At 73.5% G+C, this 90,086-nt stretch carries 71 protein-coding genes and 2 pseudogenes (1 of these 73 cut by a window edge); 28 read left to right on the top strand and 45 right to left on the bottom strand.

The annotated features are described in order from the left end of the window. Window positions 1-217 precede the first annotated feature (217 nt). From V2J85_RS26365 to V2J85_RS26345, 5 genes are all read right to left on the bottom strand, one after another. On the bottom strand, window positions 218-1,399 hold the full coding sequence (locus V2J85_RS26365) for an XdhC family protein (protein WP_261955019.1): 1,182 nt from the start codon (window positions 1,397-1,399) through the stop codon (window positions 218-220). Window positions 1,400-1,440: 41 nt separating this feature from the next. Then, entirely contained in the window at window positions 1,441-2,928 is a 1,488-nt protein-coding gene (locus tag V2J85_RS26360) for an NCS2 family permease (protein WP_261955020.1), read from the bottom strand. 245 nt (window positions 2,929-3,173) lie between these two features. Next, complete coding sequence (locus V2J85_RS26355; RefSeq protein WP_330822933.1) at window positions 3,174-5,561, bottom strand: xanthine dehydrogenase family protein molybdopterin-binding subunit; 2,388 nt, start codon at window positions 5,559-5,561, stop codon at window positions 3,174-3,176. A gap of 5 nt (window positions 5,562-5,566) precedes the next feature. Then, window positions 5,567-6,169, bottom strand: a complete 603-nt coding sequence (locus V2J85_RS26350; RefSeq protein ID WP_261955022.1) for a (2Fe-2S)-binding protein — start codon at window positions 6,167-6,169, stop codon at window positions 5,567-5,569. Continuing rightward, complete coding sequence (locus V2J85_RS26345; protein WP_261955023.1) at window positions 6,160-7,047, bottom strand: FAD binding domain-containing protein; 888 nt, start codon at window positions 7,045-7,047, stop codon at window positions 6,160-6,162. Before V2J85_RS26345 ends, V2J85_RS26350 begins: the two co-directional genes overlap by 10 nt. Before the next feature lie 265 nt (window positions 7,048-7,312). Between V2J85_RS26345 and V2J85_RS26340 the strand changes: the two genes are divergently transcribed. The 3 genes from V2J85_RS26340 to V2J85_RS26330 all read left to right on the top strand — a co-directional run bounded on the left by V2J85_RS26340 (window position 7,313) and on the right by V2J85_RS26330 (window position 11,886). Further along, window positions 7,313-8,974 carry a PucR family transcriptional regulator gene (locus V2J85_RS26340; protein WP_261955024.1) on the top strand — a complete coding sequence of 554 codons (1,662 nt, stop codon included), beginning with the start codon at window positions 7,313-7,315 and terminating at the stop codon, window positions 8,972-8,974. Between the two features lie 320 nt (window positions 8,975-9,294). Then, window positions 9,295-10,149: a hypothetical protein gene (locus V2J85_RS26335; protein ID WP_261955025.1), complete on the top strand. Its 855-nt coding sequence runs from the start codon at window positions 9,295-9,297 to the stop codon at window positions 10,147-10,149. 873 nt (window positions 10,150-11,022) lie between these two features. Further along, window positions 11,023-11,886 (top strand): hypothetical protein, encoded by an 864-nt coding sequence (locus V2J85_RS26330; protein WP_261957373.1) that lies wholly within the window; start codon window positions 11,023-11,025, stop codon window positions 11,884-11,886. Between the two features lie 160 nt (window positions 11,887-12,046). On the opposite strand, the gene V2J85_RS26325 is transcribed toward V2J85_RS26330, so the two are convergent. Then, on the bottom strand, window positions 12,047-12,745 hold the full coding sequence (locus tag V2J85_RS26325) for a GntR family transcriptional regulator (protein WP_261955026.1): 699 nt from the start codon (window positions 12,743-12,745) through the stop codon (window positions 12,047-12,049). 186 nt (window positions 12,746-12,931) lie between these two features. On the opposite strand from V2J85_RS26325, the gene V2J85_RS26320 reads away from it, so the two are divergent. Both V2J85_RS26320 and V2J85_RS26315 read left to right on the top strand, forming a co-directional pair. Next, window positions 12,932-13,771 (top strand): (2Fe-2S)-binding protein, encoded by an 840-nt coding sequence (locus V2J85_RS26320; RefSeq protein WP_261955027.1) that lies wholly within the window; start codon window positions 12,932-12,934, stop codon window positions 13,769-13,771. A gap of 195 nt (window positions 13,772-13,966) precedes the next feature. Next, entirely contained in the window at window positions 13,967-15,067 is a 1,101-nt protein-coding gene (locus V2J85_RS26315; protein WP_261955028.1) for a DUF2637 domain-containing protein, read from the top strand. Between the two features lie 40 nt (window positions 15,068-15,107). On the opposite strand, the gene V2J85_RS26310 is transcribed toward V2J85_RS26315, so the two are convergent. Then, entirely contained in the window at window positions 15,108-15,575 is a 468-nt protein-coding gene (locus V2J85_RS26310; protein ID WP_261955029.1) for an ATP-binding protein, read from the bottom strand. Between the two features lie 193 nt (window positions 15,576-15,768). Between V2J85_RS26310 and V2J85_RS26305 the strand changes: the two genes are divergently transcribed. Beyond that, complete coding sequence (locus V2J85_RS26305; RefSeq protein WP_261955030.1) at window positions 15,769-18,894, top strand: alpha-mannosidase; 3,126 nt, start codon at window positions 15,769-15,771, stop codon at window positions 18,892-18,894. 18 nt (window positions 18,895-18,912) lie between these two features. Here the strand turns inward: V2J85_RS26305 and V2J85_RS26300 are convergent, their stop codons facing one another. Continuing rightward, window positions 18,913-20,655 (bottom strand): pyruvate dehydrogenase, encoded by a 1,743-nt coding sequence (locus V2J85_RS26300; protein WP_330822929.1) that lies wholly within the window; start codon window positions 20,653-20,655, stop codon window positions 18,913-18,915. Window positions 20,656-20,877: 222 nt separating this feature from the next. Between V2J85_RS26300 and V2J85_RS26295 the strand changes: the two genes are divergently transcribed. Then, on the top strand, window positions 20,878-21,360 hold the full coding sequence (locus tag V2J85_RS26295) for a DUF456 domain-containing protein (RefSeq protein WP_261955032.1): 483 nt from the start codon (window positions 20,878-20,880) through the stop codon (window positions 21,358-21,360). A 43-nt stretch (window positions 21,361-21,403) separates the two neighbouring features. Here V2J85_RS26295 and V2J85_RS26290 read toward each other — a convergent pair whose 3' ends face one another. From V2J85_RS26290 to V2J85_RS26280, 3 genes are all read right to left on the bottom strand, one after another. Beyond that, window positions 21,404-22,969 (bottom strand): DNA-3-methyladenine glycosylase 2 family protein, encoded by a 1,566-nt coding sequence (locus tag V2J85_RS26290; protein ID WP_261955033.1) that lies wholly within the window; start codon window positions 22,967-22,969, stop codon window positions 21,404-21,406. Window positions 22,970-23,102: 133 nt separating this feature from the next. Further along, on the bottom strand, window positions 23,103-24,230 hold the full coding sequence (gene rsgA, locus V2J85_RS26285; RefSeq protein WP_330822928.1) for a ribosome small subunit-dependent GTPase A: 1,128 nt from the start codon (window positions 24,228-24,230) through the stop codon (window positions 23,103-23,105). Between the two features lie 308 nt (window positions 24,231-24,538). Next, the gene (locus V2J85_RS26280) at window positions 24,539-25,162 is read right to left on the bottom strand and encodes a TetR/AcrR family transcriptional regulator (RefSeq protein ID WP_330822927.1); all 624 of its coding nucleotides are present in this window, start codon (window positions 25,160-25,162) and stop codon (window positions 24,539-24,541) included. Window positions 25,163-25,318: 156 nt separating this feature from the next. Between V2J85_RS26280 and V2J85_RS26275 the strand changes: the two genes are divergently transcribed. The 4 genes from V2J85_RS26275 (at window position 25,319) to V2J85_RS26260 (ending at window position 31,944) form a co-directional block, all read left to right on the top strand. Continuing rightward, window positions 25,319-26,911, top strand: coding sequence for an APC family permease (locus V2J85_RS26275; RefSeq protein ID WP_330822926.1), 1,593 nt, complete (start codon window positions 25,319-25,321; stop codon window positions 26,909-26,911). Between the two features lie 137 nt (window positions 26,912-27,048). Next, a complete protein-coding gene (locus V2J85_RS26270) occupies window positions 27,049-28,269 on the top strand; it encodes an agmatine deiminase family protein (protein ID WP_330822925.1) in 1,221 nt (406 codons plus the stop codon). Window positions 28,270-28,387: 118 nt separating this feature from the next. After that, window positions 28,388-31,252, top strand: a complete 2,865-nt coding sequence (locus V2J85_RS26265) for a SpoIIE family protein phosphatase (RefSeq protein WP_330822924.1) — start codon at window positions 28,388-28,390, stop codon at window positions 31,250-31,252. A gap of 185 nt (window positions 31,253-31,437) precedes the next feature. Then, window positions 31,438-31,944 (top strand): hypothetical protein, encoded by a 507-nt coding sequence (locus V2J85_RS26260; RefSeq protein WP_330822922.1) that lies wholly within the window; start codon window positions 31,438-31,440, stop codon window positions 31,942-31,944. A gap of 51 nt (window positions 31,945-31,995) precedes the next feature. On the opposite strand, the gene V2J85_RS26255 is transcribed toward V2J85_RS26260, so the two are convergent. Continuing rightward, the gene (locus V2J85_RS26255; RefSeq protein WP_261955040.1) at window positions 31,996-32,466 is read right to left on the bottom strand and encodes a DUF4118 domain-containing protein; all 471 of its coding nucleotides are present in this window, start codon (window positions 32,464-32,466) and stop codon (window positions 31,996-31,998) included. A gap of 243 nt (window positions 32,467-32,709) precedes the next feature. Between V2J85_RS26255 and V2J85_RS26250 the strand changes: the two genes are divergently transcribed. After that, window positions 32,710-34,686: an APC family permease gene (locus tag V2J85_RS26250; RefSeq protein ID WP_261955041.1), complete on the top strand. Its 1,977-nt coding sequence runs from the start codon at window positions 32,710-32,712 to the stop codon at window positions 34,684-34,686. Between the two features lie 76 nt (window positions 34,687-34,762). Here V2J85_RS26250 and V2J85_RS26245 read toward each other — a convergent pair whose 3' ends face one another. Then, complete coding sequence (locus V2J85_RS26245; RefSeq protein WP_330822920.1) at window positions 34,763-35,017, bottom strand: hypothetical protein; 255 nt, start codon at window positions 35,015-35,017, stop codon at window positions 34,763-34,765. A gap of 119 nt (window positions 35,018-35,136) precedes the next feature. On the opposite strand from V2J85_RS26245, the gene V2J85_RS26240 reads away from it, so the two are divergent. Next, complete coding sequence (locus tag V2J85_RS26240; RefSeq protein WP_330822919.1) at window positions 35,137-35,967, top strand: TetR/AcrR family transcriptional regulator; 831 nt, start codon at window positions 35,137-35,139, stop codon at window positions 35,965-35,967. On the opposite strand, the gene V2J85_RS26235 is transcribed toward V2J85_RS26240, so the two are convergent. Next, entirely contained in the window at window positions 35,940-37,133 is a 1,194-nt protein-coding gene (locus V2J85_RS26235) for an acyltransferase family protein (RefSeq protein WP_330822918.1), read from the bottom strand. The genes V2J85_RS26240 and V2J85_RS26235 overlap by 28 nt on opposite strands. Beyond that, the gene (locus V2J85_RS26230; RefSeq protein WP_330822917.1) at window positions 37,130-39,499 is read right to left on the bottom strand and encodes a glycosyltransferase; all 2,370 of its coding nucleotides are present in this window, start codon (window positions 39,497-39,499) and stop codon (window positions 37,130-37,132) included. Before V2J85_RS26230 ends, V2J85_RS26235 begins: the two co-directional genes overlap by 4 nt. Window positions 39,500-40,154: 655 nt before the next feature. Between V2J85_RS26230 and V2J85_RS26225 the strand changes: the two genes are divergently transcribed. Continuing rightward, window positions 40,155-40,880, top strand: a complete 726-nt coding sequence (locus tag V2J85_RS26225; protein WP_330822916.1) for a transcriptional regulator — start codon at window positions 40,155-40,157, stop codon at window positions 40,878-40,880. Between the two features lie 87 nt (window positions 40,881-40,967). Here the strand turns inward: V2J85_RS26225 and V2J85_RS26220 are convergent, their stop codons facing one another. Continuing rightward, a complete protein-coding gene (locus V2J85_RS26220; protein WP_261955047.1) occupies window positions 40,968-42,593 on the bottom strand; it encodes a nucleobase:cation symporter-2 family protein in 1,626 nt (541 codons plus the stop codon). Window positions 42,594-43,035: 442 nt separating this feature from the next. Here V2J85_RS26220 and V2J85_RS26215 point away from each other — a divergent pair, with 442 nt between their 5' ends. The 3 genes from V2J85_RS26215 to V2J85_RS26205 are packed head-to-tail and all read left to right on the top strand — an operon-like array spanning window position 43,036 to window position 47,022. After that, window positions 43,036-45,387, top strand: a complete 2,352-nt coding sequence (locus V2J85_RS26215) for an ABC transporter ATP-binding protein/permease (protein ID WP_261955048.1) — start codon at window positions 43,036-43,038, stop codon at window positions 45,385-45,387. A 16-nt stretch (window positions 45,388-45,403) separates the two neighbouring features. Continuing rightward, on the top strand, window positions 45,404-45,961 hold the full coding sequence (locus V2J85_RS26210; protein ID WP_261955049.1) for a hypothetical protein: 558 nt from the start codon (window positions 45,404-45,406) through the stop codon (window positions 45,959-45,961). After that, on the top strand, window positions 45,958-47,022 hold the full coding sequence (locus V2J85_RS26205; RefSeq protein ID WP_419836837.1) for a serine/threonine-protein kinase: 1,065 nt from the start codon (window positions 45,958-45,960) through the stop codon (window positions 47,020-47,022). The genes V2J85_RS26210 and V2J85_RS26205 overlap by 4 nt, the downstream gene beginning before the upstream one ends. On the opposite strand, the gene V2J85_RS26200 is transcribed toward V2J85_RS26205, so the two are convergent. After that, complete coding sequence (locus V2J85_RS26200) at window positions 47,019-48,350, bottom strand: streptophobe family protein (RefSeq protein WP_261955050.1); 1,332 nt, start codon at window positions 48,348-48,350, stop codon at window positions 47,019-47,021. The genes V2J85_RS26205 and V2J85_RS26200 overlap by 4 nt on opposite strands. A 476-nt stretch (window positions 48,351-48,826) precedes the next feature. Between V2J85_RS26200 and V2J85_RS26195 the strand changes: the two genes are divergently transcribed. Both V2J85_RS26195 and V2J85_RS26190 read left to right on the top strand, forming a co-directional pair. Further along, the gene (locus tag V2J85_RS26195; RefSeq protein WP_330822915.1) at window positions 48,827-49,900 is read left to right on the top strand and encodes a DUF6777 domain-containing protein; all 1,074 of its coding nucleotides are present in this window, start codon (window positions 48,827-48,829) and stop codon (window positions 49,898-49,900) included. 186 nt (window positions 49,901-50,086) lie between these two features. After that, a complete protein-coding gene (locus tag V2J85_RS26190; RefSeq protein ID WP_330822914.1) occupies window positions 50,087-51,262 on the top strand; it encodes a L,D-transpeptidase in 1,176 nt (391 codons plus the stop codon). A gap of 58 nt (window positions 51,263-51,320) precedes the next feature. Here V2J85_RS26190 and V2J85_RS26185 read toward each other — a convergent pair whose 3' ends face one another. From V2J85_RS26185 to V2J85_RS26135, 11 genes are all read right to left on the bottom strand, one after another. Next, window positions 51,321-52,379 carry an aldo/keto reductase gene (locus tag V2J85_RS26185; RefSeq protein WP_330822912.1) on the bottom strand — a complete coding sequence of 353 codons (1,059 nt, stop codon included), beginning with the start codon at window positions 52,377-52,379 and terminating at the stop codon, window positions 51,321-51,323. Window positions 52,380-52,555: 176 nt separating this feature from the next. Further along, window positions 52,556-54,613: a phosphocholine-specific phospholipase C gene (locus tag V2J85_RS26180; protein WP_330822911.1), complete on the bottom strand. Its 2,058-nt coding sequence runs from the start codon at window positions 54,611-54,613 to the stop codon at window positions 52,556-52,558. A gap of 295 nt (window positions 54,614-54,908) precedes the next feature. Continuing rightward, window positions 54,909-56,204: an MFS transporter gene (locus V2J85_RS26175; protein WP_261955055.1), complete on the bottom strand. Its 1,296-nt coding sequence runs from the start codon at window positions 56,202-56,204 to the stop codon at window positions 54,909-54,911. Next, entirely contained in the window at window positions 56,201-57,379 is a 1,179-nt protein-coding gene (locus tag V2J85_RS26170) for a PLP-dependent cysteine synthase family protein (RefSeq protein ID WP_330822910.1), read from the bottom strand. The genes V2J85_RS26175 and V2J85_RS26170 overlap by 4 nt, the downstream gene beginning before the upstream one ends. 79 nt (window positions 57,380-57,458) lie before the next feature. Continuing rightward, the gene (locus V2J85_RS26165) at window positions 57,459-57,953 is read right to left on the bottom strand and encodes a hypothetical protein (protein WP_330822908.1); all 495 of its coding nucleotides are present in this window, start codon (window positions 57,951-57,953) and stop codon (window positions 57,459-57,461) included. A gap of 99 nt (window positions 57,954-58,052) precedes the next feature. Beyond that, a complete protein-coding gene (locus V2J85_RS26160) occupies window positions 58,053-58,487 on the bottom strand; it encodes a hypothetical protein (RefSeq protein WP_330822907.1) in 435 nt (144 codons plus the stop codon). Window positions 58,488-58,638: 151 nt separating this feature from the next. After that, window positions 58,639-59,139: an ATP-binding protein gene (locus V2J85_RS26155; RefSeq protein WP_261955059.1), complete on the bottom strand. Its 501-nt coding sequence runs from the start codon at window positions 59,137-59,139 to the stop codon at window positions 58,639-58,641. A gap of 177 nt (window positions 59,140-59,316) precedes the next feature. Further along, window positions 59,317-61,434 (bottom strand): xanthine dehydrogenase family protein molybdopterin-binding subunit, encoded by a 2,118-nt coding sequence (locus tag V2J85_RS26150; RefSeq protein ID WP_330822906.1) that lies wholly within the window; start codon window positions 61,432-61,434, stop codon window positions 59,317-59,319. 55 nt (window positions 61,435-61,489) lie between these two features. Continuing rightward, window positions 61,490-62,485: an FAD binding domain-containing protein gene (locus tag V2J85_RS26145; protein ID WP_330822905.1), complete on the bottom strand. Its 996-nt coding sequence runs from the start codon at window positions 62,483-62,485 to the stop codon at window positions 61,490-61,492. Further along, the gene (locus V2J85_RS26140) at window positions 62,482-63,000 is read right to left on the bottom strand and encodes a (2Fe-2S)-binding protein (RefSeq protein WP_261957375.1); all 519 of its coding nucleotides are present in this window, start codon (window positions 62,998-63,000) and stop codon (window positions 62,482-62,484) included. The genes V2J85_RS26145 and V2J85_RS26140 overlap by 4 nt, the downstream gene beginning before the upstream one ends. 521 nt (window positions 63,001-63,521) lie before the next feature. Next, window positions 63,522-63,908, bottom strand: coding sequence for a hypothetical protein (locus tag V2J85_RS26135; RefSeq protein ID WP_261955062.1), 387 nt, complete (start codon window positions 63,906-63,908; stop codon window positions 63,522-63,524). A gap of 312 nt (window positions 63,909-64,220) precedes the next feature. On the opposite strand from V2J85_RS26135, the gene V2J85_RS26130 reads away from it, so the two are divergent. Further along, complete coding sequence (locus V2J85_RS26130; RefSeq protein ID WP_330822904.1) at window positions 64,221-65,039, top strand: lipase family protein; 819 nt, start codon at window positions 64,221-64,223, stop codon at window positions 65,037-65,039. Window positions 65,040-65,205: 166 nt separating this feature from the next. On the opposite strand, the gene V2J85_RS26125 is transcribed toward V2J85_RS26130, so the two are convergent. Continuing rightward, window positions 65,206-65,820 (bottom strand): isochorismatase family protein, encoded by a 615-nt coding sequence (locus tag V2J85_RS26125; RefSeq protein WP_261957376.1) that lies wholly within the window; start codon window positions 65,818-65,820, stop codon window positions 65,206-65,208. A 467-nt stretch (window positions 65,821-66,287) separates the two neighbouring features. Here V2J85_RS26125 and V2J85_RS26120 point away from each other — a divergent pair, with 467 nt between their 5' ends. Continuing rightward, the gene (locus tag V2J85_RS26120) at window positions 66,288-67,487 is read left to right on the top strand and encodes a serine hydrolase domain-containing protein (protein WP_261955064.1); all 1,200 of its coding nucleotides are present in this window, start codon (window positions 66,288-66,290) and stop codon (window positions 67,485-67,487) included. A gap of 86 nt (window positions 67,488-67,573) precedes the next feature. On the opposite strand, the gene V2J85_RS26115 is transcribed toward V2J85_RS26120, so the two are convergent. Beyond that, complete coding sequence (locus tag V2J85_RS26115; protein WP_330822903.1) at window positions 67,574-68,137, bottom strand: MarR family winged helix-turn-helix transcriptional regulator; 564 nt, start codon at window positions 68,135-68,137, stop codon at window positions 67,574-67,576. Window positions 68,138-68,349: 212 nt separating this feature from the next. On the opposite strand from V2J85_RS26115, the gene V2J85_RS26110 reads away from it, so the two are divergent. Further along, window positions 68,350-68,601 (top strand): hypothetical protein, encoded by a 252-nt coding sequence (locus V2J85_RS26110; protein ID WP_261957377.1) that lies wholly within the window; start codon window positions 68,350-68,352, stop codon window positions 68,599-68,601. A 64-nt stretch (window positions 68,602-68,665) separates the two neighbouring features. Here the strand turns inward: V2J85_RS26110 and V2J85_RS26105 are convergent, their stop codons facing one another. After that, window positions 68,666-70,084 carry a hypothetical protein gene (locus V2J85_RS26105; protein ID WP_330822902.1) on the bottom strand — a complete coding sequence of 473 codons (1,419 nt, stop codon included), beginning with the start codon at window positions 70,082-70,084 and terminating at the stop codon, window positions 68,666-68,668. A gap of 114 nt (window positions 70,085-70,198) precedes the next feature. On the opposite strand from V2J85_RS26105, the gene V2J85_RS26100 reads away from it, so the two are divergent. Both V2J85_RS26100 and V2J85_RS26095 read left to right on the top strand, forming a co-directional pair. Continuing rightward, window positions 70,199-71,449, top strand: a complete 1,251-nt coding sequence (locus tag V2J85_RS26100; RefSeq protein ID WP_330822901.1) for a molybdopterin-dependent oxidoreductase — start codon at window positions 70,199-70,201, stop codon at window positions 71,447-71,449. Between the two features lie 20 nt (window positions 71,450-71,469). Further along, on the top strand, window positions 71,470-72,027 hold the full coding sequence (locus V2J85_RS26095) for a hypothetical protein (RefSeq protein WP_410011353.1): 558 nt from the start codon (window positions 71,470-71,472) through the stop codon (window positions 72,025-72,027). On the opposite strand, the gene V2J85_RS26090 is transcribed toward V2J85_RS26095, so the two are convergent. The 4 genes and pseudogenes from V2J85_RS26090 to V2J85_RS26075 all read right to left on the bottom strand — a co-directional run. After that, window positions 71,952-72,680 (bottom strand): class I SAM-dependent methyltransferase, encoded by a 729-nt coding sequence (locus V2J85_RS26090; RefSeq protein WP_330822900.1) that lies wholly within the window; start codon window positions 72,678-72,680, stop codon window positions 71,952-71,954. The two genes, V2J85_RS26095 and V2J85_RS26090, sit on opposite strands and share 76 nt — an antisense overlap. Further along, window positions 72,677-73,348: a TIGR04282 family arsenosugar biosynthesis glycosyltransferase gene (locus V2J85_RS26085; RefSeq protein ID WP_330822899.1), complete on the bottom strand. Its 672-nt coding sequence runs from the start codon at window positions 73,346-73,348 to the stop codon at window positions 72,677-72,679. Before V2J85_RS26085 ends, V2J85_RS26090 begins: the two co-directional genes overlap by 4 nt. Next, window positions 73,345-74,025: a glycosyltransferase family 2 protein gene (locus tag V2J85_RS26080; RefSeq protein ID WP_419836838.1), complete on the bottom strand. Its 681-nt coding sequence runs from the start codon at window positions 74,023-74,025 to the stop codon at window positions 73,345-73,347. The genes V2J85_RS26085 and V2J85_RS26080 overlap by 4 nt, the downstream gene beginning before the upstream one ends. 33 nt (window positions 74,026-74,058) lie before the next feature. Then, window positions 74,059-75,126 (bottom strand): annotated as a pseudogene (locus V2J85_RS26075) (NAD-dependent epimerase/dehydratase family protein); the annotation flags it as partial. Window positions 75,127-75,379: 253 nt separating this feature from the next. On the opposite strand from V2J85_RS26075, the gene V2J85_RS26070 reads away from it, so the two are divergent. Beyond that, window positions 75,380-76,483 (top strand): PP2C family protein-serine/threonine phosphatase, encoded by a 1,104-nt coding sequence (locus tag V2J85_RS26070; RefSeq protein ID WP_330822898.1) that lies wholly within the window; start codon window positions 75,380-75,382, stop codon window positions 76,481-76,483. Here V2J85_RS26070 and V2J85_RS26065 read toward each other — a convergent pair. The 8 genes and pseudogenes from V2J85_RS26065 to V2J85_RS26030 form a co-directional block, all read right to left on the bottom strand. Continuing rightward, a complete protein-coding gene (locus tag V2J85_RS26065; protein ID WP_330822897.1) occupies window positions 76,432-77,670 on the bottom strand; it encodes a 4-hydroxybenzoate 3-monooxygenase in 1,239 nt (412 codons plus the stop codon). The two genes, V2J85_RS26070 and V2J85_RS26065, sit on opposite strands and share 52 nt — an antisense overlap. Beyond that, window positions 77,667-78,503 carry a 3-oxoadipate enol-lactonase gene (pcaD, locus tag V2J85_RS26060; RefSeq protein WP_330822896.1) on the bottom strand — a complete coding sequence of 279 codons (837 nt, stop codon included), beginning with the start codon at window positions 78,501-78,503 and terminating at the stop codon, window positions 77,667-77,669. Before pcaD ends, V2J85_RS26065 begins: the two co-directional genes overlap by 4 nt. After that, window positions 78,500-79,894 carry a 3-carboxy-cis,cis-muconate cycloisomerase gene (gene pcaB, locus V2J85_RS26055; RefSeq protein ID WP_330822939.1) on the bottom strand — a complete coding sequence of 465 codons (1,395 nt, stop codon included), beginning with the start codon at window positions 79,892-79,894 and terminating at the stop codon, window positions 78,500-78,502. Before pcaB ends, pcaD begins: the two co-directional genes overlap by 4 nt. A gap of 139 nt (window positions 79,895-80,033) precedes the next feature. Further along, on the bottom strand, window positions 80,034-80,735 hold the full coding sequence (pcaG, locus tag V2J85_RS26050; RefSeq protein WP_261955073.1) for a protocatechuate 3,4-dioxygenase subunit alpha: 702 nt from the start codon (window positions 80,733-80,735) through the stop codon (window positions 80,034-80,036). Further along, the gene (pcaH, locus tag V2J85_RS26045; RefSeq protein WP_330822895.1) at window positions 80,735-81,598 is read right to left on the bottom strand and encodes a protocatechuate 3,4-dioxygenase subunit beta; all 864 of its coding nucleotides are present in this window, start codon (window positions 81,596-81,598) and stop codon (window positions 80,735-80,737) included. The genes pcaG and pcaH overlap by 1 nt, the downstream gene beginning before the upstream one ends. A 160-nt stretch (window positions 81,599-81,758) precedes the next feature. Beyond that, the gene (locus V2J85_RS26040) at window positions 81,759-82,988 is read right to left on the bottom strand and encodes a thiolase family protein (protein ID WP_330822894.1); all 1,230 of its coding nucleotides are present in this window, start codon (window positions 82,986-82,988) and stop codon (window positions 81,759-81,761) included. Further along, entirely contained in the window at window positions 82,985-83,776 is a 792-nt protein-coding gene (locus V2J85_RS26035; RefSeq protein ID WP_330822937.1) for a CoA-transferase subunit beta, read from the bottom strand. The genes V2J85_RS26040 and V2J85_RS26035 overlap by 4 nt, the downstream gene beginning before the upstream one ends. 189 nt (window positions 83,777-83,965) lie before the next feature. Then, a pseudogene (locus V2J85_RS26030) lies at window positions 83,966-84,754 on the bottom strand (CoA transferase subunit A); the annotation flags it as partial. A gap of 186 nt (window positions 84,755-84,940) precedes the next feature. Here V2J85_RS26030 and V2J85_RS26025 point away from each other — a divergent pair. After that, window positions 84,941-86,638 carry an IclR family transcriptional regulator domain-containing protein gene (locus V2J85_RS26025; RefSeq protein WP_330822893.1) on the top strand — a complete coding sequence of 566 codons (1,698 nt, stop codon included), beginning with the start codon at window positions 84,941-84,943 and terminating at the stop codon, window positions 86,636-86,638. Then, window positions 86,635-87,060, top strand: coding sequence for a hypothetical protein (locus V2J85_RS26020; protein WP_330822892.1), 426 nt, complete (start codon window positions 86,635-86,637; stop codon window positions 87,058-87,060). The genes V2J85_RS26025 and V2J85_RS26020 overlap by 4 nt, the downstream gene beginning before the upstream one ends. 70 nt (window positions 87,061-87,130) lie before the next feature. Here the strand turns inward: V2J85_RS26020 and V2J85_RS26015 are convergent, their stop codons facing one another. Together V2J85_RS26015 and V2J85_RS26010 are read right to left on the bottom strand one after the other, a co-directional pair. Continuing rightward, window positions 87,131-88,477 carry an MFS transporter gene (locus V2J85_RS26015; protein ID WP_330822891.1) on the bottom strand — a complete coding sequence of 449 codons (1,347 nt, stop codon included), beginning with the start codon at window positions 88,475-88,477 and terminating at the stop codon, window positions 87,131-87,133. A gap of 190 nt (window positions 88,478-88,667) precedes the next feature. Further along, window positions 88,668-89,759, bottom strand: coding sequence for a YihY/virulence factor BrkB family protein (locus V2J85_RS26010; protein ID WP_330822890.1), 1,092 nt, complete (start codon window positions 89,757-89,759; stop codon window positions 88,668-88,670). Window positions 89,760-89,776: 17 nt separating this feature from the next. Here V2J85_RS26010 and V2J85_RS26005 point away from each other — a divergent pair, with 17 nt between their 5' ends. Beyond that, window positions 89,777-90,086: the start of an acyl-CoA dehydrogenase family protein gene (locus tag V2J85_RS26005; protein WP_261955080.1), read on the top strand. The gene runs 1,334 nt beyond the window's last position; only the first 310 of its 1,644 coding nucleotides appear in the window; it begins with the start codon at window positions 89,777-89,779; its stop codon lies off the right edge, out of view.

Raw genomic sequence — 90,086 nt, 5'->3', positions numbered from 1 at the left:
ATTGCCCGCGGGCGCATGGGCATTACGTGCACCCCCACCGTCCTTCACTTCCCCCCAACGGGAGGGGACGGGCCGGAGGGGCCGGTTGTGTGGACGTAAAGCGTCAGCAGTCCACACAACCGGCCCCGGAGGCCCGTCACCGCACCCACAAACCACCCAGCCCGCCGCAGGCGCCACGGCGAGAAACCACCACGGCGGGACAGCCAACCACGTACGGCTATGCGACAAAGTCGAGACGCGCAGCCCCATCATGGTGGATCGGAGTATGCGCCCCCGTAAGCGGCGTGCCCGTGCCGCCGCGGCGGTTGGCGACGATTTCGGCGGCGATCGAAAGGGCGGTTTCCTCGGGGGTGCGTGCCCCGAGGTCGAGGCCGATCGGCGAGCGCAGGCGGTTGAGTTCGAGTTCGGTCAGGCCGACGTCGCGCAGTCGCTGGAGGCGGTCCAGGTGGGTGCGGCGCGAGCCCATCGCGCCGACGTAGGCGACCGGAAGCTTCAGCGCGCGCTCCAGGAGCGGCACGTCGAACTTGGCGTCGTGGGTGAGGACGCACAGCACCGTGCGGCCGTCGAGTTCCTGGGAGTCGAGGTAGCGGTGCGGCCAGTCGACGACGATCTCGTCGGCGTCGGGGAAGCGGGTGCGGGTCGCGAAGACGGGGCGGGCGTCGCAGACCGTGACGTGGTAGTTGAGGAATTTGCCGACCCTGACCAGCGCGGACGCGAAGTCGATCGCACCGAAGACGATCATGCGCGGGGCGGGGACGGAGGATTCGACGAGGAGGACGACCGGCTGCCCGCATTGGGAGCCATCCGCTCCGATTTCGAGCGTCGTGGTGCGGCCCGCGTCGAGCAACGCGCGGGTCTCCTCGATGGCGGTGCGGTCGAGGGCGGGGTGGCCGCCGAGGGTGCCCTCGTGGGTGCCGTCGGGGCGGACGAGCAGTGCCCGGCCGAGGAGTTCGGCGGGGCCCTCGATGATCCGGGCGACCGCCGCCGCCTCCCCGGCGGCAGCGGCGGCCAGCCCGGCGGCGAGCGTGTCGGCAGTGCTGTCCACCCACTCCCCCGCGGCTCCGCCGTGTGCGGAGCGCGGGGCGCCCGTCCGTATCGGCTGGACGAGGATGTCGATGATGCCGCCGCAGGTCAGACCCACGGCGAAGGCGTCCTCGTCGCTGTACCCGAAGCGCTCCAGGACCGGTTCGCCGGTCCGCAGCGCCTCCTGGCACAGTTCGTAGACCGCGCCCTCCACGCATCCGCCGGAGACCGAACCGATCGCCGTGCCGTCGCCGTCCACGGCGAGGGCGGCTCCTGGCTGGCGGGGCGCGCTGCCGTTGGTGGCCACGACGGTGGCCACCGCGAACTTGCGGCCCTGCTCGACCCACCGGTGCAGCTCGTCGGCGATGTCCAGCATGTCGGTCTCCTTACGGATAACGGATGGGTGGATGGGGCGGATCAGTGGTGCACGCCCAGCCAGCTCTCGATCGGGTTGAGCGAGAAGTAGGCCAGGAACACCAGGGAGAGCACCCACATCAGCCAGCCGGGCTCGCGCCACTTGCCCTGCACGGCCTTGATGGCGACGTGGGCGAGGACGCCGGCCGCGATGCCCGCGGTGATGGAGTACGTGAACGGCATGAGGACCGTCGTCAGGAACACCGGGATGGAGGTCGCCGGGTCGTCCCAGTTGATGTGCTTGGCGTTGGTCAGCATCATCGAGCCGATGACCACCAGTGCGGCGGCGGCGACCTGGGTGGGGATGACCTGGGCCAACGGGGTGAAGAAGAGGCAGAGCGCGAAGCCCAGACCGGTGATGACGCTGGCGAAGCCGGTCCGTGCGCCGTCGCCGACGCCCGCGGTGGACTCGACGAACACGGTCTGGCCGGAGGCGCCGGTGAGACCGCCGACGATTCCGCCCGCACCGTCGATGGCCAGGGCCTTGTTCAGCCCGGGCATCTTGCCGTCCTTGTCGGCGAGGTTGGCCTGCTGGCCGATGCCGATGATGGTGCCCATGGCGTCGAAGAAGCCCGCCAGGACGAGGGTGAAGACGATGACGCCGACGGTGATGCCGCCGACGTTGCCCAGGCCGCTGAAGGAGACGTGGCCCAGCAGTCCGAAGTCGGGGGTGGAGACGACGGATCCGGAGATCACCGGGGCGTTGCGGCCGCCCCAGTCCTTGACGGTCAGCCCGGCGACCTGGTGGACGACCGCGGAGAAGACCGTGCCGCCGACGATGCCGATGAGGATCGCGCCGGGCACCTTGCGGACCTGCAGCAGGAAGATCAGCAGGACCGTGAAGGCGAAGCAGAGCACGGGCCAGCCGGTGAGCATGTCGGCGGTGCCGAGCTGGATCGGCTTGGCGCCGGCGAGACCGCCCGGGCCGGGCATGGAGGTGACGAAGCCCGCCTGGACGAGGCCGATGAGGCAGACGAACAGGCCGATGCCCATCGTGATGGCGTGCTTGAGCGGCAACGGGATCGCGTTCATGATCAGTTCCCGCGCGCCGGTGACGACCAGCAGGACGATCACGGCACCGTAAATGATGCACATCGCCCAGGCGTTGTCCCAGGTCATCTGCGGGGCGACCTGGAAGGACATCACCGCGGACACGCTCAGGCCGGCGGCCAGGGCGAGCGGGACGTTCCCGAGGAACCCCATGACGATGGTGGTGACGGCGGCGGCCAGCGCGGTCGCCGTGGTCACCTGGTCCGCGTTGAGGGTGGCTCCGGTGATGTCCTTCGTGGTGGTCAGGATCACCGGGTTCAGGAGGATGATGTACGCCATCGCCATGAAGGTGGTGACGCCGCCACGCACCTCCCGGCCGACCGTCGACCCTCTCTCGGATATGTGGAAGTACCGGTCGAGCCAGGACCGGCCGGCGGGCTGGCGCGAGCCGTTGCCCGCGTCTTCCGCCGTGGTCCTCGGCTCAGTGGACTGCTGGGTCATGGTGCCTTACTCCCAAGGTTCAAAGGGGCACTCGCACGTGGCGAGATTTGGGATGGATCTTCGGCTGCACGACCCGGGGGACGGCCCGAGACGAACGTGGGGTACTGACTGCGTACGAGGCAGCAGCGACTGCGGTGGTGCGAAGGGGGGAGACTCCGGGCGGTGCGCGGAGGAGGACGGACAGGGACACCCCTTGTCGCGTACCGCCCGGAGGCCGGGGTCCGGGGGAGTCGCCCCCGGACGGCTCACTGGGTGCCGGTGAGGTGCTCCGGGCGCACCGGCGTCTTGTCGAGCTCCAGCCCGGTCGCGTTCCGGATCGCCGCGAGGACGGCCGGGGTCGACGACAGGGTCGGGGCCTCACCGATGCCGCGCAGCCCGTAGGGGGCGTGCTCGTCGGCGAGTTCGAGCACATCGACCGGGATGGTCGGGGTGTCGAGGATGGTGGGGATCAGGTAGTCCGTGAAGGAGGGGTTGCGCACCTTCGCGGTCTTGGGGTCGACGATGATCTCCTCCATGACCGCCACGCCCAGGCCCTGGGTGGTGCCACCCTGGATCTGGCCGACGACGGACAGCGGGTTGAGCGCCTTGCCGACGTCCTGGGCGCAGGCCAGCTCGATGACCTTGACCAGGCCGAGCTCGGTGTCCACCTCGACGACCGCGCGGTGCGCGGCGAAGGAGTACTGGACGTGGCCGTTGCCCTGGCCGGTGTGCAGGTCGAAGGCCTCGGTGGGCCGGTGGCGCCACTCCAGCTCCAGCTCGACGGTCTCGTCCTCCAGGACGTCCACGATGTTGGCGAGGACCTCGCCGCCGTCGGTGATGACCTTGCCGTCCTCCAGGAGGAGTTCGGCGGTGGCCCACGCCGGGTGGTACGAACCGAACTTGCGCCGTCCGATCTCCAGGACCTTCTCGCGCACGGCCTCGCAGGAGTTCTTCACCGCGCCGCCGGTGACGTAGGTCTGGCGGGAGGCCGAGGTCGAGCCGGCCGAGCCGACCTGGGTGTCGGCGGGGTGGATGGTGACCTGCTGGACGCCCAGCTCGGTGCGGGCGATCTGGGCGTGGACGGTGACGCCGCCCTGGCCGACCTCCGCCATCGCGGTGTGCACGGTCGCGACCGGCTCGCCGTTGATGACCTCCATGCGCACCTTGGCGGTGGAGTAGTCGTCGAAGCCCTCGGAGAAGCCGACGTTCTTGATGCCGACCGCGTAGCCGACGCCGCGTACGACGCCCTCGCCGTGCGTGGTGTTGGACAGTCCGCCGGGCAGCTGGCGCACGTCGGCGCCCTCGCTGGACTCCCACTGGCGCTCCGGCGGCATGGGCATCGCCTTGATGCGGCGCAGCAGTTCGGCGACCGGGGCCGGGGAGTCGACCGGCTGCCCGGTCGGCATGATGGTCCCCTGCTCCATGGCGTTGAGCTGCCGGAACTCGACCCGGTCCATGCCCAGCTTGTCGGCCAGCTTGTCCATCTGCGCCTCGTACGCGAAGCACGCCTGGACCGCGCCGAAGCCGCGCATGGCGCCGCAGGGCGGGTTGTTGGTGTAGAGCGCGATCGCCTCGATGTCGACGTCGTCGATGACGTAGGGGCCGACGGAGAGGGAGGAGGCGTTGCCGACGACCGCCGGGGAGGCCGACGCGTAGGCTCCGCCGTCCAGGACGATCTTGCACTTCATGTGCGTGAGCTTGCCGTCCTTGGTGGCGCCGTGCTCGTAGTAGAGCTTGGCCGGGTGCCGGTGGACGTGCCCGAAGAAGGACTCGAACCGGTTGTAGACGATCTTGACCGGCTTGCCGGTGCGCAGCGCCAGGAGGCAGGCGTGGATCTGCATCGAGATGTCCTCGCGGCCGCCGAAGGCACCGCCGACGCCGGAGAGCGTCATCCGGACCTTCTCCTCGGGCAGGCCGAGGACCGGGGCGATCTGCTTGAGGTCCGAGTGCAGCCACTGGGTGGCGACGTAGAGGTCGACGCCGCCGTCCTCGGCGGGTACGGCCAGGCCGGACTCCGGGCCGAGGAACGCCTGGTCCTGCATGCCGAAGGTGTACTCGCCCTTGACGATGACGTCGGCGCGCTCGGCGGCCGCGTCCGCGTCGCCCCGGACGATGGGCTGGCGGTGCACGATGTTGGGGTGCGGGACGTGCCCGATGTGGTGGTCGTCGCGGTTCTCGTGGACCAGGACCGCGTCGGGGGCGATCGCCGAGGCCTCGTCGGTGATCAGCGGCAGCTCGGCGTAATCGATCTTGATCTTGGCGGCCGCGCGCCGGGCGGTCTCCGGGTGGTCGGCGGCGACCAGCGCCACCGGCTCGCCGTGGTGGCGGACCTTCTTGTGCGCGAGGACCGGGGTGTCCTGGATCTCCAGGCCGTAGTTCTTCACCTCGGTGGGCAGGTCGTCGTACGTGAGCACGGCGTAGACGCCCGGCATGGCCACGGCTTCGGAGATGTCGATCGACTTGATCTCGGCGTGCGCGACGGTGGAGCGCAGCGTCTGGCCCCACAGCATGTCCTCGTGCCACATGTCCGAGGAGTAGGCGAACTCGCCGGTGACCTTGAGGGTGCCGTCCGGCCGCAGCGTGGACTCGCCGATGCCGGCCTTGGTCTTGCCGCCCTGGGTCAGGTTGGTGGGGGTGCGGGTGACACCAGCCATCGTGATCAGGCCCCCTGTCCGGTGGTCGCGGAGGAAGCGGACTCGCCACGGGCTGCGGCCAGCCGGACCGCGTCGAGAATCTTCTCGTAACCCGTGCAGCGGCACAGGTTGCCCGACAGCGCCTCACGGATGTCGGCGTCCGACGGGGAGTCGTTGCGCTCCAGCAGTTCGTCGGCGGCGACCAGCAGGCCCGGGGTGCAGAAACCGCACTGGACCGCGCCGGCGTCGATGAACGCCTGCTGGATCGGGGACAGTTCGGTGGTCTCGCCCGGCTTCGCCTGCCACTGCTTGGCGGCGTCGAGGCTCGTGCCGGAGCTGCCGCAGGCGCCGCTCGCGCAGCCGCCGTGCTCGGCGCGCTGCTGGGCGTAGTCGGCCAGACCCTCGACGGTCACCACCTCGCGGCCCTCGACCTGGCCGGCGGCGACCAGGCAGGAGCACACCGGCACACCGTCCAGGCGGACCGTACAAGAACCGCATTCGCCCTGCTCACAGGCGTTCTTGGAGCCCGGGAGGCCCATCCGCTCGCGGAGGACGTACAGCAGGCTCTCGCCTTCCCAGACGTCGTCGGCCTCCTGCTGGCGGCCGTTGACGGTGAATGTCACGCGCACTGTGCGCTCCTCTCATTGCCGCGGTAGGACTCCCAGGTCCAGCCGAGGGTGCGGCGCGCCATGATGCCGACCGCGTGCCGGCGGTACTTGGCGCTGCCGCGCACGTCGTCGATCGGGTTGCAGGCACCGGAGGCGAGCTGCGCGAACTGCTTGGCCACGGACGGCGGGATGGGGTTGCCGGACTCCCAGAAGCCGCCCTCCTCCAGCGCCGCGGCGAGGAAGTCCTCGGCCTCGCGGGCCCGTACGGGGGTGGGTGCGGCGGAGCCGATGCCGGTGCGGACCGTGCGGGTCTCGGGGTGCAGCGCGATGCCGAAGGCGCACACCGCGATGACCATGGCGTTGCGGGTGCCGACCTTGGAGAACTGCTGCGGGCCGTCGGCCTTCGGCAGATGCACCGAACGGATCAGTTCGTCGGGCGCGAGGGCGTTGCGCTTGACGCCGACGTAGAACTCGTCGATCGGGATCATGCGGCTGCCGCGGACGGACTCGACCTCGACCTCGCAGCCGGAGGCGAGCAGCGCGGGGTGGGCGTCACCGGCCGGGGAGGCGGTGCCGAGGTTGCCGCCGACGCCGCCGCGGTTGCGGATCTGCGGGGAGGCGACGGTGTGGGAGGCGAGCGCGAGACCGGGGAGTTCGGTCCGCAGGTTCTCCATGATCCTGGTGTAGGGAACGGAGGCGCCGAGGCGCACGGTCTTCTCTCCGACCTCCCACTCGCTCAGCTCACCGATGCGGTTCAGGTCGAGCAGGTACTCGGGGCGGCGGTGGTCGAAGTTGATCTCGACCATCACGTCCGTGCCGCCCGCGATGGGCACAGCGGTGGGGTGCTCGGCCTTGGCAGCGAGCGCCTCCTCCCAGCTGGCGGGGCGAAGGAAGTCCATGGGTGGCCTCTTCTACGAAAAGATGGGGTCGTCCGCTGCTCATGGTGAGGAGCCGGGGCCTCCGTCGCCATCGAGCCGTTCATGTCTTGTTAACGCGGTTGGTTTCAGTGAACGCGCCCGGGACCCACCCGGTGCAGTCACCGAAACCATGAAGCGGTTGGCTGGCCAAGCCACCTGTCTTGTAGATTCGAACGAAAGACGAGGCTCTGAAACCTCGCGGCATTCCACCGGCAACACCAGACAGCAAAGAACGGCGGGCGAGGTCATGCGGCTCCGCGCACTCCTGGACACCCATACCCTGGGCCTTCGGCTGCTCGGCGGCGAGGACGAACTGGACCGCACGGTACGCGGCGTGATGACCACGGACCTGCGGGATCCCAGCCGGTACCTCTCCGGCGGCGAGCTGGTGCTGACCGGTCTGGCCTGGCGCCGCGAGCCGGAGGACTCCGAGCGGTTCGTACGGATCCTGGCCTCGGCCGGGGTCGCCGGGCTCGGCGCGGGCGAGGCCGAGCTGGGCGCGATCCCCGACGATCTCGTCCAGGCCTGTGCCCGGCACCGCCTGCCGCTGTTCTCGGTGGACGAGACGGTCTCCTTCGCGTCCATCACCGAGCACGTGGTGCGGCAGGTCTCCAGCGAACGGGCCGGCGACCTGGCCGCCGTGGTGGACCGTCACCGCCGGCTGATGACGTCGGGCCCCACGGGCGGCGGCCCGGAGGTGGTCCTGGACCTGCTCGGCTCAGACCTGGACCTGCGGGCCTGGGTGCTCTCCCCCACCGGCCGGCAGATCGCCGGATCGACGCTGGCCGGCTCCGGGCCCGAGCTGCCCGCCGACCTGGCCGCCCGGCTCGCCGGTGAGCATCTGGCGGCCGCCCGCAGCGGGCGGCGCGGGCCCCACCGGATCGCCCTGGAGGGAGCCACGTACTCGCTGTTCCCGATCCGCCACGAGAGCCGTGACCTGCGGCAGACGCTGCTGAGCGACTGGCTGCTGGCCGTCGAGGCGGACGCCGGCGACTGGCCCGAGGAGCGGCTCGACCTGCTGCACGGCGTCACCCAGCTGATCGCCGTCGAACGCGACCGGCGCGACGCCGCCCGTACGGTCCGCCGGCGGCTCGCACAGGAGGTGCTGGAACTCGTCCAGACCGGTGCGCCGCCGGCCGAGATCGCGGCCCGGCTGCGGGTCGCGGCGCCGGTGCTGCTGCCCGGCCTGGGCACCGCCCCGCACTGGCAGATCGTGGTGGCCAGGGTCGAGTGGGAGGGCGGCGACCTGCCCGGCGGCCCGGTGGCGCAGTCCCTCCTGGAGGAGGTGCTGGTGGACCCGGGCACCTTCGGGCCGGAACCCTCCGACCGGATCGCGGTGGCGCACACCGGCGACGAGGCGGTGGCTCTGGTGCCGCTGCCGGTCCCGGACGAGCCCGAGGAGGGCCCGGCGGCCGGGCTGCACGCGGATGCGCTGCTCTCCGTCGTCCAGGAGCCGCTGGGCCGCGGGCTGGACGGCGACGGGCGGCTGACGGTCGGGGTGAGCGCCTCGGTCCACTCGGCGGAGGGGCTGCGCGGCGCCCTGGAGGAGGCCCGGCACGCCCGCCGGGTGGCCGCGGCCCGCCCGGGCCGGGTCTGCGCCGCCGGCCACGAGGAGCTGGCCTCGCACGTCCTGCTGCTCCCGTTCGTCCCCGACGACGTCCGCCGCGCCTTCACCGCCCGCCTGCTGGACCCGCTCCGCGACTACGACCGCCGGCACCGCGCCGAGCTGATCCCGACCCTGGAGGCGTTCCTGGACTGCGACGGCTCCTGGACCCGCTGCGCCACCCGCCTCCACCTGCACGTCAACACGCTCCGCTACCGGGTCGGCCGGATCGAGCAGCTCACCGGCCGCGACCTGTCCCGCCTGGAGGACAAGCTGGACTTCTTCCTGGCTCTGCGGATGAGCTGAGGGGGCGGTGGTGGGGGGCCGGCGCCCGCCCGCCCCCCGCCAGCCGCACCCCGGCGTTCCGGAATCGGCCATTCGGGGTAACCCGAACGGGCGTCATCGCGCCAACTCCGTACGGCCCCCGACCACCTGCGCCACCGGGCGACCGCCCCGCGACGGGCCCGATCAGGGCCGTCCGGCTCCCCCGGACGGGCCACGGCGCGATTGTGAATTCATTCACCCACCCCCTTGGCCGCACCACGGAATCCGTGCTGAGATTCGCCCAGGCTTCCTGTTTCCAGCTCAATGGCGCGCTCGGGGAGGGCAATGTGGCGGATACCGCCATGTCAGGATCCGCGGATGCCGCGGATTCCGTCAGTTCCGCCGATCCGGTATCGCTCGCGGTACCGGCACCGGCACCCGCACCGGAAGTACCGGCAGCCAGAACGGTCGAGGGGGACGATCCCCTCGACCGTGCCGTTTGGCGGCTGCGCTCCCGTGGCTGCTGGGACGACGCGGCCGCACTCCTGGAACCACACTCCGCCCGGCACGCCCCGGCCGCCCTGCGGCGCGCCGCCCTCCTGGTGGAGCGCTGCATGTTCACGACCACCGGCTGGGCCGAGGCGGAGGACGCGCTGCGCGCCGCCGAGGCGCTGGCCGGCAACGACGACGAGCGGGGCGGCGCGGCCTGCGAACGCGGCCATCTCGCCTACGCCGCAACGGTGTTGGGCGTACGGGACCGGGCCGACGAGGCTCGTTCGGCGCTCGGCCGGGCGGCCGCGCTGCTCGCCCCGACCGCGGCCGGCCGTCCGCTGCTGGACTTCCGGCGCGGGCTGATGGCCGAGCACGTCGCGGACAGCCCGGACGCGGCCCGCGCCGCCTACCGCCGCGCCCACGCCGGCGCCACCGCCCAGGGCGACAGCCTGCTGCTGTCCTTCACCTGGCGCCATCTGGCCGGACTCGCCCTGCGGGACGGGGAGTTGACGGAGGCCCGGCACGGGTTCGCCGAATCGCTGCGGATCCGCGAGGAACTGGGCTTCCTCGTCGGCACGGCCCCGGCGCTCGCGGCACTGGCCGACGCCGCGCCGGAGGACGACGCGGACCGCCTCCGCGCGGAGGCCGCCCGCCTCTTCCGCCTCATGGGCGGCGTCCCCACCTGGCTCGCCGACCACCTTTCGACGGCCACGGCGGCCACGTAACCTCCCGCTCCGTCCCCGTAGACCGACCCGCCCGTCCGCCCGTTCCGTCGGTCCGTCCGTCGGTCCGCCCGACAACCCGCCGGTACGCCAACCCGCATGGTGCACGCCCCGTTGGCCACGTCCGGCACCGCGCTCCATACGGGGCGGCCGGAAAACCGCACCACCTGACCCGCCCACCCCCCGAAGGGGGGTGGGCGGCGGGGAAAAACAAAAAGAGGTGCGGGTGGGCGGCGGGGAAGAGGGCAGCCGCACGGCACGCCCACCCACACCGGCACCCGCATCCGCATCCGCATCCGCATCACCGTCGCGGGACGCCCCCACCCCGTGCTCCTGGGGCCCGCCCTCCCGCGCAGGCCCGTACGACGACCCTCCCGCGCAGACCCGCAGGCCCTCCCTCCCGCGCAGGCCCGTACGACGACCCTCCCGCGCAGACCCGCAGGCCCTCCCTCCCGCGCAGGCCCGTACGACCGCCCTTCCGCGCAGGCCCGTACGACCGCCCGCCGCCCCGCGTCCTCGCCCGCCGACGCGCACCCCCGCTCCCACCCACCCCCACCCGCCCAGGACATGTCAAGGCATCGTCATCAGCCATGCCCATGTTCACCACGATTGGCCGGAACAGGTCTGTCCTGGGAGCGGATCGGCCGGGGCGCGACGGTCGGCGGGTGGCGGGCCGCGGCGGCGCGAGGGGTGAACCGTGAGGTGGGCGACGCGCACCGGCCGGGCGGGCGGTGGGGATGCGACCTGCCCCGCCTGCCCCGAGAATGGCCTCAAGTCGCACTGTGAGCGGGCGGCACGGCCTGGATGCTGGTCCGGGACCAGCTGGGGCCCCTCCCATCGACAGAGCCCACCAGGAGGCCATCTGTGGCAGCAGGAGTGACCAAGACGACCACTGGAACCGACTGGGGCAAGGCGGATTTCGAGGCGATCTACAACTGCCCTGATCCGCGCCGGTACTTCACCACGCTGCAACCCCTGGAGTACCAGATTCCGCACCACGGCCAGGCGGTTTTCCGCGAGCTGGCCGAGAACCTGCGACGGCGCCGCGGTGACCGCCCCCCGCTGAGCGTCGTGGATCTGTGCTGCTCGTACGGGGTCAACGCGGCGCTGCTCAACTACCGGCTGTCCCTGACCGACCTCTACGGGCGCTATGCCGGATACCGTCCGGACGGTCCGACGACCGGCCAACTGATCGACGAGGACCGTACGTTCTTCGCCACTCGGCGGCGCGCCGAAGCCGTCCGGGTGACCGGCATCGACGCGGCGGATCGGGCCGTGGGGTACGCGCGCGCGGTCGGCCTGCTCGACCACGGCTTCGCGGAGAACCTGGAGCTCGACGATCCGAGCCCGGAGTTGCGCGCCGTACTGGCCGGCACCGATCTGATCACCGTCACCGGCGGCGTGGGCTACATCTCCGCCCGGACCTTCGCCCGGCTCTTCGACTGTGTGAACCGGCCACCCTGGGTCGCCGCGTTCGTCCTGCGGACGGTCTCCTACCGGCCGGTGTCCGCGCTGCTGGCCCGGGCCGGGCTGGTGACCGAGCAGCTCACCACCCGTACGTTCCGCCAGCGGCGGTTCGCCGACGGCGACGAGCGGCGCGCGGCGTTCGAGGCGCTGGCCCGGCGCGGGCTGTCCATCGCGGGCAAGGAGTCCGACGGCTTCTACCACGCCGATCTGTACCTGTCCCGGCCGGCCGCCGAGGTCGCGGCACTGCCCCTGACGGAACTGCTGCCGGGCTGAGCGCGGGCCGGGTCCGGGTTGGCCGAGCCGGCCGATCCGGGCGGCCGGGCCCGCCGGTCGGCATCGGTTGACCGGTCGTTCCGGGCGGCCTGACCCGCGGTCCCGTGGACGAGCCGAACGACCGGGCATCCGGCCCACCCGGCCCCTGCGCCCGGCCCGCTCAATGCGGGTGCCGGGCCACCGAGACGTGTTCGCGGGCGATGCGCTCGGCGACGGTGTACTCCTGGGCGATCAGGGCGTCGAGCAGCGCGGTGTGTTCGGAGGCGTCGGCCAGCAGCTCGGCGGTGCGCAGGCGGGCGCCGCCGGCCGCGGACCACTGGGCGCGGCGGAGCAGGTCGCCGGTGACCTCGGTGAGCCGGCGGTTGCCGGTGAGCGACATCACGGCCTGGTGGAAGGCGTGGTCGGCCTCGGCGTAGCCGGCCCGGTCGCCGCGGGCGGCGGCCGCGACGCCCGAGGCGGCGAGCGGGCGCAGCTCCTCCCAGCGCTCCGGGGGCAGCGCCCGGGCCAGCCGGACGATCGCGGGCACCTCCAGCATGGTGCGGACCTCGGCCAGCTCGGCGAGGTCGCGGGAGCTGCGTTCGGCGATCCGGAAGCCGCGGTTGGGCACGACCTCGACGGCGCCCTCACCGGCGAGCTGCTGCATGGCCTCCCGGACCGGGGTCGCGGACACCCCGTAGCGCTCGGCGAGCGCCGGGCCGGAGTAGACCTCGCCGGGGGCCAGCTCACCGTCGACCAGGGCCCGGCGCAGCGCGGCCAGCACCTGGGCGCGGACCGAGTGCCGCCGGGGCGCGGCGGGACCGGGCTGCGCGGGCACCCAGGCCCGTGCGCGCGGCGGCTGCTCCGCTGTGCCCTGCTCCATGGCGGCTCCTTCTGACATTCCCAGCACGATAGGCGGCCTTGGCGATAGTTCAAATCCGGAAGGAGGCGGATCGGCCGGTCCCGGCCCCCGTACGGAGGGTCCAGGACTGGCTCGCGAGGGGCACGGGTAGGGTTTCCGCTAAGGTAAGCCTTACCTGCCAACGCTCGCGATTCGGTGGTCACCCCCATGGCTTCTGCCCTCGCCGCCCCGCCCCTCACACACCCCGTCGCCGAGTCGTACGCGCGCCTCACCGAGGTATTTCCCGGCCTGCGGGTCTCACTGTGGGACGCGGCGCCGCCGACCGGGGACGGCTGGGTGTGCGCGGCCGGGCTCGCGGCCGGCGGGGAGGCCCTGGAATCCTTCCTGGCCTGGGACGACGCCCAGATCCAGCGGGACTACGGGCAGTCCGCCCGGCCCGACGTCGTCGCCAGTTTCGCGCTGCACCGCTATGCCTGGCCGGCCTGCCTGCTGATCACGATCCCGTGGTTCCTGCACCGCCGGGTGCCGTACCTGCCCGTGCAGGACGTCTGCTTCCAGCGCGAGCTGGGCCGGATGGCGGTGCGCATCGGATCGTTCGGGTGCCTCCCGGACGATCCGGCGGCGGCGCTGCCCGGTGCCCGGGTGGTGCCGGACGAGGAGGCGCTGCGCGCGGAGGTGCGGGCGGCGGTGGCCGGGCATCTGGCGCCCGTCCTGGAGGGCTTCCGCGGGCGGATGCGGCGTGGTCCGCGGGCGCTGTGGGGCATGGCCTCCGACGAGATCGTCGAGGGGCTGTGGTACCTGGGGCACCTGCTGGGTGAGGAGCCGCGCGCGGTGGCGGAGCTGGAGCGGCTGCTGCCGGGCGCCACCTCCCCGTACGTGGGTGGCGCCGGTTTCCGTACGCTGACCGGTCCGGACGGGACGGCGCTGCAGACCCGGGACCGCGCGAGCTGCTGCATGTTCTACACGCTGCGTCCCGAGGACACCTGCATCACCTGTCCACGCACCTGCGACGCGGATCGCATCACCCGCCTCACCGCAACCAGCTGACCCGCACACCACCCGTTCGGGTCGCCCCATTCGAACTCAACTCGCCGTGCACATACGGCAGTTCGAGGGTGGCGTCCGCTATCTGCCGGTCCTCCCCCTCCTTGGCGTTCTCTTGCTCCGAAAGCCCTTGGGGGACGAGTGGATTCCGCCAGGATGTCGCGCGAAATCGCGTATCCGAGGCAAGGGATCCCCACCATGAGAACGACCGACATATCGCTGAATTGGCTTGTTCCCGGCGTTCTGTCGCTGGGTGCCGTGATGGCCGCCGCGGCGCTGGTGGTGCGCGGCCGCCGGGCGGCCGCGCAGGCGGGCGCCGACGACTCCTGGGAACGCAGCGAGGAGCGCCGCCGCCGCAAGGAGGCCGTCTTCGCCTCCGCCTCCTATCTGCTGCTCTTCTGCTGCGCCGCGGTCGCCGCGGCGCTGTCCTTCCACGGACTGGTCGGCTTCGGCGTCCAGAACCTCGGCCTCACCGACGGCTGGGAGTACCTGGTGCCGTTCGGGCTCGACGGCGCGGCGATGTTCTGCTCCGTCCTCGCCGTGCGCGAGGCCAGTCACGGCGACGCGGCGCTGGGCTCGCGCATGCTGGTGTGGACCTTCGCGGGCGCCGCGGCGTGGTTCAACTGGGTGCATGCGCCGCGCGGCCTGGACCATGCCGGCGCCCCGCAGTTCTTCGCCGGGATGTCGCTGTCGGCCGCGGTGCTCTTCGACCGCGCGCTGAAGCAGACCCGCCGGGCGGCGCTGCGGGAGCAGGGGCTGGTGCCCCGGCCGCTGCCGCAGATCCGGATCGTGCGCTGGCTGCGCGCGCCCCGCGAGACCTTCGCGGCCTGGTCGCTGATGCTGCTGGAGGGCGTACGGACGCTGGACGAGGCCGTCGAGGAGGTCCGCGAGGACCGACGGGAGCGGGAGCAGAACCGCTTGCGCCGCCGCGAGCAGGGCAAGCTCGACCGGGCCCGGATCAAGGCCATCAACCGCCAGCACCGCGGCTGGGGCATCGGCCGGGGCGGCGGCCGGCAGCTGGCGGTCACGCCCGCCGGTGCCGAGGTGGCCGGTCCGGACTCCGCCATAGCCGGTGATCCGCCGCCCCTGCCCGCCGTAGAGCTGCCGCTGCGCTCCCGCCCGGCCCTCAAGGCCGTATCCGGCGCTGACCCCGAGGCGGTCGCCGCCACGGATACCGTCGATCCCGCGGCCCGGTCCTGGCGGGCCGTGGACCTCACCGCGGAGGACGACACCCAGACGCTGCCCCGTCTGGACTCCCTGGAGGAGAAACTCGCCGAGATCGAACGGCAATTCGGCTGACCGGCGGCAGACCGCGCCGACCGACACCCCCGACTCCTGGTCAGGCCGGTCCGCCGCCCAGCTCGAACCAGACGCATTTGCCGAATCCCTCGCTGCGTATCCCCCACGCGTCGGCCAGGGCGCGCACCAGCATCAGCCCCCGGCCCGAGGTCCCGTCCGCGCTCGCCGCCCGCACCTCGGGACGCCCGGGAGCGTAGTCCCGCACCTCGACCCGCAGGCGGTCGCCGACCTTCGCCGTGACCACCGCATCGCCGTCGGCATGGACCAGGGCGTTGGTGACCAGCTCGCTGGTGAGCAGCGTGGCGACCTCCGCGAGCTCGCCGCCACCGGGTGCCGCCCACCGGCTGAGTAATTGCCGCAGCTCCCGCCGCACCTCGCCGACCGCGCGCAGATCGGCCCGGCGCACCTTCCGCTCCAGCACGCCCGGCGCCCGCGCCGCGCCCCCCTGGCCGTGCTCGGTCGTCGTGTGTCGTCTTTCCCGTTCCTCGCGTCGCACAGGCTGACGCATGCTCTCCCCCGCCCCCACGGAACCCGGCGTCCGGTCTCGAACAGCCTCACGGTCAGCATGCCCATCGGATCAGTCGCCATGCTTCCGTCCGCTTCCGCTTCGGGGCGCGCGGTCGTCCGCGCGCCGGGTGGGCGGACCGGGCCGCGCTGGGTATGCCTGTCGGGTGGGGCCCGGACGAGCGGGAGGAGCCGCCGTGCACGACGACCGACTGCTGGTGGAGGGGCGCCTGGAACGGGCGCTGGGGCAGTTCATCCGGCCCGCGGTGTACGCGGCGCGGGTGCCGCTGCGGCTGGCCGTCCGGCATGCGCCGGGCGAGCCGCGGCCGGTGACCGAGGCACTGGGGGCCGAGTACGTGCCGTTCGCGGCGGGCGAAGCGTGGGGGCCGCCGTGGTCGACGAGCTGGTTCCGGCTGGCGGGTGAGGTGCCCGAGGAGTGGGCCGGGCGGCGGGTGGAGGCCGTCATCGATCCCGGCTTCAGCGGCGACGGGCCCGGCTTCCAGGCGGAGGGCCTGGTGTACGACGCCGAGGGCGTACCGCTGAAGGGGATCCATCCGCGCAACCGCCACGTGCCCGTCGGTGCGCCGGTCCGGGGCGGCGAGGAGGTGCGGCTGCTGCTGGAGGCCGCCGCGAATCCGGCGGTGCTGCGGGACTTCCGCCCGACCGATCTCGGGGACGTCCGCACCGCGCCGGACCGCCCGCTGTACCGCTTCGCCTCGGCCGACCTGGCCGTCCTCGACGAGACGGTCTGGCATCTCGTGCTCGACATCGAGGTGCTGGCCGAGCTGATGCCGGAGCTGCCGGCCGACCGCCCGCGCCGGCACGAGATCCTGCGGGCGCTGGAGGACATGCTGGACACGCTGGATCTGCACGACGTCGCCGGCACGGCGGAGGCCGGCCGGGCCGCGCTGGCCGGGGTCCTCCGCCGCCCCGCCGCGGCCAGCGCCCACCGGCTCTCGGCCACCGGGCACGCCCATATCGACTCCGCCTGGCTGTGGCCGCTGCGGGAGACCGTCCGCAAGGCGTCCCGCACCTTCGCCAATGTGACCCAACTCGCCGGTGAATATCCGGAGTTGGTGTTCGCGTGCTCGCAGGCGCAGCAGTACGCCTGGGTCAAGGAGCACCAGCCGCACATCTGGGCGCGCATCAAGGAGGCGGTGCGCAACGGCACCTGGGCGCCGGTCGGTTCGATGTGGGTGGAGTCGGACGCCAACATGCCCGGCGGCGAGGCGCTGGCCCGGCAGCTGGTGCACGGCAAGCGGTTCTTCCTGGAGGAGCTGGGGGTGGAGACCGAGGAGATCTGGCTGCCGGACTCCTTCGGCTACACCGCGGCCTTCCCGCAGCTGGCCCGGCTGGCCGGCGCGCGGTGGTTCCTGACGCAGAAGCTGTCGTGGAACCAGACCGACCGGATGCCGCACCACACCTTCTGGTGGGAGGGCATCGACGGCACCCGCGTCTTCACCCACTTCCCGCCGGTCGACACCTACAACTCGCGGTTGCACGGCGCCGAACTCGCCCACGCCGAACGGAACTTCGCCGAGAAGGGCCGCGCCACCCGTTCCCTGGTCCCGTTCGGCTGGGGGGACGGCGGGGGCGGCCCGACCCGCGAGATGCTGGAGCGGGCCCGCCGGCTGCGCTCCCTGGAGGGCTCCCCGCGGGTCGAGATCGAGCCGCCGGCCCGGTTCTTCGCGGCGGCGCACGAGGAGTACGGGGCGGCCGCGCCGGTCTGGTCGGGCGAGCTGTACCTGGAGTACCACCGGGGCACGTACACCTCGCAGGCCAAGACCAAACAGGGCAACCGGCGCAGTGAACACCTGCTGCGCGAGGCGGAGTTGTGGGCCGCGACGGCGGCGGTCCGGACGGCCGGCGGCGCGGACGGCGGGTATGCGTATCCGTACGACGCGCTGGACCGGATCTGGAAGACCGTGCTGCTGCACCAGTTCCACGACATCCTGCCGGGCTCGTCGATCGCCTGGGTGCACCGGGAGGCCCGGGACACCTACGCGGCGGTCGAGGCGGAGCTGACCGGCATCGTCGAGGAGGCGCTCGCCGCACTGGGCCGGGCGGTGGACGGCGCGCCGCCGACGGTGTTCAACGCCTCGCCGTACGACCGGGACGAGATCGTCGAGCTGCCGGGAGGCGGGGACGGCGAGGGTGCGGCCGTCGCCGTGCACGTCCCCGCGCTGGGGGCGGCGGCCGTCCGCCCGCCCGGTCCGGACTCCCCCGTTCCGCCGCCCGCGCCCGTACGGGCCGCCACCGGCACCGACGGCACCGTCACCCTCGACAACGGGCTGCTCCGCGTCCGCATCGACACCGACGGTCTGCTGGCCTCGGTGCGCGATCTGCACGCCGGGCGGGAGGTGCTGGCACCCGGCGCCCGGGGCAATCTGCTCCAGCTGCACCCCGACCACCCCACCAAGTACGACGCCTGGGACCTCGACCGGCACTACCGCCACCGGCACACCGATCTGACCGCCGCCGAATCCGTCGACCTGCTCGCCTCCGGGCCGCTGACCGCGACCGTGCGGGTGACCAGGTCGTTCGGTGCGTCCCGGGTCGTCCAGGAGCTGACGCTGCGGGCCGGCGCGCACCGCCTCGACGTGCTCACCGACATCGACTGGCACGAGTCGGAGAAGGTCCTCAAGGCCGCCTTCCCGCTGGACGTGCACGCCGAACGGTCCACCGCCGAGATCCAGTTCGGGCACGTCCACCGCCCCACCCACACCAACACCAGCTGGGACGCGGCGCGTTTCGAGATCTGTGCGCACCGCTGGCTGCGGGTGGCCGAGCCGGAATACGGCGTCGCGCTGCTCAACGACTCCACCTACGGCCACGACGTCACCCGCGTCCCGCACGCCGAGGGCCTGGGCACGACCGTACGGCTGACCCTGCTGCGCGCCCCGCACAGCCCCGACCCGGCCACCGACCAGGGCAGCCACCGGTTCCGCTACGCGCTGCTGCCGGGCGCCACGACCGGCGCCGCGGTCGCCGAGGGCCTCGCCCTGAACCTCCCCCTCCGGGCCGCGGCCGCGCCGCCGGTGCCGCCGCTGATCCGCGTCGACCACCCGGCGCTCACCGTCGAGTCGGTCAAGCTCGCCGAGGACCGCAGCGGCGACGTGGTGGTCCGGCTCTACGAGTCCCGGGGCAGCCGCGTCACCGGCACCCTCTCGCCCGGTTTCCCCGTCGAACGGGCCACCGTGACCGACCTGTTGGAGCGTCCGCTGCACGACGAGGAGGAGGGGCCGACCGCGGAACTGACGCTGGAGCTGCGCCCGTTCCAGATCCTGACGCTCCGGCTCCGGCCGCAGCGCCCGGCCGACTGACCGCGCGCCCTGCGCGGTTCACACCCGGGGGATGTTCCGCAGGTTGGAGCGGGCCATCTGCAGCATCCGGCCGACCCCGCCGTCCAGCACGATCTTGCCGGCCGACAGCGCGAAGCCGGACACCATCTCCGCGCTGATCTTCGGCGGGATGGACAGCGCGTGCGGGTCGGTGACGACATCGACCAGCGCGGGCCCGTCGTGCCGGAAGGCGTCGCGCAGCGCCCCGCGCAGATGCTTGGGCTTCTCCACCCGGACGCCGTACACACCGGCCGCGCGGGCGATCGCCGCGAAGTCCGGGTTGTGGTTGGTGGTGCCGTACGCCGGCAGGCCGGAGACCATCATCTCCAGCTCGACCATGCCCAGCGAGGAGTTGTTGAACAGCACCACCTTCACCGGCAGGTCGTACTGGACCAGGGTGAGGAAGTCGCCCATCAGCATGGCGAATCCGCCGTCGCCCGACATCGAGACGACCTGGCGGCGGCGGTCGAGGAACTGGGCGCCGATCGCCTGGGGCAGCGCGTTGGCCATGGAACCGTGACTGAAGGAGCCGATGACCCGGCGGCGGCCGTTGGGCGTGAGGTAGCGCGCCGCCCAGACGTTGCACATCCCGGTGTCGACCGTGAAGATCGCGTCGTCGGCGGCCTCCTCGTCCAGCACCGAGGCGACGAACTCGGGGTGGATCGGCACGTGCTTCTCCACCTTCCTCGTGTACGCCTTGACCACGCCCTCCAGCGCGTCCGCGTGCTTCTTCAGCATCCGGTCGAGGAACTTCCGGTCCGTCTTCTCGCGGACCTTGGGGATCAGGCAGCGCAGCGTCTCGCGGACGTCGCCCCAGACGGCGAGGTCGAGCTTGGTGCGGCGGCCGAGGTGTTCGGGCCGGACGTCGACCTGGACGATCTTGACGTCGTCGGGCAGGAACGCGTTGTAGGGGAAGTCCGTGCCGAGCAGGAGCAGCAGATCGCACTCATGGGTGGCCTCGTAGGCCGCGCCGTACCCGAGCAGTCCGCTCATGCCGACGTCATAGGGGTTGTTGTACTGGATCCATTCCTTGCCGCGCAGGGCGTGGCCCACCGGGGCCTTCACCCGCTCGGCGAACTCCATCACCTCGGCGTGCGCGCCGGCCGTACCGCTGCCGCAGAACAGCGTCACCTTGCGGGCCTCGTCGACCATCCGGGCCAGCGCGTCGATCTCGGCGTCCCCGGGCCGCGCCAGGGGCCGGGTGGTGACCAGCGCGTGCTGGAAGGCGCGCTCCGGGGCCTGCTCGGCGGCGATGTCCCCGGGCAGCGAGACCACCGCGACGCCGCTCTGGCCGACGGCGTGCTGGATGGCGGTCTGCAGCACCCGCGGCATCTGCTTGGTGCTGGAGATCAGCTCGCTGTAGTGGCTGCACTCGGCGAACAGCCGGTCCGGGTGGGTCTCCTGGAAGAACGTGGTGCCGATCTCGCTGGAGGGGATGTGCGAGGCCAGCGCGAGGACCGGGGCCATCGAACGGTGCGCGTCGAAGAGGCCGTTGATGAGGTGCAGGTTGCCCGGTCCGCACGAGCCGGCGCAGGCCGCGAGCTTGCCGGTGAGCTGCGCCTCCGCCCCGGCGGCGAAGGCGGCGGACTCCTCGTGCCGGACCTGGATCCAGTCGATCGCCGCGTTCCGGCGGACCGCGTCCACCACCGGGTTCAGGCTGTCGCCGACGACACCGTAGAGGCGCCGCACCCCCGCCCGCACCAGGATGTCCACGAACTGCTCGGCCACGGTCTGCTTCGCCATGTCGCTGTCGCTCCCAGGGTCAGAGGGTCGGGGCCGGGGGTACGAGGGGCCTGCTCCCATGTACCCACGCGGGAGGGCGGTCCGCCTCCGCTGTCCGCCGTCTGCCCGGTCGGCCGTCCGAGGGTGGGAGGGCCGGTCGGGTGTCCGCGACGGCCCGCGCCGGCCCGCACGGTCGCGGGCGGCCGGCAAGCGCTTCCGGGCCCGGTCCGGCAGTCTGGGGCCATGAGCGCGTGGCAGCTGGTCGCGGTCGGCCTGGTGATGCTGCTCGGGCTGATCGGGGTGCTGGTACCCGGAATCCCCGGGCCGCTGATCGTGTGGGCGGGCGTGCTGTGGTGGGCGGTGACGGAGAAGTCCGGCCCGGCCTGGACGGTGCTGATGGGCGCCACCGCCCTGCTGTTGGTCAATCAGGCGCTGAAGTGGCTGCTGCCGGTGCGCGACCTGCGGGCCGCGGGCGCGCCGTACCGCACCCTGTTCCTGGCCGGCGCGGCCGGCATCGTCGGCTTCTTCGTGCTGCCGGTGATCGGTGCCGTGGTGGGCGCGGTCGGCGGCCTCTACCTGCTGGAACGCGTGCGGCTCGGCGGCCACGGCGACGCCTGGGCCTCGACCCGGACGGTGATGCGCACCCTCGGCCTGAGCGTGCTGGTCGAACTGCTCGCCTGCCTGCTGGTGGTCGGCAGCTGGGCGGGGACGGTGATCGCGAGCTGACCGGCCCCGGGCGACGGGCGGGGCGGTGGCCGCCGGCCGGTCCTCAGCCGGCCGGCGCCGCCGCGGGGGTGGGGGCCGGCAGCTCGCCCGGCGGGAGGAGCCCGGCCCGCCACAGATGGTGCAGGGCGTACGCGCCCCAGGGCCGCCAGGCCCCCTCCGGGCCGTCCGCGCCGTCCGGGTCCGCACCCCGCTCCGCGTCGGCCCGCTCGCCCCTGTCCGAGCCGCCCACGTCCGGGTCCCCCAGCGCCCGCATCCTGATGTACGCGGCGGTGCGCGGCCCGACTCCGGGGAGCGCGGCCAGCGCCCGCTCGGCGGCGACCCGGTCGGCGCCGGCGTCCAGCAGGACCGTGCCGTCGGCCAGCGCGGTGCACAGCGCGCGCACCGACTCGGGGACGTCCGCGCCGGTCAGCTCCGCGGGCGCCGGGAAGAGGTGGGTCAGCCCGCCGTCCGCCGCGTCCAGCGGCTTCCCGTACGCCCGCACCAGCTCGGCGGCGCGCTCCGGCGGCCCGCCGAGCACGATCCGTACGGCCATTTCCTCCGGGTCCGCCGCGCCCGGCGAGCGCAGGCCCGGGCGTTCGGCCACCAGCGGGCCGAGCAGCGGGTCCGCGCCCAGCCGCTCGGCGACGGCGTACGGGTCGGCGTCCAGGTCGAAGAGCCGGCGCAGCCGCTGCACGGCCGTCGACAGGTCCCGCAGATCGGTCAGGAGCAGCCGGCACTCCAGCCAGCCGCCGTCCCCGCCCCGGGCCGCCGGGCACACCCGGCCGGCCGGCGGCCGGGGCCGGCCGCGCGGCCCCGCGGGCGGCTCCTCGACCTCGGCGATCCCGCTGCCGTAGGTGAGCCGCAGGGTGCGGCGGTAGGTGCGCGGGCCGGGCTCGCCCCGTACCTCCTCCACGCCCGGCACCGCCCGCTCCGCCAGGAAGTCGAAGATCTCCGCGGCCGCGTACGGGCCCCGGTAGGCCAGCCGCAGCGGAATCCCGCCGGCCGCCGGGCCACCGCTCGGGGCGGGCCGCGACCGGGGGCGCGCGGTCGTGCCGCCGCCGTGCCCGCGCCCGCCCACCGCCGCGGCCCTCAGCTCGCTCGGCGTGCCGGCGTAGATCTCCCGCATGGTGTCGTTGAACTGCCGGATGCTGGCGAAGCCGGCCGCGAACGCCAGCTCGGTGACCGGGAGCGCCGTGGTCTGCAGCAGCACCCGCGCGGTGTGCGCCCGGCGGGCCCGGGCCAGCGCGACCGGCCCGGCGCCCAGCTCCGCGGTCAGCTGCCGCTGCACCTGCCGCGCGCTGTACCCCAGCCGCTGCGCCAGCCCGGCGACGCCCTCCCGGTCGACCACGCCGTCGCCGATGAACCGCATGGCCCGGCCCACCAGGTCGGCGCGCACGTTCCACTCCGCCGAGCCGGGCACGGCGTCCGGCCGGCACCGCCGGCAGGCCCGGAAGCCGGCGGCCTGCGCGGCCGCGGCCGACGGGAAGAACCGCACGTTCACCCGCTTGGGAGTGACCGCGGGGCAGCTCGGCCGGCAGTAGATGCCGGTCGTCACCACCGCGAAGAAGAACTCCCCGTCGAACCGCGCGTCCCGGCTGGACACCGCTTCGTACCTGGTCTCGTCGTCCATCACGCCTCCAGTCTGCGCCCGCGACGGAGCCCCGGCTGGCGGATTTCGGACATGGCGTTTCCGGGTGTCGCCGGGCCCGGGCAACGGCTCCCGGGCCCGGCTCACCTCACCCGCCCTGCGCTTGGGCCTCAGCTCACCGTCCCGACCCCCTCTTCCGCTCCATCATGTGCCGGCCGAGCGCCTGCTTCTGCCGCCAGTCGCGCCGGATCTCGGCCCGCAGCCGGGCGTCCGTCTTGGCCACGATGCGCTGGTTCTCCCGCAGCAGCTTCCGGTAGCTCTCCAGCCGGCGCACCGCCAACTCACCGCTCTCCAGGGCGGCTTGGACCGCACACCCCGGCTCGGTCCGGTGCGCGCAGTCATGGAAGCGGCACTCCTCGGCCAGCGCCTCGACGTCCGAGAACGTCCGGGACAGCCCGCCCTCGGCGTCCCACATCCCGACCCCGCGCAGCCCGGGCGTATCGATCAGCACGCCACCACCGGGCAGTGCGAGCAGATCGCGGGTGGTCGTGGTGTGCCGGCCCTTGCCGTCCCGGTCCCGGGTGGCCTGTACGGTCTGCACACTCGCCCCCACCAGCGCATTCGCCAGCGTGGACTTGCCCGCGCCGGACTGCCCCAGGAGGACGGACGTCCCCCCGGCCAGTACGGCGGCCAGCACGTCGAGCCCCTCACCGGTCTCCGAGCTGACCGCCAGCACCTGTACCCCGGGGGCGGCCGACTCCGCGTCCGCCACCAGGTGGGCCAGCCCGCGCGCGTCCCCGGCCAGGTCGGCCTTGGCCAGCACCACCAGCGGCTGTCCCCCGCTCTCCCAGGCCAGCGAGACGAACCGTTCGATGCGTCCGAGGTCCAGCGCATCGGCCAGCGAGACCGCGATCACCGCATGATCGACGTTCGCCGCCAGGATCTGCCCCTCGGAACGCTTCGACGACGTGGACCGCACGAACGACGTACGCCGCGGCAGCAACGCCCGCAGCACGCCGTCCAGATGGTCACCGGTCCGGCCGTTCGCCAGATCGAGGACGGCCCAGTCACCCGTGCACGGCACCCGCATCGGATCACCGGTCGCCACCAGCGCGGTGTCCGCCAGCACGGTCCGGACGCCGTCACCGTCGGGGACGACGGCGTCCACGCGCCCGCGATCCACACGGACGACACGACCGGGCACGAACCCCTGCCCGGCAAAGGGGGTGAAACTCTCCGCGAACCCGTCGTCCCAGCCGTAGGCCGTCAACGGATGCGCAGCGGAAAGATCGAGGTCGAACAACGCAAGGACCCTTCAGGGAAAGCGGCCCCGGCCCACGTCGCAGCGCGCGCACGAGCACCCGTGCGCAGCAGCAGGAAGAAAGCGGAAGTGACGACGAGTCAGCCGGAGACCACGGAGGTGAAAGTGATGAACTCCTGGATGCGGGCAGCGCCCTTCGCAACGACAGCCATCGGTCTTCACCTCCCGGATTCCTCAACGGCCGACAAGGACAGCGGCCTCGGGCCGCCCTCCACAACCCGCTCACCGTAAACCAGCTCCGCTCCGCGCCGCCAACCCTTTTTCGGCGGCGCCGCGCCGGTCCGCGGGCGTCAGTCGTCGGCCGGGCTCGCGAGCTGGGCCGCCACACCGCCCAGGATCATGCGGAGGCCGAATTCGAAGCCGCGGTCGTCGAGTGCGGTCGGGGACGGGTCGACCCGGGTGGCGGCTTCGAGGGAGTCGGCCAGGGCGGGGTAGTCGGGGCGGTAGGCGGCGGGCGGCTGGGTGAAGCCGGCCGCGTAGGTCTCCAGGGCCGAGCCGATGACCAGGAAGTCGAGGGCGGCGGCCGTCTCGGCGGCCAGGGCGGGGGTGCAGCCCGCACGGATCAGGGTGGCGAGCAGGGTGTCGTACTCGCGCAGCGCGCCCTGGGTGTGCACACCGCGGCGGGCGACCAGGGCGATGGCGTTGGGGTGGCGCTGGAAGACCCGCCGGTAGCCGCGGGCGTACGCGGCGATGCCCTCGGACCAGGGATCGCGGTGCAGCGGGGAGTGGTCGACCTCGGCGTCGAGCAGCTCGCTGACGGCGTCCAGGATGTCGTCCTTCGAGCCGATGTGGTTGTAGAGCGACGCGCCGCGCACGCCGAGCCGGTCGGCCAGGGCCCGCATGGTGAGTGCTTCGTAGCCGCGGTCGTCGATCAGCTCCAGAGCCGCGTGCGCTATGGCCGTCCTGCTCAGCAATGTCTGATGTGGGCGGCCCACGACACCCTCGCTTCCCCTCGAATTCCTGGCTTTTCAAGGTTACTCACCGGCAGGGGCTTCACAGAGCGGCCTGACGTCCCTACCTTCGCCGACTAACAAAGTTAGTTTTAATCGAACCGCCAGGCGAGGTACGCCATGCCCCACTCCACGCCCCCGCACCGGCCGCCCACCGGCAACCCGGACACCGCTGCCGCCCGGGACGGCGACGCCGCCCGTCTCGCATCGCTGGGCTACACCCAAGAACTCCGCCGGAGCCTGAACATCCTGGGAAACATCGCCATGGGCTTCGCCGTGGTCTCCCCGGTGGTCGCGCTGTACGCGGTCTCCATGATCGGCACGATGATCGCCGGGCCGGCGTGGATCTGGGCGCTGCCCGTGGTCCTGGCCGGGCAGTGCCTGGTGGTCAACGTCTACTCCGAACTGACCTCGCAGTGGCCGCTGGCCGGCGGCCCCTACCAGTGGGGGCGGCGGCTCATCGGCCCCCGGTTCGGCTGGTTGAGCGGCTGGGTCTGGCAGTTCGCGGTGATGTTCGGGAACACCACCGTCGCCTATCTGGCGGCGCCCTGGGTGTTCGCGCTCCTCGGGGTGACGCCGTCGCCGGGCGCGATGGTCGCCGTCTCGATGGCCATCGTGCTGCTCTGCGCGCTGGTCAACGCGTACGGCATCAACCTCCTGAAGTGGTTCGTCTCGGCGGGCATCGCGGGCGAGGCCATCGCCTCCGTGCTGGTCGGCCTGTCCCTCCTGCTCTTCTTCCGCAAGCACCCGTTCTCGCTGTTCACGCACACCTTCGGCGCCGAGGCGCTGTCCGGCGACTCGGTGCCGCTGGCGCTGCTGACCGTGCTCGCCGTCGCCGGCTGGGCCTTCATCGGCTTCGACGCCTGCGTCTCGACCGCGGAGGAGACCAAGGACGCCGGCCGGCAGGTACCCCGGGCGATGTGGTGGGCGCTGCTGTCCGTCGGCGCCGTGGTCATCCTCAACGCGGTGGCCGTGGCCATCTCGTATCCCCACACGGCCACCGCCGTCGCGGGCAAGGACGTCGACCCGGTGACCACGGCCGTGGTCACGTCGTTCGGCTCCTGGTCGGACAAGCCGTTCGTGCTCGTGGTGCTGGTCAGCTTCCTCGCCTGCGCCATGGCGTCCCAGGGCGGTGCGGCCCGCGGCCTGTACTCACTCGCCCGGGACGACGTGTTCCCGTTCTCCCGGCAGGTCAGGAAGGTCAACAAGCAGCAGGCGCCGATCGGCGGCCTGATCGCCTCCACCCTCGTCTCGGGCGTGGCGCTGCTGCTCGGCCTGAACGCCACCGCGATCGGTTCGCTGATCGCCTTCGGTACGGCGGCCACGTTCGTGCCGTTCTTCCTGGTCTCCGCGGCCGCCCTGATCGCGCGGCTGCGCGGCACCTGGGTGCCCGGCGGCCACATCCGCCAGGGCCGCAAGGGCACGGTGCTCAACGTCATCGCCGTCGCCTGGACCGGCTTCGAGGTCACCAACGTCGCCTGGCCGCGCGCGGTGCTCGCCCCACCCGGCGCCCCCTGGTACCAGATCTGGGCCGCGCCGCTCGGCGTCGCGGTCGTCCTGGGCGCCGGCACGCTCTATCTGATGGCCCGCCGGCCGCAGGACAAGATCCTGGCGGGGGCGGGGGCGGGTGCGAGCCCCACGGAAGCGGCGGACGCCGAGGCCGCGGAGGCGTCCGGTCCGGCCACACGGCCGCAGTCCCAGCCGCAGCCCTAGGTGCGGCCCCGGGCGCCGGCCGTCCCGGAGCCGCCGTCGATCGGCGGTGGTCCCTCCCCGCAGGCCCTCCCCGCAGACCTCCCCGCAGTTCCCCCAGTGCCCGCCCCCCACGTCAGAGCCCCCGTGAGGAGTTCAGCATGACCGAACCCAGCGCACCCGCGTCCGGCGCGGACGCGACGAGCGCGGCCGCGCCCGGCATCACCTCCCCGTCCGGCACCGGTGCCGGATCCCCCCGGAAGTCCGCGCTCAGCCGACGTGGCTTCGTGACCGCCTCCGCGATGGCCGCCGCCTCGGCCGCCTTCCTCGGTGCCGGTGCCGGTCGCGCCCGTGCGGCCACGTACAACGGGACGACGTACACCGTCCCCGGCGAGTGGGCGCCGCACGCGGGCTGCCTCATGGCCTTCCCGTGGGACGCCGGCGACAACTGGGGTGACAAGCTCCCGGCGGTGCAGAACGAGGTCGCCGACGTGGCCCGCGCGGTCGCCCAGTTCGAGCCGGTCACCATGGTGGCCAACACCGGCACGGCCGACTTCGTGCGGCAGCAGGTCGGTCCGACCGTCACCGTCATCGAGTACCCCATCAACGACTGCTGGCCGCGCGACAACGGCCCGATCTTCGGCGTCGACCGCAGCGGACGGAAGCTCCTCGGCCTCGACTTCGGCTTCAACGGCTGGGGCAACAAGTTCCCGCACGACAAGGACGACAACCTCCCGACAGGCGTCTGCGACTACCTGGGGGTTCCGCGGCTGCCCGTGGACATGATCTTCGAGGGCGGTGCGCTCCTCCAGGACGGCCAGGGCACGATCATCGGCACCGAGGAGTGCCTGCTCAACCCGAACCGCAACCCGGACCTGACCAAGGCCCAGATCGAGGCGAAGCTGCTCGACGCCTATCAGGCGACCAAGATGATCTGGCTGCCGTACGGGATGTACGGGGACACCGTCACCAACGGCCACGTCGACCTCGTCGCCGCCTACGCCGGTCCGGCGCACCTGCTGATCAATCTGCCGTCCGACACCGGAGACCCCAACTACGCACGGCTGTCGGAGAACAAAAGAGTGCTGCAGGCCGGTACGGACGCCCAGGGCCGCCGCTTCACCCTGACCGAGATGAACCAACTGCCCACCTTCACCGTGGGCACGGACGAGGTGATCACCTTCAGCTACACCAACTACTACCCGACGGCCACCGGCGTCGTGGTCCCGACGACGGACATCCCGGCGTCCGACACCGCGGCCCTGGCCACCCTCCAGTCCCTCTTCCCCGCCAAGCGGATCGTCGGCGTCTCCGCCCGCACCCTCGCCTGGGGCGGCGGCGGGGTGCACTGCATCACCCAGCAGATCCCGCGGACGGGCTGAGCCGATGTCCTGCCCCGTTCTCCTGACCCGTTCCGCTGAGCCGATCCAGCGAACGGGACGGGCCGCCGTCGCCGTCGGCGGCGACGCCCGTACGGGGACAGAATGCTAAATATGGGTCATGAGGGAAAAATTCCGGCGAGACGGTGACGGGTCGCAGGACTCGTCGCCGTCCGTCGGAAACCGCCTCCGGGAGCTGGTCACGGCGCACAGCGTGGCGGGCCAGGTGTTCGTGGTGCAGCTCGCCCTCGTGCTGCTGTTGATCGTCGCCGCTGCGGTGGCACTGGTCTTCCAGGCGCAGAGTTCGGTCATGGACGACGCCCGGCAGCGTTCGCGCGTCGGGGCGGAGAGCTTCGCGCACGCGCCGGGCACCCTCGCCGCCATGAAGTCCGCCGATCCGAGCGCGGTGCTGCAGCCCCAGGCGGAGGCGACCCGGAAGGCGACCGGGGTCGACTACATCGTGGCGTTCCGGCCCGACGGCGTCCGCTGGACGCATCCCGATCCGCGGCTGATCGGGAAACGGGTGGTCGGGCCCAGCTTCCGGGAGGCGCTGAAGGGCCGGACGCTGACCGACACCTTCACGTCCGCCCTGGGGACCGCCGTGGCCACCGTGGTGCCGGTCAGGGACAGGAGCGGACCGGTGGTGGGGCTGGTGTCCGTGGGGATCCGGGCCGAGCGGGCGAACCAGCGGGTGGAGCACCAACTGCCGCTGCTGCTCGGGTCCGCCGCGGGAGCACTGCTGCTGGTCAGCGGCGGCGCGGTGCTGGTCAACCGCCGTTTGCGGCGGCAGACGCACGGGCTGGACCCGGCCGAGATGCGGCGGATGTACGACCACCACGACGCGGTGCTGCACGCCGTACGGGAGGGCGTGCTGATCATCGGCAGCGACGGGCGGCTGATGCTGGCCAACGACGAGGCGCGGCGGCTGCTCGATCTGCCCGAGGACGCGGACCAGGAACGGCGGCCGGTCGCGGAGCTGGGGCTGGACCCACGGCTCGATGCCCTGCTGACGTCCGGCCGGGAGGCCACCGACGAGGTCTATCTGGCGGGTGACCGGCTGCTCGCAGTGAACGTCCGGCCGACCGCGCCGTTCGGCGGTCCGGCCGGGTCGGCGGTGACGCTGCGGGACACCACCGAACTGCGGGTGCTGGCCGGCCGGGCCGAGGTGGCCCAGGAGCGGCTGAAGCTGATCTACGACGCGGGGCTGCGGATCGGGACGACGCTGGACGTCGGGCGGACCGCGGCGGAGCTGGCCGATGTGGCGGTGCCGCGGTTCGCCGACGTGGTCTCCGTCGAGCTGCTGGAGCCGGTGCTGCGCGGCGACGAGCCGGAGGCCTCGCTCAGCAGCGACCTGCGGCGGATGGCGGTCCGGGGCGTGCCGGAGGACTCGGCGATCTACCGGGTCGGGGACGTGCTGCGGTTCGTGCCCGGTACCCCGATGGCGACGAGCCTGGCGAGCCGCCGGACCGTGCTCGTACCGGATCTGCGCCGGTCGGAGGAGTGGCGGCGGCAGGACCTGGAGGCCACCCAGCGGGTGCTGGACGCCCGGATCCGCTCGCTGATCAGTGTGCCGCTGCAGGCGCGGGGCGTGGTGCTGGGGGTGGCCAGCTTCTGGCGCTCGGACCATTCCGACGACTTCGAGGACGAGGATCTGACCTTCGCCGAGGAACTGGCCGCGCGGGCCGCGATCTCCATCGACAACGCCCGCCGCTACACCCGCGAGCACACCACGGCCGTCACCCTGCAGCGCAGCCTGCTCCCGCAGGCCCTCCCCGAGCAGTCCGCGCTGGAGGTGGCGCACCGCTACCTGCCCGCGCAGGCGGGGGTCGGCGGCGACTGGTTCGACGTGATCCCGCTGCCGGGTACCCGGGTCGCGCTGGTCGTCGGCGATGTCGTCGGGCACGGGCTGCACGCCGCCGCGACCATGGGCCGGCTGCGCACCGCGGTGCACAACTTCTCCGCCCTCGACCTGCCGCCCGACGAGCTGCTCAACCATCTGGACGAGCTGGTCAGCCACATCGACACCGACGAGGCCCGGGCGGCGAGCCGGCGGCCCGAGGGGACGGACGGCGACGCGGTGGCCTGGCCCGGCATCGGCAGCGATACGGAAGGCATGCGGCCGGGCGGGGGCGGGACCGGGATCACCGGTGCCACCTGTCTGTACGCCATCTACGACCCGGTGTCCGGCCGGGCGACGGTGGCCCGGGCCGGGCATCCGGGCCCGGCACTGGTTCACCCGGACGGGTCCGTGGCGTTCCCCGAGGTGCCGGTCTCCCCGCCGCTGGGGCTGGGGGCGAGCGTGCCCGTGGAGACCGCGGAGCTGACGCTGGCGGAGGGTTCGCGGCTGGTGCTGTACACCGACGGGCTGGTGGAGGACCGCGACCGTGACATCGACACGGGGCTGGCGATGCTGCACACCGCTCTGGCGTCCGGTGGGCGGCGGGACCCGGACGGGATCTGCGCGGCGGTCCTCGACGCGATGCTGCCCGAGCACCCCAGCGACGACATCGCCCTGCTGGTGGCCCGTACGCGGTTGCTGGGGCCCTCCCGGGTGGCCGAATGGGACGTGCCCTCCGACCCGGCCGCCGTGGCGCCGATCCGGGCCGCCTGCATGCGGAAGCTGGAGTCGTGGGGGCTGGCAGCGATCGAGTTCACCACCGAACTGATCCTCAGTGAGCTGATCACCAACGCCATCCGGTACGGCACCCAGCCCATCCAGGTGCGGCTGCTGCACGACCGCACGCTGATCTGCGAGGTCTCCGACGGGACCAGCGCCTCGCCGCACCTGCGCCGGGCCGCCATCACCGACGAGGGCGGCCGCGGGCTGTTCCTCGTCGCCCAGTTCGCCCAGCGCTGGGGCACCCGCTACACCCCCGGCGGCAAGGTCATCTGGACCGAGCAGTCGCTCGACGACGGGCAGCAGGAGGGCGGCCCGGACTCGGCCGAGGACATCCTCGACCAGTGGGACGACGTACCGGCACTGTGACCCGGGGCCGAACGCCCGCCCTCCCTTCGCACCCGGACGCCCGCCCTCTCTGCGTGGCCGGACGACCGTCGTCCCGTCCCGTCCGGGCCCGGACGCCCGTCGTCCCGTCCGCGTCCGGATGCCCGTCCGTGCGCCCGTGGCTAAGCTCGGCCGGGGGGCCGACGACCCGATCACGGAGGCTGGCGATGGTGCTGTTGCCCGATGTGCGTGATGTGGCCCCGCGGCTGGCCACCGGCGCGTTCGTCCTGAATGCCGGGCTGACGATGCTGAAGGCCGACCAGGGGACGGCCGAGGGCGTGCACGGGATGGCCTGCGCCGCGTATCCCTTCCTGCGGAGGATTCCCGCCGAGCGGTTCACCCGGCTGCTGGCGTGCGCGGAGGTCGCGGTCGGCGGGGCACTGCTGGCGCCCTTCGTGCCCAGCCGGCTGGCCGGACTGGCGCTGACCGGGTTCTCCGGCGGGCTGGTCGGGATGTACCTGCGGACCCCGGGGATGCACGAGCCGGGCAGCCCGCGGCCGACCCAGGAAGGCATCGCGCTGGCCAAGGACGTCTGGATGCTGGGGACCGGACTGGGGTTGCTGGCCGCACCGTGCAGGCGGCGGGCCGCCGCGCGGGGCCACCGGTGCGGACCCGGCCACCACCACTACGGCCACAAGGCGGCGCGCCGGCACGTGCGGTGCCGCTGCTGGTGAGGGAGAGCGGGCGGCGGAAGCGGGTGACGGCCCGCCCGCCCGCGGCGCGGCCTAAGCGTGCCGACGTACGGCCCGTAGCGCGGCGGCGCAGCCCGCACCCGCGAGCGCGGCGAGCAGGAGGACCAGCAGGCCGGTCCGGTCCGGTGACCGGAAGGCCAGGTCGGAGTGGCCGTTCAGCACGAAACCGTCGTAGAACAGCCAGGACACCAGGGCCACGGCCGGCCGCAGCACCGGCCGGGCGGGCACGGCGGCGAGCAGCGTCAGCAGCGCGAAGACGCCGAGTGCGACCGCGGGGTGGGCACTGCCCCCGCTCAGCAGCAGGAGGGTCACCAGCAGCGCCGCGGCGACGGCGCCGAGCGGCAGGGCGAGTTCGGCCCCGAGGGTGCGGCCCGGCGGGACCGGGTGCACGCGCGCCGGGCGGGGCGGCGCCGCGGTGCGCGGGCGGGGGCGTGTGGGGGCACGGCGGGTGGGCTGCGGGATGTGCGGGCGGCCCCAGGACGCCGGGGGATGCAGGGTGACCACGGGAACACCTCCTGCCTCGGAACTCCTGCCAGCGTGCGCGTCCGAGGGGGCACGAGGCCGCCTTGTCGGGGGCTTTGACGCCGTGTGTACGGGCCGCAGCGGCATCTTGACGCGATCCTGACGCCGGGTTGGCGCACGGAGCGGGCAGAAGTGGCCAGGGTGGCAGAAACGGGCGGTGGCCGGTGATGCATACTCGCTCCTCGTTGCCCGAACCGACGACCGATGAACGACAGGACGATCCGCATGAGCACGCGTACCCAGGCGGAGCCCGCGCCTGCCGCCCCGGCCGTTCCCGGCCAACGGTGGCGCAGCTGGCTGCTGGACGGACTGAGCAGCCGGGCCGCACGCCACCCCGGGCCGCACGGCACGCCGCCGGCCGAGCACAAGGGGCACCACTGGTGGCGCGTCATGTGCCTCACGGGTGTCGACTACTTCTCGACGCTCGGGTACCAGCCGGGCATCGCCGCGCTGGCGGCCGGGCTGCTCTCGCCGTTCGCCACCCTGGTGCTGATCGCGCTGACCCTGCTCGGTGCCCTGCCGGTGTACCGCAGGGTGGCCAAGGAAAGCCCGAACGGCGAGGGTTCGATCGCCATGCTGGAGCGGCTGCTGCCCTGGTGGGCGGGGAAGCTGCTGGTCCTGGTGCTGCTGGGATTCGCCGCCACGGACTTCGTCATCACGATGACGCTGTCGGCCGCCGACGCCTCGGCGCACGTGGTGGAGAACCCGTTCGCGCCGCAGGCGCTGCACGGTGCGAACCTGTGGATCACCTTGCTGCTGCTGGCCGCGCTGGGCGCGGTGTTCCTCAAGGGCTTCCGCGAGGCGATCGGCATCGCCGTCGGGCTCGTCGGGCTGTACCTGGCGCTGAACGTCGTCGTGCTGGGCACCGCGGCCTGGCACGTGCTGGCGCACCCGGTGGTGGTCGGTGACTGGTGGGGCGCGATGACCGCCGAGCACTCCTCACCGCTGGCGATCGTCGGGGTGGCGCTGCTGGTCTTCCCGAAGCTGGCGCTGGGCATGTCCGGCTTCGAGACCGGGGTGGCGGTGATGCCGCAGATCCGCGGTGAGGCCACCGACACCGCGGCCAAGCCGGCCGGCCGGATCCGCGGCACCCGCCGGCTGCTGACCACCGCGGCGCTGATCATGAGCGGTTTCCTGCTGCTGTCGAGCCTGGCCACCACCCTGCTGATCCCGCAGAAGGAGTTCGAGACCGGCGGTTCGGCCAACGGCCGCGCGCTGGCCTATCTGGCGCACCAGTACCTGGGCGAGGGGTTCGGCACGGTCTACGACGTCTCCACCATCGCCATCCTCTGGTTCGCCGGTGCCTCGGCGATGGCCGGTCTGCTCAATCTCGTACCGCGCTATCTGCCGCGCTACGGCATGGCCCCGGAGTGGACCCGGGCGGTGCGCCCGCTGGTGCTGATCTTCCTGGCCATCGCCTTCGGCATCACCGTCATCTTCAACGCCAGCGTCGACGACCAGAGCGGGGCGTACGCGACGGGTGTGCTGGTGCTGATGCTGTCGGCGTCGTTCGCCTCCACCGTCGCGGCCCGGCACCGGCGGCACCGGGCGGCCGCCATCGGCTTCGGCGCGATCACCCTGGTCTTCGGCTACACCCTGGTCACCAATGTGATCGAGCGGCCGGACGGTCTGAAGATCGCGCTGCTGTTCATCCTCGGGATGCTGCTGACCTCGTTCGCGTCCCGGGTGCACCGCGCCTTCGAACTCCGCGCCGTGCAGGTCGACTTCGACGAGACCGCGGGCCGGCTGATCGACACCGCGATCGCGGCCGGGCCGCTGCGGGTGATCGCGAACGAGCCGCAGGAGCGGGACGCGCAGGAGTACCGGCAGAAGGAGTACAGCCAGCGCGAGGAGACCCACATACCCGACGGGCGGCCGGTGCTGTTCCTGGAGGTGACGGTCACCGACTCCTCGGACTTCACCACGAACCTGCACGTGCGGGGCGCGGAGGAGTACGGCGCGCAGATCCTGCGGGTGGAGGGCGCCGGTGTCGCGAACACCATCGCCGCGGTGCTGATGCAGCTGCGCGAGCGGACCGGCCAGGTGCCGCACGCGTACTTCAACTGGACCGAGGGCCATCCGCTGAGCCACCTGCTGCGGTTCCTGGTCTTCGGTGACGGTGAGGTCGCGCCGGTGACCCGCGAGGTCCTGCGCCGCGCCGAGCCGGACCCGCGCCGCCGCCCGCGCGTCCACGTGGGCTAGCCGCCCGCAGGCAGCAGAACCTCTGACGCCCGGCCCTCGTACATCGTGGGGCCGGGCGTCTCGCACGTCGGCACGGTCAGCCGCGGCGGCCGAGGGCCTTCGCGCGGGTGTGGGACCAGCCGGTCAGCAGCACGCCCGCCGCGACGAGCAGGCCGTGCGCGGCCAGCGTGCCGCCGAAGCCGGCGCCGAGCCAGCCGAGCAGTCCGGTGTTCCGGTGGTCGACGAGCAGCCGGATCGCCCCCTGGGTGAACACCACCATCGCGGCCGCCCCGATGATCTGCAGGATGTCGTACTTCATGGTGCGCAGGTCCCCCTCGCATGCCTGGTCCATCACTTTCCGTCCCGCAGCGGGACGTTACGAACGTACCATTGAGAAATGGGCGTTCAGCCTTGGAATTGCAGGCGAATTCGCATTCCGTCACACATTTTCAGGTGCCGTGGAGGGAAATTGTGCGTGACGAAAAGGACCGGGCGACCGGTCGTGCGTGCCGTATGTGCGGTACGGCGACGGCGCCGGCCGGACGCGGGCGGCCGGCGCTGTACTGCTCCCGCAGCTGCCAGGCCAAGGCGTACCGGCGGCGCAAGCAGCCGCCGGCTCCCCCGGCCGCACCGCCGGCCGGTTCCGCCGCGCAGGCCCGGCGCCGCCGGCAGATCGCCGAGGCGCTCTGGCGGATCGCCGCCGAGCGGGGGCTGCACGCGGCGAGCCTGCGGGAGGTGGCCACGGAGGCCGGGGTGTCGCTGCGCGCGGTCCAGTACCACTTCCGGAGCAAGCACCAGCTGCTGGTCGACGCGCTGCACCTGCTGCACGAGGAGAACGAGCGGATCGCCCGGTCCCGGTTCCGCCAGGACCCGGCCGATCCGCGTGCCGTGCTGCGCGCCGTCCTGGAGGAGTTCCTGCCGCTGGACGCCCAACGGGCCACCGCACTACGGGTGTTCGCGGCCTATTACGCCCGGAGCCTGACCGATCCGGCGCTCGCCGCGGTCTTCCTGGCCGCCGAGCAGCCCCTGGAGCGGCTGGTGGCGGACCTGATCGGGGCGGCCCGCGACGCGGGGCGGACCGCCCCCGGGCTCGACCCGTGGCGCGAGGCCGATCTGCTGGTCTCCGGGGCGATCGGGCTGGGCGGCGACGTCCTGCACCGGCGCCGCTCGCTGGAGGACGTCCGGCGCACCCTGGACTACCACCTGGAACGGATCTTCGCCGGGGACCGGGCGCATACGGCGCAGGTCCCCGGCGGAGGTCCGGGCGAGGGCGGTCAGCGTGACACGGCGGGCCCGGGATAGAACTCGCGCGGCCGGCCGCGGCTGTCCTTGAGCCGGCCGAGCAGACTCGCCGGGTACTCGACGAGCCAGTAGCTCGCGGCGGCCACCGGCAGCGCCGCCAGGAACACGATCAGCAGGGCGGGCCAGAAGCCCGCCTGGCCGCCGGGCAGCAGCCCCGCGTGGTGCAACTGGAGCATCACCGGTTCGTGCCAGATGAACAGGCTGTAGCTGACCAGCCCGACGGCGGTCAGCCAGCGGGCCGTCAACAGCCGGTGCCAGGGCGGGGGTTGGCGTACGTGGAGGGTGCAAAAGATCAGCACCACCCAGAGCACCGAGGCGATCGGGTGGTAGAAGGTGAAGGTGAAGTTCTCCGGACCGGAGTCCAGGGAGAGCGCGAACAGTCCGGCCAGCGCGAGCCCGGCCGGCAGCAGCGCGGCGCGCGGGCCGAGCCGGCCCCGGTCACCGAGCGCGGCCGTCACGACGGCCAGCCCCATCCCGGCCGCGAACCCGCCGAAGCGGGCCTGCGGACCGAAGTACACCACCCAGTCGGTGTGCGGCACCCCGAACCCGTAGTGGGCGACGGCGATCCAGGCGAGCGGCGCGGCGTACAGCACCGCGCAGCCGACCGCGCACACCGCCACCCGGCTGCCGCGCCGCCGCAGCGGCCGGCAGGCCCGTACGGCCAGCGGGCCGAGCGCCACCAGCACCGCGTAGAACAGCACCTCCAGCGACAGCGACCAGGTGGGGCCCAGGGTGTAGAAGATCCGCTGCTGGTCGAAGACGTGGGTGAAGGTGAGGTGTTCCACCAGGTCCCGCCAGTTGCCCGGCAGGGACGGGTTGCGGCCGGCCCAGACGACCAGCACCGCCAGCACGTACAGCGGCAGGATCCGGATCGCGCGCCGGAAGAGGAACAGCCGGGCCGGGCGGAGCGGGCGCCCGTCGATCGCGGCCCGCGCGTACGACAGCGTGAGCAGGTACGCGGACAGCACGAAGAACAGGTCGATGACTTCGAGCGAGAGGGCCGCGCCGACCAGCGGGTTGTCGACCGGCGGGTGGCTGCCCCCGGCGTCGTAGCGGAAGTACTGCTGCCAGACGTGGAAGGCGACGGTGCTCAGCGCCGCCAGTCCGCGGAAGCCGTCGATCGCGCCGGCCCGGTTGCCGGCCGGCGCGGCGGCCCGGGTGCTCATCGGGGGGCCACCGCCTTCACGGCGGCACGCGGGGTGACCCGCCACTGCCGGTCGCCCAGCGCCTCCTTGAGGTGTGCCTGCCGGGCCACCATGTTCTTGAAGTGGCTGTAGAAGACGGTCGAGACGAGGAAGTACGACCAGAACCACGCGCGGCGCGAGCGGAGTTCGGGCACCGCCAGCCGCCAGGCGAAGAGCGCCTGCACGGGGCCGGCCGCCAGGGTGAAGAGCACGGCCAGCACGCACACCGGCACGGCCCAGTCGAGGTGCGTGAAGCCGCCCGCCTTCCACGCCGAGTACAGCAGGATGGGCAGGATCTGCAGGGTCAGCCAGGGCTGTACCTCCCGCCAGCCCAGCAGCACGAACAGGCCGAGCTTCTGACGGGCCGTGAACACCGGTGACGTAAGGCCCCGCCACAGGTGTTTGAGGGAGACCTGGAGCCACCCCTGGGCCCAGCGGGAGCGCTGGTTCCACAGCGCCTTGAGGGTGGTGGGCGCCAACTCCCGGGAGATCAGGGTGCGGTCGACCGCGAACCGGGCGCCCTCGCCCAGGGCGCGCAGCGTCGAGTCGATGTCCTCGGTGAGCATCGAACCGTGCATCCGGGTGCGGGCGAGCAGGTCGGTGCGCCAGAAGCCGTTCGAGCCGCCGAAGACGCCGAAGCCGTAGAGCCGGGTGCGGCCCGGGTGGCTGACCGCGTAGATCGCCTCGAACTCCACCGCCACCAGCTCGGCGACCCGGGAGCTCTCGCCGTTGCGGATCACGCAGTGGCCCTGGACCACGTCGTGGCCGTTGGACAGCCAGTGCCAGGCGTCCTTGAAGGCGGTCGGGGCGGGGTGGTGGTCGGCGTCGAAGATGCCGACGAACTCGCCGCGGACCCGGGTGACCGCGGCGTTGATGTTCTGCGCCTTGGAGGTCGAGCCGGCGACCGGCAGCAGCACCAGCCGCGGGTCGCGGGCGGCGATCTCGCGGAGGGTGTCCTCGACCGGCAGCGGGTGCGGCGTGTTGTACGCCAGCACGATCTCCAGCTCGTTGGGGTAGTCGAGGCGGAGGAACGACTCCACGGTGTCGACGATGGTGGCGGCCTCGTTGGGCAGGTACGCCGCGATGACCGCGCTGGCGGGCGGGTAGGGCGCGCCGGGTTCCTCCGGCCGGGCCGTCGCGTCGAGCGAGAAGAGGCACTCCAGGACGATCAGCACCGCGGAGAGCACCAGTCCGCCCACCACCACCCAGTACATGCCCGAGCCCAGGTCCCAACCGAGCGTGTACGCCTGCTGGTAGAGGGCGAACGGCACCGCGACGCCGAGCAGCAGCGCCAGCACCGGGGAGAGCGCCGAGAGGGCGGGCCGGATCAGCGCGCCGAGCGGCGGCCGGCGGTGCCGGTGCGGCGTGCCGCGCATCCAGGGCGCGTACCGGACCGGCCGCAGGTCGCGGTGGCGGAGCGCCTCCTGCACGGCGTCCAGGGCCTGCGCGGTGGCCTCGGTGCCGGCCGCGCAGCCGGTGAGCGGCAGCCAGCCGATGGCCGGGGTGAGGCGGACGTTCTCGTCGGCGACGATGAAGCGGGTGCCGGCCACGGTGGCGGCGAACTTCACCAGGCCCCGGCGGGCGGTCTCCTCGTCGACGCCGGGCAGCAGCATCAGCAGATGGCCGTCGTCGTCCCAGCCGAGCCGGTCGCAGAAGCTGCCGGCCTGCTCGGCCACCCCGGCCAGCCGCTCGGCGACCTCCCGGCGGACCCGCGGCCCGAGCCGGGCCTCCAGGGTGGTCATCTCGGCGACCCCGACGACGGCGAGCACCCCGCCGTGCCGGGCGGCCTCCGGGCGCTGGAGCTCGCGGTCGAGCTCGTCCAGGAAGTGCGGCTGGGAGTAGAGGCCGGTGCGCGGGTCGCGCAGCAGGCTCTCGACGGGGACCGGGACGCGGCGGAGCTTGGCCTCGATCCGGGCGGAGAGTTCGACCGGGTCGGAGGCCTCGGGTATGCAGTCGTCGGCGCCCTGCCGGAGCATGTCGACGACGTCGGCGGGCTCCGGGGTGGCGGTGACCATGAGCAGCGGCAGCGCCCGCCCGGCGGGGGCGGTGCGGACCTCGCGGATCACCTCCAGACCGGTGTCGTGGTCCGCGACCACGCCGGGACCGGCGTACCCGTCGGGGGCGTCGAGGGCGACGATGGCGTCCGGGTGCGCCTGGCCCATCCGCCGGTAGACCTCGCCGGGCGGGGCGTGGCTGACGTCGTGGCCGGTGGCGCGCAGGGTCCGGGTGAGGCGCTCCAGGCGCGGTCCTGGGGCGCCGACGACGAGTACGTGCGTCGTCGGGTCGAGTGCGTCGTCGAGCAGGGCCGTGGGTGAGCCCTGGTGGTTGTCGTGGTGCGAAGTGAGCACCTGGGAATGTCCTTTCGTGCAAGGAGACATGCGAAAGCGGGCCCGGGCGCCGTACGTGCGGCGGTCCCGGACCGTCAGCCGGTTCAGTCGGCTGTCAGATGCATGACATGCGTTTCACCGCGGTCGTTCTGGATGTCCGTCTCTCCGCGGGACGGACGACGACGCGCGGACGCACGGCCGCTAACGCAGCCTCCAAGCCTCGGAACGCATCGCGGCGTTCCTGCATTGCTCGCATATGAAGGGTCCCATCCTGATCGGATTGTGGGGGGAGGACCGGATGTCAGGTGTGCAGCCGGCCGGTCCGCCACGCGTTCCGGTCGGCAACGCCAGCCTCGGGGTTCACTGTGACGCCCCACCTTCATCTGCGTAACGCTCTCATTACAGCCCGCCGTCCGAGCGGTCTCGATGTGCGCTACCACCCGGTAAGCACCGGGCTATCGGCTATACCCAGTAAGCGAGTTGATGAGGGAAATGGGACAGATCGTACGCTTCTGACGCACCGACCCCTCACACCGCCCCGGCGCCTTCGAGTCGAAGGAGAAATGGAGGTTCGTACCTATGGACGATCTGTTAATCTGCCCGCTCCTGGATGTTCCTCCATCTCCCCTCCCCCCAAAGCACCCTCGAGCGCCGGGTGCAGCGAGGTGTCCCGCACGTGTACAGCACTCCGTTTTCGCCCGCAGAGGCCAGATCCGCGCGGGCCCGCGTGGGCCTGACCACGGCTCAGGTCGCCCAGTCCATGACGGCCTGCGGCGCGCCGGTCCGGCCCGAGCTCATCGAGGCCTGGGAGTACGGCTCCCAGGCGCCCACCGAGGCCCAGCTGTTCGTCCTCGCGGACGTCCTGTGGTGCCCGCCGACCGTGCTGATGGGCGTCGAGCCGCGGACCCTGGCCGAGCACCGGATGGCCCGTCAGATCGGGGTGGACCGGCTGGCCCAGCTGATCGGCATGGACCCGGCGGCCTACCGGGCGGCGGAGGCCGCGAACCGGTGGAACGGTGACTACCGCCAGACCAAGGCCCTGGTGGAGGCGCTCGGGCTGTCGCTGCGGAAGCTGATCGGCGTGATGGGACGGGACGAGGAACTCGCCGGGCACCTGCGGTCGGCCATCGAGGGCCGCTGGAAGGCACACGTCGGACCGGTCATCGAGATCACCACGCTGAACAAGACCCGGGTGAGCGACGCGCTGCGCACCATGCACGCGGAGTTCGCGGAGTTCTCCGAGCGCTACATGGGACACCTGGTGGCGCGCAACGACGACTCCCGCCTCAAGGAGGTCGCGGCCGAACGGTCGGCGTACCTGCGCCGGCTGGCCGACCACTTCTGGGAGCTGATCGGCGAGGCCGGCGAGGCGCCGCCGTTCAACACCGTGACCACCCGCTAGGGACGGTCCCACAGGTCTTGGCCGGGAGCGCGGCGGGCGGGGAGGGGTGCGGGCCCTTCCCCGCCCGCCGCGCGTCCGGGGCCGCGCTCAATGCGTCGGCGTGCCCCAGTGCGGGCCCTGGGGGCCCTGCGGGTGCTGCGGACCCTGGGGGCGCTGGGGGCCGGGCGGGAAGTGCCGGTCCGGGTCGGGCGGGAAGTGCGCGACCGGGCCCTGCGGGTCGTACGGGGCGGCCGCCGGGGCGGGGAAGCCCAGCGGGTCGGCGGCGCCCGCCGGGTCCTGGTCGGCCGGCGAGGGGTACGCCGCGTCGTCCGCCGGCTCCCCGTCGTCCTCCATCTCGTCCCAGTCGATCTCCACCGAGTTGCGGCGGGTGAAGACGTTGAAGAGCAGGTTCAGCAGGATCGCGGTCAGACCGCCCAGCGTGATCCCGCTGTTGAGGACGGCCCGGACGCCCTCCGGCATCCGCTCGAAGAACGGGGCGACGGCGGTCGGCAGCATCGCGGCGCCGAGGCTGACCGCCAGGATCAGCGCATTGCGCTCCTCGCGCAGGTCCACCTTGCCGAGGATCTGGATGCCGACGGTGGCGACCATGCCGAACATGGAGATCGCCGCACCGCCGAGCACCGCGTGCGGGATCGCGGCGACCAGGCTGCCGACCTTCGGCAGCAGGCCGAGGGCGATCATGAAGACGCCGGCCGCGACCACCACGAACCGGCTCATGACCTTGGACATCCGCACCAGACCGATGTTCTCGGCGAATGCCACGTAGGGGAAGGAATTGAAAAGACCGCCGAGGAGGGTCGCGACACCGTCCGCGCGCAGCGCCCGGGCGACCGTGTCGTTGTCCACCCGCTTCCGCGTGATCTCCCCGATGGCATAGACGTCACCGGTGGTTTCCACCATCGTGATCAGCATGACGACGACCATCGCGATGATGGGGAACGGCTCGAACTTCGGCATTCCGTAGTGGAAGGGCGTGCTGACCCCGAACCAGTCGGCGTTCTGCACCGCGCTGAAGTCCACATCGCCGAAGGCCCAGGCGACCGCGGTCCCGCCGACCAGGCCGAGCAGCACGGCGAGGCTGCTGAGGTACGGCTTGCCGATCCGGACCACGGCGAGGATGAACAGCAGGGTTCCCAGGGCGTATCCGAGGTTCTTCAGGTCGCCGTATTCCGGCTTCCCGATCAACTGCGCACCGCCGGCCGCGTCCTGCAGGGCCTGCGGTATCAGCGTCATGCCGATGATGGTGAGGATGGTGCCGATGACGACCGGCGGGAAGTACTTCACCAACTTGCTGAAGAACGGCGCGAAGAGGAAGGTCGCTATGCCCGCGGTGATCACCGCGCCGTAGACGACGAGCAGTCCCGCGGTGCCCCCTCCCGCCCCCTGGCCGATGGCGATCATCGGGGAGACGGCGGTGAAGGTGACGCCCTGGACCAGCGGCATCTTGGCGCCGATCTTCCAGACGCCCAGGGCCTGGATGATCGAGGCGATGCCACAGGTGAACAGGTCCGCGTTGATCAGGTAGACGAGCTGTTCGTGGGAGAGTTCCAGGGCGTTCCCGAGCAGGATCGGGACGATGACCGCGGCCGCGTAGAAGGCGAGGACGTGCTGGAAACCGTAGAGGGCGAGTTTGCCGACGGGGAGCACCTCGTCGACCGGATGCGTTTTCTGGTTCGGGAACTGCGGGTGTTGTTGTCGGGAGACTCGTGCCATCTCTGCCTTGCCTTCAGGAGGTAGGTGAATAAGAAGGACCGGCGCCGTCACGTCCCGGTGGACGGACGGGCCGGCTGGGTCTTACAAAGCCGACGTTGACCGGTGTTGCCGACACCACGTAGCCCTGCGCTGCACTTGCGTCCTGGTTCGGCAGGACTTCCTTCGATCAGCGCGGCAATGTCCGGCATTTCCTGGCATTTTGCGGGTGGCGGCCAATCGGATCGCTCACTTTAGTTGACCTTCGGCCTTCCTCGCGAGTAACCGGCGGCGTTCGCTCGCATAAAGCGCCTATAAAGCCCGCCTTGGCGCTTATAAAGCGGGATCACCGCGTGAATCTCCCTTTTGTGCGCCAGCCTTACCGGGGTCATTGTCGATGCGGGCGGCGATAGGGAGGACCCGCTGCGGACGGGCGGGGCCCGGGCCGCCGCCGTAAAATCCAGGTATGGCTGAGCGGCCGGAAACGCCCACCGCGCCCGAGCTCGTCGTCGAGTCCGACGGCGGCACCCAGGTCATGAATCCCGACCGGGTCTACCACGTGGGGCGGGACCCGCAGAGCGAGGTCGTACTGAGCGACGCCCGGGTCTCCTGGCACCACGCGGTACTGCAGGCCGAGGCCGGCCACTGGACGGTGCGGGACGAGGGCAGTACGAACGGCACCTTCGCGGACGGGCGGCGGGTCCAGGAGTCCGGGGTCGGGCCGGGCAGTGTGATCCGGTTCGGCAATCCCGCCGACGGGCCGTGCGCGGTGCTCTCCCCGGTGCCCCGCCCGGAGCCGGTCGGGCGCCCGTCCTCCGTGTCGCACCCCGCCGGCACCCATACCTTCCGCGCTCCCAGTTCCGTACGGCCGATCCCGGCCGCCCGGACCACCCGGATCGGCCGCGCGCCCGACAACGACCTGGTCGTCGACGACCTGTCGGTCTCCCGCCGGCACGCCGAGCTGCGGGCCGGCCCGGAAGGCTTCGAGATCGTCGACCTGGGCAGCCACAACGGCACCTACCTCAACGGCCAGCCGGTCGACCGGGCCCCGCTGATCCCCGGCGACATCGTCGGCATCGGCCACTCCGCGTTCGCGCTGGTCGGCGACGAACTGCAGGAGTTCATCGACACCGGCGAGGTCTCGCTGGACGTCCAGGACCTGAGCGTCCGGGTCGACGGCGGCCGGCGGCCGGAGAAGACGCTGCTGGACCGGGTGTCGTTCCCGGTCGGTGAGAAGACGCTGCTCGCCGTGGTCGGCCCGAGCGGCGCGGGCAAGTCGACGCTGCTCAACGCGCTGACCGGGCTGCGCCCCGCGAACGACGGCACGGTGCTCTACGACGGCCGCGACCTGTACCGCGACTACGCCGAGCTGCGCCAGCGCATCGGGCTGGTGCCGCAGGACGACATCCTGCACCTGCAGCTGACCGTGCGCCGGGCGCTCGGTTACGCGGCGCAGCTGCGCTTCCCCGAGGACACCGCGAAGGCCGAACGGCAGGCCCGGGTGGACGAGGTGATCCACGAACTCGGCCTGGACGCCCGGGTGGACCAGCCGATCCACAGCCTGTCGGGCGGGCAGCGCAAGCGGGTCAGCGTGGCCCTGGAGCTGCTCACCAAGCCGTCGCTGCTCTTCCTCGACGAGCCGACCTCCGGGCTGGACCCCGGGATGGACCGGTCGGTGATGCACATGCTGCGCGGCCTGGCGGACGACGGCCGTACGGTCATCGTCGTCACCCACAGCGTGCTCAGCCTGGACGTCTGCGACCGGCTGCTGGTCCTGGCGCCGGGCGGCACCATCGCGTACTACGGGCCGCCGGAGGAGGCGCTGCCGTACTTCGGGTTCACCCAGTGGCCGGAGGCGTTCGAGGCCTTCGAGAACGAACAGGACCGGGACTGGGCGGGCACGTACCGGGCCTCGCCGCAGCACCGGCGCTACATCGCGATGGACACCCACCAGCCGCCGCGCGCCCCGGAGGCGCCGGCCGGGTCGGTGGCCGCGCACAAGCCGCAGAGCTGGGGCGGCCAGCTGCGCACGCTGGTGCGCCGGTACGCGGCCGCGCTGACCGCGGACCGGACCTTCCTGATCATCATGGTCGCGCTGCCGTTCGTGATGGGCGCGATGGCGCACGCCCTGGCCGGGTCCTCGCTCACGCCGGACACCGCGCTCAACGCCCTGCTGATCCTGTGCGTCGGGGCGGTGCTGACCGGCGCCGCCAACGCGGTGCGCGAACTGGTCAAGGAACGGACCATCTACCAACGGGAGAGAGCCGTCGGCCTGTCCCGCTCGGCGTACCTGATGTCCAAGGTGCTGGTGCTCGGGCTGATCACGGTCGTCCAGGCGGTGGTGCTGACGCTGGTCGCCCTGACCGGGGTGAAGCTGAACGCGCCCGGCGGCAAAGGGGTGTTGATGCCCGCCCTGATCGAAATCATCCTCGCCGTCGCACTGTTGGCGTTCACCGCCATGATGCTCGGCCTGGTGGTGTCCGCGCTGGTGCGCAAGGAGGAGGTCACCATGCCGCTGCTGGTCCTCCTCGCGATCGTCCAGGTCGTGTTCTGCGGTGCGCTGCTCCAGCTGAACGGCGTACCGGGACTGGAGCAGCTGGCGTGGCTGGTGCCCTCGCGGTGGGCGCTGGGCGCCATGGCGGGCACCATCGACCTGCACCGGCTGCTGCCGGACCCCAGCACCGCGGACCCGCTGTTCCGGCACACCGCCGGGATCTGGCTGCTCGACATGGGCATGATGGTCGTGCTCTCGCTGGTCGCGGGCTTCGTGGTCACCCGGCTGCTGCGGCGGCACGAACCCGAGATCATGCGCGAGTAGCAGCGAGGAGCCGCCTGTGACCGCCCCCGTGTTCCTCCCCAGCCATGTCGTCCCGCCGGAGGGTATGGCGACGTGGTCGGCCCCGGACGCGACCATGCCGAGCGCGCCGCTCGATCCGCTGCTGCCGGTCCAGGTCCTGGAGCGGCGCGGCGACTGGGCCCTGGCACTGTGTTCCAACGGCTGGTCGGCCTGGGTGGACGGGCGGCTGCTGCTGTCGATCCCGCGCGATCCGCCGTCCGCCGCGCAGCCCGCCGCCCGGACCGCGGACCCGCGGCCGCTGCTGGGCGCGGCGGAGGGTGCGCTGGTCAGCTACCGGCAGCTGGTCGAGGAGCTGGCGGCCGGTCAGCTGGACAGGCAGTCGTTCGCCGAACGGACCCGGGGCAACCGGATCGGGGTGGTCGTGGACGGCGACGCGATCTGGCTGTACGACGCCCGGCACGAGCGGTGGTGCTACTGCGACGGGGTGTCGTTGCAGACGTACGCGGTGGGGTCCCGGCCGTCGTCGCGCAGCGGCGAGGACGAGATGCCGGCCACCTCCCAGTCGGCCACTCCCCCGCCGGGTGAGTACCGGTGACCGGCGCACCGGGCGAGCAGGACCGGTCGCGCACCACCGCGCCCGACTCCTCCGGGCTGCGCGGGCGTCGGATCGCCGAGTACCTGCTGCAGGAGGAGATCGGCCGGGGCGGGATGGCGGTGGTCTACCGGGCGGAGGACCTGCGGCTCGGCCGGACCGTGGCGGTGAAGCTGCTGGCGCCCGAGCTCGCCCGCAACGACAGCTTCCGGCAGCGGTTCGCGCGCGAGTCGCGGGTGGCCGCGGCGATCGACCATCCGCACATCGTGCCGGTCTTCGAGGCCGGCGAGACCGAGGGCATGCTCTACATCGCGATGCGGTACGTCCAGGGCAAGGACCTGGCGGCGCTGCTGGCCCGGGAGGGACCGCTCTCGTTGGAGACCACGTGCCGGATCGCGCTGCAGGTGGCCTCCGCGCTGGACGCGGCGCATGCGCACGACCTGGTGCACCGGGACGTCAAGCCGGGCAACATCCTGATCGCCGAGGGGACCGACAGCGACCGCCCCGAGCACGCCTATCTGACCGACTTCGGGCTGACGAAGAAGTCGCTGTCGCTGACCGGGCTCACCAGGGTCGGCCAGTTCGTCGGCACGCTGGACTACGTGGCGCCCGAGCAGATCTCGGGCCGGCCGGTGGACGGCCGGTGCGACGTCTACAGCCTGGCCTGTGTGGTCTTCGAGATGCTGACCGGGGCGCCGCCGTTCCGGCGGGAGGACGACATGGCGCTGCTGTGGGCCCACATGAACGCCGCGCCGCCGGTCCTCACCACGCTGCGGCCGGATCTGCCGCCGGCCGTCGACCCGGTCTTCACCCGCTCGCTGGCGAAGACGCCGGACGACCGGTACGAGACCTGCCGGGGCTTCGTGGCGGCGCTGCGCGCGGCCGGGCGGACCGTCACACCACCTCCCGCGGAACCGGCAGGTCCGCAGGGTCATCCGCTGACGCAGGTGGACACCGGGGGTGCCGCGGCCGTCGTTCCGCCGGAGCCGGCCGTCCCGCGCAGCCCGGCACCGCCGCCCCCGCCGCCCTGGGCGGCCCCGGTGTTCCGGGGCCGGACGCACTAGCGGCGCGGAGGGTGGTGGCCCGGGCCGTCGTCGTCCGGTACCTCGCCGCGGTGCCGTACGCCTCGGGCCAGGAGGCTGCCGAGGAAGCCGGTGACCAGTCCCCAGGCGGCGCCCACGCCGACCAGCCGGAGGAGCTGGGGTTGCAGGGAGACCCGGCCGCCCAGGTTGCCGCCGAGGTCGCCGATGCCGATCAGGGAGAGCCCGTAGTGGGCGTAGATCCGGGTGAGCATGCCGACGACGAACAGGGTCAGCGCGAGGGCCACCGCCAGCTCCACGGCGTGCCGCCAGGCCGGCCGCCGGGCCGGGGAGCGGACCGCGGACAGGAACGCGGCGGTCAGCAGGACCACCGCCGCGATCACCGGCAGCCACCAGGCGCGGCCGTCCTGTTCGGCGAGTGAGCCGAGGTCGAGGGTGCCCTGCTCGTGGGTGCGCAGCACCCGGTCCAGGGCGTGCGGCAGGGGCAGCCCGATGGCTTTGTCGACATGTCCGGTCCAGCCGCCGCCGGTCCCGATGCCGAACGCCATCCAGGCGAGGTTGGGCAGCCCGAGGAAGACCACCGCGAGGGTGTCCGTGGGGTGGTCGCCGGCGATCAGCTGGATGACCGCGACGACCAGCGCGATGGCCACGTAGACCAGCAGGGTCAGCACCATGGCGTAGGCGGGCGGCCGGAGCGAGTCCTGGTAGTGCAGCAGCCGGGAGGAGAGCGGGGCGCGGCGGGAGACCAGGAAGGTCAGCGCGAGGACGGCCAGCACCCACAGCAGCCCGAAGCCCAGCGTCGCGCCCAGGTCGGGGCGGAAGCCGACGGTGGGGGTGGTGCCCAGTTCGGCGCCGATCTCGTCGGCGAGATCGTTGCCCACCGAGATCCGGAAGCTGTGCCGGGCGGCGAGCGCGATCAGCAGCAGGAGGACCAGCCAGCACACGGCCGTCCGGGCGACCCGGGCGAGCAGTTCCGCGGTGCCGGCCACCGCCCGGTGGCGCAGCGGCAGCAGGAAGACGGCGGCGGTGACCAGCGCACCGGCCAGCGTGACCGAGAGCGGTACGACGTCGAGCGCGGCGTCCGCCTGGACGATGATCCCGGCGTCGCCGGTCAGGCCGATCGAGCCGCCGGCGGCGACCACGACGGTGGCCGCGACGACGGAGAGGAACGCCCCGCCCGGCAGGTCCGTGGCGCCGGCCGCCCACAGGCCGAGCGCGGCGACCACGATCATGGTCACGAGACCGGCCGCGGCCGCCCCGAGGGCCTGCGCCCAGCCCCGGAGGACGGCCGGTACGCCGCCGGGGCGGACCGGTCCGGGACCGGCCGGGGCGGGGCCTCGGATCTGGCTCACGCGCTGCCTCCTCACCCTCCCCGGCGTTCAGCAATTGTCACAACTGCCGCAATTACCTCATCCGTCGAACGTGCCCGCCACCGTAGGCACGCCCCTCTCCACCCACGCGCGTCTCGTCGCCCCGCTTGCGGACCGCGCCGACCTGATGCAGACAATTGCCTATAAAGGGAATAGAAAGCACCACATCCGCGTGGCCGGATGGCCCTGTGCCGGAAGAGGGACCCGTGACATCTCCACCGCCGCCCGACAGCCACCCCACCGGGCCGCCCACCGGCCCGCTCTCGGGCCGGCCGTCCGTCCCCCCGCACGAGCCGACGCGGGCGGGCTCCGGCCCCGGGCGCCCCCAGCCGCAACCCGGCAGACCGGAAGGGCCGAGGCCCCCGGGCGGCCGGGGCCGCGGCGGCGGGGGCGGTGGCTGGGGCGGCGGAACCGGGGGCGGCGGTCCCTGGTGGCGCTCCGCGCCCCGGGTCGCCATCGTGGCCGCGGCCGTCGTCGCGGCGGTGATCCTGACCATCGTCCTCACCCGGCCGGGCGGCGGCTCCGCCTCGGCCGAGCTGTTCGCCGAACCGGCCGGCTCGGTCGGCCAGAACCCGGTCACCGCATCCACGGCGAACGAGTCCGGCTCGGCCCCCTCGATCCGCCCGGTGAAGCCCTCCCAGGGCACCAACAGCCAGATCCCCGGCTCGATGCCGGGCCTCTACGGCGGCACCGAGCACACCGCGAGCTGCGACGTCGAGAAGCAGATCAAGTACCTGGAGAGCCAGCCGGCGAAACGGCAGGCGTTCGCCGGGGTGCTGGACAAGGCGCCCGGTGACGTCCCGTCGTACCTGCGGTCGATGACCCCCGTACAGCTGGGTTACGACACCCGGGTCACCAACCACGGCTACAAGGACGGCAAGGCGTACGGCTTCCAGTCGGTGCTGCAGGCCGGCACCGCCGTGCTGGTGGACAGCTACGGGGTGCCGCGGGTGCGCTGCAAGTGCGGCAACCCGCTGACCGAGCCGGAGGCCCTGGCGCAGGGCGCCAAGACGACCGGCCAGACCTGGCCCGGCTACCAGCCCACCAACGCGGTCGTCGTCACGCCCGCGAATTCGCAGATCCAGGAATTCACCCTGCGCAACCCGAAGACCGGCCAGTGGTTCAAGCGGCCCAAGGGCGAGTCCGGCGTGACCGGGGACCACCCGTCGGCCCCGCCGAAGGAGACGCCCAGCGGCCCGCCGTCCTCGATGCGCCCGTCCGGGCCGCCCTCACCGGGCGAGACCGTACCGGGCTCGCCGACGACGGAACCCGGCACGCCGCCCTCCGGTGGTTCGTCTCCGCCGGGGAGCAGTACCGGCAGCGGCTCCAGCTCCGAGGGCGGGACGACGCCCGGGACACCGAGCGTCCCCAGCGAGGGCACGACCGGCGGCCAATCGTCCACGGGCGGCGAAACGCCCGGCGGGTCCACACCGGGTGGCTCCACACCGGGCGGGTCCACCCCAGGTGGCGGATCGTCGGGCAACGAGTCCCATCCGAGCGGCGGCGGACAGACACCGGCCCCGGCCACCTGACGCGGCCGACACGGCCACCACACACCGCTCGATATCGAACCGTGTCCTGAAATTCCGGCGCGGCGGACAACCTCCACAGCGGACACACCCTCTGCATAGGCGGCGGGTGCATGGGCAGCCTTGACGGTTCCCCCCTTTCCAGGGCCGGGCCCCGCCACTGTCAGCGTTCTGCTTTGGAGGGACCCCGTGCACGCCGCACTCCGCCGCCACCCCGCCCGGTTGATACCCGTTCTCGCAGCGGCGGGTCTGCTGACCGCGTGCGGCGGCGGCGCCGGCTCGACGAAGGCCGACGAGCCGCCGGCCAAGGTGACCGTCACGCCGGCCGCGGGCAGCAAGGCCGCCAAGCTCGGCTCGGCGATATCCGTACGCGCCGCCGGCGGCAAGCTGACCTCGGTCGACGTCAAGGACGACAAGGGCGGCACGGTCGACGGCCGGCTGTCCGGTGACGGCACGTCATGGACCTCCGACGGCAAGGTCAAGCCGGCGACGACCTACACCGTACGGACCCGGACGACCTCCGACCAGGGCCGGAAGGCCGCGGCCAGCTCGACCTTCACCACCGAGAAGGCCGACAAGATCAACAAGCTCACCAACACCCCGGGCGGCGGCCAGACCGTCGGCACCGGCATGCCGATATCGATCCTCTTCGACCACCCGATATCCCAGGACCGGCGCGCCGAGATCGAGAGGGCGCTGAAGGTCAGCACCCAGCCGAAGGTCACCGGCGCCTGGGGCTGGGTCAAGGACTACTCCGGCAAGGACCGGATCGACTGGCGCCCCAAGGACTACTGGCCGAGCGGCACCAAGGTCTCGGTGAAGGGCGCGCTGTCCGGCATCAACTCGGGCGACGCCGGCGGCTGGTTCGCCCGCGACTACGACTTCGGCTTCACCATCGGCGCCGACCACAAGGCCGTCATCGACGTACCGGCGCACCGCCTGACGATGTACGAGAACGGCAAGAACGTCGGCAGCATCACCGGCTCCGCCGGCTCCCCGCAGGACCCGACCCGCGGCGGCGTGCACACCGTCCGCAGCAAGAACGCCGCCGAGACCATGGACTCCGCCACCATCGGCCACGGCAGCGAGTGGATGCTGGACTCGCAGTGGGTCACCCACCTCACCGCGTCCGGGACCTTCCTGCACTCCGCCCCGTGGAACAAGTCCCTCGGCGTGGTCAACAACAGCCACGGCTGCTTCGGCATGACCACCTCGGACGCCAAGAAGGTCTACGACTTCCTGAGCATCGGCTCCACGGTCGAGGTGAAGGGCACCTCCAACCCCAACAAGACCGACGTGGGCAACGGCCTGGAGGTCTGGCAGGAGACCTGGCAGCAGTGGCAGCAGCGGAGCGCCCTGAAGTAGTCACGAGCGGAACCGTGCCTTCCGGCACCGGCACCGTCCGGGCCGGAAGGCACGCCGGTCACCGGATCCCGTCGACCGTACGGCGGTAGGTCGAGCGCCGGTCCTCGATGTCCGGCCAGCGGTCGCCGTAGACCGTGTCCAGGATGCCCGGCTCCCGGAGGAAGTCGTGCGGGAAGCCCAGCGGCACCGCGCTCACCCGGTCGAGCCGGGCCCGGGCGTCCGCGTCCAGCTCGACGTCGACGCTGGCGAGGTTGTCGGCGAGCTGGCTCTCCTTGGTGGCGCCGATGATCGGGATGATGTTGCCGGGCCGGCCGCGCAGCCAGGCCAGCGCCACCTGCGCCGGACTCCAGCCGCCCCGCTCGGCGATCTCCAGCACCGCGTCGACGGTCTCGTCCACGTTGTGGTCGCGGGCGACCTCGGAATCGACGGTGGTGAGCCGGCCCTGTTCGCCGCGGCGGTACTTGCCGGTGAGCTTGCCGGCCGCCAGCGGCGCCCAGGCCAGTACGGCCAGGTCGAAGGCGCGGGCCTGCGGCAGCAGTTCCCGCTCCGGGGTCCGCTCCAGCAGGTTGTAGCGCAGCTGCGAGCCCGCGAAGGCGGTCCAGCCGCGGAGTTCGGCGAGGGTGTTGGCCTGGGCGATCTCCCAGGCCGGCCAGTCCGAGACCCCGACGTAGAGCACCTTGCCGGCCCGCACCACGTCGTCGAGCGCCCGCATGACCTCCTCGACCGGGGTGAAGTTGTCCCGGGCGTGCACCCACAGCACGTCGAGGTGGTCGGTCCGCAGCCGCGCGAGGCTGGCCTCGACCGAGCGGATCAGGTTCTTGCGGTGGTTGCCCGCCGCGTTCGCGTCGCCCTTGCGCGTGGCGCAGGTGTACTTGCTCGCCAGGACGAAGGCGTCCCGGCGGCCCGCCAGGAGTTCCCCCAGCATCCGCTCGGAGGAGCCCTCGGTGTAGTTGTTGGCGGTGTCGAGGAAGTTGCCGCCCGCGTCGGCGTAGGCGTCCAGGATCCGGGCGCTGGTCTCCTTGGGGGTGCCCCAGCCCCATTCCTCGCCGAACGTCATCGTTCCCAGGCTCAGCTCGCTCACCCGCAGGCCGGTCCTGCCGAACAGTGTGTAGCGCACGTGGTTCCCTTCGGTCCGCTCTGGCCGGTTTGGTCCGCACGTCACGCTAGGAGCTGGAGCGCAGTTCAGGGCAAGTCACCGGCGCGTACGGGCGCGCGCGGCACCGGGCGCCGCCCCGGTGGGCGGTGCCGTGCGGGGCGCCCGCGTGTGCGGCGGGCGCCCCGTCGGGTGGTCCGTCAGCCGGTGATGATCGCCGGGTCGCTGACGCCGACCTGGCCGTTCTCCACGTGGCCGGCGAACCGGCGCAGGAAGGTCTTGTCGGTGTCGGAGGTGACCGACAGGTCGTACCAGCGCTTGCTCGCCCGCAGGTCGATCTCCTGCTTGACGGTGGCGCCGGCGCGGACCGGGTAGGTCTGCGCGGCACCGCCGTAGGCGTTGGTGACGGTGAGGTGGGCGGTCGTGCTGCCGGGGTTGGTCAGCGTGAGGACCAGGCGCCCGGTGGCCGCGTCATGACGGGCGGTCACCTCGGGGCCCTTCTTCTTGCCGTCGCCCTTGAAGGTGCGCAGGAAGCCGTTCGGCCCGAAGACGGACAGGTCGTAGACGCCCTTGGAGTAGGCGGTGTTCCAGGTGTCGGAGATCTTCTTGCCGGCCTCCGTGGTGTACGTCCAGGGGCCGTCGGTGCGGTTGCCCGCGGTGACGGTGAAGCAGGCGCCGGCCCGGTCGCCGGCGCTGAAGGTGAGCGCGAAGCGCCCGGTGGACGCGGTGCCGGCGCCGTCGACCAGCGGCGCGTACGGCAGCGGGCGGGACCGCCGGGAGCCGGGCTCCTGCTTGGGCAGCACGGGGTTGGCCGGCGGCTTGGGGACGTAGCTGTCGTGCCGGTCCCGGTCCGGCGGCTGGTAGCCGTCGGTGTCCGGCAGCGCGGCCGGCTTGGTGTTCTCCAGGGAGAAGTCGAAGGCCGAGGTCAGGTCGCCGCAGATGGCCCGCCGCCAGGGCGAGATGTTGGGCTCGTGCACCCCGAAGCGGCGCTCCAGGAACCGGATGATGGAGGTGTGGTCGAACGTCTCGGAGCAGACGTAACCACCGGTGCTCCAGGGCGAGACGACGAGCATCGGCACGCGCTGGCCGAGGCCGTAGGGGCCCGCGGAGTAGGACGCGTTGCCGCCGAAGTAGTCGAGCGTGGTGTCCACGGTGGACAGGCCCTGGTCGGCGGAGGCCGGCGGGTACGGCGGGATGACGTGGTCGAAGTACCCGTCGTTCTCGTCGTACGTGATGAACAGGGCGGTCTTGCTCCACACCTCGGGGTTGGAGGTGAGCGCGTCCAGGACCTGGGAGACGTACCAGGCGCCGTAGTTGGCGGGCCAGTTGGGGTGCTCGGAGAACGCCTCGGGGGCGGCGATCCAGGAGACCTGGGGCAGCTTGCCGGCCTTGACGTCGGCCTTGAGCTGGTCGAAGTAGCCGTCGCCCGCCTTGGCGTTGGTGCCGGTGCGGGCCTTGTCGTAGAGCGGGTCGCCGGGCTTGGCGTCGCGGTACTGGTTGAAGAAGAGCAGCGAGTTGTCGCCGAAGGTGCCGCGGTAGGCGTCCTCGATCCAGCCCCACTTGCCGTTGGCGTCCAGGCCGTCACCGATGTCCTGGTAGACCTTCCAGGAGATCCCGGCCTTCTCCAGCCGCTCCGGGTACGTCGTCCAGCTGTAGCCGGCCTCTTCGTTGCCCAGGACCGGGCCGCCGCCGGAGCCGTCGTTGCCGACGTGGCCGGAGAACATGTAGTAGCGGTTGGGGTCGGTGGCCCCGATGATCGAGCAGTGGTACGCGTCGCAGATGGTGAACGCGTCGGCCAGCGCGTAGTGGAACGGGATGTCCTTGCGGGTCAGATAGGCCATCGTGCCGGTGCCCTTGGCGGGGATCCAGCTGTCGTACTTGCCGTTGTTCCAGGCCTTGTGGCCGCCGGCCCAGTCGTGGTTGAGGCCCTCGATGAACTGCATGCCGAGGTTGTCGGCGTCGGGGTGGTACGGCAGGACGTCCTTGCCGCCGTCCGGCTGGTGCCATACGGACTTGCCGCTCTCCAGGATGACCGGGCGCGGGTCGCCGAAGCCCCGGACGCCCTTCAGGGAGCCGAAGTAGTGGTCGAAGGATCGGTTCTCCTGCATGAGCACCACGACGTGCTCGATGTCCTTGATGGAGCCGGAGTTGCGGGTGGCGGGGATGGCGGCGGCCCGGGCGATGCTGCTGGACAGCGCCGAAACGCCCGCGGTGGCACCGGCGATCTGGAGGAATCGCCGCCGATTGAGTTCAGCCATGAGTCTGAGGACCTCGCGATATGGGGGGCTGGGGAATGGGGGGACGGTGCTGTTCGGTTGTGTGAGGTGCTGTGCGGTGACAGACGTCAGCAGAGTGTTCCAAGAGGAACGAGCGCCAGGGAAGGGGGGGTGTCACATGTGTGACGGATCGCCGTACGAACAGCGAACTCCCTGGTCGGAACGGTCGGGAGAGACGGGCGCGGGGCCCGCTCGGTGACCGGGGCCGAAGGCTGCCCGGTGACCTGGGCCGGTGGCCGCCCCGTGCGTACCGGGATCCGGGCGGCCACCGGGTGGGTCAGCCCGGCACCACCGCCGGGCCGCCGTGGCGGGTCAGCCGCCCGGTGCGGTGCAGCCCGAGGAGGGCCGCGCCACACGCCAGACCCAGCGCGGGCAGGACGAGCCAGGGCAATGCGGGCAGACCGGCCGACCGGGAGGCGTCCAGGGCGGCACCGGTCAGCAGGTTGCCCAGGGTTATCCCGATCCCGCAGAAGGTGTTGTAGAGCCCGTAGTGGGTGGCGACAAGGCGGTCACCGGAGAGCCGGACGATGGTGTCCATCTCGAACGGGTAGGTGATCATCGTGCCGACCGCGAGCAGCAGCGCGGACAGCGCCGGCGGGACGGCCGCGAGCGCCCAGCGCCCGGCGCCGGCGTCCGGGACCGGCAGCGCGGTGGCGGCCAGCAGGGGCAGGAACGCCAGCGCCATGGTGAGCAGGCCCCACGCGAGCGCCCGGCCGGCCGGCATCCGGGCCTTGCACCATCGGGTCACCCGGGTCTGCCCCAGGATCGTGCTCAGCCCCGAGACGGCGAACAGCGCGGCCACCGCCGCGGTGCCGAACGGGCCCTCGCCGCCCAGCCGTTTCACCTCCAGCGGCAGTGCCAGGTAGACCTGGAAGGACAGCACGTACGAGCCGGTCATGGCGGCGGAGAAGAGCAGGAACGGCCGGTTGGCCAGGACGCCCCGCCACTGCGCGAGCACACCGGTGTGCCGGCCGGCGGCGCGCTCCCGCTCCGCCCGGCCGCCGTGGGCCGGCAGCGCACGGATCTGCACGACGCTCAGCAGCGCGAAGACCCCCGCCGCCACCAGGCAGGTGACCCGGAAGCCGGCGCCGGTCAGCACCATGCCGACCAGCGGGCCGAGCAGGATCCCCGCCTGGTAGAAGACGTTGAAGAGGGCGAACGCCTCCAGCCTGCGGTCCCCCGTCGCCGCCGCCAGATAGGCCCGGACCGCCGGGTTGAACAGCGCCCCGGCCAGCCCGGTCGCCGCGGAGGCCGCGAGCAGCGCGGGCAGCGAGTCCACCAGTCCGAGGGTCGCGAAGCCCAGCGTGCGCAGCACGCAGCCGGCCACGATCAGCGGCTTGTAGCCGAACCGGTCGGCCAGTGTGCCGCCGACCAGGAACATCCCCTGCTGACTGAAGTTGCGTACCCCCAGGACCAGTCCGACCAGCCAGCCGGCGAGTCCGAGCGTCCCGGACAGATGCGCGGCCAGATAGGGCATCAGCATGTAGAAGCCCAGGTTGATGGTGAACTGATTGACCATCAGCAGCTGGGCGCTGCGCTCGTAGGAACGCAGCTGGGCGAGCGTGCCCTTCACCGGACCACCTCCGGCGCCCCGGGCAGCCCGCCGAGCGGATCGACGACCTCGGCGCACCGGCTCCAGGCCGTCACCTCCCGCTCCCCCGGCCGGCACAGCGTCTCCGGCCCGTCCGCCGGCGGGGCGTCGAGCAGCCCGTGGGCGGCGCAGAACTCGTCGTCGTAGACCGTGCTCAGATAGCGCTGCGGTCCGTCCGGGAAGACGGCCGCGATACGGGTGCCGGGCGGCTCGGTCCGGGCGAGCCAGCCGGCGACCAGCGCCACCGCGCCGACGCTCCAGCCGCCGGTGGCGTAGTGCGAGGAGGCCAGCCTGCGGCAGGTCCACACCGCCTCGCCCGGCGCGACCCAGTGCACCTCGCTGAACTGGTCGTAGGCGACGTTGCGCGGATGGATGCTGGAGCCCAGCCCGCGCATCAGCCGGGGCCGGGCGGGCTGGCCGAAGATGGTCGAGCCGATGGTGTCGACGCCGACCAGCCGCAGGTCCGGGTAGAGCTGGCGCAGGACCCGGGAGACGCCGGCGGAGTGCCCGCCGGTGCCCACGCTGCACACCAGGACGTCGATGTGGCCCAGCTGGGCGGCGAGTTCGAGGGCGAGCGGCAGGTAGGCGGTGGTGTTGTCGGGGTTGTGGTACTGGTCGGGGTACCAGGAGCCGGGGTGGGCGGCGAGCAGCTGGGCGACCCGGTCGCGGCGGGCCTGCTGCCAGCCTCCGGTGGGATGCGGTTCCGCGACCAGCTCGACGTGTGCGCCGTAGGCGGTCAGCAACCGGGTCATCGAGGGTTCCAGACCGGGGTCGGTGACCAGGCTGACCGGGTGGCCGTGGACCATTCCGGCGAGCGCCAGGCCGAGGCCGAGGGTGCCGCTGGTGGATTCGATGATCCGGGCGCCGGGCCGCAACTCGCCGCGGGTCCGGGCGCGTTCGACCATGTGCAGGCCCGGCCGGTCCTTGATGCCGCCCGGGTTGCGGCCTTCGAGCTTGGCCCAGAAGCCGCGGCCGGGCGGGGTGAGCGGCTCGGAGACGTACAGAACGGGGGTGTTGCCCACCAGGCCGGGGATGCCGGCGGCGGGGGCGGCCGGGCTCCCCGCGCGGGCCGGGGCCGGGATGGGGACCGGGGCCGCGGGTCCGGGTTCGGGGTGGCCGTGGAGTCCGTGGCCGGTGGTCGTGGGAAGTGGGTGCATGACTCACTCGCGTTCGGTGTGAGGAGGACAGGGACGCTCGTCCCGCGCCGGCACGGAAGGCCGGCGCGGCCACGGGCTCCTATCTCCGGCACCGGCACAGGGCGTGCAGAGTCGCCCGGCCGCCCCGCTCCGTTCCGGGCCGGCCGTCCGCCCGTTCCGCGGTGGCCGGTTGGGCGCCCGTCCAGCACACCGCTCCCCCGAGGACACCGGGCAGCGCGGCGGCCGTCGGCGCGCCCGCGGCGGTACGTCCCTGCGGGACCTGACCGGACGGCCCGGGCAGGCACGCGTCGGCCGGGTGCCCGCCGCCCTCCCCCGCTTCCGGCGGCGCCCAGGCCACCGGGGGCACGGACGGCCCCGGCGCGGCCGCGACCGCCCGCGGACCGGCCGCGTGGTGGTGCCCGCCCACACCGGTGGCACAGGGGAACAGCACCGACAGCAGGCCGACGCACAGCAGCACCAGCGGTGTCAGCCGGAGCGGAACACGGGGTGGTGCAGCGGACGGCGCACGGGACGGCGTGCGGGACCGCGTGCGGAAGGTCGGCATGCGGAACGGGACGAGGGCGCGGCAGGGCACGGGGCCTCCGTAGGGCTGCCGCCGCGGCGCGGCCGGAGCGGGCGCTCAGGGTCGCGGGCAGGCGGGAACGGCAGGGCTGGGTCCGGAAGTGGCCGGAATCTAGACCTGCCGCACCACGGAGGCGGGGGCGCCGCTCGGCGGCGGAAGGGCGGCGGAGGTGCCGGGAAGGCGGCCGAAGCGGACCGGTACCGGCGCGGGGCGGGTCGGGCCGGTCAGCGGGCGGGCGCACGGGGACGCCACCGGGCCGCCCTGCTGGGGCTGGCCGGCGAGGCAGAACTCGTCGGAGTGGTGGCCGCCGGGGTGGTGCCGGGGCTCCGTGGGTCCGGCGTCCTCGGGGGCGAGCCAGGTGCCGGGGCCGGCGGCCGCGGCGGCCGCGACCGGAACGGCGCTCACCGGGCGGACCTCGGGGCTCTCCGCCCGCGCACCGTGGGCGACGAGCACGCCGAGCAGCAGCGCGGCCAGCCACAGCAGCGGGAACGGGACCGCCGAAGGGCGGTGCCGTCGCGCGCCGTTGAGGCTCCGGGCCGTTGCCATACCGCGATCGTAACCGCAGCGGACGGCCGGCGTCCGGCTCAACTGCCGCCGCGGGGGCGGATATCGGCCGGTGGGCGAGGCGTGCCGGGACGCGCCGTGGCGGACGCCTCGCCGGGTTCGGTGACCGTGGCCCCGCCCTGTCGCGGACGTATCAGGCGAGGCGGGCGGGCTCGGCGAGCGGTTCGGCCGGGACGACCGGGGGGACCGCCGGCCGGCCCTTCTCGTCGGGCACGCTGCGCAGCGGGACGCGGCCGGCCAGCCGCGTCTTGCGGGTCGCCTCGACGCGCCGGGTGAACCAGATGACCTTGCCGTCGGGGGTGCCGCAGGTGCCCCAGCTGTCGCTGAGCGCGGCGACCCGGGAGAGCCCGCCGCCGGCGGCGCTCAGCAGCTTCGGCAGCCGCGGGCCCTCGTCGGCGACGGAGGTCGTCAGATTGCGGCCGGACCAGCGGAGTTCGACGACGCAGCGGGCCTCCGGGCCGATGTGGCGATGGACGTTGGTCAGGAGTTCCGCGACTCCCCGGCATACGGGCGGGATATGGAGCTCGAGGTCCCAATACCTCAGGTGCGCGGCAAGAATCCGCTGGATCTGCGGCACGCGCTCCGCCGAAGCATGCAGTTCGACCGTGTAGTGCCGGTCGCTGGGAAGTCTCATGTCGTGGCTCCTCACCGCGAGAGGCTCACGTCCTTCACCTCGTTGGACCAACGAACCCCGAACACGAAGAGTGAGCATCTGGTACGTATGGGTCATGTGTCATGCTGGCCCGCCCACCGGGGGCCCGCAACAGCTCAGCGGCCACCGGGTCCCCGGCGCTCACCTGATACGGCCCGCTCACAAGTGGGGCAGCACCTTGTCCGGGGTGAGCGGAATGTCGCGCAGCCTTACTCCAGTCGCGTGCCACACGGCGTTGGTGACGGCCGCCGCGGTGCCCACGATGCCGATCTCGCCGATGCCCTTGCTGCCCATGGGGTTGAGGTGCGGATCCTCCTCCTCGACCCAGTACGCCTCGATCCGTGGCGCGTCGGCGCAGGCCGGCACGTGGTAGCCGGCCAGATCGCACCCGGCGAAGCCGCCGAACTCCGGGTCCATCTCGCTGCCCTCGGTGAGCGCCATGCCCAGGCCCATGGTCATCCCGCCGATGAACTGGGAGCGCGCGGTACGGGGGTTGAGGATGCGGCCGGTCGCGAACACGCCCGTCAGGCGGCGCACCCGGATCTCCCCGGTTACCGTGTCGACCTGCACCTCGGCGAAGGTGGCACCGAACGAGTGCCGGGCGTACGGGGACCGCTCGGAGTTCTCCTGGCGGGTGTCGGCGGCGACCGTGAACCCGTCGGCCGGCAGCGGCCCGACGTGGTCCCGCAGCCGTGCCCGCAGCGCCGTGCACGCCTTGTGGACCACCCAGCCCCACGAGCCGGTGCCGGCCGAGCCGCCGGCCAGCATCGCGGGCGGCAGATCGCTGTTGCCGATCTCGATCCGGACCCGGTCCTCCGGGGCCATCAGCGCGCCGGCGGCGATCTGCGCGAGGACGGTACGGGCGCCGGTACCGATGTCGGTGGCGTTCACCCGGATCCGGAAGGTGCCGTCGCGGTCGGCGTGCGCCTCGGCGTCGGAACCGACGATCAGGACGGGGTAGGTGGACGCGGCGACACCGGTGCCGAGCAGCAGATCGCCCTCGCGGCGCACGCCGGGGCGCGGGTCGCGCGGCGACCAGCCGAACCGCTCGGCGCCGTCGCGCAGACAGCCCATGAGGTGCCGGCTGCTGAAGGCCCGGTCGCTGTCCGGCTCGGTGTCCGGTTCGTTGCGCATCCGCAGTTCGATCGGGTCGATGCCCAGCTGGACGGCGAGTTCGTCCATGGCGGACTCCAGGGCGTACATGCCGGGGCACTCGCCCGGGGCGCGCATCCACGAGGGGGTCGGTACGTCGAGCGGGACGACGCGGTGCACGGTGCGGCTGTTCGGCGAGGCGTACATGACGCGGGCCGGCACCGCGGCCTGCTCGACGAACTCGGTGACGGTGGAGGTGTGGGTGGCGCTCTCGTGGGACAGCGCGGTGATCACGCCGTCGTTGCCGGCGCCCAGCCGCACCCGCTGGATCGTCGGGGCGCGGTGGCCGACCACGGCGGGCATCTCCCGGCGCGGCACGGAGACCTTGACCGGCCGCCCGGTGTGGCGCGCGGCCATCACGGCCAGGACGACCTGCGGGCGCGGCGTCCCCTTGGAGCCGAAGCCGCCGCCGACGTGTTCGGAGACGACGGTGATCTCGCTCTTGTCGAGCTTGAAGAGGGCGGCCAGGTCCTCACACGCCTTGGTGGCCCCCTGGTTCGAGTCGTAGACCGTCAGATGCCCCTCGCTCCAGTGCGCGGTCGAGGCGTGCGGCTCCATCGGGTGGTTGTGCAGCGGGGGCACGTGGTAGGTCGCGTCCACGGTGACCGGCGCGGCGGCGAACGCCCCCTCGAAGTCGCCGCGTTCCCGCGTCCCCGGATACCCGCCGTTGACCTCCTCCGGCTCGTACAGCCGCGGGTGGTCGGCCCGCAGCAGGACGTCGGCGCCGTCGTCGGTCTCGTACGTCACCCGGACGGCCTCGGCGGCCGCCCGCGCCGTTTCGAGGGTGTCGGCGACGGCGAGCGCCACGTACCAGCCGCGGTGCGGCACCCGGTCCTCCTGGAGCACCGACAGCGTCGGGTCCTCGGCGGCGGCCAGCCGGGGTGCGTTCTCGTGCGTGAGCACCGTGATCACCCCGGGCAGCGCGAGCGCCTCCGCGGTGTCCACGGCGGCGACCCGGCCGCGCGGGATGCCCGCGGCGACCGGCCAGCCGTAGGCGCAGCCGGGCGGGGTGTGTTCGGCCGCGTAACGGGCGGCTCCGGTGACTTTCTCCCGGCCCTCCCGCCGGACGAGCGGTTCGCCCAGGGGGTACGGGGGTGGGCCGAGCGGGAAGGTGTGGGGGCTCATGGGCGGGTCCTTGGGTGCTCCTGGAGACCCTGGTGGGTCCTGGGATGGGTGGAGGTCAGCCGCGGGCGGGTGGGGCCGCCAGTTCGGTCAGCACGGCGACGGCGAGGTTGCGGGCCAGCGGGACCTTGAACCCGTTGTCGCGCAGCGGCTCGGCGGCGGCGAGTTCGGCCTCGGCGGCGCGGGCGAAGGTGTCCTCGGTGGCGGGGGCGTCCCGCAGCACCTCTTCGGCCGCGCGGGCCCGCCACGGCCGGTGCGCGAGCCCGCCGAACGCCAGCGCGGCGCGCCGTACGACACCGTCCCGGACGTCCAGCACGGCGGCGACGGAGGCGAGCGCGAAGGCGAACGACGCGCGGTCGCGGGCCTTGCGGTAGCGGGACCGCGCCCCGCGGTCCGCGGGCGGCAGCTGCACGGCGGTGATCAGTTCGCCGGGCCGGATGACGGTGTCCTGCTCGGGGTGGTCGCCGGGCAGCCGGTGGAACTCGGTCACCGGCACGCTCCGGTCGCCGTCCGGGCCGTGCAGGTGGACGGTCGCGTCGAGGGCGGCCAGGGCCACGGCCATGTCGGAGGGCTGGGTGGCGACGCAGTGCGGGGAGTGGCCCAGTACGGCGAGGTCGCGGTGGATGCCCTCACGGGCCGGACAGCCGGTCCCCGGCTCACGCTTGTTGCAGGGCTTGGAGACGTCCTGGAAATACAGGCAGCGGGTGCGCTGCAGCAGATTGCCCCCGGTGGTCGCGGTGTTGCGCAGCTGGCCCGAGGCGCCGGACAGCACCGCCTGCGACAGCACCGGGTAGCGCTCGCGCACGGGGGCCGCCGCGGCCAGGGCGCTGTTGCTGACCATCGCCCCGACGCGGAGCCCGCCGTCCGGCAGTTCCTCGATGTGGTCCAGCGGCAGCCGGGTGACGTCGATGAGCAGACCGGGCCGCTCCACGCCCAGTTTCATCAGGTCGACGAGGTTGGTGCCCCCGCCGAGGAAGCGGGCTCCCGGCCGGCCCTCGGCGGCCCGTACGGCCTCCTCGACGCTCGTCGCGCGCAGGTATCCGAACGGCTTCATGACGCCACCCCCTGGTCGGTGGAGACGTCATGGACCGCCTCGACGATCCGGGGGTACGCCCCGCAGCGACACAGGTTGCCGCTCATCCGCTCGCGGATCTCCTCGACGGTCAGCGGCACCGGCCCGCCCTGGGGTGCGTCGGCCGGTGTGACGTGGGACGGGAAGCCGTCGGCCGCCTCCTGGAGCACTCCCACGGCCGAGCAGATCTGGCCCGGCGTGCAGTAGCCGCACTGCAGCGCGTCCCGCTCCACGAACGCCTCCTGGAGCGGATGCAGCCGCTCCCCGTGCGCCAGCCCCTCGATGGTGGTGATGTGCCGTCCGTCCTGGGCCACGGCCAGCATCAGACAGCTGTTGGCGCGCCGGCCGTCGACGAGCACCGTGCAGGCGCCGCACTGCCCGTGGTCGCAGCCTTTCTTGGCCCCGGTGAGACCGAGGTGCTCACGGAGCACGTCGAGGACCGTGGTGCGGTGATCCAGGGTCAGCTCGTACGCGGTTCCGTTGACGTGCAGAACCAGCGCGGAACTCTGCTCGGCCGCCGCCTCGGCGGACCGGGCGGGGCCGGCGGTGGCCGTCCCGGCGCGCGTTCCGGCACCGGTCCCGGAACGCGCGGCGCCGGCCGCCCGCGCCCCTCCGGCGTCCGCCGGTTGATTGGTGGGCTGCACTCGCTTCTGCCTTTCCTCGCTCCGGTTCCCCCTCGGGATTCCCCGGTGGCGCACCTTGCGGTACCCCGGTGGCGTACGCCCCGTGGCGTGCACCCTCGCTGCGTTGTGCCGTGGCGTTTTTGTTTTTTCCCCGCCGCCCACCCCCCTTCGGGGGGTGGGCGGGTCAGGAGAGCCGTTCCCCGTCGAAGGGACCGGTCACCTCGTCGAAGGGGCCGTTCCCCCGTCGAGGGGGCCGGTCGCCCCGTCGAAGGGGCCGTTCCCCCCGTCGAGGGGCCGGTCGCCTTCCCGGGCTTGCGGGCGCCCGCCCTGGGCCCGGACTTCCGGGCGCCGCACCGGGCCCGCGCTTCCGGCGCCGCCCTGGGCCGGAGGCCGTGCTAGCGGGATTCCAGGCGGAGTTCGACCTCCTTCTCCTGGTCCCCGGCGGCCATGCCGAGGATGTGCACCGTGAACGCCGGCTCCAGGCCCTTGCACAGCCGGTCGACCGCCCAGTAGCCGCCCTGGAGGCTGACCAGCACCGGCGCCGTCAGCCTCCGGGGCTCGGCCTCGGCCTTGTGCTCGCTCACGTCGATGGTCGAGGTCCACACCGTCGGCCCGGCCCCCGCCATTTCCTCGGGCACGTCGTCGGCGGCCCGGTCGGAGGCGAAGGCGGTCCGCAGGGCGCTGAAGACGGCATGCGCGTCCTGCGTCGCGCAGCTCTCCAGTTCCACCACCACCTCGGCCGATACGTGTTCCGCGTGTGACGCCTGTTCCGCGCTGTTCACTGTGGGGCCTTCCTCTGTGGGCCTTCCTCTGGGAGCCGAACGCTTCCAGGCTCGCCCCCCGGCCCGCTCTGTGCGACCCGAGGCTCGAACGAGTGGTTTAAACGGGCGCAACGGCGCGGCACACCCTCGGAGAGTTACGCTCAGTAATCACAGCGAGCATTCTGTAATCGCCCACGGCCGCCGGCGCCGCGCACCCCTTGTTCCCGCTGCCTCTTGCTCCCGTCGCACCGCCGGCACCCCACCGCCGTACGTCCAGGAGCGGTCCGCGAGCAGGTCGGCCGCCCCCCTCGATTCGATCTCCAGGAGCCCACGTTGACCAGCACCGTCATCGACCAGAAGGTCACCCGCTACAGCGTCCGCCATGCGCTCTGCATGGCGCGCGCCGCCGAGCTCGCGTACAAGGACGAGCCGGCCATCGACAAAGCCGCCCGGGAATGGGGCTTCGAGCGGGTGCGCCACCACCACACCACGTTCCGGCCACCGTTCCCGCTGGAGGACACCCAGGCCTACACCCTCGGCGGCCGCGACATGATCGTCACCGCCTTCCGGGGGACCGAGCCGGCGAACATGCGCGACTGGCTGTCCGACACGACGACCCCGCCGTGGCCGGGCCCCGGCGGCAAGGGGTACATCCACTACGGCTTCGCCGAGGCGCTGGAGTCCGTCTGGCCGCAGGTCCACGCCGCCGTCCACGAGTTCCGGGACAACGGCCAGACGGTCTGGTTCACCGGCCACAGCCTGGGTGGTGCGCTGGCGATGCTGGCCGGCGCCCGGCTGCACTTCGAGGAGCCGTATCTGACGGCCACCGGCGTCTACACCTTCGGGCAGCCGCGGACCTGCGACCGGCTGCTGACGCGGGAGTTCGACGCGGCCTTCACCGAGCGCATGTACCGCTTCGTCAACAACAACGACGTCGTGCCCCAGCTCCCCCCGGAGCCCGCCTTCCACCACGTCTCCGCGCTGCGCTACATCGACTCCACGGGCAAGATCCACTCCACCATGCCGGTGATCACCGGCCTCTTCGACCACGCCAAGGGATACACCGCCGACCTGCTCGCGCCCACGTCGGACGGCGTCCGGGACCACTTCATGGGGGCGTACATCACCGCACTGGAGAAGAACCAGAACTGACCCGGGATGCCGCGGCGCGGAGGCTGCCCCGGGATGCCGCGGCACGGAGGCCCGCCCCGCCGGGCCACCGGTCCTGCAGGGTGACCGCTACCGGCAGGCCACCGCTCCCGCCGGGTCAGCCCTCCCACCGGGTCAGCCCTCCCAACGGGTCACCGCTCCCGCCGGGTCAGCGCTCCAGGTGGGCGGGGGCCGGCGCGGTGAAGGTGACGTCGGCGGCCCGGGCGACGATCTCGACCTCGTCGCCCAGCGCCCATTCGGCAGCACGGGCGTTCATCGCGGCCGGGACGACGCCGCTGATGCCCGGGGCCGCGGGGATGTCGTAGGTGCCGTGTGCGTCGTGCGGCAGGACCACGCGGTAGTCGCGGGCCAGGGCCGTGCGGGCGGTCGCGCCGACGCACATCTCGGAGAGCACCCCGCAGATCGCCAGCCCCCCGGCGTCCGCCGCCTCCAGCAGGTCGCCCAGCACCGTGCCGTCGAAGCCGTCGTCCTGCGCCTTGCGGACCACGATCTCGCGCGGCCCCGGCTCGACGGGCAGGTGGAGTTCCCAGCCGGGGGTGTGCGGTGCGTCGACGGTCCCGGGCTCGCCGTCGTTCTGGAGGTGGACGACGAGGGCCCCGGCGGCACGGGCCCGGGCCAGCAGATCCCGGCTCCGGTCGAGCACCCGCGCCGCGTCCGGCACGGCGTCCTCGCCCGCGACGAAGGCCGACTGGATGTCGACGAGGATCAGCGCCTCGACGGGACGGACCGGCGCGCCGGCGCCCCCGCCCCCGCCGTCCGCCACGGCATCGGCGTCACCCAGGGCACTCGCGCCCGCGTCGGCATCGGCATCGGCGTCACCCAGGGCAGTGGCGCCCGCGTCGGCATCGGCATCGACATCGCCCATGGCGGTGGCGCCCGTACAAGCCGCGTCTACCGCGTTGACCGCGTCGGCCTCGTCTGTGGTGGTGGTCATGATGACCATGGTGCGGGTGGGACGCGCCCGTACGTACCGGCAGGGACCTGATCCGGCCACTGCCCGACTCCCGGCCTCTGCCGCCCCCGCCTTCCCGGCCTCTCCGCCCCGCCCCCGGCCTCCGCCTCCCCCTCCTCCCTGACACGCGGGTCTCAGCCGTCCGGGTCCATATGGTTGCCATGGGCATCGAACTGGGCGGATCATCCCGTAGGGACGCCGTTTCGCAGGTACAGGCGTACGTACGCACACCCCTGCGTACGGGATGAGCGCACCGGGCGACGCGAGAAGAGGCAGTCGTGGGACCAGCCACCGTCAACGTCAACGGCCACTGCGCACCGGAGTTCGCGGGCGTGCAGGAGGCATTCGAGCGGAATTTCCGGCGGCACGGAGAGGTCGGGGCCGCGGTCACGGTGACCCTGGACGGGGAGCCGGTGGTCGACCTGTGGGGCGGCCACAAGGACGCGGACCGGACGCGGGACTGGGAGCGCGACACCCTGGTCAACGTCTACTCGACGTCCAAGGGGATGACGGCGCTCTGCGCCCATCTGCTCGTGGACCGCGGGGAGTTGGACCTCGATGCGCCGGTCGCCCGCTACTGGCCGGAGTTCGCGCAGGCCGGCAAGGCGGACTTACCCGTCCGCTGGCTGCTCAGCCACCGCTCCGGCCTGATCGCCCCGCGCACGCCGCTGCCGCCCGGTCGCGCCTACGACTGGGACGAGGTCTGCGCGGTGCTGGCGGCGACCGAGCCGTGGTGGGAACCGGGGACGGCCCAGGGCTATCACGCGGTGACCTTCGGTTTTCTCGTCGGCGAGGTCGTCCGGCGGATCACCGGACAGTCCCTGGGGGCGTTCCTGCGCAGCGAGATCGCGGAGCCGCTGGGGGCCAGGGTGTTTATCGGCACCCCGGCCGAGGAACACGCCGCCTGCGCGGACATGGTCGGGCAGCTGGACGAGTCGCTGCTCGCCGAGCGGCTCCCCGGTGCGCCGAGGCCGCCGTTCCGGTCCCTGGACGACCATCCGATGGCCGTCATCATGCTCTCCCTGGTGTCCATCCCGACCGGCGACGTCAACAGCGCGGCCTACCGCTCGGCGGAGATCCCGGGCGGCAATGCGCATGCCTCCGCGCACGGGCTCGCGACGGTGTACGGGGCGCTGGGTGGTGGCCGGCTGGTCGGCACCGGGACCCTGGAGGAGATGCGCCGGTCGCAGAGCCGGCCCGGGGAGCCCGATCTGGCCATAGGAGCGCTCGCCCCGCCGGGCTTCGAGCTGCGCTGGGGCCTCGGCTACATGCTCAACCACCAGTGCCGGCTGGGCCCCAACCCGAGGGCGTTCGGGCACGGCGGGGCCGGCGGTTCGTACGCCTTCCTGGACCCGGAGAACCGGCTGTCGTACGCGTACACCATGAACAAGTACGGCGGCGGGACGGCGGGCGACGACCCGCGCAACGGCGGTCTGGTCAAGGCGGTGTACCAGGCACTGGAGGGGCGGAGCGGCTGAGCGGCGACGGGGCGGGCGCGGCGGGACGCCCCTCGCCACAGCGTCCGGCGGCCCGCCTCGGCCCGCGGCCCGCGGCCCGCAGCCCGCTAGGGAGCGGCCGGTTCGGGCGGTGGCGCGGGCCGGGGCGGCACCGGCGGTGCGTCCGCGGCGTCGGCGAGGGCGCGCAGCGAGTCGACCAGGCCGGCGCGCTGGCCGGCCGGCAGCCGGGCCACGATCGCGGCGATCTCGGCGTGCCGGTCGGCGAGTACCTGCGCGACGAGTTCCCGGCCCGCGTCGGTCAGTTCCAGTACGACCTCCCGGCGGTTGCCGGGGTTGGCCTTGCGGGTGACGCTGCCGGCCGCCGCGAGCCGGTCGACCATCCGCATCGCGGTGGACGGATTGACCCCCAGCGCGGCGGCCAGGGTGGCGAGCTTGCTCGGGCCCTGGCTGTCGAGCACGACCAGGGTGCGCAGCTGGGGCAGGGTGAGCGAGGGCTCGATCCGGGCCAACGCCCGGGCCGAGATCGCGACCAGCAGCCGGGAGGCGGTCAGCACGGCGGCGATGACCTCCTCGACGTCCTGGTCGAGGTCCTCGCCGCCGTCCTGCGCGCGTTCGTCCCCGGGCGCGGCCGGCCCGCCCGGACGCCGTGCGCGATCTGCCTCGTTCCCCATGGCGCATTTATACCCGTCCCGGCATCGTGCCTGGTCGCGGGCGGTGCCGACGGGCGCGGACCGGACCGTGCCGCGGTCCGGGACGGCCCGGAAATCCGGCCCCGCGCTCCTCCTTGCACGGCGCAATAATGGGAGGTACCGCATGTCCGGGTCCGGCATGCATCCGGCGCCGCCGCCCGTGCGGCGGGGGCCGGGGAGAGGGCGTGGTGATCATGGAACGGGACACCGAGACGGTTCACGAGGCGTATGCGTTCGTCTGTCTGCACTGCGGACACGGCTGGGAGGAGGAGTACGAGATCCGGCACACCACGGATCTGGCGGGCCACCGACGGGCCGACTATTTCGCGCGCGGCGTCCGGGTTCCGTCCCCGCTGACCCGCAATGACTGCCCCTCCTGCAACCTCGGACCGATCCGCATCCTGCGCCCCGGCCGGGTGAACTCCGCCCGGACGTATCTGGCCTGACGGCGGCCGGAACTCAGCTGGCCGGACGGCGGTGCGGGGCCCTTTCGGCATGCCGCCCGCGCCGTCACCAGCCGGTGTACAGCAGGTGGTTGACCAGGAGCGGGAGCACGGCCTGGGCCGTCAGCCACCGGCGCCGGTGGGACACGGGCAGCAGGGCACAGGTCGCCAGCAGCCAGGGCGCGAAGGGGAGCCAGATGCGCTCGGTCTCCGCCTTGCTCATCCCGGAGAGATCGGCCACCAGGAGGGCGAGCAGCGCGGCCAGCACGAGCACGGTCAGGCGGTCCGCCGGGGTGGGCGGCGGGCCGGTGCGCGCGTCGGTGTGCGGGCGGAGGCGCCGCAGGGCGGCCGGGGCGGCCGCGAGGGTGCGCCGCAGCGCGGCGGCGGTGGCGAGACCGGTGATCAGCACGGCGCAGGCCAGGTTGCCCCACACCCAGTACGCGTACGGGCGGACCGCCGCGGCGCCCTGGTAGTAGCGCTGGACCAGCAGCCGGTACCCCTCCCACCAGTCGAATCCGGAGAGCGTGAAGGCCACCGCGACGGTCGCCGCGCCGGCCGCCACGAGCGGCAGCGGGCGGGCACTCCGGGCGAGCAGCAGGACCGCGGCGGCGATCAGCACGATCAGGGTGAGTCCGTAGGAGAGGTAGCAGGTCAGGCCGAGGAGGAGCCCCGAGCCGAGGGCGGCGGCCGCGCGGCGGGTGTGCCGGGTGGCGGCGAGCGCGAGCAGGGCGAGGGACCAGGCGGCGACCGCGGCGAAGTAGCCGTCGGCGGAGGTGCCCACCCATACGGCGGCCGGGGCCAGCACGAGGTAGGGGGCGGCCCGGCGTGCGGTGGGCTCGTCGGTGAGCGCCCGCAGGGCGATCAGGACCGCGGCCACGGTGGAGGTGCCGGTGACCAGGCACCAGACGCCGGCCCAGGCGCCGCCGCCCAGGCCGAGGCGGTCCAGCCCGACGAAGGTGAGGATCGCGGCCGGCGGGTGCCCGGCGACATGGGCGGGCCAGTGGTCCGGGGCGTTGTTGAGGATGTGTCCGGTGAAGCCGCGCAGCGCCGGGCCGAGGTCGTCGAAGCGGTGGATGACCGTCAGGTACTCGTAGGCGGTGGTGAGCCGGCCGGCGACACCGGTCTGCCAGCCGTCGATCAGGGCCAGCGCGGTCGTCCAGGCGAGGGCGGCGGCCCAGCCGGTGAGGAGCAGGGCCCGCCAGGGCAGCCGGGCGGCGAGCGGCGGCCCGTAGGCGATCACGAGGACGGCGACGGCGATCGCGGCGGGGGTGCCGGGGCCCAGGTGCGGGAACCACGAGGCGTACAGCGGCGGCCAGTTCACGTGCAGGCTGCCGTTGGCGTGCTCGATGACGGTGCCGATGGCGGCGGCGAGCGCGACGAGGAGGGCGCCGGCCGCGGCGGCCAGCAGGTCGGCGCGGCGCTCGGCGCGCTCGTCGGGTTCCGGACGGACGGCCGCCCGGCCGGGCCGGATCTCGCGGTGGGTCACACCGGCACGCTAGGCCGCCGCGGGAGTGCCGGGGCGGCGCCGTTCCGCCGACGTCAGACTTTCGTCATGCGTTGCGGCCCGCTCGGGGCGCCGGTCCCCGCATACCGTCGGCGCATGGCCTCATCCCGTCCGATTCCGCCCACTTCCCCGGCGTTCTGGCGCAGTCCGCTGCGCGGCCCGCGGCTGACCGCGCTGCTCGGCGTGGTCCTGCTGGCCGGGATCACCCTGCTGTTCGTCACCGGGCTGCTGTCGTACGCCGCGTACAACCCCGACCTGGCCGGTGGCGTCAACGACCAGACGCCCGGGAAGGGCCTGTTGGGGTTCTACCTCTTCAGCTGGCCCACCGGCCCGCGCTGGCTCTACCGCCTGACCCAGGGGGTGCACGTCACCCTCGGCGTCGTCCTGGTGCCGGTGCTGCTGGCGAAGCTGTGGTCGGTGATCCCGAAGCTGTTCCGGATGCCGCCGGCACGGTCGGCGGGCGATGCGCTGGAGCGGCTGTCGCTGCTGTTGCTGGTCGGCGGGGCGCTGTTCGAGTTCGTCACCGGGCTGCTCAACGTCCAGCTGGCGTACCTCTTCCCGGGGTCGTTCTACCGGCTGCACTTCTACGGCGCGTGGGTGTTCATCGGCGCGTTCGTGGCCCATGTGGTGCTGCGGATGCCGCGGACCGTACGGGCGCTGCGGGAGCGGACCGATCCGGCGGCGGAGGACGACGAGACCGGGCTGGTGGCGGTCCGTCCGGACCGGCCGACGGTGAGCCGGCGGGGCGCGCTGGGGCTGGTCGGCGCCGGGTCGCTGCTGTTGCTGGTGACGACGGCGGGGCAGAGCCTGGGCGGCCGGTGGCGGCGTACCGCGCTGCTGGCGCCGCACGGGGGCGCGGATCCGGGCGGCGGGCCGAACGGGTTCCAGATCAACAAGACCGCGGCGGCCGTCGGGATCCGGGCGCGGGACACCGGTGACGACTGGCGGCTGACGGTGGAGGGCGGCGGGCGCCGGGTGCGGCTGACCCGCGCCGAACTGCTGCGGCTGCCGCAGCACGAGGCGGCGCTGCCGATCGCCTGTGTGGAGGGCTGGTCGACGGACGACCAGTTGTGGAGCGGGGTGCGGTTGCGGGAGCTCGCCGCGCTGGTGGGCCTCGGCGACCGGCCGCCGGGAGTGCTGGTGGAGTCGCTCCAGCTGCACGGCGCGTTCCGCCGGGCCGCGCTGAGCGGCAGTCAGGTGCGCGATCCGCGGTCGCTGCTCGCGCTGCGGGTGGGCGGCGCGGAGCTGTCGCGGGACCACGGCTACCCGGCGCGGATCATCGTGCCGGCGGCGCCGGGGGTGCTCAACACCAAGTGGGTGGCCCGGCTTTCGTTCGGGGAGGGGTGAGCGGCGTGCGAAGGGTACGGATGCCGGGGCGGGCCGCCGCGGTCCGTGGGTGGCGGCGGCTGCGCCGGCACCGCTGGTACGGCGAGGGGCCGTTGCACCTGGTGCTGATGCTCGGGTCGTTCGCCCTCACCGGTTATGCGGGGGTGCGGCTGCTGGCCGGCGGGCGGTGGCCGCTGGTGGTGGTGTGGTTCGTGGGGGCGGCGCTGCTGCACGATCTGGTGCTGCTGCCGCTGTACGCGCTCGCCGACCGTGCGGTGGTCCGGTGCACGGCGGGGGCCGGTCGCCGTCGGTCCTGGACGGCCTTCGTCCGGGTCCCCGCCGCGCTGTCGGGGCTGCTGTTGCTGGTGTGGTTCCCGCTGATCTCCTATGCGGCGGGCGGTGCTCCGGCGGCGCACTACGAGCTCGCGACCGGGCTGCCGGCCGGGGTTTTCCTGGGCCGCTGGCTGCTGATCAGCGCGGTGCTGTTCGCGGTCTCCGCCCTGTGGTTGCTGTGCCGTACGGTTCAGCCCCGGCGGGCGGTGGGCAGGCTGCGGCATCGCCGCAGGGCGACGAAGCGGCGTGCGGCGGACGGCGACTGACCGGGCTCGGTGGCGGTCCACCGCTCGACGGGTGTCCAGCCCGCGGCGTCGGCGTACCGCAGCAGTGCGGACGTCCCGACCCGGGCCCAGGGGAACGTGACGGCGGTGTGGTGGTCCGCGTACGGGTCGCCGGCGACGCCGACCCGGGCCCGTTCGTCGACGTCCTCGGGGGCGGTCTCCACGAGGAGCAGCCCGGTCCGGTGCGCCAGCGCGGCGGTGCGGGCGAGCAGGGCGCGGGGGTCGCCGCCGATGCCGATGTTGCCGTCGAGGAGCAGCGCGGTGCCCCAACTCCCCTCCTCCGGCAGGGAGTCGAAGACCGAGCGGCACAGTGCGGCGCCCCCGGCCGCGGCGGTACGGGCGACCGCGGCCGGGCTGACGTCGATGCCGAGCACCCGTCTGCCCGGTGCGGTGAGCGCGGCGACCAGCCGGCCGGGGCCGCAGCCGATGTCCAGGACGCTGCCCTCGCAGCGGCGCAGTGCCGCGAGGTCGGCGGCGTCCGCCGGGGCGCACCAGCGTGCGACGTCCAGCGGCAGCAACCAGCCGTCGGTACGGCGCAGATAGAGCGGCCCGCGGCCGCGGCGCAGCGCCTCGGCGTAGGCGTCCGCGCCCCAGGCCGGCGGGTGCGGCGGGGCGGCCGGGACGGTGGCGCTCATCGGCCGGTCACCGGGGTCAGCCGGGCGAGGGTGGTGGCGAAACGGCCGGTGGGGGCCTGGGCGGCGACCAGACGGGCGTCGGCGGCGGTGTCGACGTCGCGGAGCGCCGGCAGGTCACCGATCCGGAGGCCGGCCGCGGCCAGGCGGGCGCGCTGGGCGGCGCCGGTGCCCGGGGTGGACATCGGGACGCCGCGCAGCAGCCGCGGGTCGGGGTCGGCCAGGCCGAGCGCCCAGAAGCCGCCGTCCTCGGCCGGGCCGAACCAGGCGTCACGGCCTTCCCAGGCGGTCAACTCCAGTGCGGGGGCGAGGAGTTCGGCGGACACCTGGGGGGTGTCCATGCCGATGAGCAGGGTGGGGCCCCGGCTGGCGGCGAAGGCCGCGGCGAGCCGTTCGTCGAGGCCGCCGGCGCACTGCGGCCGGACCTCGAAGCCGTCCGGCAGCCAGTCCCCGGGGCGTCCGTCGAGCACCACGGTCCGCCGCCGGGCGGGCATCGCACGGACCGCGAGGAGGGTGTCGTACAGGGCCGCGGCGGCCAACTGGGCTGCCTCGTCGGGGGTGTAGGGCGGGGTCAGCCGGGTCTTGACCCGGCCGGGCACCGGTTCCTTGGCGATGACCAGGACCGCGGTCGGCCCGTTCGGGGGCGGCGTACGGTCCGCGGGGCGGTTCATCGGGCCGTCTCCCGCGCCGGGGCGGCCGACGGCGGCCGGCTGAGCACGGCCCGCATGTCGCGGACCGCCTGCCAGGTGCCGCGCCAGGTGCCGGTGACCTTCGAACGGCCGGTGCGCGGCCGGTAGGGCACCGGGCGCTCCTCGATCCGCCAGCCGGCGTCGGCGGCCCGCACCACCATCTGCAGGGGGTAGCCACTGCGGCGGTCGGTGAGGCCGAGTTCGAGGAGGTCGGTGCGCCGGGCGGCGCGCAGCGGGCCGAGGTCGTGCAGCCGCAGGCCGGTGCGGCGGCGCACCAGGTGGGCCAGGGCGAGGTTGCCGGCCCGGGCGTGCGGCGGCCAGGCTCCGCGCCCCTGGGGGCGCCGGCGTCCCAGCACCAGATCGCGGTCGCCGTCGCGGACCGCCCGGACGAACGGGACGAGCAGCGCCGGGTCCAGGGAGGCGTCGCAGTCGCAGAAGCAGACGATGTCCGCCTCGGCGGCCAGCAGTCCGGCGTGGCAGGCCGCACCGAAGCCGCGGTGCGGTTCACGGACGACGGTGGCGCCCAGTTCGCGGGCGATCTCGGCGGAGCCGTCGGTGGAGCCGTTGTCCACCACGATGGCGCGCCAGCCGGCCGGGATGCGTGCCAGCACCCACGGGAGGGCTGCGGCCTCGTCCAGGCAGGGCAGGACGACGTCCACCGGGGCGGGCCGGGGTGCGGCGGGGAGGGGGGTGCCCGGCCCGGTGGGCGCGGCGGTCCGCATCTCCTCCCGGGCGAACTCGGCCATGCCCTCCTCGAATCCGATCGCCGCCCGCCAGCCGAGGTCCTCGGCGATCCGCCGCGGCGACGCGGTGATGTGGCGCACGTCGCCGAGCCGGTACTCCCCCGTCACCACCGGGTCCGGTCCGCCGTACGCGGCGGCCAGCGTCCGTGCCATCCCGCCCACGGTGTGCGGGACGCCGCTGCCGGTGTTGTACGCGGTCAGGGTGGCGGCCGCCCGGTCCGGCAGGGCGGTCAGGGCGGCCACGTTGGCGGCCGCGACGTCCCGGACGTGGACGAAGTCCCGCCGCTGGCCGCCGTCCTCGTACACGGTCGGCGGCTCGCCGCGGGCGAGGGCGGAGCGGAAGAACGAGGCCACCCCGGCGTAGGGGGTGTCGCGCGGCATACCGGGGCCGTAGACGTTGTGGTAGCGCAGCGCGACGGCCCGGCCGCCGGTCGCCCGGGCCCAGGAGGCGGCGAGGTGTTCCTGGGCGAGCTTGGTGGCCGCGTAGACGTTGCGGGGATCGGCGGGCGCGTCCTCGTCGACCAGGCCCGGCCGCAGCTCGGAGCCGCAGTGCGGGCAGCGCGGCTCGAACCGGCCGGCGTCCAGGTCCGCCACCGCGCGCGGGCCGGGGCGCACCACCCCGTGGGCGGGACAGGTGTAGTGGCCCTCCCCGTAGACCACCATGGACCCGGCGAGCACCAGTTGCCGGACCCCGGTCGTGGCCATCGCCGCCAGCAGGACGGCGGTCCCCAGGTCGTTGCAGCCGACGTAGTCGGGGGCGTCGGCGAAGTCCTTGCCCAGGCCGACCATGGCGGCCTGGTGGCAGACCGCGTCGACACCGCGCAGGGCGGCCTCGACGGCCGGCCGGTCCCGTACGTCGGCGACGACCCGGTGCGTGCCGGGCCGCGGCGGTGGCGGCTCGCGGTGTGCGGTGGGCAGCAGGGCGTCGAGGACGACGGGCTCGTGGCCGCTGGCCAGGAGGGCGTCGACGACCTGTGATCCGATGAATCCGGCGCCGCCGGTGACCAGTACGCGCATGCCGGTCACGCTAAGCGCGGCGGGGCGGGACGGCCCGCGCCACGGCGGCCGTGTCATGGGTCCGTAAGATCCGGGCGTTCGTGACCGGTGGATGCCCCCGCCACTGCGATTCGGTAACGGGCGTCGGTGAGGTATTTCGATACGGCATATGTTGCATATGCTCAGGTCGGGGGTCTGGGGGCCGTTTTCGGACAGTCCGACGGCCGACGGCCCCGCCACCCGATCACCTCACACCACACCGTCGGAGAACGCCTTGACCGTGGAGAACGGGGAGCGCTGCACCGGCTCCCGTGTGTTGTCCGTGCTCCCCTACACGGTCATGGCCGTGGTGTCCGCCGTCGACCTGACCGCGGGGCCCGGTGTGGGCTTCCTGCCGCTGGTGTCCCTCGGGCCCGCGTTCGCCGGGCTGGTCGGCGGCTGGCGGCGGACCGCGCTGGCCGGGCTGACCGCTGCCGTCCTCTGCCTCGGGCTGGGCGTCTACAACGGACTGTTCGAGAGCCGGCGGGGGCTGACCGCGCTGCTGTCGGTGGCCGGGGTGACCGCGGCCGGGGTGGTCGCCGCCCTGATGCGGCAGCGCCGGGAGGCCGAGCTGGCCAGTGTCCGCTCGATCGCCGAGGTGGCCCAGCGGGTGCTCCTCCGCCCGGTGCCGCGCAGCGCCGGACCGCTGCGGATCGCGGTCTCCTACACGTCGGCGGTGGCCGAGGCCCGGATCGGCGGGGACCTGTACGAGGTGGTGACCTCGCCGGCCGGTGTCCGGATCATCGTCGGGGACGTGCAGGGCAAGGGGCTGGAGGCCGTGGAGAGCGCGGCGGTGGTGCTCGGCGCGTTCCGCGAGGCGGCGTACGACGAACCCGATCTGCCGGCCGTCGGCGAGCGGGTCGAACGGGCCCTGAACCGCCATCTGTCCGGCGAACGCTTCGTCACGGCCGTGCTCGCCGAGATCGGTGACGGTCCGCACGCCACCCTGCTCAACTACGGCCATCCGGCGCCGCTGGTCGTCCGCCCCGCCGGCACGGTCGGGTTCGCCGCCCCGCCGGAACGGTCCCTGCCGCTCGGCCTGACCTGGCACGTCGCCGACACCCCGCTGCCCTACGAGGTGCCGTTCAGCCCCGGCGACCAACTGCTCTTCTACACCGACGGGGTCAGCGAGGCGCGGGACGCGGCCGGCTGGTTCTACCCGCTCGACGACCGGGCGGCGCTGCTCAAGGACGCCGACCCGGAGGCCGCCCTGCGCGCGGTGCGCGAGGACCTGGTCGACCACGCCGAGGGCCCGCTGCACGACGACGCGGCGATGCTGCTGGTCCGCTACCGCGAGGAGCACTCCGCCGGGACCGCGGGGAGCGGCAGTCCGGTGTAGTTCTCGGCGAGTTCGGCCGCGGCGTGCGGGGCGGTGGCGATCCGGTCGAGCTGGGCGAGCTGCAGCCGGGTGTCGAACGGCGACTGGTCCGGGGCGGTGTGCAGGGTCGTCGTCATGAAGGCCGAGAAGTGCTCGGCGCGCCAGACCCGGCGCAGACAGGTGGCGGAGTAGGCGTCCAGCAGTTCCGTCGAGCCGGTCGTGTGCAGATGCGTCAGGGCGCGCGCGAGGACGGTGACGTCGGCTGCGGCGAGGTTGAGGCCCTTGGCTCCGGTGGGCGGCACGATGTGCGCCGCGTCGCCCGCCAGCAGCACCCGGCCGTACCGCATCGGTTCGGTGACCGAACTGCGCATCGGCAGCACCGACTTGGCGGTGATCGGCCCGCGCGCCAGTTTCCAGGGGGCGGCCCCGGTGGCCGGGTCGACGGCCGCGCGGGTCTCCAGTTCGTCCCAGATCCGGTCGTCGGGCCAGTCCGCCGGGTCGGTGCCGTTGGGCACCTGGAGGTAGAGCCGGCTGACGGTCGGGCTGCGCATGCTGAACAGGGCGAAGCCGCGAGGGGAGTGGGCGTAGATCAGCTCGTCCGCGGAGGGCGGGACGTCGGCGAGCACGCCGAGCCAGGAGTACGGGTAGCCGCGCTCGTAGGTGCGGCGTGCGCCCTCCGGTACCGCCCGGCGCACCACGCCGTGGAAGCCGTCGCAGCCGACGACGTAGTCGCAGTCGAGGGTGTGCACGCGGCCCTGGTACCGGTAGTGGACGGCGGGGCGGTCCCCGTCCGCGCCCTCGACGGTGAGCGCCTCCGCACCGAACAACAGCGGTGCTCCGTAGGCGAGTTGCAGGGCGATGAGGTCCTTGACGACCTCCGTCTGGGCGTAGACCGTCACCCGGCGGCCGCCGGTGAGCGCCGGGAAGTCGAGGCGGTGGGACCGCCCGGCGAAGCGCAGCTCGATGCCGTCGTGGACCAGGCCCTCGCGGTCCAGCCGGGCCCCGGCTCCGCAGCCGCGCAGCACGTCGACGGTGCCCTGTTCGAGGATGCCGGCGCGCTGCCGCCGCTCCACGTAACCGCGGTCGCGGCTCTCCAGGACGGCGCAGTCGATGCCGGACCGGTGCAGCAGACGGGCCAGCAGCAGTCCGGCGGGGCCGCCGCCGATGATGCCGACGGTGGTACGGCGGACGGGCGGTGGGGGTGTCACGGCGCGGTTCCTTCCGAGGGGTGCGGGGCGGGGACTCGGAGGGCCCCCGGGGCGTCCGGCGGTGCGGCGAGGTGGCCGAGGAGGGCGGCCCGGACGGCGGCCGGGCGTTCGACGTTGGCGAGGTGGGCGGCGCCGGGCAGTTCGAGGAGGCCGGCGCCGGGGATGCCGTCGACGAGTGCGCGGGCGTGCGGGGGCGGGGTGGCCGGATCGGTGCGGCCGGCGACGACGAGGGTGGGGGCGGTGATGCGGGCGAGGTCATCGCGCAGGTCGTAGCCGGCGAGGGCGTCGCAGCAGGCCGCGTAGCCGGCCGGGGCGATGCGCCGCCGCAGGGTGCCGAGCAGTGCGGTGGCCTCCGGGGAGGCGGCGAAGTCCGGGGTGAACCAGCGGCCGGCGGCGGTGTCGGCGACCGGCCCGAGCCCCGACTCCCGTACCAGGGCGGCCCGTTCGTGCCATGCCTCCGGGGTGCCGAACCGGGCGGAGGAGCAGATCAGCACGAGCGAGGCGATCCGCTCGGGGTGGTGGGCGGCGAGCCAGGCACCGACCGCGCCGCCGAGCGAGATCCCGGCGTACGAGAACCGGCCGATGCCGAGGCCGTCGGCGAGCGCGAGGACCCCGCGGGCGAGGGCCGGGACGGTGGTGGTGGCGACGGAGGGGCTGCCGCCGTGGCCCGGAAGGTCCCAGCGCACCACGCGGAACTCACGTGCCAGTTCAGGGAGTTGAGGATCCCAGACGGAGAGTTCGGTGCCGAGGGAGGGGCCCAGGACGAGCGGTGGGGCGCCGTCCGGACCGTCGAGGGTGTGGTGCGGCGGCGGGCCGGCGGGCGGGTGGGTCATGCGGGCTCCTGCGGGGTGTGCGCGGTACGTTCCAGCGCCCGGTCCACGAGGGCACCGGCGGAGCCCAGGTAGCCGGACGGGTCGAGGAGTGGGGCGAGGTCTTCCGGAAGCCGCTGATCAGGCAGGGTGTCGCGCAGTGCCGTGGCCAGGGGGACGCCCTGCTCGGCGGTGCGGCGGGCCGCGGTGTCCAGCAGACGGCGGGCCTCGGCCCGGCCGGTCCGGGCGGTGAGCGCGGCGACCAGGCGTTCGCTGACGACCAGACCACCGGTGGCGTCGAGGTTGCGCCGCATGCGGTCCGGATGCACCCGGAGGTCACCGGTCAGCTCGGCGGCGTCCCGGGCGGCGCCGCCCACCAGCCGCAGGGCGTCCCGCAGCGGCTGCCATTCGGCGTGCCAGGCGCCGGCCGGACGCTCGTCCTCCGCGGCCAGCGCGCCGTACAGCACCCCGGCGAGCGCCGGGACCTGGCGGGCGGCGGCCGCGATCAGCGTGGCGCGCACCGGATTGGCCTTGTGCGGCATGGCGGACGAGCCACCGCCGCTGCCCTCCGACAGCTCGCCGATCTCGGTGCGGGAGAGGGTCAGGACATCGGCGGCGAGCTTGCCGAGGGCGCCCGCGGTGAAGGCGAGCGCCCCGGCGAGATCGGCGACCGGGGTGCGCAGGGTGTGCCAGGGCAGGGCGGGTTCGGCGAGCGCGGTCTCGGTGGCGTAGGCGGTGAGCAGCCGGGTGCCGGGGTCGGGGCCTGCGGCGGCCGGTGCGCCCTCGGCCGCGGTCTCGGCCTCGGCGTACGCGTGGAAGGCGGCCAGGGTGCCGGCCGCGCCGCCCAGTTGGACGGGCAGCGCGGCACGGACGGCCGTGAGCCGGGCGTGGGCGTCGAGCACCAGGCTGCGCCAGCCCGCCGCCTTGAGGCCGAAGGTGGTCGGCACCGCGTGCTGGGTGAGGGTCCGGCCGGCCATCGGGGTGTCCCGGTGCGCGGCGGCGGTCCGGCGCAGCGCCTCGGCGGTCCGGGCCAGGTCCGCCAGTACGGGCTCCAGCGCCCGGGTGCAGACCAGCATGGTGGCGGTGTCGAGGATGTCCTGGCTGGTGGCGCCGCGGTGGACGTGGCCGGCGGCCGCGGGGGCGCGGGCGGCGACCGCGGCGGTCAGATCGGCGACGAGCGGGACGACGGGGTTGCCCGCGGCCCGGGCCCGCCGGGCGAGCGTGCCGGGGTCGTGGCGGCCGGGCTCGGCGGCCACGGCGGTGACCACGGCGGCCGCCTCCTCCGGCGCGAGTCCGGCGGCGGACTGGGCACGGGTCAGCGCGGCCTCGGCGTCGAGCAGGGCGCGCAGATAGGCGCCGTCGCCGGTCGCGTCGGCCACGGCGGAACCGGCCCGGGACGGCGCGAGCAGTCCCACATCGGCGTCGTCGTACGGGGGTTGGGGCGGTGCGGTGCCGGGGTCGGGGGCGGGGCAGGGGGCGGAACCTCTGCCGTCGGAACTCCGGTCACCGGGGCGGGAGGCGTCGGTGCGGGAGCGGTCATCGGACCGGAGGCGGTCATCGGAACGCAAGGAAGACCGTCTCCTCGTGGGTGCCGTCGGCGGTCTGCTGCAGCTGGACGTCGAAGCGGTAGCGGTCCGGGCCGTCCGGGTGGGCGAGCAGGGTGCGGGCCCGGTCGTCGGGGAGCCGGGACAGCAGCGGGTCGGCGGCGTGGGCCTCGGCGTGCTCGGGGAAGTAGACGCGGGTGAAGAGGTGGTGCAGCAGCCCGCGGGCGAAGACGCAGACGGCGAGGTAGGGCGCGGCGCCGGGGTGGCCGGCCGGGGCGGTGGCGGGCAGGGTGTGCAGGACGTAGCGGCCGTCGGCGTCGGTCGGGACCCGGCCGAATCCCGTGAAGTCCAGGCCGTGGCGGCCGATGACGGCGCCGGTGACCGGGTCGCGGCGCAGCGAGCCGGGCGCCCCGGTGAGGCTGCCGTCCGGGCCCGCCTGCCAGAACTCCAGCAGGGCGTCCGGCACCGGGGCGCCGTCCCCGTCCCGTACCCGGCCGTGGAGGACGATGGTGCCGGGCCGGCCGGCCGGTGCGATCTGCTCGCCGCCGCGGAACGGGAGGGCGTAGCCGTAGAACGGCCCGATGGTCTGCGAGGGCGTCGGGGGCAGCGGCGCGGCGGGGGTGCCGGCCGGGTCGGGGGCGGCAGCCGGGTCGGGCTCGGGGGCCGCGGTCGGGCGGTCGGTGCCGGCCGGGTCCGTGGTGGCGCGGGGCATCAGTGGCCCTCCTCGGTCCAGGTGGCGGACGGGCCGTCCAGGACGATGTCCCAGCGGTAGCCCAACGTCCTTTCGGGGCGGGAGAGTTCGTGGTCGTAGGCGGCGACCAGGCGGGCGCGGGCGGCCGGGTCGGTGACCGACTGGAGGATCGGGTCGTAGGGGAAGAGCGGGTCGCCGGGGAAGTACATCTGGGTGATCAGCCGCTGGGTGAAGGCCGTGCCGAAGAGCGAGAAGTGGATGTGGGCCGGGCGCCAGGCGTTGTCGTGATTGCGCCAGGGGTAGGCGCCGGGCCTGATGGTGGTGAAGGTGTAGCGGCCCTGGTCGTCGGTCAGGCAGCGGCCCACGCCGGTGAAGTTCGGGTCGAGCGGGGCGGGGTGCTGGTCGCGCTGGTGGGCGTACCGGCCGGAGGCGTTGGCCTGCCAGATCTCGACGAGCTGACCGCGCACCGGGCGGCCGGTGCGGTCGAGGACGCTCCCGGTGACGGTGATCCGCTCGCCGAGCGGCTCGCCCGGGTGCTGCCGGGTGAGGTCGGCGTCCAGGTCGGTGACGTCCGTGACACCGAACGCGGGGCCGGTCAGCTCGACGGCCTCCGGGTCGGCCAGGTGGTCGATCTCGACCGGTGGCCGTTGGGGGTGGCGGGGGGTGCTGCTGCGGTACGGGGTGTAGTCCCGCGCGGGGTGCGCGGGGACGGGGGCGCCGGCGGCACGGTCCCGTTCGGCGGCGGCGGACCGCGCGGCGATCTCGCGGCTGATGTCGGCCTGGGTGGGCAGCGGCGGTGCGGGCGCGACGAGCGGCCGGGGGCCGGGAAGCGGTGCGCCGGGTACGAGTGCCCGGGGCGCGGGGGTGAACGGCGTCAGGGTCATGGGTGCCCTCTCCGTACGGGTGGTCGGGGCGGTGCGGGTGGACGGGACGGTGCGGGTGGTTCCGGGTGCGGGAGCATCGAGCTGTCGGTCATGAGGCCGCGGCGGCACGTCCGTGGCGCGGTGCCCCTGCAGGATGCGGCTCCCGACGCCGGGCGGGTAACTACCTTTCGAGCACCATCGCCAGGCCCTGCCCGACGCCGATGCACAGCGTCGCGAGGCCCGTTCCGGAGCCGGCGGCGGCCAGTTGGTGGGCGACCGCGCCGACGAGCCGCGCCCCGGAGGCGCCGAGCGGGTGGCCGAGAGCGATCGCACCGCCGCGCGGATTGACGAGGCCGGGGTCGAGCTCGGGCCAGCGGGCCAGACAGCCGAGTGCCTGGGCGGCGAACGCCTCGTTGAGCTCGACGGTGTGCAGGGCGTCGAAGCCGCGTCCGGCCTTCTCCAGTGCCCGGGTGGCCGCCTCCACCGGGCCGAGCCCGAAGTACTGCGGCTCGATGCCGGTGACCGCACTGCTGCGGATCCGGGCGAGCGGGGTGCAGCCGGAGGCGCCGAGCCCCCGCTCGTCCATCAGCAGCAGCGCGGCCGCACCGTCGGTGAGCGGTGAGGAGTTGCCGGCTGTGACGGTGCCCGCGCCGGCCGACGGCCCGGTGGCCCCGCGCACCGCGTCGCTCCCCGTACGGAAGGCCGGCCGCAACCTGCCCAGCGCCGCCAACGAGGTGTCCTCACGGATGCCTTCGTCCTCGGACACCTCCCCGTAGGGCACGATCTCCGCGGCGAAGGCGCCGTCCTTCCGGGCGCGGGCCGCCTTCTCGTGGCTGGCCAGCGCGAAGGCGTCCTGCCGGTCGCGGGTGATCCGGTCGCGGTCGGCGATCAGCTCGGCGCCCTCGCCCAGGGCGACGGTCCACTCGCCGGGCATCCTGGGATTGGTCAGCCGCCAGCCCAGGGTGGTGGAGTGCAGGGTCTGCGGCCCTGCCGGGAAGGCGCGTTCCGGCTTGGGCAGGACCCAGGGCGCCCGGCTCATCGACTCCACGCCTCCGGCGACGGCCACCGAGGCGTCGCCCAGCGCGACGGCCCGGGCGGCCTGGACGACGGCCTCCATGCCGGAGCCGCAGAGGCGGTTGACGGTGACGCCGGGTACGGACACCGGCAGCCCGGCGAGCAGCACCGCCATCCGGGCCACATCGCGGTTCTCCTCGCCCGCGCCGTTGGCGTTGCCGAGCCAGACGTCGTCGACCGTGGCCGGATCGAGTCCCGGTGCGCGGTCCACCAGGGCCTTGACGACATGCGCGGCGAGGTCGTCGGGGCGGGCGCCGGACAGCGCGCCGCCGTATTTGCCGAAGGGGGTGCGGACGGCGTCGACGACGTACACGTCCCGGGGCCGGTCGGTGATCATCGGGTGGCGGTGTCCTTCCGTGCGGCGGCCGTCTCGGGCGTACCGGATGCGGGGGTGGCCGGGGGCGTGGCGGCCTTCAGGGCGCGCAGGGCGGTGAGTTCGGCGGCGGTGGGCGGGTCGGTGACGCCGATCCGGTCGGCCTCCTTGAGGTCCCAGCCGGTGGCCGCTCGTACCTGCTCGACCGTCACTCCCGGGTGCAGGTCGGTCAGGACGAGCTCGGCGGTGCCGGGGTCGGGGCGGAGCACGCCGAGGTCGGTGATGACGGCGGTCGGTCCGGCGCCGGGCAGTCCGAGCGCGGCGCGGTCCCGGGGGCCGCTGCCGTGGCCGAGGGTGGTCACGAAGTCCAGCGCACCGACGAAGTTGCGGCGGCTGTGCCGCAGGACCATCAGTACCTGCCCGCAGTTGGCGGCGATCTCGGGGGCGCCGCCGGCGCCCGGCAGCCGGCCCTCGGGTTTGCCGGGGCCGCGGTCGACGACGGTGGTGTTGATGTTGGCGAACCGGTCGACCTGCGCGGCGCCGAGGAAGCCGACGTCGATCCGGCCGCCCTGCAGCCAGTAGTTGAACATCTCGGGCACGGACACCACCGCGTCGGCGGTGTCGGCCAGTTCGCCGTCCCCGATGGACAGCGGCAGCCGGGTCGGTTTGGAGCCGAGGGTGCCGGACTCGTAGATCAGCACCAGGTCCGGATTGACGGTGCGGCGGGCGAGGTTGGCGGCCGTACTGGGCAGCCCGATCCCGACGAAACAGGTCCGCGCACCGGCCAGTGCCCGGGCCGCGTTGACCTCCATGAGCTCGTCGGGGGTGCAGGGCGGCGCAGGGGTGGGGGACGGCGCGGGCGCCGAGGCGTGGGCGGGCGCGGGTGGGGCTACGGACGCGGGTGGGGCGTCGGACGCGGGTGGGGCCTCGGGAACGGGTGGGGCGTCGGGAGCGGTGGTGGGGACGGTCGCCGCGGGAGAGCTGCCGGCGCCGCCCCTGATCCCCTCCAGCCACCGCCCGAACGCCGCCCGGTCCCGCGAAATCCCGTCCCAGCGGCGGTAGAAGGCGTTGTCGCGGACCGAGTACCCGGCCGCGTACGAGGGGTGGGCGCCGCCGGGGACGACCGCGACCGCCTCGACGACCCAGGTGGGCAGGACGACGCCGCCGGGGCGCGGCTCCAGGGTGTCGACGAGTTCCTCGACGGTCACCAGGACGCGCCGGGCGGCCAGCGCCGCCTCCTTCTGGACGCCGGTCAGGCCCCACAGCTGGACGTTGCCGGCCCGGTCGGCCTGCTGGGCGTGGATGACCGTGACGTCCGGGTTGAGGGCGGCGACGGCGGCCAGTTCCTCGCCGGTGAACGGGCAGGTGACGGTGGCGACCGTGGGCGTGCGGGAGGGGATGTCGCTGCCGCGGTAGCCGCGCAGCACGGCGAACGGGAGCCCGGCCGCACCCGCGGCGTAGCGGTTGGCCATGCCGGCGTGGCTGTGCTCGTCGGTCTCCAGCGGGCCGGGCCAGCCGTTCTCGACCGCGTCCCGGAAGCGGTGCAGTGAGCCGACGCCCGGGTTGCCGCCCCAGGAGAAGACCAGCTTCGCGGCCACGCCCGCGCCGATCAGCTGGTCGTAGACCACGTCGGGGGTCATCCGGGCGAGGGTGAGGCCGGTGCGGCCCTGGCGGATGATCTCGTGCGCGGCGGCGAACGGGATGAGGTGGGTGAACCCCTCCAGCGCCACGGTGTCCCCGTCGTGGATCAGCTCCGCGACGGCCTCGTGCAACGAACGGATGTCGGCCATATCGGCCCTGTCCTCCAGCCTCTGTCGAAGATCCGGGCGCTAGGGATGCGAAGGATGGAATACGCCGGTTGTTCGCCCAGTGAACTTAAGTTCATAATGGACGCTCTGAGTCTGGCCCCCGCCCCCGGCCCTGTCAACGGTCCGCCGGGTACGGTTCGCACGAGATCACCGCACGAGGGAGAGGCCATGACCCACCCCGCCCCCGCCGCACCGTCCTCCCCGGCCGCCCCGCCGGAAGCGGTGGGTCCGCTGATCCGCTGCCTGACCGTGCTGCGGGAGCTGTCGGCCGGCGGCGGCCGCCAGGCGGTGGGCGATCTGGTACGGGTCACCGGCCTGGCCCGCTCCACCGTCGACCGGGTACTGAGCACCCTCGCCCGGCTCGGCTACGTCCGCGTCGAGGGCCGCGACGCGGTGCTCGCGCCGCGGTTGCTGGAGCTGGGCAACGCCTATCTCGCCGCGTCCGGACTCCCGGACCGGCTGGGCCCGCTCGCCGACCGGCTGGCCGACGAGCTCGACGAGTCGGTCTCGCTCGCGGTCCCGGACGGCGACGGCGTGCGCTTCGTCCACCAGGCCACCCGCCGCCGCGCGATGTCCCTCGCCTTCCGCATCGGCGATCTGCTGCCCGCCGAACGCGGCGCGCCCGGGGCGCTGTTCGCGGACGCGTGGGACGCGGCGGACCGGGAACGCTGGCGCCGCCGCCGCGCGGCCGACCCGACGGACGCGGGCTTCCCGGCCGTCCCCCCGCGCACCCACGACGAGGGGGACGCGGACGACTCCTCAACTGCCGTATTCGAGCGGCGCGTCGACGCCGCTCGCGCGGCCGGCTGGTCCCTGGACGACCAGCTCATCGAACCGGGCCTGGTCGCCGTCGCGATGCCCGTACGGGACCCCTCCGGCCGCGTCGTCTGCGCGGTCAGCGTCGTCAGCCACACCAGCCGGCTGTCCGCCGCCGAGCTGCCCGGTGCGGTGCTCCCCCGGCTGCGCGACACGGTGACGGCCATGGAACTCGCCCTGACCGCCCCACCGGAGACCCCGACCGGCGCCGCGCCCCCCACCGGAGGGTCCCACGCCTCCTGGATGCGGGCCTCCAAGCAGGAACTGGGCCCCGAGTTCGTCGAGTCGATGGCCCGCGGCCTGATCACCCTCACCGCCTTCGGCGCCGGCCGCGCGGCACTCCCGCTCACCGCCGTCGCGGAGGCCACCGGCCTGGCCCGGGCCACCGCCCGGCGGGCCCTGATCACCCTGGAGCACCTCGGCTACCTCACCTCCGACGGCAAGCTCTTCCGGCTCACGCCGAAGGTGCTGGAGCTGGGGTTCGCACACCTCTCTGGCCTGACGCTGCCGGCCATCGCCCAACCCCATCTGGCCGCGCTGGTCGAGCGGGTGCACGACTCCGCCTCGATGGCGGTCCTCGCCGGCGACGACATCCAGTACGTCGCCCGGGTCCCCACCGTGCGCATCATGAGCGTCAACATCACCCTGGGCACCCGCTTCCCCGCGTACGCGACGTCCATGGGCCGGGCCCTGCTGGCCGGTCTGCCGCCGGCCGAGGTGTCCGCCCGGCTGTCCCGCACCGACCTCCGCCCGTTCACCCGGCACACCGTCACCGACGAGGAGGCGCTCCTGGACCTCGTCCGGCAGGTCCGCACCGACGGATACGCCCTGGTCGACGAGGAACTGGAGGAGGGCCTGCGCTCGCTCGCCGTGCCCGTGCGCGACCGCTCCGGCGAGGTCGTCGCCGCCGTCAACGTCTCCACCCACGCGGGCCGCACCACCCCCGCCGGCACCCGCGACGCCATCCTCCCGGCCCTGCGCGAGACCGCCACCGCCATCGAGGCGGACCTCGCGGTGGCCGGCCGGTACGTACGGATCCCGGTCCTGTGACGGCACTTGCCGTTCCGCCACCGGAGCCGGACTGGGAGGCGGCCCCCGCCTATCAGGGCGGAAAGCGCAACCCGGCCTTCCAGACGAGCGCCTGGGAGTACGCGGCCGCGCACTTCCGGCCGGTGGCCGGGCTGCGGGTCCCCCTGGAGGCGCTCGCCGCCCGCCTCCGCCTGACCCTCGAGTCCAGCTGGGACGACCTGGGCGAGATGGATGTCGCCGTGTTCCGCGTCCGGACCTCCGACTTCGCGCTCACCCGGCATGACGGGCAGGAGGTCGTCCTGGTGTGGCTCGCCCGCGCGACACCCGAGGCGGACACCGCCCTGGAGCTTCTGCTGACCGTATGCGGCCTCGACCGCCGCGCCCTGAGCTTCCTCGGCAACCCGACGACCGGGCTCACGTACGTCGAGGAGCGGCCCGGCTGAGCCGGCCCGCCGGCGACACGACGGCCAACGGCACCCGGCGACCGGCAGAGAGCCGTGCGGGGGGCCTCCCCTACTCCGCCCCCGCCTGCGCCTCTGCCTGTGCCCCCACCGGAGCCGGAACCGGCGCTCCGCCGCCGAGGCGGCGGGCCACCGGCACCAGGCCGATCGCGGCGGCACCCACCAGGCCCGCCAACGCGAAGGTCACGAAGCCCAGTTGGGCGTTGCCGCCGGCGGCGAGGACGCCGCCCAGCCAGGGACCGACCACGGCGCCGGTGCGGCCGATGCCGGTGACCCAGCCCAGGCCGGTGGCGCGGTCGGCGGGCGGGTAGACGCGGTCGGCGGCCGCGTAGACCATCACCTGGGCACTGAAGAGCCAGATGCCGGTGACCGCGACCACGGCGTAGGTCAGGGCGAGCGGCAGATGCGCCCTCAGGAGCAGGGCGCCGGCGGCGGTGAGCAGGAACCAGAGGGCGGAGACCCGCACCGGGCCGAAGCGGTCGGCGGTGCGGCCGGCGATGAACATGCCGACGACGGCGCCGATGTTGATGACGAGCAGGAAGCTGACCGAGGAGCTGAGGCCGTACCCGGAGGCGCGCATCATCTGGGGCAGCCAGGTGCCGACGCCGTAGACCAGGAGCAGTCCGCAGAACGAGGCGAGCCAGAGGAGCGGCGTGGCCCAGCGGGCGCCGGGGCGGAAGAGCGCGAGGAGGGCGGACGGCCGGCCGCCGGTCCCGTGGGCCGGAGCGTCCGCGGGGGCGGGGCGGGCCATGCCGTAGCGGTCGGCGACCGCCTCGGCCTCGGCGGTACGGCCCTTGGCGAGCAGCACACCGGGGGATTCCGGCAGCAGGCGCAGCAGCAGCGGGACGGCGATCAGCGCGGGCAGCACCCCGGCCCAGAAGACCGAGCGCCAGCCGAGCGCGGGGGCGAGCGTCAGCCCGAGGCCCGTCGCGAACATGCCGCCCACGTGGTACGAGGTCATCAGCAGGCCGGTGGCCAGCGCGGCCCGGCGCGGCGGGGCGAACTCCAGCACCATCGACAGGCAGATGGGCAGCAGGGAGCCGAAGCCGAGGCCCGCCAGGAACCGTCCGGCGTCGAAGGGCGCCGGGGTGCCGGAGAGCGCGCAGATCGCCGAGCCGATGGAGAACAGGGCGACGCTGACGGCGAGGACCGGTCGGCGGCCGAGGCGGTCGGTCACCGGGCCGATGACGAGGGCGGCGACCAGCATGCCGAGCGTGGTCCAGCTGCCGATGGTGCCTGCCGTGGCGGGCCCGAGGCCGAGACCGGGGTCGTCCAGCATCCGCGGCATGACGGCGCCGTAGACGTTGACGTCCATCCCCTCGAAGAAGACGGCGAGCCAGCACAGCGCCAGGACGGGCGCGACGGAGCGGAAGGTGTGGCGCGGAGCGGTGGGTGGCATGGGCACCTCGTCTTGGGATGCGGCGAGCGGACTGCCGGACTACCGGAGTACTGCCGGACCGCCGGACTGTCGATCTCTCCGGGAGCGAGTGTCGCGTTCGCCTGGTGAACTTTCGTTCGCTCGTGGGCCAGGATCATCTGCGCCCATCCGGGGAGGTGTCAATGGTTCGGACGGGTAAGGCCGTTACCCGTCACCCGTTCGCCGGCCCCTTCGGCCCCTTCGGTCCTTCCGAGCCCTCCTGGCCCTCCCGGCTCTCCTGGCCCGCCTGGCCCGCCTGGCCCTCCCGGCCGTCCTCGTCCCGCTTGCTCGCCTCGGCGGCCCGCTTCTCCGCCAGTCGCCGGGCCATCTCCTCGCGTGCCTCGGCGGTGGCGGCCGACGGCCAGACGCGGTCCAGCGAGGCGTTCATCGCGGCGCCGACCAGCACCGCGAAGGCCGAGACGCCGATCCACAGCAGCACCGCGACCGGCGCCGCCAACGAGCCGTAGATCGTGGGCCCCTCGACCGTCGAGACCAGGTACAGCCGCAGCAGGAAACTGCCCAGCACCCAGATGCCGAGCGCCACCACCGCCCCGGGAATGTCCTCCGGCCAGGGCGACCGGACCGGCACGGAGAGGTGGTAGAGGGTGGTGAGGAAGGCGACCGACAGCAGCAGGACGACCGGCCAGTACAGCGCCCGGACGACGTGCTCACTGGCCGGCAGCAGGCTCACCACCGCGTCCGGCCCGGCCACCATCAGCGGCAGCGCGACCGCGCCGACCAGCAGCCCGGCGAGGTACAGCGCGAACGACAGCAGCCGCGTCCTGACGATGCCGCGGCGGCCGTCGAGCCCGTACATGATCGTGATGGTGTCGACGAAGACGTTCAGGGCGCGCGAGCCGGACCACAGGGCGATGGCGAAGCCGAGCGAGATGACGTCGGGCCGGCGGCCGGTGAAGACGTCGTTGAGCAACGGCCGGGCGATCTCGTCCACGCCCTTGTCGGAGAGCACCGTGCCGGCCACGCCGAGGATGTGCTGCCGGACGTTGTCGAGGGTGTCGTGCCCGATCCAGGCCTGGGTGTAGCCGAGCACACCGAGGAGACCGAGGATCAGCGGCGGCAGCGACAGCAGGCACCAGAACGCCGCCTCGGCGGCCAGTCCGGTGACGCGGTACGTCATGCAGGAGTGGACGATGTCCTTGAGCAGCAACCAGGCCAGCCGGCGCGTGGAGACGTTGCGGTAGAGCACACGGGCCCTGGTCAGACGGCCCGCGTGCCGCTCGGTTGGTTCGTTCTCCGGCTGCACCTCCTTACCGTAGCTGCATGGCAGCCACCACTCACACGGTCACGAACCAGCCCCCGCCGCTGGTCGGATACGACGTGTTCGCGAGCGACCCGGCCCTCACCGAGGGCATCACCCGGCACATCGCCGCCGACCGGCTGGACGAGGTCCGTCAGGAACTGGGCCGGCTGGGGGAAGCCGCCGGCTCCGCGCACGCCCAGCAGTGGGGCGAGCAGGCCAACACCCATCCCCCGGTGCTGCACACCCACGACCGCTACGGCCACCGGATCGACGAGGTGGAGTTCCACCCGGCCTGGCACCGGCTGCTGGGCCACGCCGTCTCCGCCGGGC

It is taken from the genome of Streptomyces bugieae (genome assembly GCF_036352915.1).
Taxonomy (GTDB): domain Bacteria; phylum Actinomycetota; class Actinomycetes; order Streptomycetales; family Streptomycetaceae; genus Streptomyces; species Streptomyces endophytica.
This window is presented reverse-complemented; position numbering and strand designations above follow the sequence as displayed.

Bases quoted from the DNA above. Each gene is read 5' to 3' on its own strand.
- V2J85_RS26365 (WP_261955019.1), bottom strand. From the start codon at position 1,399: ATGCTGGACATCGCCGACGAGCTGCACCGGTGGGTCGAGCAGGGCCGC.
- V2J85_RS26360 (WP_261955020.1), bottom strand. From the start codon at position 2,928: ATGACCCAGCAGTCCACTGAGCCGAGGACCACGGCGGAAGACGCGGGC.
- V2J85_RS26355 (WP_330822933.1), bottom strand. From the start codon at position 5,561: ATGGCTGGTGTCACCCGCACCCCCACCAACCTGACCCAGGGCGGCAAG.
- V2J85_RS26345 (WP_261955023.1), bottom strand. From the start codon at position 7,047: ATGGACTTCCTTCGCCCCGCCAGCTGGGAGGAGGCGCTCGCTGCCAAG.
- V2J85_RS26340 (WP_261955024.1), top strand. From the start codon at position 7,313: ATGCGGCTCCGCGCACTCCTGGACACCCATACCCTGGGCCTTCGGCTG.
- V2J85_RS26335 (WP_261955025.1), top strand. From the start codon at position 9,295: ATGTCAGGATCCGCGGATGCCGCGGATTCCGTCAGTTCCGCCGATCCG.
- V2J85_RS26325 (WP_261955026.1), bottom strand. From the start codon at position 12,745: ATGGAGCAGGGCACAGCGGAGCAGCCGCCGCGCGCACGGGCCTGGGTG.
- V2J85_RS26320 (WP_261955027.1), top strand. From the start codon at position 12,932: ATGGCTTCTGCCCTCGCCGCCCCGCCCCTCACACACCCCGTCGCCGAG.
- V2J85_RS26315 (WP_261955028.1), top strand. From the start codon at position 13,967: ATGAGAACGACCGACATATCGCTGAATTGGCTTGTTCCCGGCGTTCTG.
- V2J85_RS26310 (WP_261955029.1), bottom strand. From the start codon at position 15,575: ATGCGTCAGCCTGTGCGACGCGAGGAACGGGAAAGACGACACACGACG.
- V2J85_RS26300 (WP_330822929.1), bottom strand. From the start codon at position 20,655: ATGGCGAAGCAGACCGTGGCCGAGCAGTTCGTGGACATCCTGGTGCGG.
- V2J85_RS26295 (WP_261955032.1), top strand. From the start codon at position 20,878: ATGAGCGCGTGGCAGCTGGTCGCGGTCGGCCTGGTGATGCTGCTCGGG.
- V2J85_RS26290 (WP_261955033.1), bottom strand. From the start codon at position 22,969: ATGGACGACGAGACCAGGTACGAAGCGGTGTCCAGCCGGGACGCGCGG.
- V2J85_RS26275 (WP_330822926.1), top strand. From the start codon at position 25,319: ATGCCCCACTCCACGCCCCCGCACCGGCCGCCCACCGGCAACCCGGAC.
- V2J85_RS26270 (WP_330822925.1), top strand. From the start codon at position 27,049: ATGACCGAACCCAGCGCACCCGCGTCCGGCGCGGACGCGACGAGCGCG.
- V2J85_RS26265 (WP_330822924.1), top strand. From the start codon at position 28,388: ATGAGGGAAAAATTCCGGCGAGACGGTGACGGGTCGCAGGACTCGTCG.
- V2J85_RS26260 (WP_330822922.1), top strand. From the start codon at position 31,438: ATGGTGCTGTTGCCCGATGTGCGTGATGTGGCCCCGCGGCTGGCCACC.
- V2J85_RS26250 (WP_261955041.1), top strand. From the start codon at position 32,710: ATGAGCACGCGTACCCAGGCGGAGCCCGCGCCTGCCGCCCCGGCCGTT.
- V2J85_RS26245 (WP_330822920.1), bottom strand. From the start codon at position 35,017: ATGGACCAGGCATGCGAGGGGGACCTGCGCACCATGAAGTACGACATC.
- V2J85_RS26235 (WP_330822918.1), bottom strand. From the start codon at position 37,133: ATGAGCACCCGGGCCGCCGCGCCGGCCGGCAACCGGGCCGGCGCGATC.
- V2J85_RS26220 (WP_261955047.1), bottom strand. From the start codon at position 42,593: ATGGCACGAGTCTCCCGACAACAACACCCGCAGTTCCCGAACCAGAAA.
- V2J85_RS26215 (WP_261955048.1), top strand. From the start codon at position 43,036: ATGGCTGAGCGGCCGGAAACGCCCACCGCGCCCGAGCTCGTCGTCGAG.
- V2J85_RS26180 (WP_330822911.1), bottom strand. From the start codon at position 54,613: ATGGCTGAACTCAATCGGCGGCGATTCCTCCAGATCGCCGGTGCCACC.
- V2J85_RS26170 (WP_330822910.1), bottom strand. From the start codon at position 57,379: ATGCACCCACTTCCCACGACCACCGGCCACGGACTCCACGGCCACCCC.
- V2J85_RS26160 (WP_330822907.1), bottom strand. From the start codon at position 58,487: ATGGCAACGGCCCGGAGCCTCAACGGCGCGCGACGGCACCGCCCTTCG.
- V2J85_RS26155 (WP_261955059.1), bottom strand. From the start codon at position 59,139: ATGAGACTTCCCAGCGACCGGCACTACACGGTCGAACTGCATGCTTCG.
- V2J85_RS26150 (WP_330822906.1), bottom strand. From the start codon at position 61,434: ATGAGCCCCCACACCTTCCCGCTCGGCCCACCCCCGTACCCCCTGGGC.
- V2J85_RS26145 (WP_330822905.1), bottom strand. From the start codon at position 62,485: ATGAAGCCGTTCGGATACCTGCGCGCGACGAGCGTCGAGGAGGCCGTA.
- V2J85_RS26115 (WP_330822903.1), bottom strand. From the start codon at position 68,137: ATGGGGAACGAGGCAGATCGCGCACGGCGTCCGGGCGGGCCGGCCGCG.
- V2J85_RS26110 (WP_261957377.1), top strand. From the start codon at position 68,350: ATGGAACGGGACACCGAGACGGTTCACGAGGCGTATGCGTTCGTCTGT.
- V2J85_RS26100 (WP_330822901.1), top strand. From the start codon at position 70,199: ATGGCCTCATCCCGTCCGATTCCGCCCACTTCCCCGGCGTTCTGGCGC.
- V2J85_RS26095 (WP_410011353.1), top strand. From the start codon at position 71,470: ATGCCGGGGCGGGCCGCCGCGGTCCGTGGGTGGCGGCGGCTGCGCCGG.
- V2J85_RS26090 (WP_330822900.1), bottom strand. From the start codon at position 72,680: ATGAGCGCCACCGTCCCGGCCGCCCCGCCGCACCCGCCGGCCTGGGGC.
- V2J85_RS26085 (WP_330822899.1), bottom strand. From the start codon at position 73,348: ATGAACCGCCCCGCGGACCGTACGCCGCCCCCGAACGGGCCGACCGCG.
- pcaD (WP_330822896.1), bottom strand. From the start codon at position 78,503: ATGACCCACCCGCCCGCCGGCCCGCCGCCGCACCACACCCTCGACGGT.
- pcaG (WP_261955073.1), bottom strand. From the start codon at position 80,735: ATGCCCCGCGCCACCACGGACCCGGCCGGCACCGACCGCCCGACCGCG.
- pcaH (WP_330822895.1), bottom strand. From the start codon at position 81,598: ATGACCCTGACGCCGTTCACCCCCGCGCCCCGGGCACTCGTACCCGGC.
- V2J85_RS26040 (WP_330822894.1), bottom strand. From the start codon at position 82,988: ATGATCACCGACCGGCCCCGGGACGTGTACGTCGTCGACGCCGTCCGC.
- V2J85_RS26035 (WP_330822937.1), bottom strand. From the start codon at position 83,776: ATGGAGGTCAACGCGGCCCGGGCACTGGCCGGTGCGCGGACCTGTTTC.
- V2J85_RS26025 (WP_330822893.1), top strand. From the start codon at position 84,941: ATGACCCACCCCGCCCCCGCCGCACCGTCCTCCCCGGCCGCCCCGCCG.
- V2J85_RS26015 (WP_330822891.1), bottom strand. From the start codon at position 88,477: ATGCCACCCACCGCTCCGCGCCACACCTTCCGCTCCGTCGCGCCCGTC.